This window comes from Paenibacillus spongiae, assembly GCF_024734895.1.
Taxonomy (GTDB): domain Bacteria; phylum Bacillota; class Bacilli; order Paenibacillales; family Paenibacillaceae; genus Paenibacillus_Z; species Paenibacillus_Z spongiae.
The window spans coordinates 7,468,871-7,584,213 of sequence record NZ_CP091430.1 but is presented as its reverse complement, the minus strand read 5'-3'; the positions used below and the strand labels follow the sequence as shown (position 1 = coordinate 7,584,213).

Annotated in this window: 102 protein-coding genes (2 of these 102 running past the window's edge); 72 read left to right on the top strand and 30 right to left on the bottom strand. The window is 49.3% G+C overall.

Annotated elements, in window-relative coordinates; translation table 11 throughout:
• From L1F29_RS34000 to L1F29_RS33975, 6 genes are all read left to right on the top strand, one after another.
• Window positions 1-1,136, top strand: partial view of a peptidoglycan DD-metalloendopeptidase family protein gene (locus L1F29_RS34000; RefSeq protein WP_258386371.1) — the 3' portion only. Its footprint begins 415 nt before the window's first position; the window shows 1,136 of its 1,551 coding nt (coding positions 416-1,551); its start codon lies off the left edge, out of view; it ends in the stop codon at window positions 1,134-1,136.
• A 315-nt stretch (window positions 1,137-1,451) separates the two neighbouring features.
• Entirely contained in the window at window positions 1,452-2,216 is a 765-nt protein-coding gene (gene yycF, locus L1F29_RS33995) for a response regulator YycF (protein ID WP_258389902.1), read from the top strand.
• A complete protein-coding gene (walK, locus tag L1F29_RS33990; RefSeq protein ID WP_258386370.1) occupies window positions 2,213-4,051 on the top strand; it encodes a cell wall metabolism sensor histidine kinase WalK in 1,839 nt (612 codons plus the stop codon). The genes yycF and walK overlap by 4 nt, the downstream gene beginning before the upstream one ends.
• Window positions 4,048-5,565 (top strand): YycH family regulatory protein, encoded by a 1,518-nt coding sequence (locus L1F29_RS33985; protein ID WP_258386369.1) that lies wholly within the window; start codon window positions 4,048-4,050, stop codon window positions 5,563-5,565. The genes walK and L1F29_RS33985 overlap by 4 nt, the downstream gene beginning before the upstream one ends.
• A 7-nt stretch (window positions 5,566-5,572) precedes the next feature.
• Entirely contained in the window at window positions 5,573-6,334 is a 762-nt protein-coding gene (gene yycI / locus L1F29_RS33980) for a two-component system regulatory protein YycI (protein WP_258386368.1), read from the top strand.
• Between the two features lie 154 nt (window positions 6,335-6,488).
• A complete protein-coding gene (locus L1F29_RS33975; protein WP_258389901.1) occupies window positions 6,489-7,295 on the top strand; it encodes an MBL fold metallo-hydrolase in 807 nt (268 codons plus the stop codon).
• On the opposite strand, the gene L1F29_RS33970 is transcribed toward L1F29_RS33975, so the two are convergent.
• On the bottom strand, window positions 7,264-7,485 hold the full coding sequence (locus tag L1F29_RS33970; protein WP_258386367.1) for a hypothetical protein: 222 nt from the start codon (window positions 7,483-7,485) through the stop codon (window positions 7,264-7,266). The two genes, L1F29_RS33975 and L1F29_RS33970, sit on opposite strands and share 32 nt — an antisense overlap.
• 182 nt (window positions 7,486-7,667) lie before the next feature.
• Here L1F29_RS33970 and L1F29_RS33965 point away from each other — a divergent pair, with 182 nt between their 5' ends.
• Together L1F29_RS33965 and L1F29_RS33960 are read left to right on the top strand one after the other, a co-directional pair.
• Window positions 7,668-9,044, top strand: a complete 1,377-nt coding sequence (locus L1F29_RS33965; RefSeq protein ID WP_258386366.1) for a S1C family serine protease — start codon at window positions 7,668-7,670, stop codon at window positions 9,042-9,044.
• A gap of 93 nt (window positions 9,045-9,137) precedes the next feature.
• Complete coding sequence (locus tag L1F29_RS33960; RefSeq protein ID WP_258386365.1) at window positions 9,138-9,305, top strand: CxxH/CxxC protein; 168 nt, start codon at window positions 9,138-9,140, stop codon at window positions 9,303-9,305.
• 278 nt (window positions 9,306-9,583) lie between these two features.
• Here L1F29_RS33960 and L1F29_RS33955 read toward each other — a convergent pair whose 3' ends face one another.
• On the bottom strand, window positions 9,584-9,739 hold the full coding sequence (locus L1F29_RS33955; RefSeq protein WP_258386364.1) for a DUF1540 domain-containing protein: 156 nt from the start codon (window positions 9,737-9,739) through the stop codon (window positions 9,584-9,586).
• A 211-nt stretch (window positions 9,740-9,950) separates the two neighbouring features.
• Here L1F29_RS33955 and L1F29_RS33950 point away from each other — a divergent pair, with 211 nt between their 5' ends.
• Window positions 9,951-11,618, top strand: coding sequence for a M20/M25/M40 family metallo-hydrolase (locus tag L1F29_RS33950; protein WP_258386363.1), 1,668 nt, complete (start codon window positions 9,951-9,953; stop codon window positions 11,616-11,618).
• Between the two features lie 152 nt (window positions 11,619-11,770).
• A complete protein-coding gene (gene rlmH, locus L1F29_RS33945; RefSeq protein WP_258386362.1) occupies window positions 11,771-12,250 on the top strand; it encodes a 23S rRNA (pseudouridine(1915)-N(3))-methyltransferase RlmH in 480 nt (159 codons plus the stop codon).
• Window positions 12,251-12,414: 164 nt separating this feature from the next.
• On the opposite strand, the gene L1F29_RS33940 is transcribed toward rlmH, so the two are convergent.
• On the bottom strand, window positions 12,415-12,876 hold the full coding sequence (locus L1F29_RS33940) for an Lrp/AsnC family transcriptional regulator (protein WP_258386361.1): 462 nt from the start codon (window positions 12,874-12,876) through the stop codon (window positions 12,415-12,417).
• Window positions 12,877-13,048: 172 nt separating this feature from the next.
• Here L1F29_RS33940 and L1F29_RS33935 point away from each other — a divergent pair, with 172 nt between their 5' ends.
• Together L1F29_RS33935 and L1F29_RS33930 are read left to right on the top strand one after the other, a co-directional pair.
• A complete protein-coding gene (locus L1F29_RS33935; protein WP_258386360.1) occupies window positions 13,049-14,197 on the top strand; it encodes a serine hydrolase domain-containing protein in 1,149 nt (382 codons plus the stop codon).
• Between the two features lie 67 nt (window positions 14,198-14,264).
• Entirely contained in the window at window positions 14,265-15,491 is a 1,227-nt protein-coding gene (locus L1F29_RS33930) for an MFS transporter (RefSeq protein ID WP_258386359.1), read from the top strand.
• 182 nt (window positions 15,492-15,673) lie between these two features.
• Here L1F29_RS33930 and L1F29_RS33925 read toward each other — a convergent pair whose 3' ends face one another.
• Both L1F29_RS33925 and L1F29_RS33920 read right to left on the bottom strand, forming a co-directional pair.
• Complete coding sequence (locus L1F29_RS33925; protein WP_258386358.1) at window positions 15,674-17,863, bottom strand: M56 family metallopeptidase; 2,190 nt, start codon at window positions 17,861-17,863, stop codon at window positions 15,674-15,676.
• The gene (locus tag L1F29_RS33920; RefSeq protein WP_258386357.1) at window positions 17,860-18,237 is read right to left on the bottom strand and encodes a BlaI/MecI/CopY family transcriptional regulator; all 378 of its coding nucleotides are present in this window, start codon (window positions 18,235-18,237) and stop codon (window positions 17,860-17,862) included. Before L1F29_RS33920 ends, L1F29_RS33925 begins: the two co-directional genes overlap by 4 nt.
• A 518-nt stretch (window positions 18,238-18,755) precedes the next feature.
• On the opposite strand from L1F29_RS33920, the gene L1F29_RS33915 reads away from it, so the two are divergent.
• Complete coding sequence (locus L1F29_RS33915; protein WP_258386356.1) at window positions 18,756-19,970, top strand: pectin acetylesterase-family hydrolase; 1,215 nt, start codon at window positions 18,756-18,758, stop codon at window positions 19,968-19,970.
• Here L1F29_RS33915 and L1F29_RS33910 read toward each other — a convergent pair.
• Window positions 19,956-20,921 carry a helix-turn-helix transcriptional regulator gene (locus tag L1F29_RS33910; RefSeq protein ID WP_258386355.1) on the bottom strand — a complete coding sequence of 322 codons (966 nt, stop codon included), beginning with the start codon at window positions 20,919-20,921 and terminating at the stop codon, window positions 19,956-19,958. The genes L1F29_RS33915 and L1F29_RS33910 overlap by 15 nt on opposite strands.
• 106 nt (window positions 20,922-21,027) lie before the next feature.
• Between L1F29_RS33910 and L1F29_RS33905 the strand changes: the two genes are divergently transcribed.
• The 11 genes from L1F29_RS33905 (at window position 21,028) to L1F29_RS33855 (ending at window position 30,854) form a co-directional block, all read left to right on the top strand.
• Window positions 21,028-21,507, top strand: a complete 480-nt coding sequence (locus L1F29_RS33905) for a GyrI-like domain-containing protein (protein ID WP_258386354.1) — start codon at window positions 21,028-21,030, stop codon at window positions 21,505-21,507.
• 23 nt (window positions 21,508-21,530) lie between these two features.
• Window positions 21,531-21,953 (top strand): DoxX family protein, encoded by a 423-nt coding sequence (locus L1F29_RS33900; RefSeq protein WP_258386353.1) that lies wholly within the window; start codon window positions 21,531-21,533, stop codon window positions 21,951-21,953.
• 206 nt (window positions 21,954-22,159) lie between these two features.
• On the top strand, window positions 22,160-22,639 hold the full coding sequence (locus L1F29_RS33895; protein ID WP_258386352.1) for a GyrI-like domain-containing protein: 480 nt from the start codon (window positions 22,160-22,162) through the stop codon (window positions 22,637-22,639).
• Window positions 22,640-22,660: 21 nt separating this feature from the next.
• Window positions 22,661-23,128, top strand: a complete 468-nt coding sequence (locus tag L1F29_RS33890; protein ID WP_258386351.1) for a DUF8821 family protein — start codon at window positions 22,661-22,663, stop codon at window positions 23,126-23,128.
• 287 nt (window positions 23,129-23,415) lie between these two features.
• Window positions 23,416-24,099, top strand: a complete 684-nt coding sequence (locus L1F29_RS33885; RefSeq protein ID WP_258386350.1) for a response regulator transcription factor — start codon at window positions 23,416-23,418, stop codon at window positions 24,097-24,099.
• A complete protein-coding gene (locus L1F29_RS33880) occupies window positions 24,100-25,104 on the top strand; it encodes a sensor histidine kinase (RefSeq protein WP_258386349.1) in 1,005 nt (334 codons plus the stop codon). It begins immediately after the preceding gene.
• Between the two features lie 101 nt (window positions 25,105-25,205).
• Window positions 25,206-25,889 (top strand): ABC transporter ATP-binding protein, encoded by a 684-nt coding sequence (locus L1F29_RS33875; RefSeq protein ID WP_258386348.1) that lies wholly within the window; start codon window positions 25,206-25,208, stop codon window positions 25,887-25,889.
• Complete coding sequence (locus tag L1F29_RS33870; protein WP_258386347.1) at window positions 25,886-28,477, top strand: ABC transporter permease; 2,592 nt, start codon at window positions 25,886-25,888, stop codon at window positions 28,475-28,477. Before L1F29_RS33875 ends, L1F29_RS33870 begins: the two co-directional genes overlap by 4 nt.
• A gap of 192 nt (window positions 28,478-28,669) precedes the next feature.
• The gene (locus L1F29_RS33865) at window positions 28,670-29,233 is read left to right on the top strand and encodes a PadR family transcriptional regulator (RefSeq protein ID WP_258386346.1); all 564 of its coding nucleotides are present in this window, start codon (window positions 28,670-28,672) and stop codon (window positions 29,231-29,233) included.
• Window positions 29,226-30,215, top strand: a complete 990-nt coding sequence (locus L1F29_RS33860) for a BtrH N-terminal domain-containing protein (RefSeq protein ID WP_258386345.1) — start codon at window positions 29,226-29,228, stop codon at window positions 30,213-30,215. Before L1F29_RS33865 ends, L1F29_RS33860 begins: the two co-directional genes overlap by 8 nt.
• Window positions 30,216-30,251: 36 nt before the next feature.
• Entirely contained in the window at window positions 30,252-30,854 is a 603-nt protein-coding gene (locus tag L1F29_RS33855; protein WP_258386344.1) for a class I SAM-dependent methyltransferase, read from the top strand.
• A 177-nt stretch (window positions 30,855-31,031) separates the two neighbouring features.
• On the opposite strand, the gene L1F29_RS33850 is transcribed toward L1F29_RS33855, so the two are convergent.
• A complete protein-coding gene (locus L1F29_RS33850; RefSeq protein WP_258386343.1) occupies window positions 31,032-31,730 on the bottom strand; it encodes a DUF4386 domain-containing protein in 699 nt (232 codons plus the stop codon).
• A 278-nt stretch (window positions 31,731-32,008) separates the two neighbouring features.
• Between L1F29_RS33850 and L1F29_RS33845 the strand changes: the two genes are divergently transcribed.
• Window positions 32,009-32,473 carry a DUF8821 family protein gene (locus L1F29_RS33845; RefSeq protein ID WP_258389900.1) on the top strand — a complete coding sequence of 155 codons (465 nt, stop codon included), beginning with the start codon at window positions 32,009-32,011 and terminating at the stop codon, window positions 32,471-32,473.
• Between the two features lie 290 nt (window positions 32,474-32,763).
• Here the strand turns inward: L1F29_RS33845 and L1F29_RS33840 are convergent, their stop codons facing one another.
• Window positions 32,764-33,003, bottom strand: a complete 240-nt coding sequence (locus tag L1F29_RS33840) for a hypothetical protein (protein WP_258386342.1) — start codon at window positions 33,001-33,003, stop codon at window positions 32,764-32,766.
• Between the two features lie 191 nt (window positions 33,004-33,194).
• Between L1F29_RS33840 and L1F29_RS33835 the strand changes: the two genes are divergently transcribed.
• Window positions 33,195-33,440, top strand: a complete 246-nt coding sequence (locus L1F29_RS33835) for a hypothetical protein (protein ID WP_258386341.1) — start codon at window positions 33,195-33,197, stop codon at window positions 33,438-33,440.
• Here L1F29_RS33835 and L1F29_RS33830 read toward each other — a convergent pair.
• Window positions 33,432-34,478, bottom strand: coding sequence for an agmatine deiminase family protein (locus L1F29_RS33830; RefSeq protein ID WP_373876582.1), 1,047 nt, complete (start codon window positions 34,476-34,478; stop codon window positions 33,432-33,434). The two genes, L1F29_RS33835 and L1F29_RS33830, sit on opposite strands and share 9 nt — an antisense overlap.
• Window positions 34,479-34,646: 168 nt before the next feature.
• Window positions 34,647-35,474: a MerR family transcriptional regulator gene (locus L1F29_RS33825; protein WP_258386339.1), complete on the bottom strand. Its 828-nt coding sequence runs from the start codon at window positions 35,472-35,474 to the stop codon at window positions 34,647-34,649.
• Between the two features lie 333 nt (window positions 35,475-35,807).
• Here L1F29_RS33825 and L1F29_RS33820 point away from each other — a divergent pair, with 333 nt between their 5' ends.
• The 5 genes from L1F29_RS33820 to L1F29_RS33800 all read left to right on the top strand — a co-directional run bounded on the left by L1F29_RS33820 (window position 35,808) and on the right by L1F29_RS33800 (window position 39,264).
• Window positions 35,808-36,275 carry an SMI1/KNR4 family protein gene (locus tag L1F29_RS33820; protein WP_258386338.1) on the top strand — a complete coding sequence of 156 codons (468 nt, stop codon included), beginning with the start codon at window positions 35,808-35,810 and terminating at the stop codon, window positions 36,273-36,275.
• A 200-nt stretch (window positions 36,276-36,475) separates the two neighbouring features.
• Window positions 36,476-37,447, top strand: coding sequence for a hypothetical protein (locus L1F29_RS33815; protein WP_258386337.1), 972 nt, complete (start codon window positions 36,476-36,478; stop codon window positions 37,445-37,447).
• A 463-nt stretch (window positions 37,448-37,910) separates the two neighbouring features.
• The gene (locus tag L1F29_RS33810; RefSeq protein WP_258386336.1) at window positions 37,911-38,264 is read left to right on the top strand and encodes a DsrE family protein; all 354 of its coding nucleotides are present in this window, start codon (window positions 37,911-37,913) and stop codon (window positions 38,262-38,264) included.
• 72 nt (window positions 38,265-38,336) lie between these two features.
• Window positions 38,337-38,573, top strand: a complete 237-nt coding sequence (locus L1F29_RS33805) for a glutaredoxin family protein (RefSeq protein WP_258386335.1) — start codon at window positions 38,337-38,339, stop codon at window positions 38,571-38,573.
• Window positions 38,566-39,264 carry a Crp/Fnr family transcriptional regulator gene (locus L1F29_RS33800; protein ID WP_258386334.1) on the top strand — a complete coding sequence of 233 codons (699 nt, stop codon included), beginning with the start codon at window positions 38,566-38,568 and terminating at the stop codon, window positions 39,262-39,264. The genes L1F29_RS33805 and L1F29_RS33800 overlap by 8 nt, the downstream gene beginning before the upstream one ends.
• Window positions 39,265-39,280: 16 nt before the next feature.
• Here the strand turns inward: L1F29_RS33800 and L1F29_RS33795 are convergent, their stop codons facing one another.
• Window positions 39,281-40,177, bottom strand: coding sequence for a VOC family protein (locus tag L1F29_RS33795; protein ID WP_258386333.1), 897 nt, complete (start codon window positions 40,175-40,177; stop codon window positions 39,281-39,283).
• Window positions 40,178-40,537: 360 nt separating this feature from the next.
• Between L1F29_RS33795 and L1F29_RS33790 the strand changes: the two genes are divergently transcribed.
• The 3 genes from L1F29_RS33790 (at window position 40,538) to L1F29_RS33780 (ending at window position 43,974) form a co-directional block, all read left to right on the top strand.
• Complete coding sequence (locus tag L1F29_RS33790) at window positions 40,538-42,076, top strand: extracellular solute-binding protein (protein ID WP_258386332.1); 1,539 nt, start codon at window positions 40,538-40,540, stop codon at window positions 42,074-42,076.
• Between the two features lie 90 nt (window positions 42,077-42,166).
• A complete protein-coding gene (locus tag L1F29_RS33785; RefSeq protein WP_258386331.1) occupies window positions 42,167-43,093 on the top strand; it encodes an ABC transporter permease in 927 nt (308 codons plus the stop codon).
• A gap of 17 nt (window positions 43,094-43,110) precedes the next feature.
• A complete protein-coding gene (locus tag L1F29_RS33780) occupies window positions 43,111-43,974 on the top strand; it encodes a carbohydrate ABC transporter permease (RefSeq protein ID WP_258386330.1) in 864 nt (287 codons plus the stop codon).
• A gap of 10 nt (window positions 43,975-43,984) precedes the next feature.
• Here the strand turns inward: L1F29_RS33780 and L1F29_RS33775 are convergent, their stop codons facing one another.
• Window positions 43,985-46,264 carry a helix-turn-helix domain-containing protein gene (locus L1F29_RS33775; RefSeq protein WP_258386329.1) on the bottom strand — a complete coding sequence of 760 codons (2,280 nt, stop codon included), beginning with the start codon at window positions 46,262-46,264 and terminating at the stop codon, window positions 43,985-43,987.
• Between the two features lie 157 nt (window positions 46,265-46,421).
• Between L1F29_RS33775 and L1F29_RS33770 the strand changes: the two genes are divergently transcribed.
• Both L1F29_RS33770 and L1F29_RS33765 read left to right on the top strand, forming a co-directional pair.
• Complete coding sequence (locus L1F29_RS33770) at window positions 46,422-47,219, top strand: sugar phosphate isomerase/epimerase family protein (protein ID WP_258386328.1); 798 nt, start codon at window positions 46,422-46,424, stop codon at window positions 47,217-47,219.
• Window positions 47,220-47,260: 41 nt separating this feature from the next.
• Window positions 47,261-48,361, top strand: a complete 1,101-nt coding sequence (locus tag L1F29_RS33765) for a zinc-binding dehydrogenase (RefSeq protein WP_258386327.1) — start codon at window positions 47,261-47,263, stop codon at window positions 48,359-48,361.
• A gap of 452 nt (window positions 48,362-48,813) precedes the next feature.
• On the opposite strand, the gene uvrA is transcribed toward L1F29_RS33765, so the two are convergent.
• From uvrA to L1F29_RS33740, 5 genes are all read right to left on the bottom strand, one after another.
• Window positions 48,814-51,735 (bottom strand): excinuclease ABC subunit UvrA, encoded by a 2,922-nt coding sequence (uvrA, locus tag L1F29_RS33760; protein WP_258386326.1) that lies wholly within the window; start codon window positions 51,733-51,735, stop codon window positions 48,814-48,816.
• A gap of 18 nt (window positions 51,736-51,753) precedes the next feature.
• Window positions 51,754-52,695 carry a hypothetical protein gene (locus tag L1F29_RS33755; RefSeq protein WP_258386325.1) on the bottom strand — a complete coding sequence of 314 codons (942 nt, stop codon included), beginning with the start codon at window positions 52,693-52,695 and terminating at the stop codon, window positions 51,754-51,756.
• Window positions 52,696-53,112: 417 nt separating this feature from the next.
• Window positions 53,113-53,739, bottom strand: a complete 627-nt coding sequence (locus L1F29_RS33750) for a GNAT family N-acetyltransferase (protein ID WP_258386324.1) — start codon at window positions 53,737-53,739, stop codon at window positions 53,113-53,115.
• Window positions 53,736-54,527 (bottom strand): MerR family transcriptional regulator, encoded by a 792-nt coding sequence (locus L1F29_RS33745; RefSeq protein WP_258386323.1) that lies wholly within the window; start codon window positions 54,525-54,527, stop codon window positions 53,736-53,738. The genes L1F29_RS33750 and L1F29_RS33745 overlap by 4 nt, the downstream gene beginning before the upstream one ends.
• Window positions 54,528-54,703: 176 nt before the next feature.
• Window positions 54,704-55,240, bottom strand: coding sequence for a hypothetical protein (locus L1F29_RS33740; RefSeq protein WP_258386322.1), 537 nt, complete (start codon window positions 55,238-55,240; stop codon window positions 54,704-54,706).
• A 118-nt stretch (window positions 55,241-55,358) separates the two neighbouring features.
• On the opposite strand from L1F29_RS33740, the gene L1F29_RS33735 reads away from it, so the two are divergent.
• Window positions 55,359-55,823: a MarR family winged helix-turn-helix transcriptional regulator gene (locus tag L1F29_RS33735; protein ID WP_258386321.1), complete on the top strand. Its 465-nt coding sequence runs from the start codon at window positions 55,359-55,361 to the stop codon at window positions 55,821-55,823.
• A gap of 142 nt (window positions 55,824-55,965) precedes the next feature.
• Here the strand turns inward: L1F29_RS33735 and L1F29_RS33730 are convergent, their stop codons facing one another.
• Entirely contained in the window at window positions 55,966-57,531 is a 1,566-nt protein-coding gene (locus tag L1F29_RS33730) for an FMN-binding glutamate synthase family protein (RefSeq protein WP_258389899.1), read from the bottom strand.
• Between the two features lie 616 nt (window positions 57,532-58,147).
• Between L1F29_RS33730 and L1F29_RS33725 the strand changes: the two genes are divergently transcribed.
• Both L1F29_RS33725 and L1F29_RS33720 read left to right on the top strand, forming a co-directional pair.
• Complete coding sequence (locus L1F29_RS33725) at window positions 58,148-59,647, top strand: malate:quinone oxidoreductase (RefSeq protein ID WP_258386320.1); 1,500 nt, start codon at window positions 58,148-58,150, stop codon at window positions 59,645-59,647.
• Between the two features lie 354 nt (window positions 59,648-60,001).
• Window positions 60,002-60,913, top strand: coding sequence for a DMT family transporter (locus L1F29_RS33720; RefSeq protein WP_258386319.1), 912 nt, complete (start codon window positions 60,002-60,004; stop codon window positions 60,911-60,913).
• A 202-nt stretch (window positions 60,914-61,115) separates the two neighbouring features.
• On the opposite strand, the gene L1F29_RS33715 is transcribed toward L1F29_RS33720, so the two are convergent.
• Window positions 61,116-62,099, bottom strand: a complete 984-nt coding sequence (locus L1F29_RS33715) for a GNAT family N-acetyltransferase (RefSeq protein WP_258386318.1) — start codon at window positions 62,097-62,099, stop codon at window positions 61,116-61,118.
• A 167-nt stretch (window positions 62,100-62,266) separates the two neighbouring features.
• Entirely contained in the window at window positions 62,267-65,356 is a 3,090-nt protein-coding gene (locus tag L1F29_RS33710) for a hybrid sensor histidine kinase/response regulator (protein WP_258386317.1), read from the bottom strand.
• Between the two features lie 352 nt (window positions 65,357-65,708).
• Between L1F29_RS33710 and rfbH the strand changes: the two genes are divergently transcribed.
• Genes rfbH through L1F29_RS33680 form a run of 6 tightly spaced genes read left to right on the top strand, consistent with a single transcriptional unit; the run spans window position 65,709 to window position 71,704 of the window.
• Window positions 65,709-67,268, top strand: a complete 1,560-nt coding sequence (gene rfbH, locus L1F29_RS33705; protein ID WP_258386316.1) for a lipopolysaccharide biosynthesis protein RfbH — start codon at window positions 65,709-65,711, stop codon at window positions 67,266-67,268.
• 16 nt (window positions 67,269-67,284) lie between these two features.
• Window positions 67,285-68,082 (top strand): glucose-1-phosphate cytidylyltransferase, encoded by a 798-nt coding sequence (gene rfbF / locus L1F29_RS33700; RefSeq protein ID WP_258386315.1) that lies wholly within the window; start codon window positions 67,285-67,287, stop codon window positions 68,080-68,082.
• Window positions 68,079-69,161 (top strand): CDP-glucose 4,6-dehydratase, encoded by a 1,083-nt coding sequence (gene rfbG, locus L1F29_RS33695; protein WP_258386314.1) that lies wholly within the window; start codon window positions 68,079-68,081, stop codon window positions 69,159-69,161. Before rfbF ends, rfbG begins: the two co-directional genes overlap by 4 nt.
• Window positions 69,158-70,042 (top strand): NAD-dependent epimerase/dehydratase family protein, encoded by an 885-nt coding sequence (locus tag L1F29_RS33690; RefSeq protein WP_258386313.1) that lies wholly within the window; start codon window positions 69,158-69,160, stop codon window positions 70,040-70,042. Before rfbG ends, L1F29_RS33690 begins: the two co-directional genes overlap by 4 nt.
• Window positions 70,035-70,823: a transketolase gene (locus L1F29_RS33685; protein WP_258386312.1), complete on the top strand. Its 789-nt coding sequence runs from the start codon at window positions 70,035-70,037 to the stop codon at window positions 70,821-70,823. The genes L1F29_RS33690 and L1F29_RS33685 overlap by 8 nt, the downstream gene beginning before the upstream one ends.
• Entirely contained in the window at window positions 70,820-71,704 is an 885-nt protein-coding gene (locus L1F29_RS33680; RefSeq protein ID WP_258386311.1) for a transketolase family protein, read from the top strand. Before L1F29_RS33685 ends, L1F29_RS33680 begins: the two co-directional genes overlap by 4 nt.
• Here the strand turns inward: L1F29_RS33680 and L1F29_RS33675 are convergent.
• From L1F29_RS33675 to L1F29_RS33650, 6 genes are all read right to left on the bottom strand, one after another.
• Window positions 71,699-73,552 (bottom strand): glycosyltransferase, encoded by a 1,854-nt coding sequence (locus L1F29_RS33675; RefSeq protein WP_258386310.1) that lies wholly within the window; start codon window positions 73,550-73,552, stop codon window positions 71,699-71,701. The genes L1F29_RS33680 and L1F29_RS33675 overlap by 6 nt on opposite strands.
• Before the next feature lie 23 nt (window positions 73,553-73,575).
• Window positions 73,576-74,496 (bottom strand): sensor histidine kinase, encoded by a 921-nt coding sequence (locus L1F29_RS33670; RefSeq protein WP_258386309.1) that lies wholly within the window; start codon window positions 74,494-74,496, stop codon window positions 73,576-73,578.
• Window positions 74,497-74,507: 11 nt separating this feature from the next.
• Window positions 74,508-75,305, bottom strand: a complete 798-nt coding sequence (locus L1F29_RS33665) for an ABC transporter permease (protein WP_258386308.1) — start codon at window positions 75,303-75,305, stop codon at window positions 74,508-74,510.
• Entirely contained in the window at window positions 75,298-76,221 is a 924-nt protein-coding gene (locus L1F29_RS33660) for an ABC transporter ATP-binding protein (RefSeq protein WP_258386307.1), read from the bottom strand. Before L1F29_RS33660 ends, L1F29_RS33665 begins: the two co-directional genes overlap by 8 nt.
• A gap of 91 nt (window positions 76,222-76,312) precedes the next feature.
• Window positions 76,313-76,993 carry a response regulator transcription factor gene (locus tag L1F29_RS33655; RefSeq protein WP_258386306.1) on the bottom strand — a complete coding sequence of 227 codons (681 nt, stop codon included), beginning with the start codon at window positions 76,991-76,993 and terminating at the stop codon, window positions 76,313-76,315.
• A 69-nt stretch (window positions 76,994-77,062) separates the two neighbouring features.
• Window positions 77,063-77,758 carry a Dph6-related ATP pyrophosphatase gene (locus L1F29_RS33650; protein ID WP_258386305.1) on the bottom strand — a complete coding sequence of 232 codons (696 nt, stop codon included), beginning with the start codon at window positions 77,756-77,758 and terminating at the stop codon, window positions 77,063-77,065.
• A gap of 752 nt (window positions 77,759-78,510) precedes the next feature.
• On the opposite strand from L1F29_RS33650, the gene L1F29_RS33645 reads away from it, so the two are divergent.
• The 23 genes from L1F29_RS33645 (at window position 78,511) to L1F29_RS33535 (ending at window position 108,381) form a co-directional block, all read left to right on the top strand.
• Complete coding sequence (locus L1F29_RS33645; RefSeq protein WP_258386304.1) at window positions 78,511-79,521, top strand: LacI family DNA-binding transcriptional regulator; 1,011 nt, start codon at window positions 78,511-78,513, stop codon at window positions 79,519-79,521.
• Between the two features lie 476 nt (window positions 79,522-79,997).
• Window positions 79,998-81,365 (top strand): ABC transporter substrate-binding protein, encoded by a 1,368-nt coding sequence (locus L1F29_RS33640; protein ID WP_258389898.1) that lies wholly within the window; start codon window positions 79,998-80,000, stop codon window positions 81,363-81,365.
• Window positions 81,366-81,481: 116 nt separating this feature from the next.
• On the top strand, window positions 81,482-84,430 hold the full coding sequence (locus tag L1F29_RS33635; RefSeq protein ID WP_258389897.1) for an extracellular solute-binding protein: 2,949 nt from the start codon (window positions 81,482-81,484) through the stop codon (window positions 84,428-84,430).
• 89 nt (window positions 84,431-84,519) lie between these two features.
• The gene (locus L1F29_RS33630) at window positions 84,520-85,401 is read left to right on the top strand and encodes a carbohydrate ABC transporter permease (RefSeq protein ID WP_373876580.1); all 882 of its coding nucleotides are present in this window, start codon (window positions 84,520-84,522) and stop codon (window positions 85,399-85,401) included.
• A 5-nt stretch (window positions 85,402-85,406) separates the two neighbouring features.
• Window positions 85,407-86,273, top strand: coding sequence for a carbohydrate ABC transporter permease (locus tag L1F29_RS33625; protein ID WP_258386302.1), 867 nt, complete (start codon window positions 85,407-85,409; stop codon window positions 86,271-86,273).
• A gap of 21 nt (window positions 86,274-86,294) precedes the next feature.
• Window positions 86,295-87,749, top strand: coding sequence for an NHL repeat-containing protein (locus L1F29_RS33620; protein WP_258386301.1), 1,455 nt, complete (start codon window positions 86,295-86,297; stop codon window positions 87,747-87,749).
• Window positions 87,736-88,350, top strand: coding sequence for a Yip1 family protein (locus tag L1F29_RS33615; RefSeq protein WP_258386300.1), 615 nt, complete (start codon window positions 87,736-87,738; stop codon window positions 88,348-88,350). The genes L1F29_RS33620 and L1F29_RS33615 overlap by 14 nt, the downstream gene beginning before the upstream one ends.
• Before the next feature lie 12 nt (window positions 88,351-88,362).
• The gene (locus L1F29_RS33610; RefSeq protein ID WP_258386299.1) at window positions 88,363-90,942 is read left to right on the top strand and encodes a DUF5696 domain-containing protein; all 2,580 of its coding nucleotides are present in this window, start codon (window positions 88,363-88,365) and stop codon (window positions 90,940-90,942) included.
• Window positions 90,939-91,841, top strand: a complete 903-nt coding sequence (locus L1F29_RS33605; RefSeq protein WP_258386298.1) for a carbohydrate ABC transporter permease — start codon at window positions 90,939-90,941, stop codon at window positions 91,839-91,841. Before L1F29_RS33610 ends, L1F29_RS33605 begins: the two co-directional genes overlap by 4 nt.
• Before the next feature lie 26 nt (window positions 91,842-91,867).
• A complete protein-coding gene (locus L1F29_RS33600) occupies window positions 91,868-92,866 on the top strand; it encodes a carbohydrate ABC transporter permease (protein ID WP_258386297.1) in 999 nt (332 codons plus the stop codon).
• 44 nt (window positions 92,867-92,910) lie between these two features.
• A complete protein-coding gene (locus L1F29_RS33595) occupies window positions 92,911-94,197 on the top strand; it encodes a family 4 glycosyl hydrolase (protein ID WP_258386296.1) in 1,287 nt (428 codons plus the stop codon).
• A 168-nt stretch (window positions 94,198-94,365) separates the two neighbouring features.
• A complete protein-coding gene (locus tag L1F29_RS33590) occupies window positions 94,366-96,828 on the top strand; it encodes a beta-mannosidase (RefSeq protein WP_258386295.1) in 2,463 nt (820 codons plus the stop codon).
• 148 nt (window positions 96,829-96,976) lie between these two features.
• Window positions 96,977-98,029 carry a glycosyl hydrolase gene (locus L1F29_RS33585; RefSeq protein WP_258386294.1) on the top strand — a complete coding sequence of 351 codons (1,053 nt, stop codon included), beginning with the start codon at window positions 96,977-96,979 and terminating at the stop codon, window positions 98,027-98,029.
• Window positions 98,030-98,340: 311 nt separating this feature from the next.
• Window positions 98,341-99,333, top strand: a complete 993-nt coding sequence (locus L1F29_RS33580) for a phytanoyl-CoA dioxygenase family protein (RefSeq protein WP_258386293.1) — start codon at window positions 98,341-98,343, stop codon at window positions 99,331-99,333.
• Between the two features lie 229 nt (window positions 99,334-99,562).
• Complete coding sequence (locus L1F29_RS33575; RefSeq protein WP_258386292.1) at window positions 99,563-103,231, top strand: AAA family ATPase; 3,669 nt, start codon at window positions 99,563-99,565, stop codon at window positions 103,229-103,231.
• Between the two features lie 13 nt (window positions 103,232-103,244).
• The gene (locus L1F29_RS33570; RefSeq protein ID WP_258386291.1) at window positions 103,245-103,679 is read left to right on the top strand and encodes a hypothetical protein; all 435 of its coding nucleotides are present in this window, start codon (window positions 103,245-103,247) and stop codon (window positions 103,677-103,679) included.
• Between the two features lie 27 nt (window positions 103,680-103,706).
• Complete coding sequence (locus L1F29_RS33565; RefSeq protein ID WP_258386290.1) at window positions 103,707-104,333, top strand: hypothetical protein; 627 nt, start codon at window positions 103,707-103,709, stop codon at window positions 104,331-104,333.
• 11 nt (window positions 104,334-104,344) lie between these two features.
• Window positions 104,345-104,494, top strand: coding sequence for a hypothetical protein (locus tag L1F29_RS33560; RefSeq protein WP_258386289.1), 150 nt, complete (start codon window positions 104,345-104,347; stop codon window positions 104,492-104,494).
• A gap of 415 nt (window positions 104,495-104,909) precedes the next feature.
• On the top strand, window positions 104,910-105,821 hold the full coding sequence (locus L1F29_RS33555) for a phosphotransferase family protein (RefSeq protein WP_258386288.1): 912 nt from the start codon (window positions 104,910-104,912) through the stop codon (window positions 105,819-105,821).
• Between the two features lie 327 nt (window positions 105,822-106,148).
• Window positions 106,149-106,727 (top strand): LOG family protein, encoded by a 579-nt coding sequence (locus L1F29_RS33550; protein ID WP_258386287.1) that lies wholly within the window; start codon window positions 106,149-106,151, stop codon window positions 106,725-106,727.
• A gap of 36 nt (window positions 106,728-106,763) precedes the next feature.
• Window positions 106,764-107,054, top strand: a complete 291-nt coding sequence (locus L1F29_RS33545; RefSeq protein WP_258386286.1) for a CehA/McbA family metallohydrolase domain-containing protein — start codon at window positions 106,764-106,766, stop codon at window positions 107,052-107,054.
• Window positions 107,051-107,764, top strand: a complete 714-nt coding sequence (locus L1F29_RS33540; protein ID WP_258386285.1) for a glycerophosphodiester phosphodiesterase — start codon at window positions 107,051-107,053, stop codon at window positions 107,762-107,764. Before L1F29_RS33545 ends, L1F29_RS33540 begins: the two co-directional genes overlap by 4 nt.
• Before the next feature lie 215 nt (window positions 107,765-107,979).
• Window positions 107,980-108,381 (top strand): VOC family protein, encoded by a 402-nt coding sequence (locus L1F29_RS33535; RefSeq protein WP_258386284.1) that lies wholly within the window; start codon window positions 107,980-107,982, stop codon window positions 108,379-108,381.
• A gap of 305 nt (window positions 108,382-108,686) precedes the next feature.
• Here L1F29_RS33535 and L1F29_RS33530 read toward each other — a convergent pair whose 3' ends face one another.
• Window positions 108,687-109,592, bottom strand: a complete 906-nt coding sequence (locus L1F29_RS33530) for an endonuclease/exonuclease/phosphatase family protein (RefSeq protein WP_258389896.1) — start codon at window positions 109,590-109,592, stop codon at window positions 108,687-108,689.
• A gap of 128 nt (window positions 109,593-109,720) precedes the next feature.
• Between L1F29_RS33530 and L1F29_RS33525 the strand changes: the two genes are divergently transcribed.
• Window positions 109,721-110,128 carry a GNAT family N-acetyltransferase gene (locus tag L1F29_RS33525; RefSeq protein WP_258386283.1) on the top strand — a complete coding sequence of 136 codons (408 nt, stop codon included), beginning with the start codon at window positions 109,721-109,723 and terminating at the stop codon, window positions 110,126-110,128.
• Between the two features lie 61 nt (window positions 110,129-110,189).
• On the opposite strand, the gene L1F29_RS33520 is transcribed toward L1F29_RS33525, so the two are convergent.
• From L1F29_RS33520 to L1F29_RS33510, 3 genes are all read right to left on the bottom strand, one after another.
• Window positions 110,190-111,500, bottom strand: a complete 1,311-nt coding sequence (locus L1F29_RS33520) for an MFS transporter (protein ID WP_258386282.1) — start codon at window positions 111,498-111,500, stop codon at window positions 110,190-110,192.
• A 112-nt stretch (window positions 111,501-111,612) separates the two neighbouring features.
• Window positions 111,613-112,050, bottom strand: coding sequence for a UCP033725 family protein (locus tag L1F29_RS33515; protein WP_258386281.1), 438 nt, complete (start codon window positions 112,048-112,050; stop codon window positions 111,613-111,615).
• A 209-nt stretch (window positions 112,051-112,259) separates the two neighbouring features.
• Window positions 112,260-112,811, bottom strand: a complete 552-nt coding sequence (locus L1F29_RS33510; protein WP_258386280.1) for a helix-turn-helix domain-containing protein — start codon at window positions 112,809-112,811, stop codon at window positions 112,260-112,262.
• A 146-nt stretch (window positions 112,812-112,957) separates the two neighbouring features.
• Here L1F29_RS33510 and L1F29_RS33505 point away from each other — a divergent pair, with 146 nt between their 5' ends.
• The 3 genes in view from L1F29_RS33505 to L1F29_RS33495 are tightly spaced (at most 17 nt apart) and all read left to right on the top strand, a layout consistent with a single transcriptional unit that may run on beyond the window.
• Entirely contained in the window at window positions 112,958-113,617 is a 660-nt protein-coding gene (locus L1F29_RS33505; RefSeq protein WP_258386279.1) for an alpha/beta hydrolase, read from the top strand.
• A gap of 8 nt (window positions 113,618-113,625) precedes the next feature.
• Window positions 113,626-114,396, top strand: a complete 771-nt coding sequence (locus tag L1F29_RS33500) for a dioxygenase family protein (RefSeq protein WP_258386278.1) — start codon at window positions 113,626-113,628, stop codon at window positions 114,394-114,396.
• A gap of 17 nt (window positions 114,397-114,413) precedes the next feature.
• On the top strand, window positions 114,414-115,343 hold the 5' portion of the coding sequence (locus L1F29_RS33495) for a hypothetical protein (protein ID WP_258386277.1). It continues 453 nt past the right edge of the window; only the first 930 of its 1,383 coding nucleotides appear in the window; it begins with the start codon at window positions 114,414-114,416; the stop codon falls past the right edge of the window.

Below are 115,343 nucleotides of genomic sequence, written 5' to 3'. Positions count from 1 at the left end.
AGAAGCTGGAAACCATGTTTACGGCGCAGGCCCAAGGCGTCGAGCTTCAGGTCGACGGTGAAGTAGTCGGTATCGTTAAGGATCAGGCCACGGCGGATAAGATTCTGAGCCGTGTCAAAACCCGCTACGCGCCAGAGCAGCCTGCAGCGAAGAATAAAGCCTTGGAAGTATCGGCGCTCGCGTACTCGGCGAACAAGGCGCAGGAGCCTGCGAAGACACAGGCGGCTGCGAAGCCTTCGTCATCGATGAAATCCGTTGAGATCGTCGAGGAGGTCACAACCAGCCCGGCAGAAGTTAAGCCGGAGCAGATTGCCGATCCGCAGGAGATGTATCTCAAGCTCGTCAAGGGGAGCGTTAAGCCGACCAAATATACGGTGCAGGCAGGCGATTGCATCGGGTGCATCGCACAGAAATTCGATATCTCTCCCCAAGTCATCTATGAGAACAACAATTGGATCAAGGATGATGAGATCAAGGTCGGCGATGTGCTCGACTTAACCGTTCTGCAGCCTGAGGTTACCGTAGAAACGGTCGAGCATGTTACCGAAATGGAGCAAATCGAGCCGATCACCGTCATACAGAAGAACAGCAACATGCGTGCCGGCGAATCGAAGACGATTCGGAACGGCAAGAGCGGCAAGAAGAAAGTCGTCTATAAGCTCGTGAAGCAGAATGGGTATCTGATGAGCGAAGAGCTCTTAGGCGAACAAGTGTTGGAGCCCTCCGTCCCCGCAATCGTGATGAAAGGGACGAAGGTCATTCTCGGCGAAGGATCTGGCCGGTTCGCTTGGCCGGTATCGGGCGCCAAGCTCACGAGCAGCTTCGGCAAACGTTGGGGGCGTCAGCACAAAGGCATCGATATGGTCGGCAGCTCAAGCATCCTGGCAGCCGATAACGGCGTTGTCGAGTTCGCCGGCGATAAGAACGGCTTGGGCCGCGCAGTAATTATTAACCATAAAAACGGATATAAAACCGTTTATGGCCATATGAGCAAGCTTTCCGTCAAGAGTGGGCAAACGGTGGAGAAGGGCGATAAGATCGGTGTAATGGGGAACACGGGTCATTCGTTCGGAACGCACCTGCACTTTGAAATTCATAAGAACGGGAAGGTTCAAAACCCGATTAAGTATTTATAAAATCAACCGGTAAGCACCGTCAGTCGACTAAGTCGCTGGCGGTGCTTTTGCTTTTTTCACAAGGGTACATTCCATATAATGTGTAAGATATTTGTAATACATTGACATCTGCGTGAGAGGCGATGAAACCGCATATGGCCAGCGGCTTCCGCTATCCGAAACATCGTTCTTGATGAGGGAACTTTCATTGGGACATCGGCCCTAATTATGATAGAATAAAGTAAGGTATGGCATTGTGATTTTTGAGCCGATTCAAGGGCTTTGCATAGATGATGTGCCTGGCCATATGGAGCAAGACGATGGGCGGTGACGAAGGTGTACGGGAAAATATTAGTCGTTGACGATGAACAGCCGATTGCGGACATTCTAAAGTTTAATTTGGAGAAGGAAGGCTATCAGGTGATCTGCGCTTTCGACGGCGGAGAAGCGGTCCGTCTTGCATTCGAAGAGCAGCCTGACCTCATCCTTCTTGATTTGATGCTGCCCGTGAAGGACGGCATGGACGTATGCCGCGAGGTTCGCTCACGTCTGCAGACGCCGATTATTATGCTGACGGCCAAAGACACCGAGCTCGATAAGGTGCTTGGGCTGGAGCTTGGCGCCGATGATTATGTGACGAAACCGTTCAGCACGCGCGAGCTGCTGGCCCGCGTGAAGGCTCACTTGCGCCGGCAGAAGACGGAAGCGGCGGCGACCGCAGGCGCGGTTAACGGGTCAGCCGGCTCCGGATCGGGCGCTGCGCAGCAGGATATGCAGGGGCTGCGCCTGTTCAATCTCTTCATCGATACGGATATGTACGTGGTGTACAAGGACAATGAACCGCTGGATTTAACGCATCGCGAGTATGAGCTTGTATACTACCTGGCCCGCAATTCCGGCAAGGTGATGACGCGGGAGCATTTGCTTCAAGCGGTATGGGGGTTTGAATATTTCGGCGATGTGCGGACGGTGGACGTGACGATCCGCAGGCTTCGGGAGAAGATTGAGGATGACCCAAGCCGGCCGGAATATATTCTGACGCGCAGAGGCCTCGGGTATATGATGCGCAATCCGAAATCGGGCGGCTTCGGCTCCGGATGAACGGCGGGATTCGGTTCTTCCGTACCATTCAGGTCAAGCTGATCGTTATTTATGTGCTGCTCATCCTGTTTGCGATGCAGCTCATTGGCGTTTATTTTATCAGCACGATGAAGACGTCGCTCACGTCGACGTTCTCAACGAACATGAACAATCAAGCGGATGTACTCGCCCGATTGGCCGCCGAGACGCTGAACAGCAAGCCGGACAAGCCGGCTGCGGACGGACGGACGACGGAAGAATACTTAGGCTCCCTGGTGCGAGACTTGTTCAGCATCAATGAAGCGGAGATCCAGCTGCTTGACGCAAGCGGGCGGATCCTCGCCACCTCACTCTCCAGTCCTCAGGATTATATCGGCAAGAAGAACACTTCATTAGCCGTCAGCCGCGCGCTTCAAGGCATCCGCGACAACGAGGAAGACATCATTGACGAAGACAATGTCCGCAAGAAAATTATCGCCAAGCCCGTCATGTACGGCACGAAGACCGTAGGGGCGGTCTATTTGGTCGCTTCGATGAAGGAGCTCTATCAGACGGTGAACGGGATCAATCAGATCTTTGTTTCGGGCATGCTGATCGCTCTCGGCTTGACTGGGTTGCTTGGCATTCTGCTGGCACACACCATTACGAATCCGATCAAGGGGCTAACTCGCCAGGCGGCGGCGGTTGCAGAAGGACGGTTCGACCAGAAGGTGCCGGTGCTCGGGAATGATGAGATCGGCCGGCTCAGCGAAGTGTTCAACGATATGACCTCGCGTCTGCGCGATGCATTGTCGATGAACGAGGAGGAGAAGGAGAAGCTGGCCTCGATTCTGGCGAATATGAGCGATGGCGTCGTCGCCGCTGATGAGCGCGGAGTCGTCATGATTACGAACCGGCGAGCCAAAGAGATGCTGCGCGAGGAAACGTGCGAAGGCTGCCAGCTGGCGGACTTGTTCGGGATGGATGAGACGCAGATGGCCAATCTCATGAGCGGGCGCGAGTCCGCTGCGGTCATCCCGCATGTCAGCGGGGGCGGCGATGAGGACGAGATGATGATGCGGGTCACCCTAACGCCGATTCACCGGAGAGATAAAGGAATCTCCGGGACGATTGCGGTGCTGCAGGATGTGACGGAGCAGGAGCGGCTCGAACAATCCCGCCGAGAGTTCGTCGCGAACGTATCGCATGAGCTGCGTACGCCTCTGACGACGATCAAGAGCTACGCCGAGGCGCTCGATGACGGCGCTCTGAACGAGCCGGAGCTGGGCCAGCGTTTCGTTGGCGTCATCCGTAACGAGACGGAACGGATGATCCGCCTCGTTACCGATCTGCTGCATCTGTCGAGGCTCGATTCCAATCAGGCGCCGCTTAGACGGCAGGCCACCAGTGTGCCGGATATGCTGGAGGAGGTCGCGGACCGCTTCTCCTTCCAGATGCGCAAGAAACAAATCCGGGCGGCGGTTCGTGTCGAGAATGGGATTAAGTCCGTATGGCTGGATCGCGATCAGATTGATCAGGTTCTGGATAATTTGGTGTCGAATGCGATCAAATACACCTTGGATGGCGGCCGCATCGAAATTACGGCGCACAAGCCGGATTCGACATCGATCGCGATCAGCGTGAAGGATACGGGAATCGGCATCCCCAGGAAGGATCTGAGCCGTATATTCGATCGCTTCTACCGGGTCGATAAAGCGCGGTCCCGCAACATGGGCGGCACAGGGCTCGGACTGTCCATTGCCCGGGAAATTGTGAAGGCGCATGGCGGAACGGTTACGCTGGATTCCGAGCTCAATGAGGGTACGACCGTAACGGTCATACTGCCTCTGGTGCAGGATGGAGGCGGTCTGTCATGAAGGAGAAGTCGAAGACATGGTTGCTCGCCGGGCTTGTACTGCTCAGCCTGATGCAGAGCTATCTGCTTGCATACAGCATGCCGGGTATTGGCGCAACCTTTACCCCCCGCCAGGACTACATTAAGACGGAGCCGATGGGCACCGAGGAACAGGTTCAGAACGTTATTTTTCCCGAGGATATGGTGCTGCACTTCGGCAACGACAAGCACACGGTGCTGTATCCCGGCATGAATTTCTACAACCTGATCTATGACAGGATGCAGGGACGGGAGTTCAAAGGCTTCCAGAGCAACAAAATCTATGTGGTGGATTGGGATACGGTACGCGAGCGGGACATCGGTGTCGAGCTCCGGTTCGGAGGAGGCGTGCCCGTCGAGCTGCTGGGCGAATCGTTCAAGCTGGATGGCGACCTGACATTCCTGAATGATGTCATCAACCGGATCTGGATCTACAAGAATAATGACCGCGAAGAAGTCCGCACGTACTTCTTCAGCGCGGACGGCACGACCGTGTACGAATCGGTACGCGCCGATCTGACAGTGAATGATGTGCAGAATTATGTCGGTTTCGGCGAGTATTCGACTCCGTATCGATTTGTCGAAGACGAACTGTATATTCCGACAGAGCCGCTCCAAGCGGTCGAATCCGTAGTAGGGTACGAGACCTATACGCCGGAGCAGATGCAGCGGAATTTGTTCTTGGACCCGAGCGAAACGAGAACGATTAACGACCGGAACGGTTCGCAAATTTATACGGACGGTAAGCGCGGCCTTCAGGTTGAGCTGGACGGCAAGTGGATCAGCTATACGGATCCGGTGGCCGGACAGGGCAATGGCAATAATTTGAGCGCCAACGTGTACGCCTCCATACAGTTCATCAATCAGCATGGCGGATGGGACGGCATGCATCGTTACCTGCAGCCGATCCATCGGGAGGAAGGACAGGCCGGCCATTCGATCCGATATCAGCAGTATTACGGTTCCTATCCGGTCATTCCGGCCAAACCGTTCCTGTTCGGGCATATGCAGCTGCGGCTGCAGCAGGGCGTAGTATCCGAATACGAGCGTTCCCTTATTACGCTGAAAGAGAAGGCCGATTCCAAGGAGGTACGCTGGCTGCCGGGCGGAGATTCGCTCGGCAAGACGCTGAGCGGCTATGCGCGCAGAAGCGAGGTTGTGGCCGTCTACCCGGCGGCGCTCGTCTCGCAGCTGAAGGATTCGAAGCTGCGGTTCAAGCCGGTCTGGGCCGTCCGTTTGACGGATGGCTCGCAGGATGTGCTGATGCCGGCACTGCCGGATACCTACGATCCGCTTCCGAAGGACTCGGGCGTCACACCGGGTAACACTGGAGGCGGGGCTGCAGGTAAGGGCGGTACAAATACGGACAGCAAGGCATCAAACGGTAAAACAGGCGATACAGGCAGCGCGGCGGACAAAGCCGGTCACTCTGTGAAAGCGGGCGGATTCATCGCTGCCGGGTCGCAAGCCGGATCGAACACGGACGTGCGGAGGTGACGGGCTGATGGAATGGGGACGGGCGAAAAACGTACTTATTTTCGCGTTTCTGGTCCTGAATATCGTGCTTGGCTATCAGCTGTGGTCGAATATTCAGGAAGGGCCCAGCACCAGCGGAGACGTGAACGATCTGTCGCCGGGCACGCTTGCGGTTATGCGGGAGAAGGGCATCAAGCTAACCGCCAGAAGCATACCGACCGAAACGCCGAAACTGAGCGAGCTAACGTATCGCGTGACGGAGAAGCTCGGCGAAGGGAAGCGGCAGATGCTGGAGACGCCGGTCGACGGCAAAATCGTCTTCAACGAGAAAGAGCTGCTAAACGAGCTTGGCCCGGTGATTCCCGAGCTGAAGGAATACCGGTACGATCCGGAGCTGAATGAAGACGAAGCCTTCGTCCTGCACCGGATCATCGAAGACCGGCCGATGTTCGATGTCAGGCTGAAGCTGTACTACAGCAATCAGAAGATCGTAGCCTACAGCCAGGACCGGGTCGAGCTGATCACGGGCGACGAGGCTGCGGAGCAAACGGTGCTGCCCGCGACGAAGGCATTGGAGAGCTTGATCTACAACCATTTCAAGCCGGGCGCCGTCATAAAGGATATAAAGCTGGGCTACCACGGACTGGATTTCAACTCCGATACGCAGTTCTCCGCTCCATCGTGGCGGGTGCTGCTGGAGGACGGGCAAGTCTATTACGTTCATGCGATCAGTGCAGAGGTGTTCACCGAGAAGGAAGAAGCGCCGCTAAACGGCGCAAAGACCGAGTAGAATGGTAGCGGAATGTTGAGCAGGATGCGGAAAGACTTTCTATCGGGGAATGGAGGGGGCGGCTTGTAATCAAAGGCTGTAAAGCTCCGTACCCCGGAGGCTTCCGCGTATGGGCGAACAATGGGAGCTGGGGAAAAGGCAGGTTGGACACATCATGGGAATACGATTTACGGTACTTGCCAGCGGATCGACGGGGAACGCGACGATCGTGCAGGGCGACGAAGCAACGGTGCTTGTAGATGCCGGTTTAAGTGTAAAGAAAATAGAGGAGCTTATGCGCGAGCGCGGCGTAGCCGGCCATCACGTGGATGCGATTCTCGTTACGCATGAGCATTCCGATCATATAAAGGGGCTGGGCGCGTTCGCTCGCAAGTTCGATCTGCCGATCTATGCGAATGAAGCGACCTGGGGCGCAATGGAACGACACGTCGGCCAGATCAATCCGGAGCAGCGGGTCATTCTGGAAACGGGCGAGACGGTGAACTTTGGCGGCATACGTACGACATCGTACGCGATCTCGCATGATGCGGCCGAGCCGGTCGGGTACGTGTTCGACGACGATGATGTGAAGCTCAGTCTGGCGACAGACCTCGGTTATGTAAGCGACAAGGTGCGGATGATGATTGAGGATTCGGATGTGCTGGTGCTGGAATCGAATCACGATGTCGACATGCTTCGCATGGGCCGTTATCCATGGAACATCAAGCGCCGCATCCTGAGCGATATCGGGCACTTGTCGAACGAAGCGGCCGGAGAAGCGCTATGCCAGCTAATGACGGACCGGACGAAACGGGTCTATTTGGCCCACCTCAGCCTGGATCATAATTTGATGGACTTGGCGAAGCTGACGGTGAATAGTGTATTAGAGAGTAACGGTTTCTTCTTCAAGAAGGACGAGTTCCCGCTGCGGGATACATATCATGACCGGCCTACGCCATGGGATGAAGTGAAGAAACGATAAGGGAATCGAGCTCCTGATCGAGGGCTAGCGCCTTGAGCTCCAGCTCTTCCCGGGTGAGGAGGCCTTTCTCGATCAGCAGCTCGGTCATGGCGCTGACGGTAAGCAGAATACGGTAGTGGTCATCCTTCAAATCTGCGATTTTGCCGGCTAGAACGACTTGTTCCATCGCGGTAGAGTGGTTTCTTGTCATATTGGGAATCTCCTTCGAATTGGATTGTGACAGAAGTGGCCTTGTCGGTATAAAATTAATTTACGGATGCGTTGGTTTTGCGCATGGACTCTATTATTATTGTAGACGATTCTTCCGATATCATTCCTAGATTTGAGAAAAAAGGATCTTGATGTCCGGGACATCGAGAGGAGCGATTATAGATGAGCTTATTCGATGACGAGTTTTACTCCACACGGGTAAAGCGCCGCCCCCGCTTGGCGAAGAGCGACGGCAAGACGTTCTCGGCGGTACCTCTGCGCAGCAAGAGCTGGTCCAAGGTACGAATCGCCGTACTATCCTCCGTAGCCAGCTCCGTGGCTGTGGTGCTTGTGTTCGGCTTGTTCGTCGGGTTCGATCGCGGCGGCGGCCTGCCGGGAGGATCGGTTGCGGCTGTATCCCCCGTACAGACCAACACGGATCCATACGAGCGGACGATTCAGGCGGCCGATAAGGTGCGTCCTGCAGTCGTAAGTATTATTAACGAGCAGCAGCTTCCGACTATCAATGGCGGGAGCGGTCTGGATGAAGGAGAAGAGACGGAGCTTGCCCAAGCTGCCGTAGGCTCCGGGGTCATCTTCGAGAAAGTGAAGGGCAAAGCCCATATTATTACGAATGCCCATGTCGTGGCGGGGGCCGAAGCGGTTAAGGCGGTTCTCAGCAATGGCGATGTGCTTGAAGCCGAGCTTGTCGGGGTGGACGAGATTACGGATCTCGCCGTTCTCGAGATCGATGGAAGCGGCATTAAGACGGTTGCGGAAATCGGCGATTCCAATGAGCTGCGCGCCGGGCAGTGGGTCATGGCTATCGGCAATCCGCTAGGTCTTAGCGATTCGCTGTCCATGGGGATCGTAAGCAAGACGCACCGGATCATTCCGGTATCGCTCAGCCAGGACGGCGTGTACGATTGGGAGCAGGAGGTCATTCAAGTGGATGCCTCCATTAACCAAGGCAACAGCGGCGGGCCTTTGATCGATCTGAACGGCAAGGTCGTCGGCATTAACAGCATGAAGGTTGCCGATTTCGGGGTAGAAGGAGTCGGGTTCGCGATTCCGTCCCATTCTGCCATGCCGATCGTGCAAAGCTTGCTTGAGTATGGTAAAGTGAAACGTCCGTATCTCGGCGTGTACACGATGGATCTCCAGGCTTATATGGCCCAGCAGTCGATTGGGGCTGGCAGCGACCTGCCGGAAGATCCGGAGATGCTCCCTGAGGATGGAGAGAAGGCGCCGGATCAGGAAGCGGGCTCCAGTGAAGAAGATAGCCAGGAAGAATTGCCGCAGTCCGATCTGAAGCTCCCCAAGGGCGTTGAAGACGGGGTGATCGTCCTCGAGGCGGTGGGACCGTCCGCTGAAGCGGGTCTGGAATTCAATGACATCATAGTGAAGCTGGATAAACAGTCGATTTCGAGCACGATGGAGCTTCGCAAATATTTGTACGGCAAGAAGTCCATCGGAGACGATATTCAGGTCACCTACTACCGCGGGGGCGAGAAGCATACGGTAACGTTCACCCTTGAGGAAAAGATGGGCGAAGAATAAAGCTGGAAGAATACAGCGGGTTCGGACGGCTAAGAGCTGCCGGTTTGGACCATGCTAGATCGTAACCGACAGAAGAAGAGGGATACTTGAAGCATGTATTGTGTGTGCAAAGAACATATTGAGCTTGCCATCGATAAGTTTGTCGATGATTACGAGGACGCGCCGGACATTGTCGATCTGGCGACGGCAACCTTCACGGACTGGGAAGCGCCTGCGACTTGCGATATGTGCGACAGCATCGCGGCGTATTTGATCGTGTAGAGCGTTGGTTGTAGCGAGGATGGCGAAGTTCTCACAACGGGAAAAAGTATTACCTTCGGTGGCGGGGGTAATACTTTTTTTTCTTTTCCAGGCGGATAGCGCTCGTTGGGTATTGGCTGGCGTTTGTGCAGAAGGAATAAAAAATCCGATTATTCGATGATAATAATTATCATTCTTGGTTAATATAAGTGTAGAAACGGAGGAACGGCATGTGGCGTCAGCAGTGGGCGCAGCACGTGCCGATAGAAAAAGGACAGCCGGCTGGCTGCCCCTAAGCGTTAAACCTTCGGTTCGAATGTCTTGCAGTCGGTTTCCTCCGAGTTGCTCGCCTTCTTCCCGCGATGGCTGACAACATAGATGGAGGAAGCATTGCAGTTATTGCCTGCAGCCCAATACTTGCAGGAGTTCACTTCACAGAGTACATCTTTGGCCATGGATATCACCTCCTTGGCAATAGGATGGGCGAAGTGTGTACCTTTTTATACCTCGGCAAGCCTGCTTTGAATCCCGATTCGGGAGGAGAAGCGGGTTTGTTGGCGTGCGCGTAAAGGGGGAAATGGTGGGTGAGAGTGGTGGTAAAAGCGGGCGGTATCGCTTATGATGATAGGACAGCATTTTCCAAAACTAGCGAACAGGAGGGGTACTATGAACTCCCATTATCCGATATCCTCTTATACATCCAGGCCTGCTGCCGGCTCCGCTGCCGCCAGATGGCTGAAGCGAATAAGCATCCTTGTTCTTCTATTCGGCGCCATGCTCATCGGCCTGCTGCAAATCCGGGCTCCGCAGCCCGCCGGTCCCGATGCTCCGCCCGACGCGTTCTCTGCCGACCGCGCCATGGAGAAGCTCAGCGTCATTGCGAAGGAACCGCATCCCGTTGACTCGCCTGCGCATGACCAGGTGCGGGATTATTTACTCGCGGAGCTCGAGGCTCTGGGCTTGAAGCCGGAGGTGCAGCAGGCGCAAGGCGAATCGGTTTGGGAACCAGGGAAAACCTTAACGCTCGAGAACATTGTGGCGCGCATTCCGGGCACGGATAACAGCAAGGCGCTGATGATCGCGGCCCATTACGATTCCGTTCCGGAGGGCCCGGGCGCGGCCGATGACGGCGCGGCAATCGCGGCGATGCTGGAGACGGCACGCGCGCTTCAAGTGTCCGGTCCGCTTAAGAACGATGTCCTCCTGGTCATGACGGACGGTGAAGAGATGGGCCTGTTGGGCGCTAAAGCGTTCATGAAGGAGCATCCTTGGGCCAAAGATGTCGGGCTGGTGTTAAATTTTGAAGCACGGGGGAATAAAGGGCCGTCCTTCATGTTCGAGACGAGCGAGCAGAACGGATGGCTGATCGAGGAGTTTATGAAGGCGGCGCCGCAGCCGGTGGCTTATTCGCTAGTCTATAACGTCTATAAACTGATGCCGAACGACACCGACTTGACGGAGTTCCGGGCGGGCGGGTTGCCTGGCCTCAATTTTGCCTTCGGGATGGGCTTGAATGCCTACCACAAGGAGATTGATACGCCGAACAATCTCGATCGTTCCAGCCTGCAGCATCATGGTGAATACATGCTGAGCTTGACGAGGCATTTCGGTCAACTGGATTTGACCGATGTGAAGCAGGGGGACCGGGTCTATTTCAACGTATTCGGCTGGAAGATGGTGAGCTATCCGGAATCGTGGGCACTCGGGTTCATGCTGCTGGGCTTGCTGCTGTTCGCCGTTACGGTATGGCACGGCTGGTATCAGCGGCGGCTCAGCCTGAAGGGGCTGATTGGCGGATTCTTCGTCGCGTTGCTAAGCCTAGCGGTGGTGTTCGGGGTTGTCACCCTGATCTGGAGCATCCTGCAGGCGAACGTGTCGCATCCTTACTATGTATCGATTATGAAGGATCTCAGCGTCGGGACGTACTATTTAATCGGTTTGCTGCTGGTTATGGTGCTCGTCGCGTTCCTGCTGATCCGGACGTTCTCGCGTTATGTGCGGACGGAAAACCTGTGGATCGGGACGCTGCTGCTGTGGGTGTTCCTCAGCGCGGCGACGACGTTCTATCTTCCGGGCGGAAGCTATCTGTTCACGTGGCCGCTTCTGTTCAGCCTAATCGGGCTCAATCTCTCCTATATGATGCGGGAAGGGGCATGGGCTTGGCCGTCCGCGCTGTTCGCGATGCCGGGCATCCTGCTGTTCACGCCGATTCTATATCTTGTGTTCGTGATGATGACGCTGGATATGGCAGGGCCGCTGATCACGGTCGCCGCGCTGGCGTGCACGCTGATTTACCCGCTGTTCTGCCGGATGCCGAGGCGGGGCATGATGTGAGGATGAATGAGCGGTTAGATGAAGGGAACCGAATGCAGTGATGTCTAGCCGCTCGCAGGGAACGATTGTAGCAGGAAGGCCATGTATAGGAATAGTGACCGTGGTTCGGTCGTGATAATAGAAGAAATGAGTGCACCAGGAGGAACTTACAGATGCAAATTCAGGTCGTGTGCGTAGGGAAGTTGAAGGAGAAATATTGGTCGGACGGTGTGGCGGAATACGCCAAACGGCTGGGCGCGTATGCGCGGCTGGAGATCCGCGAACTGCCGGACGAGAAGACGCCGGACTCGATGAGCCCGGCGGAGGAGGAACAGGTTCGCACGCGCGAAGGAGAGCGGATCTTGTCGGTGCTGAAGCCGGACGCCCATGTCGTGGCGCTGACGATTGAGGGCGAGATGTGGACGAGCGAGCAGCTCGCCGCTCACCTGGACAAGCAAGCCGTCTACGGCGGCGGGTCCGTCGCCTTCGTCATCGGCGGCTCGCTCGGCCTGTCCCCCGCCGTGCTCGCCCGCGCTGACAAGAAGCTCAGCTTTGGCCGCATGACCTATCCGCATCAGCTCATGCGCGTGCTGCTGCTGGAGCAGATTTATCGGGCGTATCGGATTAATCGGAGGGAGCCGTACCATAAGTAACGGCGAAAAATTACGCTTCAGCTGCCTACTGGGCGCGGAATGCTGCCCGAGAGGACTATCTTGTTTCCCCTGTTTGCAACCGATAAGCTTATAAGGCCCACGCTAAATCATATTGCCAGGAATTCGGATTGACACCGGATTCCTTTTTGTTGTGCGGAGCCGCATTAATCTAACTCGGCAAGTACGCTTACCTCTTCCAGCGAAGGGATAAGAAACTTAGTCCCGATTGGCGATGACATTACGATGAGGATCGTGTAGGTCCCGTATTTATCGCATTGATTTCCGAACTCTTCGAGAGATCGTGTGGACTCAGTCATTACTTTCAATAAATAGTTGTGTTCTCCGCTTATACGATGGCATTCGATGACATCGGGAGATGAGCGGCAAAAATCAAGGAATGCATGACACTCCCTTGTACGAAACAGAATGTAGGCCGCTGCGCGTTTTCCGATTTTTTCAGGGGAAATCATGGTGCGGTACTCCTCAATGGTTCCTTTTTCCTCCATGCGCCTTACTCTCTCCGTTACTGCGGGTTGCGATAACCCGACACACTTGCCTAATTCCGTCATTGAAATTCTTGCCTGGCTTTGAAGATAGTATAGAATTTGCTTATCAATATGGTCCATCGAAATCGGCTCCTTTAATTTTAAGGATTTCCACATCAACTAACTGTTTTTTCTTTGTTTTAGGGTAGATATAACTTGAATGCTTTATGTAAATCACTGAACTTAATAATTATAATAAACTCACAATAGTAAAGTAATCAAGACTTTAACTATTGAGAAAGGATGATGATAGTTGAGTAAGAATTTGGATACAAGCATAGATGAAGTCATCGAGCGTACTCTTGCCGATAATCGGCTGGTTGGCGCTGTTGTTAAGGTGGCGGTAGACGGAGCACTGGTTTATAACGGTGCTGCCGGTTTTGCCGACCGTGAGAGGAACAATCCGATGCAAGAAAATGCTTTGTTCAGGCTTGCTTCCGTATCGAAACCGATCGTTTCAACGGCTGCCTTGGTACTCGTATCGCAAGGACGGCTCCAACTAGACGACCGCGTTGATCGATGGCTTCCATACTTTCAGCCGCGTTTGCAAAATGGCGAAATCGCGGAGCTCACGATTCGGCATTTAATGACGCACACGGCGGGGCTGACTTACCGTTTCTTTCAGGAAGAGAATGGTCCCTATCACCGTGCAGGGGTGTCGGATGGGATGGACCAGGCCGGTATCACATTGGAAGAGAACCTGCGCCGTATTGCCTCCGTTCCGCTCCTTTACACGCCAGGCACTCAGTGGAAGTATTCGATCGCGACAGATGTGCTGGGCGCCGTTATCGCCATGGTTACTGAAATGCCGCTTCAAGAAGCCGTTCATTCCTTGGTGCTGAAACCGCTTGGCATGAATGACACAGGGTTTACTGCCGTTGACCCGGAGCGGCTGACCACATCATATGCCGATGATGTTCCTGTGCCGCGGCCTATGTATGATACCGATAGCCTGGCATTCTTGGAAGGCACGGCGGGCTTCCGGCTTGCCCCTAGCCGGGCGCTTGACGAATCGGCTTATCCTTCCGGCGGAGCCGGCATGGTTGGAAGCGCCCGTGACTTTGTACGGCTGCTGGAAACATTGCGCAAGGGAGGAACGCCGCTGCTGCCTGAGCGGCTGGTTCGCGAAATGACGGCAAACCAGATCGGCGATCTGCCGATGGCTTATTGGCCGGGCAGAGGCTTCGGTCTTGGATTTACGCTGCTTAAGGATCCTGTCGCAGCAGGCACGCCGGAATCGCCGGGCACCTGGCGGATGGGCGGGACCTACGGCCATTCGTGGTTCGTTGATCCTGAGCGGAAGCTCAGCGTTGTGGCATTTACCAATACCGCGCTGGAAGGCATGTCGGGCCAGTTTACCGTCGATCTCTGCAAAGCCGTTTACGACGGAATCAAGCAATAAAGAATCGTTTAAGAGCCTAGTACGGTATGATCCGGACCAGGCTCTTTTATACAAGGGAGTGAAGAGGTTGGTTCAATTCAGTTCTGTTAAACGGACCATTAACCCTATATTTTTCATTGCACTGGGTTTATTCGGCGTATACACAATTGAATTCGGCGTTGTCGGGATACTGCCGGCAATAATTGAACGCTACAGCATCAGTACATCTCAGGCCGGGATGCTCGTTGGCGCGTTTGCGATTGTCATCGCATTGTTTGGTCCCTTTATGGTATTACTGCTTTCCAAACTTAACCGCAAAAATGTGCTGATGACATGTCTGTTCATTTTTGCCGGGAGCAGTTTCTTGTCAGCTTTCGCTCCGAATTTTTATGTTTTGCTGGCGCTTCGTATGATTCCGGCTTTGTTCCATCCCGTCTATTTTTCTTTGGCTTTTGTCACGGCTATTTCACTGTATGCCAAGGAAAAAGCGACGCAAGCTTCCGCCAAAGCATTTGTCGGGACCAGTATGGGCATGGTACTTGGAATTCCGATAACAACCTATATCCAGCATCAATTCTCATTCGAGGCCGCTTTTCTATTCTGTACCCTTGTCAACATCGCTGCTGGTATCGGGATCGCAATTATGCTTCCGAAAACGCCGAAAGCGGAGAAAGTAACTTATGGGAAGCAGCTCGGTATATTGCGTAAAATCCCCCTTTGGATCAATATTGGCGCTGCAACTTTTATATTTGCGGCAATGTTTTCGGTCTATAGTTATTCTGCCGAATATTTGGAACAAGTGATGGGTATGAACGGAGAGACCGTCAGTGTCATGCTTGTCATATTTGGTGTCGGGGGGGTGGCCGGCAACTTGCTCGCGGGGAGGCTGATTGGAATCAATATGGCAAGAACGGCTGTGTTCCAACCGATCGCATTAGCGCTCTCTTACTTTTTGCTTTACTTAAGAGAATCGTCGTCAATAGTACCAATTATTTTGATCATGGTCTTGTGGGGAGCGGTTCATACCAGCGGACTCATTATAACGCAGATATGGTTAACATCCGAGGCTCCCGAAGCGCCTGAATTTGCTACTGGACTGTATATTTCTTTCATCAATCTTGGCGTGTTCATCGGTTCGGCAGCAGGCGGGATGTTTATTAATTTTTTAGGCGTGAAAGGGACCATATGGAGCGGCTTGCTGTTCATTGTGTTAGCCCTTGCTTGTATTATAATAAAAATTTTTCTCTTTAACTCAAAAGGTATAAAGGAAAAAAGGGTATCCAAACGAGAACGGCGGGAGGAGGCTTTATTGTAAAGCTCAAGGTTGCACCATTGCAGGTGCCCTGAAATTTCGCCTTGGATATGATAAGCTGAGCCGTACCACAAGTAATGGCGAACTATACTGCGAAAGATTACAAGGAAGCCCCTCCCGAAAAATGATCGAGAGGGACTTGCTTATTCAGGCTATTTCCGAAAGCAACCCCTTTTCCCCTCGGATCATTGCACGGGAACCGAAATTATAGCTTTCAGGTTGTCTTCCTGGTACTTGTCCATGCCAGAGAAAACGGCAGTATAATAAATATCGTCCTGCTTCCACAAGTAATAAGGCAATTTTACGTCTTTGCTGGGTGCGAAGTAAACATGGTTCTTGTCTTCATAAGCCGAAATTTCGACGCCATTAATCTTCAGCAATCGAGTGAGCGAGAGCTTGGACGTGTCGAAAAGCGGCTCCTTGCTCTGATAAAGCGAGAAATTATCGCTTACATCATAGATTGAGGAATCGTGCGGTGCGCCATAGTCTGTCCATAGAGCGTCCGTCGCTTGTCTGAACGAATACCCGGTATTCTGATCGCCAGCCCTGAGCAATCTCGAACCGCTCAGCTTAAGCCCGGGCAATTCCAACGGGATTTTCACCTTAAAGCCGAGAATGTTCTTCGCTGCAAGCAAATCCTTTTCATCATAAAGAGGAAATGAATTTCCATCACCGTCGTAGCGGACATGCTGAACTTGCTGCGGGAAAACAAAGGATTGCACCATTTTTGTGAGCTCTTTTTGCGACATATGCTCGCTATAATAATCGATTGCATACCAAACACTGTCATCCTGCCAGTAGAAGCTTTTGCCCGTTTCTGGCCTTTGCTTATAGCGTCTCTTATCCGTGAATAAAGTGCCTTTGACATTGCCGATCGTAACAGCTTCCTGTCGGTATTCAGGAGTCTCGTTTGCACTTTGGGGAGCCCCCCGCAATTGATTGTGCTCCAACAAATTGCCATTGCCCTTGGAAGCTTTCACTTCTATGATTTGTTCATTTTGTTTGCCAAAGTTAGATACAAAAGTAATGGATGCTACATCAATTAGATCGGCATCGTTGCTGCTGGTGAAATTTCTATAATATAATACATTCTCCAACTGATAACCTTCAGGAAGATAATCAGGTATTTTAAAGCTATATTTCGGAAAATCGAGTGCCCGATCGAGACTATGAAACCATCTGAACGAATCGTTGTAAATAGGATATAGATCCAAACCAGGGTTTGCTGCTTGGGCAGCAGTATCCAACTCGGTACCCTTCCCGGCATCCGACGCATTGGTGAGCAAGATGGCACTCAAAACAATAACCAAGAGAATAGAAGCGGCGGATAGCTTGTACGAACCTTTCTTAAACGAGGTGATCATCATTATTCTCCGTTTCGCTTCATATTTGCTGTCCCCAAAATGCGATAGGTTGATCCGAGGAGAGGATTGTTGGGAAAATGAACGCGACAGCATAAGTAAGGTCATGCCATAGGACACAGCTTCACGCTCGCCCAGCGCTTCAAGAACACTCGCGTCGCAGGCCACCTCCTGGTCGGCTTTCATCTTTCTTACGGAAAGCCACACCAAAGGGTTGTACCAATGCATCCCTACGGAAAGAGCCCACAGGGAGTTAAACCATAAGTCCTTACGCTTGTAGTGAATCAGCTCATGCATCAGGATATGCGTCAGCTGATTTGAATCGGCGATCGTGCCGATATCTTCGGGCAAATAAATCCTCGGCTTCCATAAGCCATAAAGACAAGGGCTGCGAAGATGGCTTGTTTCATAGGCGTATATCCGTTTTTTAATGTTCAGCTTCTCTTTGCACGCCTCAAGAACGGTGAGTACTTCAGCGTCCTCGATCTTTAGGGAGTTTCCGACTCTTTTTCTGAAAATCAGCGCGCTAAACAGGTAATATCCACCCAAGCATAGAAGCCCTACAAGCCATACCAGCGAGCCAATCGATTGCCAAGTCAGTCCATCCGTGGCCCCTGGGAAATTGTCTTGAGAAGAACGTGTTATGACTGAAGATCCTGGTTCGTTCACCCGGTTCGGGGTGAACTCGGGAAGCTGTTTTTTTACATCAATATAATTGGATTGAATTTCCGTGCTGGAACCGGTCTCAGTAAAGGGATTGTGTTGCTTACTCTTCTGATCAGAATTCCATTCCATCGGGAACGTTTGCGGCAGCGCATTAAACAGGCTTATGGGACTCTCCGGAGCAATGGGAACCAGAAGCTTAATCAACACAAGAAACCACAATATATGAACAACTTTAGGTTTAAGGTGCTTTTGGATCAGCTTCCGAATCAAGAGTAGCAACAATAGGATTACCGTCGATGCCAGTGACGCAGTGAACAGAAGAGAAAAGACCGTTTCCAGATACTTCATAACTTCTTCTTGTTCTTCAAGATTTGTTGAAGCTCCTCAATATCTTTTTCCGAGAGTGTCTCTTCTTCGAGAAATTTCGCGCACAGCATCCCTACGGCTCCTTTATAAACTCTATTCAGGAATGAACGATTCTCGGCTTTTAAGTATTCATCATGCGAAACCAGCGAATAGTAGAGGTAGTTCCGGCCGGACTTTTCGAATCGAATCGCTTTCTTCTTGTGAAGCCTATTCAGGAAGGTTTTAATCGTCTGATCCGACCATTTCATTTTCTGGGTTAATTCGGTAATTACCTCGCTGGCGGACAAAGGCTCCTTTTGCCAGAGGAGCTTCATCACTTCGCTTTCGGCCTCGGTAATGTGTGGGGACTCGTGCATCGTTTCACCCTCCTTGATCTCGTTGTTTACACTTGTAAACGATATTTAAAGTTTACAAGTGTAAACGTAGCGTGTCAAGCGTAAATCGAGCTCCCCGAACGCAAGAAAGCGTCGCGCATAGTCACTGTTGCAGAAACGAAAGTGATATGGCTGTATTTCTTTTAAGTAAAACCTTGCAATTACAAACTTATTTTTCGCCGATAAACCCGTTAAGCTGAGCCGTATCATAAGTGACGGTGAAAAATAATGTTTACTGGTATAGAGTTTGTGAAATTTCCCTAAAAAAAGCAAATATCCAAAACAGTTAGTACTTTACGCTCTGATCTGGGGGATATATTATGGATGGAAGGAGGGCGGAGAGGAAGATAGCTGCTTTAGTTCCACGTTTTGGCTTATCGTCAGCCTGATATTATTGATTGAGATGACCGAGGACAGTGCGTTACAGACGGTAGTGAATACCGTCTGTTTTTATTTGAAAAACTTGTGGACTACTTTATGGTTGAAAGGACGGTCTTTGTGTGGCAAAAAAGAAAATAGTGAAAAGAATCAACAAGATTCTCCTGACTGCGATAGGCGGAATTACACTTGTTTTGGGTGGTTTGGCGGGTTATGTTTATTTCTTCATACTTGAAAAGCCTGCTGAACCGGATAAATGGGCTGCTGCGGAGCGCTATGTCTGGAATAAAATCAAGTTTGACCAGGATGCACAAGTCATTTCTGCCGACGGTTCGGAATACTACTTACTTGCCAATAAGGGAGCAGCTGCTGAAGATAAATTGATCATTTATTTTTCTGGGGGCGGTGTGGCCTGGGATGCGGCGACTGCCGCACAGCCGATCAGTCTGAGTAATGTAATGAAGAACGGTGAGATCAAATATTACTTTCCGAACATTCCATTCTTTAAAGTAAGCACGCTTGGCGGCCTGTTGAAAAATAATAACCCTGACAATCCGTTCAAGGATTGGAATATTGTATATATCCCTTATTCGACTGGTGATCTGCATATCGGGAATGCATCCAAGGAATACACGGACGCCAAAGGCAAACCGTTTACAATGCGTTACAACGGTCAAGCCAATACGCGCGCCGCATTGGAATGGATTGCAAACCATTTCGCTGCGCCGGAAAAGATCCTCATTGCGGGAGAAAGCGCCGGAGGATTCGGAGCTGCTTTCTGGGCGCCTGAGATTGCGAAACGCTACCCGGATGCCCGCATTTATCAATATTCGGACGGCTCCTACTTAAATGCCGACCGCTGGCCGGATATTATCGATAACGAATGGAAGGCCAACTTTGCAGCAACCTTTGGTTATGAAGTCCACGGCGATTTGATTTCGTCCGTATTCGCGGCGAACCGCAAGCTGCTCCCGGACAACGCGGTACTTTTGCAGTCCAATACGCTTTATGATGAGCTGCTGTTTGACTTTGAAAAGGATCTGAATGGTGACGATTCGGACGATGGCGAATATGTGCATCGCTGGTCGGCCCGCATGCTGCAATCTGCCGGAGAGCTAACTGAAGGTTTGCCAGGCTACTATTATTACATCACTGATTACGGTCTTAACGAGAAGACGGGCAGGACACCGCATACACTCTCCCCATTAAATCATTTTTACAAAGCCGAACAGGACGGGGTGAAGCTGATGAAGTGGCTGGACGATGCCGTGAATAAGGATGAATATTACTCCGTGGGGCGGCATTTTGTAGAGAAAGAGGGCTTACTTGTTCCCTAAAACATCCACTCTCTCCTGTAATCCTTCTGCAACTTCTTTCGGCACCTCCCTGACCTTGATGTCTCGACCCAAGAAAAGCAGCCAATTTGTTATTTCGGCCAACTCATCCGGATGATGAACATTGATGAAAGTCTTTAAAATAGCTGTCGTTTGAAAAGGATTCGTATATGAAATTGAAATTTTCAATGGATGGTATTTTTTGAACTGGGCAATCGCCTTCGGACCAAGTTCTAGGACAAGGTTGATGGCTTCTTCCTGCTTGCTTAGTTGTTCTCTAATCTTCTTCTTGCTTGTTCTTTTTTTCTCAGAGTATGGTTTAACATCGGTGAGATTGTCGACCGGAATAATCCGCCTCTTTTCCTCCTCTAGGTCAAAGCCTTCAATTTGCCATGAGCTTTTTTCACGATATAGGTGCATGAGGTAGATGGGATAAGACTTGATTTCCCTCCCTTCTTCGACGGAAACCACTAAGTAGCTGTCCGTAAGAAGGATTTGAATAAGCTGTTCTAACATAGGATGGGGCAGATCGGACAGATCAAGCAGGTCTGGATTGTGGGGGTTGGTTCCTTCGAACAGCAGGATTTGATTTAACAGAACAAGGTCATCTTGCTGGTTTTCCGAGAGGAGGCCGAGCAATTTTTCCGCTAAAGATTGGCGACTCTTGAGATAAGGGAGTTGTAGATTTCGTGTGGCCATGAAGGCGATGAAAAGGGCTTTAATCTCATTATCGGTAAAACGGACATTGGGCAGGATGGAGTTGTGCATCACAAAATAGCCCCCATCCCTCCCGACTTCGGCGACTAGTGGCATTCCCATCGCTTCAATTTCCCTGATATCTCTAATCGCCGTCGAACGGGAGATGTTAAACTCACGCATGATTTCCGAAACGGTAAAATGGGCGCGGTTGTTGATGTACCGCATGATGATGTTAATCCGTTCTACTTTTTTCATAGGGCCCTCTAAACAGTATCATATTTTGACATGATTTAGGGTTATTATAAACCCATCAAGTGAAAAAACAAATCACTCAATCAATTTTAAAAAAGGAGCTTGGATGATGGCAACGTATACCTTTGAGGAAAAAGACAGCTTTATCGTTCTTGGTATTGGAACGGAGCTGAAGAGCGATTACACGGATTATGCCGGCATGAACAAGGAGAAGGAAAACTTTTGGCGGGCAGTGGAGCAGGATGGAAGGCTTGACACGTTAAAGGCTATCGCTGCGAACGACTATATTTTTGCCGTGAACGAAGCGGTAAATCACAAGATGATGTATTATGCTGGCGTCATGACAGATTCATCGATACCGGAAGAACACAGAGTGATCCAATTCCCTAAGGGACAATACCTCGTCGTTAAAGGCGAAGGGAAGACGGCTGATGATCTGAGTAGTATGCTTACTGGCATTGCCTTTGGTCAAGTCTTGCCAGCAGCCGATAATTACGCCTATGTCGGCGGGCCCAATACAACGGTTGAGATGGGGCAGCGAGACGGCTTCGTATATGGGGAAATGTGGATTCCGGTTGTGAAGAAGTAAACGAAATCAAAGGAGGAATGGGGATGAGTACGATTGTCGGTAATGAAACAATCGCGAAGGTAGAATCCCGCCCTATTGGAAGGATGGCCGCTTATTGGACCGTCACCATAATTCTCGCATTCTCTATTACATTAAGCGGTATCGGGCAACTGATGCGATATGGGGGCAATGTCGATTTGGTGACCGATATTGGTTTCCCGTTATATGTCACGAACATTCTCGGAGCTTGGAAATTGCTTGGAATCATTGCAATCGTAATGCCAGGTTTCCCCCGGCTTAAGGAATGGGCTTATAGCGGTATCTTATTTCTAATGACGGGTGCGGCCTTATCTCATGCATTCGCTAATGATTACGGCGAATATGGATTCCATATTATTCTTCCGCTTTTCTATGCCGCGCTTGGCATCGCCTCCTGGGCGCTGCGTCCGAAAAGCCGCAGACTCTAATGGGGAGTGAAATTAACGCCAGCCCATTCATGACTCCAATAGACTTCTACTACCCAAAGCACCAATATTAGGTAGGGAACGCTGTGGGAGAGAACAATCGGTTGCCCTCTAAACAGTATCATATTTTGACATGATTTAAGGTTATTATAAACCCATCAAGTGAAAAAACAAATCACATGATCAATTTAAAAAAAGGAGCTTGGATGATGGCAACGTATACCTTTGAGGAAAAAGACAGCTTTATCGTTCTTGGTATTGGAACGGAGCTGAAGAGCGATTACACGGATTATGCCGGCATGAACAAGGAGAAGGAAAACTTTTGGCGGGCAGTGGAGCAGGATGGAAGGCTTGACACGTTAAAGGCGATCGCTGCGAACGACTATATTTTTGCCGTGAATGAAGCGGTAAATCACAAGATGATGTATTATGCTGGCGTCATGACAGATTCATCGGTACCGGAAGAACACAGAGTGATCCAATTCCCTAAGGGACAATATCTCGTCGTTAAAGGCGAAGGGAAGACGGCTGATGAGTTGAGTAATATGCTTACTGGCATTGCCTTTGGTCAAGTCTTGCCAGCTGCCGATAATTACGCCTATGTCGGCGGGCCCAATACCACGGTTGAGATGGGGCAGCGAGACGGCTTCGTATATGGGGAAATGTGGATTCCGGTTGTGAAGAAGTAAACGAGATCAGGAGGAATGAGGATGTCCCTTATCGTTGATTTTAAAAATGTGTCTACGGTTGGTCTGGAATCTTCACCAGTAACAGAAGCGCTTGCTGGTATGCGTGCGAATGAAGCCCGTTACTTCATGAACAAATACAAGCACGAATTTACGGTCGTACCGGCCAGCGAAAGCCAGGAGACGCTTGATTATGTGAAACGAGTTCTGAAAGAAGAACGTGGTATTGAGTTTGCGGCCCAACCTCTAGAAACATCGCGCTTTCAAGTCGAAAATATCAAATGGGCCTTCGTCTTTTATGAGGATGGCCTAGCGATCAACGTCATGTATACGGTCGATGATCCTAAGAAGCGGGCCGTTGGATTTAAGCTATCTGAGGGGATGGAAGTACCTAAGGAGTTGGAAGAGAAGAAGTTCAAATTTGCAAGACAGAAGTCCAAGCTCGCTGGGACAATTCGAGGTTCGTTCTTCGTCATTAAAGGAGAATATTGAAGCAATCAACATGCCTCCTAGAGATTACACCAAAATGTGTCCCAAACATATGTTATGTAGTGAGAAATAGGTACTCTGTATTAGATTAGAGTGCCTATTTTTTTGCTTTCTAATTAAGAAATACGATCACGGTTCTTTCGGTGTAAGGATAAACCGAACAAAGCTCGCCGCTCCGTCGCTCATCTGCGACGGAGCGGCATTTTTTTCGCCTATCGCTGAAAAAACTGTTATAATGTCGAAACTAAGAGGGAAAATGACATTATTTGAATCGTAAGGATGATCTGCGGATGAAAATTTTATTAGTCGAAGATGATAAAACGATCGCGTCCGGTTTGGAATATTCGCTGCAGCAGGATCGGTATGCAACCGTTCTTTGCCATGATGTCGCCTCGGCCAAAAGAGTGCTCGCCGAAGACATCGATCAATTCGATTTATGCTTGTTTGACTTATCGCTTCCGGACGGAAGCGGCTATGAATTGTGCAAAATGGTGAAAGAGCGGCGGGACATTCCGGTCATCTTCTTAACGGTCATCGACGATGAGGTCAATGTCGTGATGGGGCTCGATATGGGAGCCGACGATTATATTACAAAGCCTTTTCGCATTCGCGAGCTTCTCTCCCGGATCAAATCCGTCTTGCGGAGATACCAGAAGCCGTCCCAAACGAAAACAATCATAGACATCGACAATGTCCGAATCCATACGCTGGAAGGCAAAGTGCATAAGAACGGCGCCGAAATTCCGTTGACCGCATTGGAGTATCGCTTATTGCTGATCTTTGGCAACCACATTGGACAAGTTCTCACAAGAAATCAGCTCTTAGAGCAAATCTGGGACGTGGCCGGCGACTTCGTGAACGATAATACGTTAACGGTTTATATCAAAAGGCTGAGGGAAAAGCTGGAGGATGATCCGCAGCATCCGACATTGATCAAAACGGTACGCGGTTTAGGCTATAAGGTCGGTGATTAGATGCTGCGTAATCGGGAAATTCAACTGTTATTACTCATCATGGTTGCGATCAGCTTAACGTCGGTGATCGTGGCCGCTGCTCTTATTTCGCCTGCCGCCGCGGCGCTCGTCTTCATTCTATCCCTGCTGCTCATTGGCAGCAGTTTGTTATTCACCCGATGGAGATACCGCGAGCTCGACAAGCTGTCCGTCTATTTGCGGGAAATTAGCAACGGCAATGATTCCCTTGACGTTCGCGACAATCAAGAAGGCGAGCTTAGCATTTTGAAAAATAATATTTACAAAGTGACGCTCATGTTATCGGAGCATCGATCGCTTCTGCAGCGGGACAAAATGCAGCTGACGGATGCCATTTCCGATATTTCGCATCAGCTCAAAACGCCGCTCACCTCCATGACGGTGATGGCGGATTTATTAAGCGGCCCCGACCTCCCTCCGGCCAAACGAACGGAGTTCACCCATAATATTCGCATCCAGCTTGAACGCATCGATTGGCTGGTTTCTTCCTTATTAAAATTATCGAAAATCGACGCGAAGACCATCCCATTCAAACAAGATCGAATACCGGTGAAAAATCTTATCCAAAAGGCGTTAGAACCGGTTATGATTCCGATGGATATTAAGGGACAGTCGGTTTCCATCGAAGGCGACGACAACGTCTCGTTTGTCGGGGATTTCAATTGGACCGCCGAAGCGGTCATCAATATGTTGAAAAACGCCGTGGAGCACACGCCTGAAGGCGGAGCGATCGCCATAACCTTTTCCGAAAACGCGTTATTTACGGAAATTGTCATTGCCGACAACGGAAAAGGCATTCCGAGAGAAGATTTGCCTTATATTTTTAAACGTTTCTACAAAGGAAAGAGCGCCGGCGAAGGGAGCATCGGCATTGGTCTCGCGATGGTTCACAGCATTGTTGCCAGTCAGAACGGAGTGATCGATGTGGTGAGCGACAGCGAGAAGGGTACGCAGTTTCGGATTAAATTTTATAAGCAAGTGATTTAGCGGCACGCCGTAAGTGACTAAATTGTCACCGTCATCGTCACTTGAAAGTCATTTTAGACAGATAAAATGATATCCATCAGCTAAGCTATGGAGGTTTGACCATGGAAATTTTAAAAATCGAGCATCTGTCTAAACTATACGGCAAATGCGAATCGGCGGTGAAGGCGCTTGACGACGTTTCTTTTTCGGTCCGAAAAGGCGAATTTGTCGCGATTATCGGCCCGTCCGGATCGGGAAAATCAACGCTTCTGCATATGCTGGGCGGCGTAGACCGGCCGACTGGCGGTAAAGTTATTGTTGAGGATACGGACATGTATGCCTTGAACGAAACGCAGCTGGCCATCTTTCGACGCAGACAAATCGGCCTGATCTACCAGTTTTTCAATCTGATCCCCGTCCTGACGGTGGAAGAAAATATGACGCTGCCGCTCTTGCTGGATAAACAAGAGGTCGATAAAAAGCAGTTGGACGGTCTTGTGAATACGTTGAATTTGCAGCATCGTTTAGACCACCTGCCGAATCAGCTATCCGGCGGACAGCAGCAACGGGTCTCGATCGGCAGAGCGCTCATTGGGAATCCCGCGATCATGCTGGCAGACGAACCGACCGGAAATTTGGACAGCAAAAATAGCAGCGAGATTGTCGACTTATTGAAAATGTTGAATAAAACCTATCATCAGACGCTAATCGTCATTACGCATGACGAACGCATCGCCTTGCAGGCCGACAGGATCATTTCGATTGAAGACGGAAGGATTGCCAAGGACGAGGTGATCCGCCGATGAATATTGTCCATAAACTGACGATCCGGCATTTGAAGGAAAACAAGAGACGAACGCTCGTTACCATCATAGGCGTCATCATTTCGGTCGCCATGGTGACCGCGGTTGCTACGCTTGGTTTCTCCTTTTCTGATTTAATGATCAGGCAAACCATTGCAGATACCGGTGAGTGGCATGTCCAGTATCAAGATGTAAACAAAGAACAGCTTGCGGCGATACGCGACGATGATGCAACCAAGACCGTTGCGATCACAAGAGATCTTGGCTATGCCCCGTTAGAAGGGGGACAAAACCCAAATAAGCCGTACTTGTTCATCAAGGAATATGATGCCCAAGGTATTGCGCAGTTTCCGGTTGAACTCAGCGAGGGACGTTTTCCTAAAACGGACAAGGAGGTCGTGATTTCCGAAGCCATTGCAAAGAACGCCAAAGTAAAATACGAAATCGGCGATCATCTAACCCTTCGCGTCGGCGAAAGATTCGAGAATGGGGGCGATCGCCTCCTGGATCAAACCGAACCGCTGCGCAGAGAAGAGGGCAAAGTAACCGAGACGCTGCAGCATATCAAGACAAAGGATTATACGGTGGTAGGCTTCATCAAGCGTCCCGCATGGGAATCGGCTTGGGCCCCGGGGTATACGGTCATCAGCTATGTCGATGAAAACTTTATCGGGGAAAACGATCGAGTCGACGCGGCGGTGGTTTTGCAAAAAGTCAATCGTTCCTTGTTCGCTCATGCCGAAGATTTGGCTGAAAGAAACGATATCGAAACGGTCCTATATAATCACGATTTGCTTCATTATTACGGCGTGTCCAAAAGCATAGCCTCATCCAGCACGATGCTTTCATTATCGGTGATCCTTATGGCGGTCATTATGATCGGCTCGGTTTCTCTCATTTATAATGCTTTTGCGATATCCGTTTCGGAACGTTCCCGCCATCTAGGAATGCTTGCGAGCGTGGGGGCTACGAAAAGGCAGAAAAGAAATTCAGTGCTTTTTGAAGGTGCCGTCATTGGCTTGATCAGCATACCCGTTGGAATCCTGTGCGGTCTTGCCGGAATAGGGACAACCATTTGGTTCATGAACTCCATGATTCAAGGGGCATTATGGACGACTGAAAAGCTGACGCTCACCGTCACCCCGTTATCGCTCATAATTGCCTCTGTTGTTTCGATGTTGACGATTTTCATATCGACATATCTCCCGGCTATCAAAGCATCCAAAATATCCGCCATGGACGCGATTCGCCAAACGACCGATGTAAAGCTCACGGATAAAGCCGTGAAGACGTCGAAGCTCATTCGCAAGTTCTTCGGAATCGAAGCGGAAATCGGTTTGAAAAACTTAAAAAGGAACAAACGGAGATATCATGCCATCGTATTTTCACTCGTCGTCAGCATCGTTTTGTTTTTAACGGTATCTTTTTTTACCGCCGGTCTGAAACAATCCCTGGAGCTATCGCAGGAAGGCGTCAATTACGACATTGAAGTATCGTATGGCCATGGACAAAGAATAGACGACCGGTTGATTCAATCGATTGCATCCCTGGATGGCGTAACGGAATACAACGTGATTCACGCGTTGGATACAAGCGCTTGGGTCGATGAAGCGATCATTGCCGATGAGCTGCAACAGAAAGTTAAGGACGATAAGAGTTTACTTCAAGACGGAAAGTATCCTTACGATATTAAGGTTCATGCATTGAACGATTCGAGCCTGCAAGTCTATGCCAAAGCGGTCGGCGCAGATTATGAGCGGCTGACGGATCCGGATCATCCCGCTGCGATCGTGATGGATACGATCCGTTACAAAGATATGAGTACGGGGAAATATATTCAAACGAAGGCCATGTATACGAAAGTCGGTCAAACCATCGAGTTAGCGAATCGCCATGAAGAAACCGTGGAGGAAACGAAGGCAAGCCGAGTGACCGTTGCCGCGCTCACGGATCAAGCACCTATGGGGATGAGCCCAATTGGAGTAGGCGGGTTAAACATCATCGTTTCGGAACGCGTTATGAATCGATTGGCAGGCGGCGAGGACACCCTGCTCGCCCAAACCTTCCTCTATTTGAAGAGTACGGAGCCGATGAAAACGGAGCAGGAAATCGATGAGATGCAAGTGACCAATCTGCAAGCCTACAACTTGTATCAATCCAGAAAAAGCGAAGAACAGCTGATATTATTGATGTCCGTCTTTTCTTATGGTTTTATCGTATTAATTTCGGCGATTTCCATTGCGAACATTTTTAATACGGTCTCGACGGGCGTATCCCTTCGAAAGCGGGAATTTGCGATGCTGAAATCCGTTGGAATGACGCCAAAAGGCTTTGCGAAAATGATGAACTACGAAAGTATTTTTTATGGGGTCAAGTCGCTGCTGTTCGGGCTTCCCGTCAGCTTCGTCGTGATGGTTCTGATCTATAGAGCATTTGCGAACAAATTTAGCTATGGATTCGCCCTGCCCTGGATGAGTATTCTTTCTGTCATTGCTGCCGTATTTGTCATCGTCGGTTCCGCCATGCTATATTCCGGTGCGAAAGTAAAAGGGGAAAATATTATTGATGCGTTGAAGCAAGAGAGTATATGAACGCCACCTCCTCAAGAGGAGCGGAGAGGCCGCGTCGTAATGGAGGCTGTGACAGATTGCCGGATGGTTGCTGTCACAGTCTCCTTCTGCGTCTTCGGCGCAGAGGCTAAAGGCTTGCCATCATGAACTTGACCTTATATTTCACTACTGTTATATTACGTATATGAAATATATTGTACGAGGGGTCTCTCTATGAATCAACTTTCGAATGTGGAATTTATGCTGCTGCACATGATTGCGGAATGTAATCAAGCGTCGGGTTACGACATCAATAAATTAATCGATCAGCGCGGCTATCGGGAATGGGCGAATATTGGCACGACTTCGATTTACGCAGGACTGAAGAAATTGAACGATAAGGGATTGATCAAGTCCGAGGATTCCGGCGGGAAATCCGGCAAGGGACCTATGCCGATCCGATTTGCCATGCAGGAGGCAGGCATGATAATGCTGAGAAATGAAATCATCGCCAGCCTATCTTTTTCCCGAGAGCGCGATAACCGATTCGATCTCGGGCTTGCCGCACTGCCTTTTGTCGAGAAGGCCGAAGCCATTGAAGCTTTGCGAAGGCGGTTGGATTTTCTTGAGGAGGCGTTGACAACTATAAGACGGAAGTACGAATCGCAGGGCGGCGTTCGATTGCCGCTGTACGTAAGAGCGCTTTTCCTCCATCCGATGAATCTTATCGAGAGTGAGCAAGCGTACGTCGCCAAATTAATCAACGAATTGTTGGAGGAGATGACGGAGCATGTCTAAAATCATTGAAGGCTTCGTTCCCTTTCAAGGAGATCATTGCGAGACGACAACGATGGGCAACTTGCTTCAATTTGCGGGAGTCCGGCTATCGGAGCCGATGTTATTCGGACTCGGGCAAGGGCTGGGATTCATTTATTGGGATTCTAAGGCGATGGACTTTCCCTATATTGGGGGAAGGGTGAAACCGGATGAATTGGCTGCTTGCATAGCATCCCGGCTCAACTTAACCATTAAGGCGCAAGAAACCTCGTCCGTTGAAAAAGCGTGGCAGAACGTACGGAGCCTCATAGAACGCGGAACCCCGGTGGGGCTTAAATTGGACTCGTATTATTTGGATTATTTCACGAACAAAGTACACTTTGCCGCCCACTATGCGGCGATATATGGCATGGATGACGAGTATGCATACATGGCGGATACAAGACAACAGGGTGGACTTGTCACGACGCGTTTAACTGCTTTGGCCATGGCTAGAAGCGCGAAGGGGCCCATGAGCTCCAGGAACCGTTCCTTTACGATCGAACCGACCGGCACCCTTCCGCCGCTTGTACCCGCCATTCGATCGTCCTTAACCAAGAATGCACACGACTACTTGAATCCGCCCATTCGAAATATAGGGAATAAAGGCATTATAAAGATGAGCGGCGAAATTCTGAAGTGGCCTTCTCGCAGCAAAAATGTTGAACAAGATCTATGCTTGACTGCGCTGCTAATGGAAAGAGCGGGAACCGGCGGCGCTTTGTTTCGAAATCTATATCGAGATTTCCTAAAGGAGTGCAGGGATCTGATTGGAGATCCAAAAGTCGAACAGGCCTACTTGCGGTTTGCGGAAATTGCTCCCATGTGGGTCAGCGTTTCTTCTTTGATCGACCAAGCGGGAAGAACGGGAAACCATCGGGAGCTTAACCAGGTTTCCAAGCTATTGCTCGAGATCGCGGATAAAGAACGCGCAGCCATGGAATTATTATTGTCATTTCGCTGAACCGTATCGTAAATAACGCAAATAGGAGAGATCCGAATGGGAAATACAGATAAATTTGAAATGATAGCCAATATATATGACACGCCTGAAAGAATTCAAATTGCAAAGGTATCCTCAGATGTCATTCGGGAGTATTTAGTTGACGCTAATAGCAAGAATGCAATTGATTTTGGGTGCGGAACCGGCCTTGTCGGAATCAATTTGTTAAATGAATTCAACTCGATGCTTTTTCTGGACACATCACAAAACATGATTGACCAAATCAAGCAAAAAATTTCTGATTTCAATATTCAGAATGCAGATACCTTATGCTTTGATTTTGAAAAGGAAGGGCTGTCGGATTTACATGCCGACTATATTTTTATGGCTCAGGTGCTGCTTCATATTCATGACGCCGAATTTGTTTTATCCAGATTATTCGATGTTCTGAATGAAGGAGGACATTTGCTGATCGTTGATTTTGATAAGAATGAAAAAGTAGTCTCGGATATCGTTCATAACGGATTTAATCAAGCCGAACTATCCGGCATGATGACAAAAATAGGGTATAGGGATATTCAATCCAAAACTTTTTACACGGGAAGTAAAATATTCATGGGACATGATGCATCTTTGTTTGTTCTTGATTCTCGAAAGTAAGCTTCTAATGCTGCGTGCTTGGGGTAACCGAACGATGCGATACCTAGAGGGGGACTTTTACTTGCGGAGAGAAAAAGTCCCTTCGCCGTTCATGAGGAAGTTCCGCTGATTGACTATCCATCGTTCAAAATTGCCGAATCGAGCTGGCGCATACGAGCATGATCGGCAATCATGTTCTTAATTGGCTACAGAATCCGGTTCCTCCCGGTTGAAACCTTTCAGGATTAGCCATATAGCCAAAACCAATTGTTGAGAGGCAATTGGAATGTTCAACATCATGTAGGCTGCATCCAGACCGATGAAGCGAATCATAAATAATAAGCTTGCCAATATGGACAATGCAGACCCAATAAGACCCGAAATGGACAACCAGCGTGGAACACATTTTGTTCGGTAAAATATGCAGTTAAACAAGAACATAGCCAAAACAAATGCCAGTGTCGTGGCCACATGGTTCACCAAATCACGTCCTTCCCGTAACAATCCACCCAAGGTCTGAAAATACGAACCATTCAGAGCTCCAACTTTTGCAAATTCGTGGCTTAATGTCAATAGCAGCAGAAGAATGATTACACCAATAATAATGAAAACACCCGCAATGATGCCGAAAGCAACAGATCCAAGAGCTAAACCTTTATTATGCTCACTTAAAATCGGATACATCAAAATAGGAATACCAACATATGCAGCAACCATTAGCAGCTGAAAAAACGCTCCTATTAGTACCTGATTTTCATTTGTAGAAGCCTTAACAAGGTAGTCTGCTCCATCTATAACAGGAACAACACTCAATATACCTGTAACCAGCCCGGCTAATAGTAACACCCCGGTAATTACTGCAGACCTTCTGCCTGAATTTGTACTCTTCCTCAACATCCATGAACCTCCTTATCCTACCTGCCCTTGGCTGATGTTTTCAATTCGTTGAAATGAAGGGTTTTGACGCAACAACGTCGTATACTTTTTATATATTTTAAAAGGCGTTTGTTGATACCAGTCTATGTGAACACTATTTATCAAACCAACAAATCCGCTAATCAAAGCATTTGGCCCAATTTTGTATCGTCAAAAGAAACAAACCTGAAGAATGGCTTGGTTTCTGGTAAAAGTGGATTCCTGTTGTTAGGGGATAAAGAGAGGAACGAGGGATGGAAATGTCGTATATCGTTGATTTTAAACATGTGTCCACGGTTGGTTTAGAGTCTTCGCCTGTAGCAGAAGCGCTGGCTGGTCTGCGTGCTAATGAAGCCCGTTACTTTATGAACAAATACAAACATGAATTTACGGTAGTACCCGCTAGTGAAAGTCAGGAGAGCCTTGATTACGTGAACCGAATTTTGAAAGAAGAACGTGATATTGAGTTTGCGGCCAAACCTTTAGAAACATCGCGTTTTCAAGTGGAAAATATCCAATTTACCTACGTCTTTTATGAAGACGGTCTTGGGCTTAATGTCATGTATACGGTTGATGGCCCTAAGAAGCGGGCCGTTGGTTTTAAGCTTTCTGAGGGGATGGAGGTACCCAAGGAGTTAGAAGGGAAGTTTAAGTTTGCTAGGCAGAAGTCTAAACTGGCGGGAACAATTCGGGGTTCGTTTTTTGTAATTAAAGGACAATATTAAAGTTCTGTTTTCTTGCACCGCAAGCCAAGCGATTAACCAGCCGACAAGTCTGTATCGTTATGCAGGCCATTGAGGTGTTTTACGACAAATGGAACATGGATCGTGGAATTGATCTTCGATCGGTGTATCCTAGACTGAAAGAGGAGCTGGTTATGCCAGCTCCTCTTTCATTTTCCGCCGATAGCCCCGTTATGCTGAACCGCACCATAAGTTGGGCGAAATCGATAATTGCGGGCGTGGTGGAGACTTTCGTAGCGCCTTGATACCGAATCGCCAGCCTGTCGTGCAGATTATCCTACGCCATCACTTTCTAACAAGGAATAAAAATGATCGCGATCTTCGTCATCGAATTTGCCAAGCGTCCGTACCCTGACAAATTCATGACCACCGTACATGTCTATTTGCTCGCCATACCTATTGTAGAGCGCGATCATATGGCCATCCCGATCCAACTCCATGTACCCGTAACATTGTGCCTCAGGCGCTTCACCGTAAAGGAGCATAAATCTGATTTTGTCCACTCTGTTCATACAGCTTCTCCTTCTGTCTTTAGTAATGGCCTTGAATTCATTGCGTCCTGTCCTTTGCGTGTACATCCCTTATCTCCCCATCGACCTGAAGAATATTTTACGTGAAACCGGATGAATTGGAAAAAGCGATATCGCTCTTCATACTTGCAAATTCATTCCTATTCCGAAAGCATAAGGGGGGATCCCCCGCTATGTCGCTCATTCGCACATTATCTCTTGACGAGATGAGATTTGGGGATTATGATAACGTGCCGGTCAACTCTACAAGGCCAATCAATAAAAAAGCCGACTTTTCGAAGTGCCTTGGCACCGAATCGTCAGCCTGTCGTGCAGATGATGAAAATAAAAATCCAATAAGAACATCAACGAAGGAGCATGCCGCGGCAGCTTCGTTTTCAAATATTAGAAATCAGCTGAAACAATCGCGATCACTTTAAGTCGACGGGTTGTTGTTGTGTAACACAATGAATCATACCGCCATCTTTATAAAGTTCTCTCACGTCAATTCCAATAACCTTACGGTCAGGGTATAGTTTCTGGATGGTATCGTTTGCTAATTTGTCATTAGGATCATTATAATTTGGAACTAATACAGCGGTATTTCCAACGTAATAATTGATATATGAACCTTTGTACCCCAAGTTCTTTCCGTTATCTAGCACTACATAGTTTTTGGTAATTGGTAAATACACATACTGATAAGGCTTGTCAAAGGCATTCTTAGCGTTCATTAATGTGTTAATATCCTTATTTGAGGCACCCCATTCTTCCAAATCCTCTTCTTTCATTGTAATCATTGTAGACTTGTCATGAAATTTAGCAAAACCATCAATATGGAAATCTGTAATATCCAGACCGGGCACACCATCTAACCAAATAAAATTCGTAGCACCAAGATTTTCTTCTATAACTTCCTCAATTTCTGCTTCTGATAATTTAGGATTTCTATTCTTATTCGTAACCGCACTGCGTGTCGATAAAAATGTACCATTACCATCTAATTCAAATGCGCCGCCTTCAAGTACTACATTATTTAGATTAATTCTTTCCATACCCAACTGGTTGCTTAGTTTGTTCGCAATCAAGGCATCTTTTTTATACGGGGTTTTCTTGCCCCACCCATTAAAGCCCCAGTCCATGATTTTAATATTGTTGTTTTTGTCGTATACAAAAATCGGTGCTGTATCTCTTGCCCATACATCGTCAGTAGGAATAATATAGAAGTCGATTCTATCCATATTTAATCCCTCGTCATAAAGAAGATCATAAATATCGTTCTTATCGTGTTCATCGTATGCGATAATATGAACATTTTCCCCTTCGCTTAATGCGCTTGCCATTTCTATCCAAATAGATTCAAGCTTTTCTTTATAGCCGCTACCATAGGTAAAGTTATGGGGCCATTGCAACCAAGTACCTTCATGTTTGCTACTTTCATCAGGCATTGTGTATTTGCCTACGTTTTGTTTTTCCATGCTTTGTCCTTCATCAGCTTTACTTTGCGTACACCCTAATAAGATCCCCGCTGTTAGTAAAACCCCCGTACATACTACAATCATCTTATTCATGTCCCAATCTCCTTATGCTCTAATCGCTTTCTCTTGAAGTAGAATAAGCTTTGACATCGTGTCAAGGTCAAGCAATTATTGTCTAGCTTCGTTGATGATGGGAAAACAGACTTGTGTCACATACTCCTCCACAGGGCAGTCACATTCTGAACCTTTCAAGTAGGTTTCATAAGGCGACCCATTCAAGAAATAGCCGTTGCGTTCTATCCATTCTTCAAGAGCCATATGCGCGTATCCGATATAGTCATAACTCCCGATATGCAAGGTAGTAGCAATAAACTCTTGGGGGAGTGTTTTTATTTGCCAATCACATGATGCATCTTCGTCATTTCGATCCACGATTGGAATCATCAATTCAATATCGCTGTGATCTGGGGTATATTCTTCATCGAAAAAAATGGCAGACGGAACGCCAAGTAAGTGAATATTACTTTCTTCTGCTTCTTCGTATAAGGAATCCATATACTTGTCCATGTTAGCTATATTCATCTGCACTCTTTGACTTAGGACACTGATCTCGTTTCTCATTCCGAGCAGTATATCATAAGATCTTCTTTCTCCTGGTATCAAATCCACCTTGTCTTCGATCATCTCTTGCATTTCTGCAATAATCTGTTTATATCGATTCATCTCATTTGATAATTCATGGATTTTCGAGTGCATTAATCCGGTAAACCATTCCCTGTCTGATGTCTGAAGGATCGTTCTAATTTCCGGCAGGGTGAATCTATATTCTTTCAGTTTCTTGATTCGTAATGCCGTCTCTAATTGACTCTTCTCATAATATCTATACCCGTTCGTTGTATCTACATGTACTGGTTTTAAGAGTTCTTCCTTGTCATAGTGTCGTAACATGCGTGCACTCATTTTGCAAAGCTGAGAAAATCTGCTGATCGTATACATATTTCTCTCTTCCTTCGTATGGTATTTCACCATTATATTATTCTAATGCATACGATTTATACAATTTCTCGCCATTGAATTATTATGGCGATGATGGTTTGAAATCCCACTATTTTCATCGGCCCATATGCAGAAGCGGCGATCCTTTTCCCCTAGGGGGCTTCCGCTGAGGCTTTAAGTCAGCATAGAGAACGTAAGTGAGAATTAATGTGGTGTCAAAAACAAAGCATCAACAGCGTATGTACACTACTGCACGTGACTTCGATGTGATACGATAAGCGGAAAGGATAGAAGTTGGAAATTAATCCAAGTGTAGGGGGAGAGGACGAACTCATGCATGAGCGTTTGGCAGACAAATTGAAGACGACTACAGCTATAAAATGGTTTCCTGGTCGTGGGGCGGAAGAGAGCTGGATAACGGAAGTGGAACAGGAATTAGGATTCCGTCTGCCGCCATCTTACCGCTGGTGGCTGGTTCATTACGGCAATGCCCGGTTGGGCGACGGGAATATTCTAACCATCTCTCCTCCGGAACACAGAGAGTATGACGACAGCGATCTTCTTTATATACATAGGTTAAATTTAGCCGAGGAGTGGTGGGTAAGCCGGTTCCCTCATAGACTGGACTTGTTCGTTCCGGACAGCGACGAGCTTTATTATTTTGATACGTCTTCCAGCGATGACCAAGGCGAATTTCCAATCATGTGTTATGATCTCATGAATGATTTGATCGATACGTATGCTTCGACGTTTGCGGAGTTTCTAGAACGGCTGATCGACGAGCGAAGCGGGGGACATTGAAGTGTTTCCGGCTCAGAGAATCCCAAAACGGCCATCGATTTTGATTCCTTTATTCATCAGAAACTTCCGGGTTCGCTATCTCACGGGGAGATCCAAGTATTGGCGGATTCATTCGGGGTGCTGATCGAGGAATATTTATGAACGGCGATGGCGTTCAATTCGGTTGTTCTGGTTGTCCGAAGAACCGCAGGAGGGATAAGATGAGGAAGAGAGGGATATGGATCGGGGGAGTGGTACTCCTGCTAGTGCTGGCAGGATGCGGTAACCCGGCCGTTGAACATTCGGCTAAGCCGCCATCGGCGGTTGGGGATCATGCTGATGAAGCGGTACGGGGAACGGAAACGTCGGGGGAACAGCCGGATCAAACGATGGAGAAAACGGCAGAGGGAGAGACTAAACCGGCGTTGGTGGAATACAAACGTCTGGAAAATGTGTTTGGGTTCGCGGATGAGTCGGGGGAACAGCTGATCACCATCCCGGATGAGAGCGGAGCCGACTTGGAGAATCCCAAACAATTCAGCGCTGCCGTAGGAAATAACGGAGATTGGGTTGAGATCGAGTTTGTCCGCAGGCAGGATGCCAATGAACAGGATAACAACAGGCAAACGATGTATAATTTCAATAATATGAGCGGTTACGTTTATAAGGCGAAGAAGGGCAAGCTCATACCGAACAAGTCCTATCTGTTAACGAGGGACGGCGTCATTGGCGAGAATGCATTCATTGATTTACAAAGCACGGTAGACGGCGAATCGCAATCCGGGGAATATTTGCCGGCGGATGCCGAAACGATTGCGCAGATGGAAGCAATGAAAAAACGGAAAATCACAGCGAGCCGCTTGCTGTCCGAATCGGCAGAAGAGAGAATAGCTCTGTTTGTGTTTGAGCGGGAAGCGGACGACATGCTGGCAAGCATCGCCTATATCAAAGGGGATAGAGTCTTGTTCAAGGATTTCCCCGCCAAATACGACGAGTTCAGTACATGGAGAGTAGACGGTGGGGATGAGCCCGGCCGCTTCGAGGTGCTGTTTCTTGCCCATTCGGATGAGGGCCTGCTGCTGGGGATGTCGTGGGGTGCTCCCGAAGGGGAAAACTTATTTGTTTTAAAAGAAGCGGACGGCGCTTTCCAAGAAACCGGTTTGAGAAGCGGGAGATACTGGGCTCCCCAATAAATTCATAACAGCCAACAAGATTTGACAGGATGGGTGTGTATTGATGAGGAGTAAAGAGCTGGCCGCGGCCGGCTCTATTTGTTTTTCGCCGATATGATGAAGTGCGGAGAGAATCGCTACCGTTTCTTGAGTGAGATTATCAAGGTAATAAAAACAGAATGGAATATGTTCCCTTTCCCGCAGGACAAGGAAGGCTCCGGAAGGCTGTTGATAGACATCATTCTGGGAAGGGGCAAACCTGAATCATAGCTTTTGTTTTGTAATCTATTTTACGGAAGGGATGTCATTCAAAGCTTATGATTGACTCAGACCTAGAAAAGGAGGGAAACAAAATTATTGATTCAGAACAATATGAAAGACATCACGGAAAAAGATGAAGTACCGGGGAATACCCGAAAACTCTGGAACAGATCAGGGAATACCTCGAGACTATAAAGTAAAACCTAATAAGGAGTGTTGAAAAATGAAGAAGGTAGCCATAATTATTCATGCATCTGAAAATGAAATGGGGAGAGCGTTGCACGGTCTTCTGTATGCTCAGGAACTGCATGATGCCAAGCATGATGTTAAGCTTTACTTTGATGGTATGGGAACGGTTTGGGTCAAACTATTTGAGGATCCGTCTCACATGCTCAACCCGCTGTACAAAGCGGTTAAAGCTACCGGCGTGATTGCGGGTATATGTCAGTCCTGTGCGAGTTCTTTCGGCGTTACGGAAGAAGTTGTGTCGTCTGGAATTACGCCTCTTGCTGAATCGGAAGGTCACCTCAGTCTTGAGAAACTGATCGCAGCGGATTATCAAATTATGATTCTGTAACTTTAAAGGGTAGTTGGTATAAAAGCCATCGGTTCTTCCGGTGGCTTCAATACCTACGGAGGGAAAAATCTGATGAATATCGTGTTGTATGTAAGCGATCATTGTGCTTCATGCAGAGAGGCTGTACATTTTTTTCAGGAGGAAGGAGTTTCTTACCAGCTATTGAACGTTGACTTCGATAAAGACAACTTTAACGATATGCTATCTTATGGCGGGATAGCAACGCCACTCATTCGAATTGGCAACCATATCTTTCATTCCTTTGATCGTGAGAAAATCAAGGAGGCTTTGCAGGAATATCGTGGATAAACTTTGGTATCTGTCCAAAATCAGAATTTTCGAGGCGTTGTCGTCTGAAGACTTGCAAGAACTTGATCAAATGGCTCCGATGACGCATTTTAATGCTCTTCCCAAAAACATAATCGTACAATCGCCTGACTTGAAGCGGGATGGATTATTTTTCGTCAAGAAGGGCAAACTTCGCGTATTCAAAATCAATGGTGAAGGAAGGCAGTTTACCGCGGCGATTCTAGGTCCCGGCAATATGTTTGGTGAAGTTGACTCATTCTCGTTCGAGACGCATGACGTATACATTGAAACCATAGAGGAATCGCTCATTTGTTCTGTGATGAAAGAGCATTTTGAGAAGTTCCTGATAAAAAGACCTGAATTAGCTTTGCGTTTTCTAAAGGAATTAAGTGAAAGACTGAAGGAAAGAGATGAACTTATTGAGAAACTTGCCCTTGGACATGTAAAAGAACGCATATTGCATTTATTGCTGAAGTTATCCGAACAATTTGGTGTAGAAGAGGACGGCTACGTGAAAATCGATTTTGCACTCACCCATCAGGAAATCGCAAATATGATTGGCGCTACCAGGGAATCGGTAACCGGTTTCCTGAAAGAGCTGTCTATTAAGGGTTTGATCCGTACGAGCAGAAAGCAGATATCAATTAATCAAACTAAAGTCATGGAATGTCTGGATAGCGGTGATTTTTAAATGGGGACCATTTTACTTAGGAGTCACTGCTTCTTCTCATTCCTCCAAGAATGATGCTATATCCATCTGGATCCAAAATTTGTGCATTCAAAAAGTCCCAGCCATCTTCGGAACTTTCAATGGGTTCCATTCCAATCGTACCGCCTTTTCCTCGCACCTCATCAACGATAAGAGCCACATCTTCCCATGGCGTATGAACGAAAGTATCCCAGGGTTCATCCGGACCTTCCCACGTATAGGGAATCCCAAAAATTTTTCCGGACTGAGCATTGGGTCGTACATCTTGCGGTGATGTCGCCTGCTGTAAAATCACTTCCATCTCGCCGCGCCTTGCATATCCCCAGTTGTTCACCTCATCGCATCCTAATACATGGCTGTACCATTCCATCGATTTCTTCAAGTCGGAGACAAGGCGTACTTGAAACGTCTTTTTAAATTTATTTTCTTGGTCTTGATGATTTGGTTCGTCTGTCTGTAAGCGCCGCGCGCTTAAAACCATGTTGTATCCGTCCAGGTCAGAAATATGAGCTTTCTTGTACGTATGGTCTCCGTGTGAATATTCAAAAGGTTCGACCGCAATTTTACCGCCGTTACTCCGTACTTCCTCCACGACGTAATTTAGGTTATCCCATTCGACGTAAATCAAAGAATCCCAACCATCATCCGGGCCTTCCCATTCCGTCGGATAATCGGAGCGCTTCTTCGGTACAGCGTTCTTACGAATATCTTCCGGTGAAGCGGCCTGCAATAATATAAGTCCCATGCCTTCCCTAGTTGCATGTCCCCACCCGCTAATATCGTTACATTTCAACACATTGCGAAACCATTCCTGAGACTTTTTAACATCAGATACCAGACGTACGGGGAACGTTAATTCAAATTTCCCTCTTCTGTTCGTTTCTTCAAAAGTCAAACTATACAGCTCCTTTATCTAGAAATATATGCCATAATATCCATTCGGTATAATTGTCCAAATTCCTCTTCATCCCAGTCCATTGAATGACGTATAACCAGGTTGCCGATTACTTCGATGGCCTTCAGTGCATGTCCTCCTACCCGATTGCGCAAGAAATGGAATGAATCTGAATCGTGGATGGTGAATATTGCTGGAGTTCTTCAAGATGCAACCATATACCATATCACATAAAATTGCCGTTTTTTTTGCCGTTAAAATTCGCTTTTAATCTTGAAAGATGTAAATGGAAATGAATCTCCGGGTTATGTAAAGTCATTGTTGCGGTCAACCCAAATCGATAGAGGAGATGATGAATGCATGAGTAACAAATCGGTAATGAGCAAGGTTTTACTTATACTTGCAATGGTTCTGGCAACTACAGCATGCTCAACGCAAAATAGCAATACTTCTTCGTCTGGAACGAGCAGCAGCACTAGCAATGCAAAGAGCGGAAACAATCGTACGGTTACATTGGATATGATGGTTTTCCAGCATCCATCCTGGCCGTACAAAGAAGATTGGGCAATATATAAATACTATGAAGAAAAGCTCGGCATTAAGTTTAAGGTAACTGCACCTCCAAGTGATTACGATACGGCCCTAAATCTGGCTTTTGCAGGGGACACGCCGGATATTATGATTGTTTCAAATCTGACTCAAGCCAATACCTACGGCGGCAGCGGAGCGCTGCTCAACTTCTTCGATCATCTAGATAAGCTGCCGAACTATTCCAAGTTCCTTGAGGATCATCCAGAAGTCAAATCGGCCATACTGTCCGCGGATGGTAAAAACTATTATTTGCCGCATTACGGGCTAGAACAAACAAACCGTCGTTCTTGGACATACCGCGACGATATTTTTAAAAAACATAATTTGAAGGCTCCAACCACTTGGGACGAAATGTATCAGGTGGCAAAGGAACTGAAGAAACTGTATCCCGATAGTTATCCAATCGCCATCTATGATAATTTGACAGGACTCACGAATACTGCAGCAGGTTTTGGCACTTGGTTTGGGGCGTATGTTGATTATGAGAAAGACGAATGGCGATATGGACCCATTGAAGACAGCTTTAAGGAAATGCTTCGATATCTGAACCTCTTTTATAAAGAAGGTTTGATTCCACCGGATTTTATGGCGATGAAACGTGATCAGTTCAATGATTTGCTTGCGCAAGATAAAGCATTTATCGCAAATGATTACATGATCATGGATGAAGTTCCCGTCATTATCCAAAGAACAAATGATTTCAGTTTGGACTACATGACGCCTCCAATTGGCGGAGACCATGGCAAGCCGCATAACGCATATGATGGTTTGCTCAACCGTGGAATGGCTGTAGCAGCTAATACGGATAATCTGGACGAAGTGCTTAAATATGTTGATTTTCTGTACTCGCCGGAAGGCAGCGAACTGGCCACTTACGGCAAGGAAGGCGAAACGTACTACGTGAAGGACGGGAATCGTCGCTTCAATGATGAATTTGTAAGTTTTGGAATGATTCGGACATCAACCGGCATCGCAACGTATGGTTCACATTTAGTCGTTGATATGAATGCTTATGCTTATATGAGCTCGGACAAATTCAATGAGGCGATGGTGGAAATTAAGAATGGCCATGAAGCGCCTTTGCAGCCTCGACTCGCCTATACGAAGGAAGAGAACGATACATTGACCTTTAAAAATGCAGAGATTAACAAATATCGTGACGAGCAAATCGCAAAATTTATTCTGGGTCAAAGCGATTTCAGCACATGGGATCAATACGTCTCGGAAATTAAGAAACTCGGTCTGGCTGAGGTCATGAAAGTACATGAAGATGCGTATCGACGTGCTCAATCTTTCCTGAATAACTAATGGGATCTAAGTCTTCCTTCGACTTCAACAAAATTGAGGAAGGAGGAAGACTTTTTTCTTAAGTCTGCATGGGAGAAGGGATAAAGTCAGATGAGGCACGGAATATTGAACAAAAAATCTTGGATTGCAAAAGTGCGACAAGATCGTTATCTGCTTTTGCTCGTTTTGCCCTGTGTGTTGTATTACCTTATTTTTAAGTACGGACCGTTGTTCGGCATTGTCATCGCATTTAAGGATTTCAACTTGCATCGCGGAATATGGGAAAGCCCCTGGGTGGGCTTGAAGTGGTTTAGTCAATTCATGAACAGTCGTGATTTTTGGCCGGTTCTCAAGAATACGTTTGCACTCGGGTTTATGAAGTTGTTGTTCGGTTTTCCTGCACCTATTATACTTGCTTTGCTTATCAACGAGGTTCGCCATGTGTTTTTCAAACGCTTTGTACAAACCGTCAGCTATTTGCCGCATTTTATTTCAAACGTCATTGCTGCCGGTATTATGACTATGTTTTTGTCTCCACGTAACGGAATTATCAATGACTTGATCTCTCTCCTTGGTTTTGATCGTGTCAATTTCCTCGTAGAGGAGTCTTGGTTCCGAACGATTTATACTTCAAGCGAAATTTGGCAGCATCTAGGTTGGAGCACGATCATTTACCTGGCAGCCCTGAGTACGATTGATGTTCAGCAGTACGAAGCTGCGCGGCTGGACGGAGCGAATCGCTGGCAAACGACATGGAACATTACGCTGCCGGGAATCGCACCGACGGTGCTTATTATCCTCATTTTGGATATCGGGAAGGTTTTGGAAATCGGGTTTGAAAAAGTCTATTTGTTAGCAACGCCTGCCGTATACTCAAAAGCAGATATTATTAGTACCTATGTTTATCGGGTAGGGCTTTCAGAGGGCAATTTCAGCTATGCTTCCGCGATTGACTTATTTACCGGGTTGATCAGCATTATTTTTATTATCAGCGCGAACTGGGCAAGCCGTAAAATTAACGGCAACAGTTTGTGGTAAACAGGGGGCATGAAGTTATGAATAAAAAAGCGTCCTGGTTTGATTATATGAATGTATTGATCCTGACGCTCGTCGTTGTGGCATGCCTTTATCCGTTTATTTATATGACGGCTGTTTCCATGAGCGGAAGCGGACCCATTACACAAGGAAAAGTGTGGTTGTACCCTGTTGATTTCAATCTCGATATGTACCGATATGTATTCGAAGATGGAAGAATTTTAACCGGGTATAAAAATACGCTAATATATGTCACCTTAGGCACGGCATGCAGCTTGCTGGTGACTGTGCTAGGCGCCTATCCGCTGTCCAAGAAGCAGATGATTTTCCAAAAGCCGATCATGCTTATGATTGTACTGACGATGTTTATTAATGGGGGGATGATCCCGACATTTCTGGTCGTCAGAGGGCTGGGCTTGCTGGATTCCATCTGGGCTATGGTGCTTCCGGGTTTGATTTCCACTTGGAATTTGATTATCATGCGAACGTTTTTTCTTAGCATTCCTAAGGAACTGGAAGAGTCAGGGAAAGTGGATGGTCTATCGGAGGTTGGCATTTTGTTCAGGATTGTATTACCCGTTTCGAAGGCAGTTATCGCGACAGTCGGCTTGTTCTATGCTGTAGGGATCTGGAATGGATTTATGGCGCCAATGTTGTACTTACGCAGTGATGATCTGTACCCGCTGCAATTGTTCCTGCGCAATATTGTGCTGTCCAGTGAAATGACGGGCAGCGGAGCACCGATCCAAGGCAACATTGTTGTCGTAGAAATTGCGATGAAGTACGCAGCCATTATTGTTTCTACGCTTCCCATTTTGTGTGTATACCCGTTCCTTCAAAAATACTTTGTAAATGGGGTTATGATTGGTTCGGTAAAAGGTTAACAGCATGCCCTCAAACAAGAGGGTATGCTGTTTTTTTTCTGAAATCACCTGGTGTTGTACCGGTTTCTTTTTTAAACATACGTATAAACGACGTAACATTACGATATCCGACTTTCATGCCAACTTCCTGAATAGACAGGTTGTTGCTTTGAAGCATGTGCTTGGCATGCTTCAGCCTGATGCCATTCAAATGATCGATAAAATTAGTGCCGGTGTTTTCTTTGATATATAAGGATAAATACCCAGCCGACATATTGAGTTTGGAAGCAATGTAATCTAGGGAGATGTCATCCTGATAGTGATTTTCGATGTAAGACAAAACCGTGTTGATGATATCCTGTGCTCCGGCTCTTTTTTCGTTAATCAGCTGCAAAACATCGTCCAGTATGGATAAAATAAGCATCTTGTAGTGTTCAATGGTTACACATTCTTGAAGGTACAGCTTAAAACGGATGAGTGAGTTTGGAAACTCCACCTTTAACTGCTTTAGTGCCTTCTTGTATTTGCGAATGACATAATCCGAAAGTTCGACTAGTTGTGCTGTTGTGGATACCGATTCGTTAATCTCATCAAAAAGCTTCGAAATTGTTTGCTGGGACAGAGATATATTACCCATGAGTATATATTCCGAAATCAGTCGATCGTCTTCAAGACTCAAAATCATCGGTTCATCTGTCATCATCATGTCATGAGTGTCGGACGTATAAAAAATCTGGTGTTCCATGATTGGTTTTGCAAGCTTGGTTTGCTGCAGAAGCCGGTGATAAACCGACTGCAATTGGGTAGATTCAGTAATAATTGGACTGACTGCAATGGTTAGCAATATCGATGATTTTTCGGAATCCATTACCTGTACAAAATCGTCTAGGAACGAATGAAGCTTTCCATGGAGTTGATCTGGCACAAAAGAGAGCAGCTGCGTATCTTCCATTTGTATGGTTGTGATCGGTTGACTAAATAGATCTGCTGATATGCGGTGTATGTGATCATAAATTCTCTTCATGCTTTCATTAACGACGTTCTCTTCCAAAATATGTCGAATTCTCGCTTGAACCATAATGATGTAGAAGGTTCCGGTTGGTTTGGGCCAGTTCCAATTGGTATTGAAAGAAATATTTTTCAAACGTGTCATGTAGTGATAGTGGGTTAACAAATTTTCATGATTGGCCAGCTTACTTTCAATATCAGAACGATTCAGATGCAATTCTTGAATATGTTCATTGATCATTTGAAACTCAAAGATGGAAGAACGTAATGAGGGTTTGGTTTGTTGCGGTTCACCCTCGAGTGACATTTGCTTTAACAAATCTCGAACGGGAGCATTTAGCTGTTTGCTAAACAAAATCGACATAATAATAGCCAGAACTAAAGCCAGGATGAATAATACAAGAGTAATATGGTTTAACTTTACCAGTGTTTTGTTCATATCCGACATGGCGATAGCGGTGACATAGATCTGGCGATTTCCATTATTTTTTTTGAAAAAGTAATAATGCTGCTCGTGTAAAGTCCAATCTGTACTCGAATGCTCCAAGGAGTCACTCACTAGAGAGATATCCAGGGGGTGTTTATCATTCGATTGAAATATGATATCGAACGATGAGTTGAGAACAAACTGGTCAGCGGTTATATAGCCAAATTGATCTTTATATAACCGTTCAATATCGATAAATGCTACGATGTTAAATTCACTTTTGGGCAAATTGATTTGGACAGGGAGTAAGGACTTGGTCTTATTGCCGTTATAGCCTGTCTGAAATGCCACATTTGGAAAAACGGAAAGCTCTGATGAGGGGGAAGGATCAAAAATCCATGCTTCCAGATCTGAATTTGCCGAATGATAATATTTTTTCAGAAAACGATCTTTATCAATAAGTGCCTGTTTATTGATAAGAAAATGTTGCTCTTTGAATACAATGAAAAGATCCTCTAAGTAATATGACGATTGCGATATCGAGGTTTGGATCGATTTAATGATGTTATCCATCATAATATAGTCTAATGAATATTTACCTGAAGTGTAGCTTTGTTCTGCGATCTGTTGAATTCGGCTGTCAAACTGATATCCAAGCAAAAGACCGCGCCATACCCGAAACTGCTTTTCAAAAGAATCGACTGTCTGTTGATTTAATGCTTCGTGATAGGTAACAATCTCTTTTTCTATAGCGCGGCTATAATAGGAAAAGGTAAATACAAAGATGATAGCTAGAATACTTAGAACAGTAAGAAAACAAAATAAAATTCTTACAGGCAGTGAATTCAGTTTAATTTTTCGTATCCATTCAAACAAGTCCGTTCCTCCTGATGTTCATTTACACTTTCTCTGCTCATTATCAATTTTTTTGAAAATAAACAACAGATAAGTATTTGTAAAAATGTAAATAGAATAACTCTTTAATCGAAGCGTACACTTGCCTTGTGAATTCATTCTAAAGCAAAGGCAGGAGATGGCGGTGGCAGTATTTATAAATTTACTTCCCTATATGAAAAGGATTGGAGATTCGGCTGAACTCTTTGAAAAATGGGATGGTGGAATCGAAATCCCAATGGACGGACCAAACTGGACAGCTCCGGTGGATTGGATTCAAGAACTGGAACGTTTTGTGCATTACAAGGGCCCCAAAAGTGTTCATTCTCCGATCTGGGAATTAAACATCGCTTCGTCTCGCTTTCCCATGATCGCGGAGTATTCGTTTGAAGTATATAAAAGCTGCTTGGAATGGACGAAACAGATCGGGGCCGAACAAATGGTGCTGCATCCAAGCTTGTACTCCACGATTATTTTTAATCGAAAAGAAACCCAACAACGTTCAAAAGAAAATTTGAAGCGATTAGGGGATGTCGCAGCCCGTTTAGGGGTGGATCTAGCGGTTGAAAACGTGGGATTCCATGAATTCGCTCTGTTCGATCAGGAGGAATTTGTGGCGTTGTTTGAAGAGATACCTACGATATCTGCTTTGGTGGATGTGGGGCATGCTCAAATCAATCAATGGGATATCCCGGCTTTGATTCGAGCACTTGGATCCCGACTGACAGCTGTACATTTGCATGACAATGATGGCGTTGATGATTTACACGATCCGATTGGGATCGGCACAATTGAGTGGGAACCGATTTGGTCGGCATTGCGTGAACAAAATCATACCTACCGCGCGATCCTGGAATATCAGTTTGAAACGCCCTTGGAAACTTTGCTGCGTGATGCAGAAATGGTTCAAGAAAAGCTGTTTCTTCATCGAATCTAAGCGCAGAACAACTATCCAATGGATTGCAGGGGGACTTAGCAATGATAACTGAAGATAGGGAACCGGAGAGCTTTCGTTCTCGTCAATTACGGCTCATTTCGCCATTTCAAGTGGAGGAAAGCGAGTCTGTAATTAATCTGGAAGAAGGTTTTGTAGTAATAGAACCAACATTAGCTAGTATATGTCATGCAGATTTGCGGTATTTTGGAGGACTGCGCAACCAGGAGATATTGGCTAAAAAACTACCGATGGCACTGATTCATGAGGGAATCGGTAAAGTCATAATCAGCAAGAGTCCTACACTGCCAGTGGGCACTAGAGTGGTGATTGTGCCAAATGTACCGGGCTATGTGCTGAGACGTACTTCGGCTGAACAATGCTGTCCTGCTTGTCGCGGAGAAATACAGGATAACTATTGCGATCGCGGTTATTTTCTTGGCAGTGGGAAAGACGGGATCGCCCAAAACAGGCTTATGATTCCAGAGGAATGTATCGTCCCGATTCCAGCTGATGTACCAGATGAGATTGCCGTATTGTCTGAGCTCTGCAGTGTATCTATTCGGGCAGCACGCTGTGTATCCCAATTCTTGTCTAACCATGTTGTGGCCGTATTCGGTGACGGACCGGTTGGTTACATTACAGCAGCTGTCCTTCATCACGCTTTTCAAATTCCAAAGGAAAGACTGGTTGTTTTCGGGGCAATCCCTGAAAAGCTGAGCGCCTTTACCTTTGCACAAACTGAATTGGTACGGGACTATGATTTTCTAGCTGCATCCGCTCATGTTGTATTTGAATGCACGGGCGGCAATTTCAGTGAAAGCGCGATTAACCAAGGTATTGATTTGATGGCTCGCGGCGGACATCTGGTGCTGATGGGTGTAAGCGAGGAGAGGGTACCGATCAATACGAGAGATGTACTTGAGAAAGGCATTACACTGCATGGCAGCAGCAGAAGCTCACGTATCGATTTTGAAGATATCCTGCAAATGATGAAGTCTTCGGAAGCGATATCGACATTATCTAAGCTATTACCAGAACATTATACTGAAATATCGAATGCCGCGGACTTCACCGCGGCAATGCAGGAAACCTTGCAGCATAAGGGCTGGCAAAAAACGTTGCTTCAATTTAAGTGGTCATAAAAAAAGCATCAGCGGGTTTGGATAATAACCCCATGATAATTGAAGGCCAAGTGACATCAAAGAGACGATAGTCCTCCATTCTGTCATGTGACAAAATGGAGTTTTGGCAAGCAGGGATAGAGGGAAACAGACTCCAAGATTCTAACCAGGAAGTTGAACTTTGCCTTAGCTTCAATGACAGCATGAATGAGGATTCCGATATTTATGTGACCGTCGACAATGTTCAAGACTTGGACGGTAGTACGGTAGTTGACGCCAACGAGATATTAGTGTCTCATTAAGAAATCGTTGGAGTTATCTTTGTAAAGCGGTTATGTCACGCGCCGAAGCGACGGCATGGACGGCAAGATTGCTTAAGACAACTAATCTAATCGACAAGTAAACCCAAACAACCATTGGCGACTATTCATGTCGTCAATGGTTGTTTGTTTAAATATAGGGCTTGCCAAAGCTTAAGCGTTCGTTTGCATTACCGGTTCATGCCAATACCGATTATCCGTAGCTAAAACGGATTTCAAAAACCTCCCGGTATGCGACGCATCTACTACGGCTACCTGCTCCGGCGTTCCTTGTGCGACGACGGTTCCTCCGTCTTTACCGCCGTCCGGTCCCATATCGATCAAATAATCGGAAACTTTAATCACATCCAGATGATGCTCGATGACAAGCACGGAGTGACCGTTGTCAACCAGTTGATTCATACAGTCGATCAGCTTCTGAATATCGTGAAGATGCAGTCCGGTCGTGGGTTCATCGAGAATATAAAGATTATGCGAGCCGCGCTTCAGCTTACTGATCTCGGTCGCCAGTTTAATTCGCTGCGCTTCGCCTCCGGAGAGGGTCGTGGAGGATTGGCCGAGCTTGAGGTACCCTAACCCCAGTTGATTCAACACGTTCAATTTATGCACAACGTACGGCTGATCGCTGAAGAACGAAACCGCCTCCTCGATGCTCATATCGAGCACCTGTGCGATGTTCTTCCCATTCAGCAGCACTTCAAGCACATCGTTGTTGAACCGGGCTCCTTTACAGGACGGACATACCGATTCGACGTCTGGCATAAACTGAAGCGTCGTCGTGACGATGCCTTCGCCTTGGCAATGCTCGCAGCGGCCGTTTTTCTGATTGAAGCTGAATTCGTTCTTGCCGAGTCCGCGTAAGCGGGCCTCCTCCGTTTCCGCGAACAGCTCGCGGATCCGGTCGAAAAATCCGACGTACGTAGCCGGATTGGAGCGGGTGCTTCGGCCGATCGGCGATTGGTCGATATTGATGATGCCCGACAAGTGTTCGATGCCTTCGATCGAATCATGCTCGCCCGGCATAATCCGCTGGTCATGAAAGTGGGCGTACAGCTGTTTAAACATTACTTCATTAATTAGCGTACTCTTGCCGGAGCCGGAGACGCCGGTGACGCAGGTCATGACGCCAAGGGGAATGTCGACGTTTACGTTGCGCAGATTGTTCGCTCGCGCACCCTTGATGCGCAGACATAAGCCGGAGAGGGCCCGCCGCTTGGAAGGAACGTCGATCCTTCTTGCGCCAGACAGGAAGGCGCCGGTCAGCGAGTCCTTCGCTTTCCGCAGCTGCGCGGCCGAGCCCTGCGCGATGACTTGGCCTCCCCGCTCTCCGGGCCCCGGTCCGATTTCGATGATATAATCCGCGCTGCGGATCGTATCGATATCATGCTCGACGACGATAATCGTGTTGCCGATATCGCGCAGCTTCTTCAATGTCTGCACGATTCGCATGCTGTCCCTGGCATGCAGCCCGATGCTCGGCTCGTCCAGCACATACAGCATGCCCATCAGTCCAGAGCTGATCTGCGTGGACAAACGGATGCGCTGCGCCTCTCCGCCCGATATGGTGTCCGATCTTCGGCCCAGATTCAAATACTCGAGCCCGATATCGAGGAGCAGGGTAAGCCTCGATTGAATTTCGCCCGCGATCTGCCCGGCCACCTTCATCTTCTCTTCCGGGAACGTAACGCCATCCAAGAACGCTTTCAATTCTTTCAGCGGCACGCTGCAAAGATCGTGAATGTCCCTGCCGCCGATGCGCACGCAAAACCGTTGGGGCTTGAGCTTCTTGCCGTCGCAGTCCGGGCACGTGTGCTCCACCATCACCCTTTTGAAGAAATCGTTGTCCCCGCCGCCGTTTCCGCCGCTCCTTTTCACATGCCACTTGTACCACCGGTTCACCTCGTTCACGAGTCCGCCGTATTTCCTCAGCTTGCCTTCCTGGCTCTTGGCATGGCGGGGATGATCGTCCGTAACGACGTTCGGAAACTGCTCACCCCGGGTGCCATGAAATAACCGGTCGACAAAGTCATCCGGCAATTCGTTGAACGGCGTGTCCAAACTGTACCCGTAATGCGTGAACATGCTGTGAAAGAGCATTCCCCGATACGATTTCTTCGTGCTGGGGCCGTATATATTATGGTCGAGCGCGCCTTTGCTGACGCTTTTCTCCGGGCTCTTGATCAAGAACCGCTTCTCCGTCCGCATGTAGGTCCCGATTCCGCCGCATGTCCGGCACGCACTGCCCGGATCGTTGAAGGAGAAATAGGACGGATGCAGCTCCCCGATAACGAGATGATGCACCGGACAGCCGAAATTTCGATAGAAGGCGTCCATATCGACCGGTTTGCCGCCGGACTGCGTAACTTCAAATCGGATAAAGCCTTCTCCGACCAGCTCAAGGCTGTTCTCGATCGTTTTGGCCAGCGCTTTGAAAAGTGACGGCGCAACGACCACCTTATCAACGATGACCTCCATCTGATAGTCCGTTTCATCGTCCAGCTCCAGCGGATCGCTCAGGTTATGGATCGCCCCGTCGATCTTAACGGAGCGGAAGCCCTTGCTCCGGATCTCGTCGAACAGCGTCTGGTAATCTTCGTCGTACAGCTTGAAAATGGGAGCGAGCACCTCGAGCTCGGTTCCCGCAGGCAGCGTCTGCACATGGTCGATCATTTGATTGACCGATTTCGCCGCGATTGGATGCTGGCAAAACGGACAGCACGCTTCACCGGAAGAGGCAAACAACAGGCGGAGAAAGTCATACATGTCCGTCATCGTTCCGACCGTGGAGCGCGGGTTCGAGCTGCCCTTCTTCTGCTCGATCGCAATGACCGGGGACAGGCCGAAGACGAAATCGACGTCCGGTTTCTTCAGCTGGTTCATCCGGCTTTTGGCGAAGGTCGACAGCGATTCGAGAAAGCGGCGCTGCCCTTCGCCGTAAATCACCTCAAACGCAAGGGAGGATTTGCCGGAGCCGCTCACGCCCGTGATGACCGTCAATTTGTCCCGGGGGATGTTGACGTCGATATTCTTCAGATTGTTCTGCCTGGCGCCTCTTACCTCGATCCTCGTTTTCATGGGTTGACGACACTCCTTTTATGTAAAATCGTCTTCTTCCTCGAGCAAATAAGCCGGTTCTTCCAAATAAACTCTGCTTTTCGGCGTAGCCTTCGCATCGGTTGGAAGCAGCGCCATATGACCGCGGTTAACGAGCCAACTGCAGGCCATCTCCAGAGTGCCCGTATCAAGCCGGACGACCGACCCCAGCTTATCGGCCATTTCGGAGATCGAGCGGACATCCTTCTCCTGCTTCAGGTAATCGAGGATCGGACGGAACAGGTCCAGCTCCCGTTCTTGCATAAACCGAACGATTCGGTCGAGTGCCGATTGGACCTTCGCCTTATCCAGAGAACCGCCAACCAGCCCGACGTAGACGTCCCGAAAGAAATCCGGATTGAACGTCATCGCCTGCTGCACGGATTCGCGCATTGGAACCTCGCCGTTGCGAATCACTTCGATTTGCGCCAGCGTATCGATCATTTTGATCATCCAAAATGCGCTGTACAGCTCGTCTTCCTTGATGTACAGCCATTTCTCCGCTTTGGCGAGTCCGCCGAGCGCAAAACAGCCAAGCTGCAAAAGCTGGAGCTGCCGGTCGCGCTCGCCGATATAGCGGATATTCGCAAAGTATTGTTCCAGCGACTTATCCTTCGTGAACAGCAGCGTTCCCCGCAGCAGATAGGAATGATCGAAAGAGGTGGACACCGATTTCTCCACCCACCGTTTGAATTCATCGCGTGTCTGGATGCTTGCATTAATCGTGATACCGTTTTCAACAAAGCACATAAAGTGCTTGATCAGCTTCTGATCGTGCACGATCAGCTTCATATCGATATCGGATTTCTCCCACACCTGGTCGTAAGATAGACTGCCAAGCAATATGGCTGCAATGATCTGATCATCGTTCCGAGTCTTCTCCACAAATGACTGCAAAGCCTCTGTGTACATGGCATTGATTGTGGAGTTATCCATTCTCATTAAAAATCACTCCTATCCATAATGTAGTTGGTTTCCGCCAATACCTAATTTCTGTTCCGTTTGTTATCTTCTTCGAACTATTAAGGATCGTTGCTTCCTAATTTGTTTCTGCGAAAAGATAATTCCACAATTTTTCCATGATCTGTATCTTTGTGTATTCGCTAAATCCATTGAAGTATCCTGCTATTTAACTGAGAATAAGCTTCCTCGGTTAAGGAGGTATGTTTTTGTCTCATGTCGGATAAAGAACGTGGGTTCTTGTCATGGACTGTTATCGGGGAAGAGGCAGCCGGTTAATGCCGGCTGCCTCTATGTGGTCTGTATAAAGCTATAAGTGTCCCGTTAGCATTAAATTAATCGTACGTGTCAATGAGTTAATGAATCGTTGTCTTTTTCGCAGAGAGACCCGCTAAGCTGCTATTTCAATCTCAGGACCATATAATTCCACTTCCGTTCTCTGAAAAAGATATGCCGCGCTAAACTGCTTCTTTGGAACTTAGTATGAAACGATAACTGCTCATAGAGATGCCGAGCACGTTCGTTATGGCCTGAGACGAACAAGCTTAGTACATCCAGGTGAGGCTCGGCTTGCACGTATTGCTTCGCCCATTGGAGCAGATTCGTTCCAACTCCGATACCTCGATGGTCCGAATGGACGACAAGGTCCGCAATATAGCATTCTCCTGCCTGAGGCTTGTGCTCTAAGAAATGCAAACCGAGCATCATTTTCATAAGGTTCCACTTACCGAACCTGTTGAAGCTCTTCCATGAAAGAGGTTTCCGCTTTAGCTCGGGATCGGAATCGCCTTTCCATTGAATGGACATCGTTCCTACAACAATTCCCTCCAGTAAGACGACCATCCTGCGGCCAAAGGGTTCGTGGGGATAGTGATCCAACAGTTTTTCGAAAAAAAGAGCGAGATCGTCATCCTTCATATTCGTCAGCGATTGAAATTTCCCGCGAAACCCTTGGACAAGCAGCCGGCTGACCTGCGCATTATATTTCATCTGCATCTGCTCGATCGTTAAGGGCGCCGCGCTCATGGTCGAGCCCCCTTTCCGGAATGTTCGTCCGGTTCGATCAAGGCTTGCAGCTCGTAATGCAGCTTGTCTGGGGTAAATAAGGATAGATAAGATCTTTCAATGAGAATGAGGGGGCCGATTAGGGCAAACGATTGCGCAGCAGCATAGTCGTAGAACTGTTCGATCGCTTGTTCAAGCTCATCTTCTTCATGAATCAGTCTTAGGACAGCTAGATATTCACCTTCAGGCAGAGAATAGTCGCCTGGCGCTTGCGTTTCCAAGTATAAAGTAAGTGTACCCGAACCATCCTCTATGCAGTGAATATCGGATTCGAACAAGTCCGGGACGAGTCCCGCCCGTTCAACCAGCCCCCTGGCATTAAGCTTCGAACCGGACTCCATTTCCATCCAACGCGTCAAATAAGCGGTGTCCCGCCGCTTCACCCGGTAGTGCTCGGACTGCGGGCTAACGTTCGGTTGTTTTTGTAAAATTTTGTTCATGAACTGCCTCAGCTCTTGAAGGCGAAGCAGCTCCGTATCGATCTCTAACAACGAACGATGAAGAAGCTGTCCCAATTGATCCGCTGAATAGGAGGTGATGCACTCCTTGATGGACTGGACGGGCACCCCCAGCTTGCGAAGCAGCAGAATATGCGCTAAACGGTAAACTTGATCCATACCGTACATTCGATACTGGTTGCGATCCACGTAAGCCGGTTGAAGAATTCCCTTCTCTTCAAAATAACGAATTTGGTGTACGGACACGTTCATTAGCTTGGCTAATTCGCTAATCGTGATTTCGCTCTTCATAGGCGTTACTCCTTAGGCTGTTGTCGGTATAACACCACTATAAACCTTGGGTCAGACCTAAGGTCAAGCGGTAATGCGAATCAACAGGGCACGCGGCTGGCGGTTGGCTGATGTTTCACCGAATGGAAAATCATATCGGCGCGGTTGACGGACAACGATATTGGATTCGGCTCACATTATGAGGAGGTTTGGTTTGAAGGCTGGGGGAGTCGTTTGCTCAAGCGCTTTCCCCAAGGTTTTTTTACGGAGATGAAAATCACGGCTAATAACAAGGTCAATTGACACGCGCCGAAAACAAGAAGCATCAGTCGGTCATGAATATAATTGGCGTTATTTAGGGAATCCAGACGCTCCAGCGCCGTAATTTGAATGGCATCCTGGACCCATATATTTAAAACCCCACCAGAAAGGATCAGAACAAAAGCGATGATTTCCTTGGATATAATCCAATAATACTTTGTTAGTCCCCAATTCGTACGGACGGATAAAACGATGCCTGTAACGACAACTCCCAATGCTCCGGGAATAATGAGAGCAAGATCAAAAATGTGCATAAACGAATGGGCGGAATAAAGAAACTCTGGATTGGTAGTAAAAAAGACAATTAAGATCAAAACCAACTGGGTAAAAGCACTTCCGATCCACATCGCTGTAAAAAGGAGATGGAAAATTAACCACCCATTTTTTTGATTCAGGGACATCTTTTTCAACAACCTGCACGCTCCTTTCATCTTTACACTGAAATAGTTATAATGATAAGTGAATAATTTATCTCCCGTGATAATTGATTTATCTCGTGAGATAAGATAATTATATATGGAGGGGTTCCGTGTGTCAATTGAGCATAGGGGGAGCTTGCTGCAAATTTTTAATGAACAACTACGGCTTTTCAGCACCGATACCATCCTGTTTCACCAAACCGTAGCCGAACAATTGGGATTGAATTCGACCGATCACAAATGTCTGGATATTATGATGGAGAATCATTCCATGACAGCCGGAAAGCTTTCAGAGCTAACCGGGCTTACCACGGGGACGATAACGGGGGTAATCGACAGGCTTGAAAAAGTAGGGTACGTTATTCGTGAAAAGGATCCCGGAGATCGCAGAAAAGTGATTATCCAAGTAAATAAAGAAAAAGCTGAGAAGGATATCATGAAGCATCTACAGTCTTTTGGACAGTCCATACACGCAATGTTCGAACAATATAATGATGAACAAATTCAGTTTCTCATTGATTTTGTGGAAAGAAACCGAGATATTCTAAGAAATGAAAGGAAGAAGCTTAAAGAGTGAGAGAAAAGAAATAGTATTACGTCATTACCAGGAGTTGTCGCGCGGCGACAAGCTCCTTCTTACGTTTCGCCGATATCCCCCTTTAAGCTGAACCGTCACACAAGGGCAGTCGGCCGGAAACATCTTCCTAAGTCATAAGAAGTCAGCGGTCAGGGTAAGGAAATATATCAATGATCCGTATGGAGCGGCCACTTTCGCTCGTTAACACCACATGCTCGCGACTCAACCCCCGTGGGCTCTCTAGGCCACATGCCGCCGCCAGCGAAAACACGCCTTCCCTCAATTGCAAAATGTAATTCATCACACGCCACTGCTTTTCCTCTGGTGCCAGTGCGGCTTGGAATTTGTCATCCGTCGTCGTAATTCCAGTCGGACATCTGCCAGTATGACACTGCATCGCCATAATACACCCATTTGCCAACATAAATCCGCGCGCCGAATTGACGCAGTCGGCGCCTAGCGCAAGGGCAATGGTCACTTTGTCAGGAGTGATGAGTTTGCCCGAAGCGAAAATTTTGAAGCGGTTCCGCACGCCGAACTTTCGCGCCGTATCATCGAGGATCAGCAGTGCAGGATAAAGCGGCAGCCCCATACCGTCCGCCATCGCCTTAAATGCAGCACCGGATCCTCCTTCCGAACCGTCCACAGTTATAAAATCAGGGTAGATCTCCATATCGACCATGGCCTGGAAAAACGGGTCGAGCCGCTGGGGATCACCCACGACAATCTTGATTCCGACCGGCTTGCCACCTGCTTCCTGCAAGGTTTGCACAAAGCGAAGTGTTTCTTCTGGACTCGTCAAAAATTCGAAGCGATTCGGTGAATTGACCGTCTTGCCTACCTGCACCTTGCGAGCGGCAGCTATTTTTTCGGTTACTTTCTTGCCCTCCAGATGTCCACCGCGTATTTTGGCTCCCTGTGCGAACTTTAGCTCAAACGCCTTAATATTGGGGTTGCTTGCTTTTTGTTTATACTCCTCAATGGAAAAATGGCCTGTATCATCGCGAAAGCCAAACATCCCCGGACCGATTTGCGAGACGATATCAACTCCCGTGGCCAGATGCACATCGGCAACGCCTCCTTCACCCGTGTTGATCCAGGAACCACCGGCCATATATGCACCACTGCCCGTCGACTGGATATAGTGCTCGCCGACAGACCCGTAAGAGGTTGCGGAAGCGCCGAACATGCCTTTGAGCCGCCATGGGTGCCTGCGGTTTTCCCCGACCACAATGATATCGTCATCGTGCAGCAGCCATCGCTTGATGTTTTGGTCAATCATTTTTTCCTGTCGCGAAAAGAGACCTTCCCTTGTTATCTCATACTTTTTGCCAGGGACGAGTTCATCGTTATCGACTTTGAGCTCGCTCAACAATTTGGGGAACATTGAATTGGACAAAAAATAGCCAGGCTTCTCAAAGTCACGTTTGCCCCCAAACGCAATGATATCCGTCCGGTATTTTGCGGCATATACGACGCCAATAAAATCGTCCCGCGAAAACGGCTTCCCTTCCGTATCGCTATCGAACCAATATTGGCGAAATTCCGGACCGATTTTTTCAAGAAAATAACGTACCCAGCCGAGAAACGGATACGAACGGATAATCGAGTGCTTGGGGCTCTTCGATAAGATGTACATGTAGCTCAAGAAAATAACAGGCGGCAGAACAACGATCACCAGCAAAATGACAAGCAGGACAGTATTCATACAAAGATCGTCCTTCCGAATGGAATTGTTAGCATTAACAGGTGTATAGCCCTTTTTTGAAGTATTCCAAGTTTGCATTATGCCCATTTTCAGGCATCCATTATAAGTATTCCCTTCAATCACAAAGTTGTATTACGATGAGTATAAAAAAAGTAAACTGCCCGAATTTCAAGGTCGCCATTGTAGAAAGTTCTGACATCGTACTACACGATGTCCAAGGGGCACTAGATTCGATGACTTCTGTTAAGTATAACGACCAGCAGGCGCAGCCAAGGAACACGAAGGGCGGTTATTCACTGGAAATGGCAAACCAAAGCCACAGCCCTTGCAAGCAGCCGGGTTAAGGCTTTGGTTTTTTGTATTCCTTGGTTTTAGTAGACAGTTTCTCGCTTCCTAGCTGCAAGAATATGTCATCACTGAAATTTACCAGCTTTTAAATAACAACTAACTATCTTATAATAGTAAGTATCTTAATCTATCATCATAGTGATACACTATGATCAGATATATACTGACCAGAAAAGGTGCGTAATTAGAACGCGCCCTGCTTGTTGTGGAGCCTTAGCAGGAGCGGCTGCATCTTTTCTTCAAATAATAGCGTGTAAGGACGGTAAAAATGAGTAACAGACAAACCAAAGCAGACGTTATCTTAATTGGTGCCGGAATCATGAGTGCGACTTTAGGTTCAATGCTGAAAGAATTAGTACCAGAATGGGAAATTACAGTGTTTGAGAAGCTTGCAAACGCGGGAGAGGAAAGCTCTAACGAATGGAATAATGCGGGAACGGGGCATGCCGCACTGTGCGAGCTTAACTACACAAGCGAAAAGCCGGACGGATCGATAGATATTAGTAAAGCTGTGAAAATTAATGAACAGTTTCAGGATTCCATGCAGTTTTGGTCTTATCTTGTAAACAGCAAGCTGATCCGTAATCCGCAGGACTTTATTATGCCACTGCCTCATATGAGTTTAGTACAAGGGGAACAAAATGTATCGTTTTTGAAAAAACGTTTTGAAGCCTTGTCAAACAATCCCTTGTTCCAAGGAATGGAATTTTCCGATAACCCGAGAAAACTGATGGAATGGATTCCGCTTATTATGCAAGACCGTACGGCAAATGAAGCTATTGCGGCAACAAAAATCGACTCTGGGACGGATGTCAACTTTGGCGCTTTAACGCGCATGTTGTTTGACCACTTAAAGAGCAAAAACGTCGATATAAAATACAAACATAGTGTGGATAATATTAATCGTACTAGCGACGGCTCGTGGGAATTGAAAGTGCGCAATGCGGATAACGGCAGCGTCGAGCGCCATACGGCAAAATTCGTCTTTATCGGAGGCGGAGGCGGAAGCCTGCATTTACTGCAAAAATCGGGTATTCCTGAAGGGAAGCATATCGGCGGATTCCCAGTAAGCGGAATATTCATGGTTTGTAATAATCCGGATATTGTAGCGCAGCATCATGCCAAAGTATACGGCAAAGCTAAGGTCGGCGCTCCTCCAATGTCTGTTCCGCATCTTGACACAAGATTTATCGATAATAAAAAATCATTACTCTTTGGTCCGTTTGCCGGTTTCTCACCCAAGTTTTTAAAAACCGGTTCAATGTTTGATTTGGTAACTTCCGTAAAACCGCATAATGTCTTAACGATGTTGGCGGCAGGCGCAAAAGAGATGTCATTGACAAAATACCTGATCCAGCAAGTAATGTTATCGAAAGAACAGCGCATGGAAGAGTTACGCGAGTTTATCCCGAGCGCGAAGAGCGAGGATTGGGGTTTAGTCGTAGCGGGCCAGCGTGTACAAGTTATCAAAGATACTGCTGCCGGCAAAGGAACGCTTCAATTTGGTACGGAAGTGATTACTGCCGCTGATGGATCGATTGCCGCATTGCTCGGCGCATCTCCGGGTGCTTCTACCGCCGTTTCCGTCATGCTTGAGGTTATAAATAAATGCTTCCCGCAGCATATTAAAGCGTGGGAACCGAAAATAAAAGAAATGATTCCTTCTTATGGCGTGTCACTATTGAAAAACCCGGAGCTTATCCGTGAAATTCATAATTCAACAGGGCGGACGCTTGGCCTGAGACGAGAACCTCAACCCGTCTTGTAAACCATACAAAAAAATGAAATTGAGTGAAGCGGCCTTCGTCCTGAATCCCATGGGACTGAGGCCGTTTAGTTTTGCCTGCAATCTTTCGTAATGTGGTCAAAGGGGCATTGTCGTAATGGCAAGCGAATTCCCATGCCATTCTATCACAAAGAATGTTTGAATTTACCGAATAAACAAAGTCTGTTAATCTAGTATCATTACGAGCATGGTTGTCCCAAGCCGCGAAATGATGGATGCTGGCGCGAGCAGCAGCTTGGCAAGTCATCGATTCGAAAGAGATTTCCCAGATCTAGTGGCTGTTAGAGAGGGAATCTCTTTTTTGTTTGAATCTATCTTAGAAGAAGGTGCACGTTCGTGAGTTATCTGCTAATCCTGCTGGCGACATTAGCGTGGAGCTTTGTCGGGGTTCTTGTCAAAACAGCGTCGACGATGGTGGACAGCGCTATCATTTCGTTCGCTCGGTTTTTTTTCGGCGTGATCTGTTTGGCCATCTATCTGTTTATTCGCGACGGTAACATTCGAATCCGCTTGGGGATGAAATGGATCTGGATAGGCGCAATTGCGAAAGCAGTTAATTATGTATTTGAAAATATAGCTTTAAAGATAGGATACTCCTACGGTAATATTCTCGTTCAGCCTGTTCAGACCGTCGTCCTTTTATTTGCTGCAGGACTGCTGTTCAAGGAGAAAATATCGATGCGCGGCTGGATTTCCGCAGCGTTATGCGTCGCGGGCGTCATCGTTATCGGTTGGAACGGTACGCCGCTAGAGGAGCTTGTTCATGGAAGCGGGTTAACGACCCTATTGTTCACGCTTTCCGGTATCGGTGCTGCGGTGCACGTATTAAGCCAGCGGATGCTTCTGGAAACAATAGACAACGGGAACATGAATCTGTCTATATTCTTACTGAGTGCATTAATGGTCGCCGTTCCGATTCCGATCCAATCTCACGGTTTCATCGGTCCGATAACGTTGTGGGCGTGGGGGGCTTTGATATTGCTTGGCGTGATTACGGGACTCAGCTTTTTCTGGTTTGCGGAAGGAATCAAACGGGTACCCTTTGCCGTCGTCGCGATTGCGGGCAACTGTACCGTCCTTTTTACGATATTGTGGTCCTATTTATTTTTCCGCGACCCCATCACCATTTACCTTATTAGCGGTACACTTATATTCGTAACGGGGATCTTACTGTTGAATTTTACGATACCACGCCAAGCCGCCATGAAGACGCCGGTCTACGAGCGTAGTAATCCCATAGATCAATAAGGTTACTTCAATCACAGCAGTATCGAAGAAAGCCCGGAGAGTGTTGTGGGGGATGCGAGATTGAGGTCCGTGCATGGAAGGTCGTTCAGGAACAGGAGGATTATTCATGTACAGGAGCGTATTTATGCAGCGTGAAATGTATGAAATGAAATAGGCACCCGCAGAGGGTGCCTTTGTTGAGCGCGCAGCGAGAACGAGCGGCTTAAAGCTCGCGAACCATCTTGTAATTCCCCGGTTCCGCCCGAAATCCGAGCAGATCGCGGTTGATATGCAGCATGGGCCCGTTCTTCGAATCGTTGTGCGTTCTCAAATAGGGGGCTCCGCTGGCAAGCGCGGATCGAACGCCGAGCAGCTTCAAGGCGAGCGCGATCCGGCGTCCGCGGTACTCCGGCAATACGCCGGTATACTCATGATACATGGCATTCGTTTGATCATTATGCTGCAGCGTGACGACGCCGACATATCGGTCTCCATCTTTGGCGATATGTATCCATTCCGGACGGACGCCCGGCAGGTCGATGCTCCATTTTTTCCATTCCTCGAACCAGGGGTAATCGCCGGAGTAGCCCGGAATATCGGCATTCGTGACTTTATACAGCTCATGCAGCTTTCTTTCGTTCGCTTCGCCGGGTTCATCCGCCAGCGTAACGAAACGGATGCCGCTCCGCTCCGCTTCTCCGATGGATGCGCCCAGTTCCTCGTCGAGTTCGAGCGATCCCAAATCCAGAACGGATTCGAAGGCGTGGCGTTCCTTCACGTAGCCGCGGCGTTCCGCAAAAGCGAGCGACCCGTCATCCGATTCCCGCATATAATCGATCAGACGCGAGGCTTTGACTTCCATCGCCCACTCCAGAAGCGCAGCATACAAAGCTCCGCCTATTCCGCTGCCTCGGACTTCCGGGTGAACGACAAGCGTATGGCTCAATGAACCGGCCTCCGTCCAGGGGGCTCTCCATGCGATCGCGTAAGCGACGACTTGACCGTTCCCGTCTTCCGCGACCCATTTGGGACGATCCCACCCCATGAGCTTGCCGTCTTCATTATAATGAAGCTGTCCCGGAGGAATCTTGTCCTCATCCTCCTGAAGCCGCTCGGCTGTCGTCGGCTCCGACCAGATCAGATTGAGCAGCGGCGCTACGGCCGCATAATCGTCCGGGTGACGCAGCTTGCGAATCGTGTATTTCATAGCTCTCCGACACCTCCGTCCTATGTTCCCTCCATCATTATCGCATGCGCCTTCGCCCGGTTCACGGTACAGTTTGGTTATAATCGACAAATCTGCGGAACGAGCAAAAAGGCACCCCTAGGGGTACCCAGAATTTTGTGGTATAAAGGATCGTTGAACTTTACAATCTACGATAATACTTCTGCCTTCGCAATCGTAAACGAGACGGACGTCCCCGAGCCCAATCTGCTGTCGATTGTCAGGCCGCTGCCGCTGAACTGCTTTATCCGCCGATGCGTATTCAGCAGCCCAATTCCCGTGCGTCCGTCCGGCTGTCTGTCCAGGATGTGCTTGAGGGCTTCTTCATCGATGCCCACGCCGTTATCGGACACGCAGATCTCGACAGACCGGCCGAGGTCGGCAATTCGAATACGGACTTCCCCGCCCGCGTTCCGCTTCAATACGCCATGCGTAACCGCATTCTCGACAAGCGGCTGGATGGTCAATGGAGGAATGGAGATGCTCACGCCATCGTCGACCTCCCATACGACCTGAAGCCTGTCCTCGAACCGCTTTTTTTGGATATACAAGTAGGAGCGAATGAGCTTAATCTCGCGGTCAAGCGGCACGGCCTGATCGGAATTCTGAAAATCGATGCCGAGCCTGAAATAATTGCTCAGCTCTTCGATGAGATCATCCATTTTGTCTGTATCGATCCTGCTGAGAGCGGATACCGCATTAAAGGTGTTGATCAGGAAATGGGGCTTGATTTGAGCCTGCAGCAATGCTGCTTCCATCCGCAATCGTTCATTCACCGAATGCTTCAGATTCGTGAGCGATCTGACCCTGGACCTCAGCTCGGTTGCATTCACCGGCTTGGTGACGTAGTCATTGGCGCCGGAGCGAAATCCCGCCTCAATGTCCTTATCCTGGCTGCTCGCCGTCAAGAGAAGCACGGGAAGCTCCGCGATAGAATAACGCTCGCGAATGCGCGCAGTCAGCTCATATCCGGACATGACGGGCATGGTCACATCGGCAATGATCAAATCCCAACTCCCGGATTCCAGCAGCCGGAGTGCTTCCTTGCCGTTAATTGCCGTGAATACTTCATACGATACATCCGTGAAAATTGTTCGCAGCACATTCAGATTGACCGGATCGTCATCGACCGCTAACAATCGAACCCGGTCCGGCGATGAGTGATATATGGGTGCAGCGTTTGGCATTATCGGGGTACCGGGAGCTTCCTCGAACCCGGTATCGGCCGCCGCTATTAGCGGTGACGCCAACTCGCCGACAGCCCCGGCCGCGATAAGCTTCAATGTGAAGGTGAATACCGAACCTTCATTCGGCTTTGAATAAACCTCCAGCGCTCCTCCATGCATCTCGACAAGCTTCTTGCAGATGCTGAGCCCCAGACCGAATCCGCCTTTGAGCGAAGCCAAGTCCGACGAGACCTGCTCGTACGGCTCGAAAATGCGGTTTAGCGTCTCCGGGGCCATCCCGATGCCCGTATCGGCAACGGATATGCTTGCCCATCCGTCCTGAATGCCGGCCTGTACGGATACCTCGCCGGCATGGGAGTATTTCACCGCGTTGTGCAGGAGATTGAACAGGACTTGATTCAGTCTGTTCTCGTCGGCATGCACAAGCGGGAACCCGACCGGCACCCGGTTGATCAGCCGGATCGGCTTGCCTTCCGTCATGAAGCGAAGGGTATCGATGACGCTTGAGGCTGCGCCATGCACGGATACGCCCGCAAGGTTCAGGCTGATCCGGTTTTCTTTCAACCGCGCCATATCCAGCAGATCGTTCAGCATATAGGACATCCGGCGGCCGACCTTGACAAGCAGCTGCAGGTCCTGGGCGCTAGATATTCCGAGCTGGTTCCGCTCTCTCTCGGACACCGCCTGCGAGATGTTAATCATGCCGTGCAGCGGATTGCGCAGTTCATGGGCGACGGTAGACAAGAAATCATCTTTCTGCTTATCCGCTTGTTGAAGCGTCTCCGCCAGCGAATGGGCCTCCTCCGACATTCGGAAGTAGCGCTTGAACCAAAACGCCGAGAAGCAAATCATCCCGATCGTGAGATCGAACGGATAGGAGATCATATCGATCTGGACGATATTGATTACGATGAGCCAGATCATACTGTTGAATGCCGCTATAGCAGCCAGCAGTAAGTAGATGTTATCCGCGTCGATTCGAGATGCTGACCTATACATGACAACCGACGTCAATAGGCAAGGGATGAACGTCAGAACGAATAACAATCCTAGCAGCGTCAGCACGGCGGGTAGAGGCAGCAGCACTACCGTTAGAAAGGCAATGCCGCATAACACCTCATAAGCTTTTGAAGCCCGGCCCTGCAGCATTGGCGGAAGCTTGTCCTTTATTAACCGATGCAGAAAGTATCCGCCGGTAAGCATAACGAGATAGATGGATTTTGAGCCCCATTCGAACGTGAATGGAACCCATGTAAACAATAACCGTTCTCCGTCCCACAGCGTCGCGAAAATAACGCATAGAATCATCAGGGAGTAGTAGATCAGTCTCCTGTCCCGGCCTCCCACCAGATATAATACAAAGCCGTACAGAACGTGAATCGCATAAGCGACGCAAGCGACCCAGGCCATATCCTCGGCAAAGCTGAGGTCCTTCCTCAGCGTGCTCTCCAGTCCGAATTTTAACGGACGGACCATCCCGCCATTAAGAATATCCTCGAAATTCGAAGCTTGGATGACGAGTTCAATCTCGCTCTTGTCCTCCAAGGTAAAATAAACCGTATACGGAATATCCAGCGGCGTGTAACGGTCCTTGTTCCCAGCCGGTTGGCCGGAACGGCCGAGCAGCTGTCCGTTAACATAAACCTCCGAAGAGCTCCTTATCGTCGGGATGTGAATGCCGTAAGACCGTCCTTTGCCCGGATCGACCAGAATTCGCAAGCGGTATGTGCCGAATCCATACTTGCTGCCGCCATGCGGCTGATCACCATCAAATTTCCAGCTGCCGGGAACTTGAATCCATCTGCCCGAAGAGTGGATATCGGCGGGGGGTGCCCCGCTCTGAAATTGGAACGTACCGGGGGAGAACTCCCATTCGCCGCGCAGCGGGAGGGAATGATCGGTTAGCGGATCCCAATGCCGCAAGTCTAATACGCCATCACTCGCAACCGGATAGTCGGTAACCGAGTTATATTGCAGCCACAGCAGACGGAACCCCGTCAACACGGCCAGAAACAATGCTGTAATTATCCATATTTTCCTTTTCGTCATCATACCCTACATTTCGACATCATTTGCGGAATACCTTTTAAGGCCGGGAGGGCGGTTTGATGTTCCTTCGACATTCAGCTGACGGGCAACATAGAAAAAAAAGCACTTATAGTTATTGAAGTTTGGTTCGATATAATCTGTGAGGGCTTACTTGCGAAGGAGATAAGGAAGCATGAAAAACGATGATGATTTGTGGTTTGTAATGCAATGCTACCATGGTTCGTTGTCATTGACTTGTTACAATGAGGAGCATATTACGGTCCCTATGGTATAATTAGAGCCGTCTACATCATTTTACCTGCTTGGCATGTAATCCCTGTAAGGTTGACTAAGCGATCCGCGGGAGGAAATAAACGTGTATAAATTGGGCGATGTTGTTCGAATTCTGAATCATCATCATAACGAAGAATTGGGAATTGTTATGGAAGTACATAAAGATGGCTTGCTTCTGCTAGGCGCAGTAATTGTAAATCAGGATGTGGAAGAGAACTGTACGATTGAGATAGAACCTGGTCAGTCGATTACAGTGAAATATACGAATAAATTATATATAGATAATCATAACGCTGAGCGAATGGGAGCGTTGCAAGAATCGTTATATGAAACGATCATGAGGAAGGAAATATTGTCGAAGGTTGACGACTTCTATCACTTATTCCATGAACGGAAGACGCCTTTCGATGCTGAACGATCTTCGATCGTTTACGGTGGGCGGGTTTATGACGAGCGTGAAATGAAAAATTTAGTAGACTCGTCCTTGGATTTTTGGTTAACGGCTGGGAGATTTAGCAAGCAATTCGAGAAGGAATTCGCACAATTTATCGGTGTCCGCTATGCATTGCTGGTCAATTCAGGATCATCGGCAAATCTGCTGGCATTCACGGCGTTAACATCCCCCAAATTGGGTGACCGCAGAATAAGACCCGGCGATGAAGTGATCACTGTAGCAGCTGGTTTTCCGACGACTGTAGCACCTATTGTTCAGAACGGGGCGATACCGGTATTTATTGATGTCGAACTTGGAACCTACAATATTGCTGCAGAGCTTATAGAAGATGCCATTACCGACAAGACGAAAGCGATCATGATTGCACATACGATGGGCAATCCATTCCATTTAACGAAAGTCATGGAGCTGGCGGAAAAGTACAACTTGTGGGTGATTGAAGACAACTGCGATGCCCTTGGATCCTACTATAACGACCGGCTGACAGGAACGTTCGGACATATTGCTACTTCCAGCTTCTATCCTCCGCACCATATGACGATGGGTGAAGGCGGAGCTGTATACACGAACGATCCGCGATTAAAGATGATCATTGAATCATTTAGGGACTGGGGAAGAGATTGCTGGTGTCCATCCGGATGCGACAACACCTGCAAGAAACGTTATGGCTGGGAGCTCGGGACGCTGCCGTATGGTTACGATCATAAATATACGTATTCGCATGTAGGGTATAATTTGAGGGTTACCGATATGCAAGCGGCAATCGGAGTAGAGCAGTTGAAGAAGGTTCCTGAATTTGCAAGGGCGCGTATTCATAACTTCAATCGTCTGCTGAATGGATTACGTGATTTAGGAGACTACTTCATTCTGCCTAGAGCCACAGAGAATTCAAATCCGAGCTGGTTTGGGTTTATTCTGACTGTTCGAGAGCAGGCTGGCTTCACGAGGAATGATATCGTGAATTATCTGGAGAACAATCGAATTCAGACCCGGATGCTGTTCGCGGGGAACCTTACGAGGCAGCCTGCCTTCCAGGAAGTTGAATATAGGGTTCATGGAAACCTTACGAATACCGATAAAATACTTAACGACACATTCCTCGTTGGTGTATATCCTGGACTGACGAATGAAATGATTGATTATGTTATTCGTATGATTAGAGAATTTGTATTAAGTAAGACAGATTAGAAGGGGGCGCGCACCCATGAAGGTAGTTATCCTGGCCGGCGGATATGGCACCAGAATCAGTGAAGAATCTCATCTAAAACCGAAGCCCATGATTGAGATTGGCCAAAAGCCCATCCTATGGCACATTATGAAAACCTACTCGAGCTATGGTTTTAATGACTTCATCATCTGTTTAGGTTACAAGGGCTACCAAATCAAAGAGTATTTCGCCCACTACTTCTTGCATGAATCCGACGTTACGTTTGATTTCAGGAACGGCAATCAAACGGTTACCCATAATCACTCTGCTGAGCCTTGGAAGGTCACCTTGGTAAATACAGGTATTGATACGATGACTGGCGGAAGAATCAAACGTATTCAACCCTTTGTCGGCAATGAACCGTTCATGCTTACCTATGGCGATGGGGTTTCCAATGTAAATATTAGAGAGTTGGCTGAATTTCATCGTTCAAGCAGGAAACTCGCTACCGTTACTTCCGTTCAGCCTGACGGACGGTTTGGCGTACTGGATATTACGGGGCAATGCGATGTAAGAGGCTTCCAAGAAAAGCCCAAAGGAGATCATTCATGGATCAGTGGAGGGTTCTTTGTTCTACAGCCGGAAGTGTTCCATTATATCGAAGGCGATAATACGATCTTTGAGAAGGAACCGCTTGAGAGGCTTGCAAGGAACGGTGAACTCGTCGCTTTTAAACACAGAGGCTTCTGGCATCCGATGGACACCTTGCGCGATAAGAACTATCTTGAGGATTTATGGTCCACGGACAAAGCTCCATGGAAGGTTTGGGATGATGCTCGGGTGGAGGCGTTATGATCGGCTTCTGGCAGAATAAGAAGGTCTTTGTAACAGGTCATACGGGATTTAAAGGATCATGGTTGTGTATGCTGCTGCATCAGCTTGGTGCGAAGGTTGTTGGCTATGCATTGAATCCTCCTACGACTCCGAGTTTGTTCGAGCTGTGTCAGGTGGAGCAATTACTTGTGAAGTCTGTAATCGCCGATATCAGAGATTTGGAATTGCTGAAGAAGGAAATGACCGCCTTTCAACCCGATATTGTAATTCATATGGCTGCACAGCCTCTCGTAAGAGAATCCTACCAAATCCCGGTCGATACATATGCGATCAACGTTATGGGAACGGTACACTTATTCGAGGCTGTCAGGCATACGGAAAGTGTTCGCGCAGTCGTGAACGTAACGACAGACAAATGTTATGACAACAAGGAGTGGGCATGGGGTTATCGGGAGAATGAGCCGCTGGGGGGGCACGATCCCTATTCGAGCAGCAAAGCTTGCTCCGAGCTCGTTACATCAGCCTATCGAAATTCATATTTTCATAGCGATGATTACGACCGGCATGGCGTCGCGATCGCAACGGCAAGAGCCGGCAATGTCATCGGCGGCGGAGATTGGGCCCGCGATCGATTAATTCCGGATTGTACCCAGTCGCTATTAGCGGGCGAACCCATTACGATAAGAAATCCGCATTCCATCAGGCCGTGGCAGCATGTTCTTGAGCCATTGAGCGGCTATTTGTGTATTGCCCGGAAGCTCTATGAATCAGGGGTAACGTACGCGGAAGCGTGGAACTTCGGGCCTGAAGATTCCGATGCAAAGCCTGTGGAATGGATCGTCCGGAAGATGTGCGAGAAGTGGCAAGGCAGTGCGGGTTATTTGATTGCGGATGGCGGCCATCTTCATGAAGCAACTTATTTGAAGCTGGATTGCTCGAAGGCCATGCAACAATTGAATTGGACGCCGCGTTGGGATTTAAACCAAGCTCTGGACAGCATAATCGAATGGACGCAAGCCTACAAGAACGGGTCGGATTTGCGAAGCGTGTGCTTCAACCAAATTAACCACTATTTTCAACAGACTGCGGAGCGCTTATGAAGAAGATATTAGTTACAGGAGCAACGGGGTTTGTCGGAGCAAACCTCTTGAAAGCATTGATCAAAAGCGGAGAGTATGAGGTATATATCACAACGAGAAGAAGCTCCGATCTATGGCGAATTGCGGATGTGGTTCCCCAAATTCATAAGATATATGAATGCCATATCGACATCAGATCTGAAGTTTTTCAGCTCATGGAAGAATTGAAGCCGGATATCATCTACCATACGGCGGCATATGGCGGATTTGCCAGCCAGACGGATGCAGAGAGAATTATTCAATCGAATCTTCATGCGACGATTAACCTGCTGGATGCTGCAATGCTGTACGGAATACAGCAATTTATTAACACGGGCAGCTCATCCGAATACGGGATTAAGAATGATGCGATGAAAGAAACGGATCTCTGTGAGCCGATCAATCTATACGGGATCACCAAGCTTGCAGCAACCCAATATTGCTCCATGATGGGTAAGAGCAGTAAGTACAACGTATGCACGTTGAGGTTGTTCTCGCCCTATGGGGAGCTTGAAGATCCATCACGCTTGTATCCTAGCATCGTTAGCGCATTGGAGCGCAATGAGCGGCCGAGGCTGTCGAGACCTCATTCGGTAAGAGACTTTATTGGAATCGATAAAGTGTTGGACGTATACATGAAAATTATCCATATCAGCTACGAACCGGGTGATGTAATCAATGTGGGTTCTGGCAGGCAGCAAACGATAGAACAATTCTATCGGTCCATTGCAAGCAGGCTGAGGAAAGATATTGAACCGATTTGGGGAGAGGCGCCGCCGCGTCCACACGAGCCGATAAGATGGGAAGCGGATATTCATAAATTGAACACACTCATGAACGATGAGGAGGCAACCTATGAATAACAATGAGATTAGAAAATCCATTATTCACATGGTCCATTACTCGAAATCGTCTCATGTGGGTACCTGTTTATCCATTGTAGATATTTTAACCGTCCTATACTTCAAGACTATGAATATTGATCCTCTCCATCCTACGCTGCCGGATCGCGACAAATTGATACTAAGCAAGGCTCATGGAAGTGCGGCGTTATATGCGACTTTAGCAGAGAGAGGCTTCTTTCCAAAGGGTTACCTGGACCGTTATTATATCGACGGAGGAATTTTGCCAGGTCATCTTGATAAGGAAGCCGTACCGGGCGTAGAGGCTTCGGTAGGTTCGTTGGGTCACGGTTTGGCGATTGGGCTTGGCATGGCGATTGCGAATCGCCAGTCGAAAAATCCCGGCCGTATCTATGTGATCCTCGGTGATGGCGAATGCAATGAAGGCTCTGTATGGGAAGCTGTCATGTTGGCAGCGACGTTACGATTAAACAATTTGATTGCCATTGTAGATTACAACAAGCTGCAAAGTTTTGGACGAACGAATGAAGTTATTAATCAAGAAAATATGGCTGAACGCTGGAGAGCGTTCGGATGGGAAGCCCAAGAGGTTGACGGCCATGATATGGAACAATTGGAGACGGCCTTCAGCCTGCCGCAGGCAGGACCTAAGGTGATCATTGCACATACGATAAAAGGAAAGGGCATCTCTTACATGGAAGACAAGCTGGAGTGGCATTATAAATCGCCAAACGATGAGCAGTATCAAGCGGCTCTCCTTGAAATAGGTGAGCGATCATGAGAAATACATTTATCGCGACGTTGATTGAAGAGGCGAAGAAGGACGAGAGAATTTTCTTACTTACGCCGGATATGGGTTTCTCTGTGCTCGAAGCATTTCGCGATTTATTTCCAGACCGCTTTCTTAATGTGGGGATCGCCGAACAGAATGCGGTGGGTGTCGCCGCGGGATTAGCCTTATCGGGGAAGATTGTCTACGTATACAGCATCATCCCGTTCGTCACGATGCGTTGTTATGAACAGGTCCGAGTCGATGTAGCTTATATGAATACGAATGTTAGACTTGTGGGGGTTGGAGCGGGTCTGTCCTATGGTCCTGCGGGCGCGACCCATCACTCAATTGAAGATATCGCGATTATGAGGGCTCTTCCTAATATGACGGTATGCTGTCCTGGAGACCCAATTGAAGTGAGGGAAATCATTAAGCAAAGCGTTCACTATGATGGGCCGATGTACATCCGATTAGGGAAGAATGGAGAACCGAGAATCCATTCTGACAATACTCCAATTGAAATTGGCAAAGCGATCGAGGTCATAAGAGGGGATGATCTTGCATTAATCACAACAAGCAATATGCTTGAACAAGGAAAGATCTGGGTGGATGAACTGGCCAAGGAAGGAAGGCATGCCAGCCTGATCAGCATGCCGTCTATCAAACCTTTGGATAAGGAATTCATCCTCCAATTAATCGCGCGGAAGAAACCCATTTATACATTGGAGGAACACAATGTCATTGGTGGCCTGGGAAGCGCCGTAGCAGAAGTAATTGCGGAAAGCGGAATCGGGATTACTTTCAAGAGAATCGGAATTCCCGACACGTACACTCATCATGTAGGCAGCCATATGCATCTTCGAAATAAATTAATCACGCCGGAGCTATGACATCCTGTTCACCATGATTCGATGAATGAGTGCTATATCATCACGACCGCCAGTAGCGGCAATGTCCGCAGTCAGGAACCGTTCGCTTGTACAGAAGTCATAAGCCTTCTTGAAGAATTCCGTTTGATCAGCACCTGTTTGTTTATAATTCATATCGAACGTCAGATTAACTAGAGCGAACGTTTTGCTGCACAGCTGAAGGTACATGACTCGAAGCAGCTCCTTGTCGTTCTTGCATATTTCGAGATCCTCGAATATGCGGTAAAAGCCTTCATGCTGCCCTAATCGACCTTCAATGGATCGATAGTAAGGGATTTCGATTTCGCTGTTATCCACCGTGACGACAACTTCATCCGATTGTTCTGCTGCTCCTTCATTGATTAAGACAAGCTCTGTACTATGGACATCTCCATACTGGCACAATAGGAGTTCCCAGAACATGTGAGGATACCAGTAGCACACGTTATTGTCGTGCAGATGTTCATGTACGTATTCAATGCCTTTATGCTGCCTTAGAAGCGTATTGTTTAGAATCATTCCGGATACGTAATTAGAGGTTAGCATAAAGGAGATCATGGCGTCCTGTCCGGCTTTGCTGGTTGCGGTCGACCATTTATTAAACATGGTCGTTGAAGTTTTCATTAAAGATAAGGTTTCTTTGGATGCGTTCAATTGGTTCAAGATCTTACCCAGCACATCAAAGTTTACGAGGTCCTCATCACTGATGAGCAAAATAAAATCTCCTTTGGCTAGTTCACATACTTTGCAGCAGTTAAGGGCATACCCTTGGTTCTCTTCAAAGGCAAAATAAGTAAGCCTGGCGTCATCGATCTCATTGATTTTGTCATAGAACGGCGCAGTCTCATTCTGGGTCCCATTGTTAGAAAGGATAATTTCGATCTCTTCGTCATAATGGCTCTGCAAGAGATGAAGCACGTTATTATAGGCTCTTTTTCCTCGATTGAAGCTCGGAATGCAAATGCTAAGAAGAATTCGATCCCCGTTTCGATTTCCTTTCTTCAGACGATGAGTGTGAATAGCGTGTAAGATTTTCTTCGGTTGTTCATTCTCTTGATTGATTAAGTTAAGGATATTTCTTGGGAGAAAGGCATTGGTTCGTGCGATATATTCATTCATGCCCTCGAGCTTATCAAATATGAGCACATTAGAGAGGATGGAATCATCCAATAAAGCGCCTTGCAAGCAGGACAGGAATTTGCCAATCTCGCTAAATACAATGTAGCTCTTCTTATTCATTCTTCTTATTACGTTCGTACAGGTAAGAATAATATTCAAATTCCAATTCTCAAGCAGCAAATAGTCTGAAAAGGCATCTGCAGCGGGTAATGAGGGGATATTCTGATAATCATATAACGTTATTTTCTCTCCGATAACCTTGTTTTCTCTATCGTATATGTAATAAATATTGTCTGCCCCGGTAGGGAGGAGCCAATAAGGCAGTTCGTGATAACCCATCGGATGCGGCATATGCAGATATCCATTGGTTATTAGAAATTGCAGGTTCGCTTCATAGATCGCTTTGAATTCATGTTCGTTCGGCTCAATGAAGGCTTCCCAAAGCAGCTTCTCGATTTCGTCATTCGAGTATCCGTAATGTAGAGCCTTCATGAGCATCTTGAAGCATTGATCATATTCCGACACTCTGAATAGGAAATATGCGAAGGAAGCATAAACTTCGGCTTTTAAGCTCAGGTCTTCTGCATACACCGTACTCTCTATTTGTTCGATAAGTACCTTATAATTCATATAGGCGGCATCAGCCGAATTGGTTGCTATCAATTCATTGATGTCATGTAATGCTTGATCGATGTGAGCTCTATTGTTCATTTTATCGCCTCTTCATCCGTAATTTATTCCCTACTCGACATTCCATTCATCTTAGGCAGCTCAACCCTTATCTCAAGAACTCCATCTTGCATGGACGCAATTACGCTTCCGCCCAACTGTTCCGCTAATAGCTTGACGATCGACAAGCCCAGCCCCGTGCAAGTGCTCCTTGCTTGATCACCTGTGTAGAAGCGGTCGAAAAGCCGCTTAACATCAAGGTCGGCGGCATGCTTTACAGGGTTTCGCAACGATAGGCCTGCTCTGTCCACAGCCTGCAGCAGACTTACTTCGATATCTCCATTGGAGTGCTGAATACAATTACGAATCAGATTTTGGATCATTCGCGTCACCATGTCTTTGTCGGTATGGACAAAGATGGGGGGAGACTCCTCCATGCGCACGGTCAGCTTATTCGCTTCCAATGCGGTGACGGAAGCTGCAAGGCAGTCGGTTACAAGGTTCGTCAAGTTTATTCGTTCGATATGCTGTTCCGGCTCTGCGCTCAGAAGATAGGAATACTCGAAAAAGTGTTCAATCAGCCTACCTAATTCATCGGCGTGCTTCCGGGCAATGTGAAGCTTTTTTTGCTGATCGCCGCTAAGCTCGCCATTATCAAGCAGCTGCTGGTAGCCCTTGATAGCCGTAAGCGGTGTCCGCAAATCATGCGAAATGTTGGCAATGAGGTCTTTGAAGCGCTTTTCCTCGCGAATGCCATGAAGGCGGAGGTTTTCCTCCGCCTTCAAGCATTTGTTAATATTAACCGCAAGCGTATTCAGCTCCCTGCTCAGAAGCTCCAAGCTTATTGGTTGACGCGTATGCTCCGTCAGCCGCTTATTCAGCTGCCGGTTGATGCTGCGCAGCTGCCGCTGAAGAAAGACGATATATAAGGCATGCATAAGAGCGAGCAGGACCGAAACGGCCGTCGCTATAGTCAACGCGTTCACCAGCCTTTCAGTTACTTTATTTCCGATCTTCTGAATATGCCGTATGTGACGGCAAGCATGACGATCATAAAGATCAAGCTAACCGTGATGGCCTGGATCATGTCTCCCGGTCCCGTATCCAATGTCACGAAGGCATAGTTCCCTCCATATGGCGTAGAGGAGAAAATACGGTCAAATACCGGCGAGCTATCGCTTATTTTCATTAACTGGGCCGTAAGAATGGAGAAGCCATAATAAATCGCAACCACGAAGATGGGCTTTCTAAGCACGAAGGCAAGCGGTATACAGATACTCAATTGTGCCACGTATACGATTAGCAAGGTCAGCATGACAGCGAGCATTTTCCCCGTCTCTGCTGCGGAAAAGGCTGTACTAGCCTCTGACGTAAGCAGATGCAGGAAACCTACGGCTACGGACCCCATACTGAACTCGAAGCCTGAGCTTAGTGCAATTCCGGTTACGATGACATAGGGAAGCAGGATGAACGCCAGGGCAGCACCCAATAAGGCTGCCTTGCTAACGATGACAGCACCCCTGCTGCCGCCGCTTGTAATCGCATTATGGACGGTTTTGTTATCGAAATCCCCGCAGATGAAGATGGCCGCGATCACACCGCCAAGAATGCTGATCATGTTGATATCCGAGAACATGAATCCGATTCCGGTCATGCTGGCTTCAATCTTGCCCTGCGGGATCAGATAGGCCATCATAACCATAGCTGCCGCACATATCGTTGTGATTCCGAGCAGGATCAGAATGGCCTTCGATTCGCGTAGCTTAAATAAATCCGCCTGGATCAAATTAAGCATCCTGATCACCGCCTATAACCGAAATAAAGTAATTTTCAAGCGTATCTCCCTCGATCGAAAGCCTCGTTACGACAATACCATTGTCATAGATAACCTTGGCCACTGAATCCATATCATCCAAATAATCATATAGCTTCACGGTATTATCCGGCATGACTTTATAATGCGAGGTGTTCAGCTGCATCTCCAATACGCTCGTCAGCTTATCCGGCTGATCGCAGCTAATATGGAGATGACGCTTGCAGTTTTCGTCCAGCTGCGCAAGGGTGAGGGTTTGCTTGATCTCGCCTTTATGGATGATGATATAATCCGTTACGGTCTGGTAGAGCTCGGGCAAATTATGGCTGGATATTAGAATGGCCATCTGCCGTTCTTCGCACAGCTTCTTCAGCAGCTGACGAATTTCCACGACGCCGAGCGGGTCAAGACCGTTGATCGGTTCGTCCAGGATCAGCAATTCAGGGTTGCCGAGCAGAGCGATCGCAATGCCTAGCCGCTGCTTCATGCCGAGCGAGAAGTTCTTGGCTTTCTTATTGCCCGTGTCCGCAAGTCCGACCAGCTCCAGCAATTCACCTTCCATTTCCTTGTTGGGAACACCGCGCATGATTCTGTGAAGCTTCAGATTTTCCCGCGCAGTCATATGGGGAACAAATCCGGGATTCTCGATGATGCAGCCCAGCCGCTTCCTCTCCTCCTGCAAAGCGCGCTCGCCGCGATGGCCAAACAGCTCGATGCTGCCCTCCGTGGGGAAAGAAAGCCCGGCCAGAATGCGCATTAGCGTCGTCTTGCCTGCGCCGTTCTGCCCGATTAAACCGTATATTTTGCCGGATTCCAGCTTAATCGACACATTGCGCAGCGCATAAGAACCGCGGTAGGTTTTTGTCAGGTTGCTTGTTTTCACCACATATTGTTTCATGCTGCTCACCTGCCCTTTCTGACTTCAGTGTAATTCCCAATGGTTTAGAAAAGGTTAAGGGGAGCGGCAAAATGGTCAGGAAACCGATAATTCACGGTTTGTACAGCCGATATCCCAGGCCCCACACCGTTTCGACATATTCCTCATCCGGATTCGCTCGCTTGAGCTTATTGCGCAAATTGCTGATATGGGTCTTAACGGCATTATCATCGCCGATGTATTCTTCCTTCCAGACCGATTCATACAGATTGGACTTGGTAAATACCTTGCCGCTGTGCTTCAGCAGCAGTTCCAGGATCAGATATTCCGTTGCCGTCAGCTCCAGCTCGACAGCGTTTGCCGTAACGCGCTTCGTATTGCTGTCCAGCGCCAAATCCTTATAGCGAAAAACCTTGTCGTTTTGGAGTTGTTTATGGGCACGCCGCAAATTGGATTCCACCCGCGCCACAACCTCGCCCAGATCAAAGGGTTTTGTAATATAGTCATCCGCTCCGAGCTGCAACAGGTCGATCTTCGTGCCGACCACATCCTTGGCGGAGATCATAATAACGGGGACATCCGAGAACCGCCGCGTTTCTTTCAGGATTTCATCCCCGCTTTTGTAAGGGAGCATAATATCGAGCAGAATCAAATCATACGAATGATTCCGGATTTCCATGAGTCCATCGGTGCCGGAATAGGCGGATTTCACGGTATAGCCGGCATCGGTCAAGGCTTGTGCGAGCATGAGATTGACATCTTCGTGATCTTCAATGATTAGGATTGTATTCACTGGAACCACCTAGTCTCTTTTAGTTAAGTTAGAAGGTGCAATCAACAAGCGACTAAAGATAAGTATCCGTTACACCTTCTGATCGAGCTCCAAAGGCAAGAACGCATATTCCCCATTCTTGATGATCTCGCCTTTGCGAACGGGAATCGGATGATTGAAGAGAGGCCCGTCGATTACGGTCGTATGAAACTCGCCGCCTTCCCCGCAGGGATCGATACCACGTTCGACCAGTTCCTTCACATATTCGTAGGTTAATGTGCGTCCCAGATCGTCTTCCCGCATACCTAACGATAAATTTACGGTTACAAGGATCGTGACGAATCCCAGGTTGATGAATTCTTCGACCGCTTCGCGATGGTCCATCTCCCAAAGAGGCATCCCCAGCTTTAATCCGGCATTCTTCGTAACCTTATCATGCCAGCAGCCATGAGCAGGCATATCCAAGTCTCCCGTGACTAACAATTCCGCTCCTTGATCTTTAGCATGTGCCAGTAGGCGCATAAACGCTTCTTCATAATCCGCCCAACTCGCTGCAGCTGTATATACGGGCAGGCCAATCGCTTCGGCTTGGGCACGTATGAGCTCCGGGGGCATTCCATGGGATCTGGAGCGCTTCCCTTCTTCCTCCAGCATGACGATCAGTCCAACCGCATCTCCAACCTTCATCGCTTTATACAGGGCGAGTACGCTATCCTTCCCTCCGCTGAAAGACGCGATAAACTTATGCCCGATAGCGCCATTCTTCCAATCTGTACGTTCAGTCATTGCTATCGTTCTCCTTTGTTTTATTTTCATGATGCTGTTTCGTCATCAGTCCCTAATGTTGTGCAGAGCCTGTTCTTTATATGCTTACGACCATACTATTCGCTGCCTGCTACCATAATCGCCCCTCCCCCAACTTAGGCTTATGTAGGTAACCCGCCGATTTCGGACTTACGATCCGTTATTGGTGACAAAACAATCGTTTCCAGCCTTCTTGCGGACAATGAATCCGCTATTCCCAACAAAACGGCCCTAATTCATCCCAATTTGAGGGAATAACGGATCTGGTGTCCGTTTCCGCCTCAATGACTCAGTATTTCTAGAAATAGCGCATCTGAGGTCCGTTCATTCGTAATGGCTACTATCCTCATCGCCTTATCTCGCCCTATAATGCTAGTTTCTTTCCATCAACCAGCCCACAGGCATGTCGCAAGCGTAAGCGTCTCATTTTATGCAGAAGGCGGCGGCTGTTTACGATGCGGCTTCGCAGTTCTACTGGTTTCATTTTATCACGGAATTCTACGAAATGACGGCAGGTACTGTCCGCCCAACAGAAGTTTTCCTTGTGAATTGGTGCGCAATGGTGTTCAATCCTAATGATCCAAGAAGTGGAATTTTATATGTTTCTTTTTGAATAAAAAAACCATGAAATAACATAACAATGCAAACAAAATCAAAAATTTGTTTTGAAAACAGGTACATGTTATGTTATGGTTTATGCAGTATACTTATCAATCGTAAATAGGATGGTAGCCATGGGACGTAAAGTAACCATGCAAGAAATTGCCGATTTGGCGGGGGTTTCGAAATTTGCCGTATCCCGCGCATTATCCGGCAAGCCTGGCGTTAGCGAGAAGACGAGAGAGATGATTCAGAAGGCTGCCGGGCAGCTGGGGTATTTCAAGAGCACACCCAAATCACGCAACGAAGAACTACGAGATACCGATTCCGGGCAATGGTCGGGGACAATTGTCGTTCTTTTTCCGAATATTCGGTTTCAAAATCGGGATTCCCTCTATTGGGGCCCTATCTTTGACGGTGTATCGGTCCGCTTGAATCAGAAGGGACTGGATATATTGACGTTGACGGAACCGACGAGCGACCATGTCTTCTCGTTGTTGAATCCCGATGCCATTCATGGGATCATCACGGTCGGGACGATCTCCAGACAGATTCTGCTGGATATCAAGGAATTGCATATTCCTATTGTTATGGTGGATCACTTCGATCCGACCCTGCACTGCGATACGATCCTGACGGATAACTTTTCCTGCATGCAAGAAATGATCACCAAGCTGATAAGCAAAGGGTATAAGAGTTTTCAGTTTGTCGGGAATGTCGGCTATGCGCAGAGCTTCTACGAACGATGGATCGCTTTCCGGGCCACGTTGGAAGAATTCCAGCTGGAATGCAAGCAAAGACCGGAGTTGATCGATGCCGAGGAAGACCAGGTTGAGCAGGCGATTGCCGCGATTCCCGCCGATGAGCTTCCGGAGGTGTTCGTCTGTGCGAATGATTCGAATGCCAAGAAAGTGCTTGGTGTCCTTCATAATCGCGGGATAGCGCTTACACAATGCGCGGTAACCGGATTTGACAATACGCACGAGCTGATCCCTACGCTGGCTACGGTCGACGTCAATAAGGAGCTTCTCGGCATGCGGGCGGTCGATATCATGCTATGGAGAATTGCAAATCCCCAATCCAGTTTCGAAAAAACACTCGTATATGCGGACGTTATCCTGCGCGACTATAATGGGAATAAATAGAAACAAATAGCAATCGACTTTAACCGACATGACGGATGAGCAGCACTTCACGTGCTGCTCATCCGTTTTTTAGTATGAATTAATAACCGGTTCAGATATGAATAGCACAATATCACATAACAAAAAATAAAATTATAAAAACAAAAAACAAATTTTAGACTAACAGTATTGACCTAATTATTATCAGATGTTAGTATTTAGCTGAAAACGTTCTCAATCAATTTGTTCAAAATGGTGGTGGCGCCTTCAGACTACGTCCAAAAAGTTGCGAAGCTTTCGTATTTCAATTTGGGGGTTCATTTGTTCAAGTTTTTGTATAAGAGAATGAGTGAAGAGGCGAACCAAACAAACCAATAACTGGTTAATAAAGCGTTATCATGTTATTGCTTGGTTCGTTGCGTGATTCATTAGGGGAAGGTTTTGCTATATGGTGTCGAACAAAATAGAACTTTGGAGGAATCAAGACAGTGAAAAAGATGAGAGCAATCACTCTAGTAATCATTTGCACGATGTTGATTTCGTTATTGGCGGCTTGCGGCAGCAATAACAGCAAGAACGGCGGCGAAACGGGCAACACGCCATCCGATTCGGGCAACAAGGCGAATACCCCGGCAAATACTTCGGCGAATACGCCGGAAGAGCCGGCGAAGATCGATCTGGGCGGCCGCACGATTCAGATTGCACAGAACTGGGACGGTACGCCGAAGGGCGATACGGCAGCCAGTAAAGCGCAGCTGGACAAAATCGCCGAGCTGGAAAAGACGTATAACGTGAAGATCAAGTATATTTCGCTCCCGTATGAGGAGCTGCAAGAGAAGTTCGTAACGACGACGCTGGCGGGCGAACCGTTCGCGGATATTATCCGGATCGAGTATACGCATGCGCTTGCAGCCGCATTAAACGGTCAACTGTCGAAGCTAAGCGAGTTTACTTCTTCGGATTCGGACATCAACAATGAAAATAAACTGCTGCGAAAAGCCCCTAAGATCGCCGGAGAAGAGTACGGCTTCGACGGACTTGGGACCAACGGCGTGATGATGCACTACAACAGGGACATCTTCAAGCAGCTGGGCCTTCCCGATCCGCATGAATTGTACAACAACGGTGAATGGACATGGGACAAGTTTCTTGAACTCGCCAAAATGGCAACGAAAGATACGAACAATGACGGAAAAATCGATGTATGGGGCTTCTCGGGCTGGGCAGCGAAAGCCGGCAGAGATTTCGCGGCATCGAATGGCGCTGCAGTTACCGACGATGTCAACGGCAAGGAAGGTTTGACCAATCCCGCAATGATCGAAGCGCTGGAGTTTGTTAACAAGCTCTATAACGAAGAGAATGTCGTGAAAATTAAAACGGGCAAAAAGTCCAATTGGGAAGAAATGGATACCTTCAAGGGCGGCGATGTCGCCATGTTCATCACGGCCGACTGGCAGATGTGGGAGCTTCCGTTCGAGTTCGGGCTTGTGCCGATTCCAATGGGGCCGAAAGGCAGCAAGGAATATACCTACTCGCTTGAGGGACATGGCTTATTCATCCCTAAGGGCGTAAAAAATGCCGACGTCGTATTCAGCATTTATGAGCAAATGCAAGATATTCCTCAGACCGAAGAATATCCTTCTCAGAACTATTTGGAAGAACGCTACAAGTACGAGGAAGACATTCAGATGCTGCGCGAGCATATTGCCGGAACCGGTTTGCTTTCATTGGACGGGGCTTATCAGGGGTACCCATACAACGACGTAGTAAATGAAATCATCGATAACAATGCTTCCGTTACGGCAACGGTAGAGAAGTACAAGCAGCAAGCACAGGCAGCGATAGACTCGCTCGGCAAGAAATAACCGGATATAGGTATCGTTTGAACAGGAAATTGCCGCGTTCTCGCGGTAATTTCCTGTTCGGATTCTAATTTCGATCGCAGGCGTCATGCGAGCGATACGGAAATTGTAACGGAGGACTGACATTGAGAAGGAAACATGGGCTCAGAAAGCTTGCAGTAACGGCTATGGTTGCGATTTTGCTTTTCTCGATGCCGGGCCTGGCTCCTGGCGGGAAACTTCAGGTCGCCCATGCCACAGAAGAGAATAATGCTCCGGCTGCGGATATGGACAGTCCGGATTCCGGTCTGCTTGATGACACTGACGATCGTCTGACCTACACGGATTACTTGGAACGGTATCAAGACCAATCCCGCCCCAAGCGGGAAATGATTGTGAATGCCGCAGACTACTCCAGTATCGATGGCATGGAAGTGCAGAAGGTTGAGCAATACGAAGGCATGGCAGGCATGTCGATTGTTACCGGCGAGCAAGGGGCAATCAGTTGGGAAGTCAATATAGAAGAAGCGGGCATGTACAATTTGTCGGCCTTATATTTTCCAGTGGAAGGCAAGAGCTCGAATATCGAACGATCCTTGCTGATCGACGGCGAAATTCCATTCACCGAAGCGACTTATATGCAGTTCCAGCGGGTGTGGAGCAATGAATCGGATGAGATCAAAGCGGATAATCAGGGAAATGCGCTTCGCCCCAAACAGATCGAAAGCCCGAAGTGGCAGGAAGAGATCTTCAAGGACCTGGAAGGTTATCATACGAAACCTTATTTGTTCTACTTATCCAAAGGCAAACACACATTGACGATGGTATCGCAAAGAGAGCCGATGGTCATTCGTCATCTTAAAATATATCAGCAGGATGAACCGATTCCCTACGCAGAGATGCTTAAACAATATGAGGCGCAAGGATTGAAGGAAACGGAAGGGCAAATGATCGTGATTCAAGGCGAGCATGCTTCGGGCAAATCATCGCCTACGCTCTATCCGCTTGCCGATCGTTCGAGTCCGGCCGTCTATCCGTACAGCGCATCCAAAGTGAAAATCAACACGATAGGCGGTTTCAATTGGCGTATACCCGGGCAGTGGGTGGAATGGGAAGTTAACGTTCCGGAAACCGGATTGTACAAAATCGGAATCAAGAGCAAGCAGAACTTTGTCAGAGGTACATATTCGACGCGCAGATTAACCATCGACGGCCAAGTGCCTTTTCAAGAGATGGATGAAGTCGCTTTCCGTTATCAGAGCGGATACCGGATGGATGTGATGGGCGATGACAATCCGTATCTTTTTCATTTGACGGAAGGCAAGCATGTGCTGCGGCTGGAGACGAGCCTGGGACAATATGCTTCGCTTATTCGCGAAGTCGAGGAAAGCCTCTTAAATTTGAACGGGATGTACCGCAAAATATTGATGGTTACCGGATCCTCGCCCGACGAGATCCGGGATTACCGGGTAGAGAAGCAAATTCCCGGCCTTCTGGACGGCTTCCAAGCGGAGAGCGAGCGGCTCAAGTCGGTCACGGAGCGGCTAAAGCAGCTGTCCGGACAAAGCAGCGACCAGGAAGCGCTGCTGATGACGATGACGCTCCAATTGGACGAGATGATCGCAAATCCCGATACGATCCCGAGCCGGCTGAAAGCGTTCAAGGTCAATACGGGAGGGATCGGAACCTGGATCTTGAAAGCGAAGGAGCATCCGCTTGAAATCGACGCGATCTATATCGCTTCGCCTTCCGAGAAGCTGCCGAGCGGCAAAGCGTCGTTCTTCGCCAAGCTGTGGCATCAAATTCTGACCTTCTTCTATTCCTTCTTCATTGACTACAATCAAGTCGGCAATACGGACGAAGGCGGCAGTAAGAAGGCCATTACGGTATGGATCGGCAGCGGACGCGATCAGGCGACAACCATTAAATCGATGATCGATGAGACCTTCACGCCCGAGACGGGAATAAGCGTCGACTTGAAGCTGGTGCAGATGCAAACGCTGCTTCCCGCCACATTAGCCGGGCAGGGCCCGGATGTTGCCATGCAGATCGGCAACGATGTGCCCGTCAACTACGCGATGCGGAATGCCGTTGCGGATCTATCGCAATTCTCGGATTTCGAAGAGGTTTCGGATCGGTTCCGTCCGAGCGCCATGGTACCGTACACCTACAACAAGGGGGTCTACGGGCTACCGGAAACGCAAACGTTCAATATGCTGTTCTATCGCAAGGACATTCTGAAGGAGCTCGGGCTGGAAATCCCGCAAACATGGGAAGACGTCAACAAGCTTCTTGCCGTACTGGATAAGAACCATATGGAATTCGGGCTTCCGATCGTTACGCAGCCGAGCTATCCGGGCGAGAACCTCCCGCCGAACTCGGTATTCGCCATGAAGCTGCTGCAGCAGGGCGGCGAATTCTACCGGAATGACGGCAAGGAATCCGATCTGGATTCCGAGAGCGGCATCGACGCTTTCAAATTATGGACGGAATACTATACGGATTATAAATTGCCTGTCGAATTCGACTTTTCCAACCGGTTCCGGACAGGGGAAATGCCGATCGGCATTGCGGACTATACGACCTACAACCAGTTGTCCGTCTCCGCTCCCGAAATTCGGGGGATGTGGGGATTTGCGCCCGTACCGGGCACCCCTCAGCCGGACGGCTCGATCGACCGGGCAGTACCGGGCGGCGGCAATGCCGTTGTCATGCTGAAGCAGGCCAGCGACCAGGATGCGGCATGGGAATTCATGAAATGGTGGACAAGCACGGAAATTCAAACGATGTTCGGCCGGGAAATGGAAGGCTTAATGGGTGCGGCTGCCCGCTATCCAACCGCCAATATCGATGCGCTCGACCAATTGCCGTGGCCGGTGAACGATTATGGAAACCTGAAGGCCCAATTCGAATGGGTACGCGGCATTCCCGAAGTGCCCGGCGGTTACTTCACGGGACGCCATCTGATCAACGCTTTTTATAAGGTCGTCAACAAGCAAGTGGATCCGCGTGAAGCGATGATGACTTACGGTCAGTACATTCAAGATGAAATTCGGTTGAAACGAATTGAATTTGGTCTGCCGAACTAAGGAAGGGGTTAAGGATGCAAAACTCGACGAATATCAAGGCCGGAGCCCCCAATCCGTCCTTAAAGCCCCCTTCCTGGTGGGCGATCAAGATGAAGGAAATGAAAGCGGCAAAGCATTCCTACATCTTGATGATGCCATATCTGCTATTATTTTCACTGTTTACGGTATTGCCGGTGATCATGTCTCTCTTGATCAGCTTTACTTACTTCAACATGCTGGAGGCGCCAAGGTTCATCGGCTGGCAGAACTATATCCGGCTGTTTCTAGAAGACGACATCTTTCTGATCGCCATCAAGAATACGCTGCTCTTCGCCGCCATTACGGGACCGGTGAGCTATATCGCCTGCTTTATTTTCGCATGGATTATTAACGAGCTGTCTCCCAAGCTGCGTGCGATTCTGACACTCGTGTTCTATGCGCCGTCCATATCCGGGAATATCTATTTCATCTGGCAGATGATCTTCTCCGGCGACAGATATGGCATCGCGAACGGTCTGCTGATTAAAATCGGCGTTCTGCTCGAGCCGATCCAGTGGCTGAGGAATGAAGATTACATTCTGATTATCATCATTATCGTTCAATTGTGGCTTAGCCTGGGGACGGGATTCCTGGCGTTTATTGCCGGTCTGCAGACCGTCGACAAGACCCTTCACGAAGCGGGGGCGGTGGACGGAATCAAGAACCGTTGGCAGGAGCTGTGGTATATTACGCTGCCGTCGATGAGGCCGCAGCTCATGTTCGGCGCCGTGATCCAGCTGACGACCTCGTTCGCCGTGGCCGACGTTTCCATCAGCCTGGCCGGATCGCCCAGCGTCAATTACGCTGCGGAAACGATCGTGACGCATCTGATGGACTTCGGCACCATCCGGTTCGAGATGGGGTTTGCTTCGGCTATTGCGACCGTTCTGTTCATCATCATGGTGGCAACGAATCTGATCGTCCAAAAATTATTGAGAAAAGTAGGTGAGTGACGATCATGAATATGGCCTTTAGGCTGCGCAAAAAACGCGTAAACCGTTCCTTTGCGGGCACGGCGGCATTATTTGTCTTCCTCGCGGGCGTAGGCGCATTCATGGTGCTGCCGCTCGTCTACGCGATTAATGCCGCATTTAAACCGCTCGATGAAATCTTCGTGTTCCCGCCGACGCTGTTCGTACGGAATCCGACGATGAGCAACTTTTCCGACTTGTTCAACCTGCTCACCGCCTCGTGGGTTCCGTTCACCCGTTATATATTCAATACGGTATTCATAACGGGGATGGGGATTCTCGGCCATGTGCTGTTTGCGTCGGCAGCCGCTTACCCGCTCGCCAAGCATCGGTTTCCAATGAAGAAGACGTTCTTTACGATCGTCGTTCTATCGTTGATGTTCACGCCTCAGGTGACGGCGATTCCGAACTACATGATCATGTCATGGATCGGATTGATCGATACGTATTGGGCGGTCATCGTTCCGGCGTTCGCTTATCCGCTCGGTCTGTATCTAATGAAGCAGTTCATGGAGCAGATTCCAGATGCATTATTGGAAGCAGCGAAGATCGACGGCGCGAACGAATACCGGATCTTCTGGACGATCGTCATGCCGAATGTCAGACCGGCATGGCTGACGCTGATCATCCTGCTGTTCCAAATTCTGTGGGGGACCGACGGCAACGGCTTCATCTACAGCGAGCAGCTCAAGACGCTTCACTATGCCACGAACCAGATCATTCAAGGCGGGATTGCCCGCGCAGGCGTCGGAGCCGCAGTGGCCTTGCTGCTGATGAGCGTGCCGATTACGCTGTTCGTGTTCTCGCAAAGCCGGATTATCGAAACGATGGCCACGTCCGGGATGAAGGATTAAGGGGGAGAAGTTCTGATGGCCATGAAAAAAATAATTCTCTCTATCGTGTCGTTCGTCATCCTGGCGTCAATCGCTCCCGTGGCCAATGCTTCCGCACCGTATGAGAGCTATAACTACAATTATTATGAAGAAGCCGTGCCGATGCCTGCCGCCTATATGCCGTCGAAGTCGATATCGGGACAGGATCTGGGCGTCGGACACTTCCGCGATCCGAATGACATGTATATCGCGGAAGATGGGTTCATCTATATTCTGGACAGCGGCAATAACCGGATCGTCGTTGCCGACCGGAATTGGAAGCTGATCCGCATTATCGCTGAATTTCAGAACGAGGGCAAGAAAGACGGATTTAAGAATCCGGAGGGCATCTTCGTCAAGGGGGACCGGATTTACGTAGCGGATACGGAGAATCAACGGATCGTCATTCTGTCCGCCGAAGGCGAGCTCGTCCGGATGCTCGAAAACCCGAAATCGGAAGTGCTCCCGCCGAACTTCAAATTTTACCCGCGGAAAATCACCGTCGACAACGCGGATCGCGTATTCGTCATCGCAAGGGGCGTGTTCGAAGGGATCATGCAGTTCGATGAGAAGGGCAAGTTTATCGGTTATGCGGGAACGATCAAGATTCAGAGCAATCCCGCCGATTTGCTCTGGCGGAGATTGGCGACGAAGGCGCAGCGGGAGAAGATGGCGCTCTTTGTCCCGACGGAATTCTCCAATGTCGATATCGACCGCAAAGGGTTCGTCTATGCCACGAATATCGACCCGGGGTCGGAGATGCCGGTCAAACGTCTGAACCCCGCCGGCGAGGACGTGCTGAAGCGGTATGGCTATCATCCCGTGAGAGGGGATATCCAGTTTCTCCTCCGGGGAGCGATGGGCGGACCTTCCAAGCTGACGGATATTAAAGTGCTGGATAACGGCATGTTCATCGTGCTGGATTCGCTCCGCAACCGCGTGTTCTGTTATGACGCCGACGGCAACCTGCTGTATATGTTCGGCAGCAAGGGCAACCAGCTCGGCACGTTCAAATCGCCGGCCGCCGTTGAAGGGATCGGGGAAACGATCGCCGTTCTGGACCGGGGCGGAGCGCGGGTCGTGCTGTTCGAGACGACCGAATTCGGCCATCAGGTGAACCAGGCCGTCGCGCTGCATCATAACGGGGAAGACGAGAAGGCGGCTGACGCCTGGAGAGAAGTGTTGCGCTTGAACGCCAACTACGACATCGCCTATATCGGAATCGGCAAATCGCTGCTGATGGAGAAGCGAAGCGGGGAAGCGATTGCGTATTTCGAGAAGGGCATGAACCGGAAATACTACTCGGTCGCTTACAAGCAATACCGCAAAGAAAAGATGAAGGAGCATATCGGGACGTTCTTAACCGGGTGCGTCGTGCTTTTCTTGGCCTGGATCGCGTACAAAATCGTGAAAACTTGGAGACGAAGGAAGGGACGCCGACGTAATGCAACATTTTAAATTTCCGCTGAGGTTGATTACCCATCCTTTCGAAGGGTTTTGGGATATGAAATACGAGGGAAAGGGGCGCTTAAGCGTCTCATTCGCCATTGTGTTCCTCCTCACTGTCGTCATGATTTTGCAGAAGCAATTTGCCGGCTTTCTGGTCAATATGAATGACCCGCGTTATTTGAACAGTATCGACGAGCTCAAGTTTATCGTGATTCCGTTCGTTCTATGGTGCGTATCGAACTGGTCGGTGACGACCTTGATGGAAGGCGAGGGCCGGTTCAAGGATATTGTCATGGCCACGGCCTACTCGCTGGTGCCGATGGTCCTGATCTACTTGCCGACGACGATCGTGAGCAATTTCATGGCACAGGAAGAAACGGCCTTCTATTACTTGCTCAATTCATTCGCGCTTCTGTGGTTCGTCTATCTACTGTTCATCGGGATGATGACCGTGCATCAATATACCGCATCCCGGACGGTCGTGACGATGCTGCTCACGCTGATTGTCATGGCCATCGTTGTCTTTCTCGGTATGTTGATGTTCAGTATGATTCAGCAGATTATCGATTTCATCGTTAATTTATACACCGAACTTGTTTTTAGAGCGTAAGGAGGCCGCATAATGACAAACAACAAACGGATGTATGCGGCAGCAGGATTCGTTACCTTGGGCGTTATCGTGATTGTGATCGTCATAGCGCTTATTCTGACTCAGCGCGGCATGCCTGCGGCGGAATTGTCGAAATTCGGACCGGTCAAGGCGGAGCAGGAGAAGGCTGCCGAGCTTACTTTCCTGAGCGACAGCTCGGCCGGCATTCCCGGTATGAAGCTGGCGGCCGAATCCGGCAGCCTGGCATTATACTACAACCCCGAAACGACCGAGGTGGCCGTCCGGGACAAGCGGAGCGATCGCGCATGGTTCTCGAACCCGGCAAGCCGGCAGCAGGATCGGAAGGCGACGCCCTTCGAGAAGGAGAACTTGTCGTCGCAAGTCACGATCCAGTTCCGGGATCAGCTGACGAAGCTGACGTCGTACACGAATTTTGCGCAAAGCGTGGATAAGAAGCAGTTTGTTGCCGAGCGTATTCAGGATGGCATCCGCGTAACGTATACGCTGGGCGACACCTCCAAGGGCATTGACGTGCTGCCCAAATATATCAGCAAGCAGAGATTTGAAGAGCGGGTCTTGAATAACCTGGACGAGGCAACCGCTAAATATGTAACTGCGCGTTATTATCCGTTAGAATCCGATCCCAACGTATACGAACGGCTGGATGCAACCGTATCCCGGGATCTTGTGCTGAAGAAGATGGTTGCGGCGTTCGATAAGGCCGGATATACGGATGAGGATCTGGCCATCGATAACCAAGAGAACGAGGTAAGCGGCGAGACGCTGTCGAAAAAACCGAAATTCGTCATTCCATTGGAATATCGGCTGGCGGACGATCAGCTGCTGGTAACCGTTCCGGTCGACGAGATTGTGGAGCAGCCCGGGTTTTCGATCCTAACCGTTGAATTGATGAAGTTCTTTGGAGCGGCCGGTGAGGACGAGCAGGGGTACATGCTCGTACCGGACGGAACGGGCAGCCTGATCTATCTGAATAACGGCAAAATCAATGACGATTCCTACAGTCAAGTCGTATACGGGCCGGATCTGACGGACAGCTCCCGCACCCGCGCTCAAGTGAGCGAAGCGGCGCGGATGCCGGTGTATGGCATGAAAGCGGATGAGGGAGCCTGGTTCGCCGTCATTGACGAAGGGGATGCCATTGCCAGCATCAATGCCGATGTGAGCGGCAAATTGAATGCTTACAATTATGTCTACAGCACGTTCGCTATCCGCGGAGAAGATACGCTCGAGATGACTTCAGGAGGCAAGAGCAAGGAAGTTGCGATCACGAGCGGCGAACGCTATCAGGGCAATATCCAAATCCGGTATAGCTTCCTGTCGGGCGATGAAGCGGATTATGCGGGAATGGCAGCGCAGTACCGGAAGATGTTCCTGAGCAGCAAGGCGTTCCAACCGCTGCCGGAAGCGAAGCTTCCTTTCTACGTGGACATGATCGGCGCCATATCGAAGAATAAATCGTTTCTGGGCGTGCCCTATAACGCGCTCGTCTCGATGACGACATTCGAACAGGCCGGGGAAATATTGAAGCAGCTGCAGGAGGACGGGATATCGAATGTTCGCATGCGTTATCTCGGCTGGTTTAATCAAGGGATCGACCATTCGATTCCAACCCGGATCAAGCTGGACAGTAAGCTTGGAGGAAAAAAGGGCTTCCAGCAGCTGGATCGGCAATTAGCGGAAACAGGCGGTGGGCTGTATCCGGATGTAGCGTTCCAGCACGTATTCGGCACATCGGGGTTCAGCAAGTCTTCGGATGCGGCGCGCTTCATTACCAGGGAGGCGGCGGAACGTTCCCCTTATAACCGTTCCTTGAACAGAATGGACGCCGATCTGGGCACGTACTACCTATTGTCGCCGGTCAAGCTCCCGTATGCGGTTGAACGCTTCCTGGAAGGATACGATTCCTACGATATGAAGAGCTTGTCTTTAAGGGATCTCGGCGGCGATCTTCATTCCGATTATCGCAATAACCGGGTCGTTCATCGCGAGAAGGCGAAGGATATCGTCGATGCGCAGCTCGGGGCGATTGCAGTCCAAGTTCCGGACCTGATGATTGCGGGAGGGAACGCCTATGCTTGGCCTTATGCCAGCCATCTGATCGACGTGCCGACATCGACGAGCCGGTTCAACATCGCGGACGAAGAAGTGCCGTTCTATCAAATGGTCATTCACGGGTATATCGATTATGCCGGTGCGGCGGTTAATCTGGCCGACGAGCAGAATATGCGGAAACAATTGCTTCAATCGATCGAGCTAGGGGCGGCACCGCACTTCATGTGGTCGTATGAGCCTTCATCGACGGTCAAATTTACCCGGTTCGATACGATGTATTCGTCCAACTACAAGGATTGGTACAAGCAGGCCGCGGCTATGTATGAAGAAGCGGACGGCGTTCTGTCCGGATTGCGGCATGTTCCGATGTCGAACCGCATTATACGTGCGGAAGGCGTCGTACAGGTGAAGTACGAGAACGGAGCCTCTGTATACGTGAATTACAACAAGGAGCCTGCCGTGGTCGACGGGCTGACGGTAGGCGGACAAAATTATGCGGTGGGCGGTGAGAAGGGATGAGGAAAATAAAGCTGACCTTAAGCCAGAGACGAATGATTCTCGGGCTGGTCTTCATTGCTCCCTGGCTGTTCGGATTCGTGTTTTTGTTCGCCTCCCCGTTATTACAATCGATCCAGTTCAGTCTGAACAAGCTGACGATCACGGCCGGCGGGTATCAGCTGGAGTATGTCGGGTGGAGCAACTTTAAGTACGCCCTGTTCGAGGACGCGACCTTCAACCGGCTTCTGGTCGAATCCGTAGGCGCGATGGCGGTCAATGTTCCATTGATTCTGTTCTTCAGCTTGTTCTCGGCGACGCTTCTCAATCAGAAATTCCCTGGCCGCTCCTTGGCGCGGTCGATGTTCTTCCTGCCGGTCATTCTGACTTCCGCAGCCGTGAGCGCTGCCGAGTCGGCAGGACTGCTCAATCTGCTGGGCGACGCGAATGCTGCCGAGGAGATGAGCGGCGCATCCGGGCAGTTCAACACGTTATCGCTGATGTATATACTGATAGACGCCGGCGTCCCGGAAGTGTTCGTGGACTATCTCGTCGATGCGGTCCTGCGGATCTATGACATCATCAGCAGCTCCGGGGTGCAGATTCTGATCTTCCTCGCTGCGCTGCAATCCATTCCGGGCGCGATGTACGAGGTGGCGAAGATTGAAGGCGCGACGGCATACGAATCCTTCTGGAAGATCACGTTCCCGATGGTCAGCCCGCTTATCCTAACGAATATTATCTACACGATCATCGACTCGTTCATGCAGAGCCAAGTGACGAAGACAGTCTATTCGACGGCCTTCGAATCGCTGAACTTCGGCTTAAGCGCCGCCATGTCATGGCTGTACACGCTCGTGGTCGGGCTCGTGCTGGTCGTCGTCGGCGCGCTGGTATCCCGAAAAGTATTTTATCAAAACTAATCCGCAGGAAAGGAGCGCTTCCATCGATGACACCTGCGAAGATGCAGCAGCAAACAGAATTGATGTACCGGACAAACCGCGTAAGAACGAAGTCGGCCGCATGGCTGTGGTCGCTGTTCCGCTATGTCATTATCATCGGGATTTCATTCATTATCATCTATCCGATCCTGCTGAAGATATCGGTTGCGATCATGGATAAACAAGACATTTATAATCCGACGATATTCTTGGTTCCGCAGCATTTCACGTGGGATAACATCAAGATGGCCGCCGAAGTATTGAATTTCTTTCCGGCGCTCGGCACCACCTTGCTATACGTCGTGCTCACGATGCTGCTGCAGGCGGCTTCATGCGCAATGGCCGGTTACGGCTTCGCCCGTTTCTCGTTCCCTGGCAGCAATGTGTTGTTCATGCTGGTCATCTTGACCATTCTGATTCCGACGAGCACGTTGATGGTGCCGATGTACCTTCACTTCCGGAACTTCGATATTATGGGGATCATCCATTTGTTTACCGGGAAAGACGGCGTGAATACCATCAATACCTTGACGCCATCGATCATTACGTCGATGACGGCCAACGGCTTGAAGTCGGGCTTGTATATTTATATTTTCAGACAATTCTTCAAGGGACTTCCGAAAGAAATCGAGGAAGCGGCCCTTATCGATGGCGCGGGAGGTTTCAAAACCTTCTTCCGGATCATGCTGCCCAACGCAACCGCGCCTCTGATTACGGTCATGCTGTTTGCGTTCGTATGGCAGTACAACGACACCTTCTATACGTCGCTCTTCATGGGCGAAGCCGAGCTGCTGTCGAATAAAATCGCATCGCTGCCGGCGCATGCTTCGGCATATATCAATAATGCCTTGATGATCGCCAGTCCGGGCGCAGAGCCCGATCCGAATCATGTGGCCATGGTCGTGGATACAGGCATTTTGCTTGCCATCCTGCCGCTTATCGTATTGTATTTGTTCGTCCAGCGCTATTTCGTCGAGAGTGTCGAGCGTTCGGGCGTAGTTGGGTAAAGCCCCTGCCATATATAGATGCTTACTACAGGAGGAAACCGATAATGAGACATCCGAAAATCGCTATGATTGGCGCAGGGAGTTACGTATTCAGCATGGGGCTGCTATACGATTTGATCGTGGAGCGGAAGTTCCCCGGCAGCCATTTGGTGCTGATGGACGTGAACGGGAAGATGGCGGAAACGATGGCGGGGATCGCCCGCCGCATGGCGGAAGAGCAAGGCGTGGACATGCTGATCGAAGCGACGACGAGCCGGGAAGAGGCACTGCGCGGTGCCGATTACGTCAGCACGTCGGTAGCGGTCGGCATTGTCAAACGGTATGCCATGGACCGGGCCGTCATTGAGAAATACGGACTGAATGAGATTACGAGCGAGTGCGGCGGCGTGGGGGGCATCTCCTATGCGCTGCGTGCCATTCCGTTAATGCTCGATATCGCCAAGGATATGGAACGACTATGTCCGCAAGCGTGGCTGTTTAACGTATCGAATCCATTGCCGCGCGTCATGACGGCCATTACCCGGCATACGTCCATTCGGGCGGCGGGCTTCTGCAACGTGGCGAACGGGGGAATCGACGGCTACGAGCAAATCGGGGAATGGCTCGGACGCAATCAGCACGAGCTGGATATCGTCAGCGGGGGGCTAAACCATTTCAGCTGGCTGTTGTCGGTCCGCGACAAGCAAAGCGGTGAAGATTTGCTGCCGCAAGTCCGCCAAGCGATCGAGAAAGGTGCATGGCCCTGGAATAAGCGGTCGAGAAAATGGTTCGATCAATACGGCTGGCTGCCGCTTGCCGGCGATTCCCATACCGGCGAATTTCTGCCGTACGACCTCTCCTTTCCGGCGAGCGCCCATGGCTATCACGGCAATCCGGAAGAACGCGAAGAGCGGATCCGCATGATGGAAGCCGCCGCCGCCGGCACAGGACCGTGGCTGCCTCTCATGCAGGGAAGATCGTGGGAACGTCCGGGGCTCGTTATCGATGCGCTCGTTCACGGAACGCCGCTCAAGCTGGATATGGTCAACATCGCCAACAAAGGCTTCATCTCCAATCTTCCTGAAGGGGCGATCGTGGAAGTTCCGGCATATGTGAAGGACGGTCAGCTTCAAGGAGCCCGAATCGACGCGCTGCCTGATCCGGTAGGCGAGCTGTGCGCCAACGTATCGGCCGTTCATAGCTTGGTTGCCGATGCCGCGGTGAACGGAGACCGGGCGATGGTGGAAGAAGCCGTTATGCTCGATCCGGCTATCGAAGACAAGAAGCAGGCTCTCCTGGCGATCCGGGAATTGATGAGCATTCACGAGGATGTCCTGCCGCAGTTCAAATAGAGATAGATAAAATGCGTCAGCGGTCGCCTTTGTTCCCGGATTTTAACCTATTCACGTTGATTCAAAGAAATCCGGGAACAACAGCGATCGGAAGAGCATTCTGCCTGCGTAGCGGATTGTGTCAAATCAATCGTTCAATTTAGATAGTTTGAGAGGAGAAGCATACTTTTGAATAAACTAAGCTTAAACGGACAGTGGGCATTCAAGAAGACCACCGACGCGGATTGGTTAACCGGGCAGGTCCCGGGATCCGTCGTGGCCGATATGCTGAATCTGGGGATGCTGGACGATCCTTTCTACCGCGATAACGACAAGCATACGACCGAGGCTGCCAAGCATGATTATGAATACCGGCGGCAATTCACGGTGGATGCCGACCTGCTCGCTCAAGACAAGGTGCTGCTTGTTTGCGAAGGGTTGGATACGCTCAGCGAAGTAAGAATCAATGACACCCTGATCGCGACGACGGATAATATGCACCGCACCTATGAATTCGACATCAAACCGTACATCCGGACAGGCGCAAACGACATTCATATTCTCTTCCGCTCCCCGGTCAAATATATTCACGAGAAGAACGCGGTTAACGATCTGTGGACGGTTAATTTGAACGATATGCCGTTTGCCCATTTGCGCAAGGCGCACTATATGTTCGGCTGGGATTGGGGTCCCGTCGTCCCGGATGCGGGGATCTGGCGAAATATTTATATCCAGACGTTCTCCGAAGCGCGTCTTCAGGATGTATATATGACGCAGCATCATGGCGAAGGCAAGGTTGTGCTGGACGTGGCCGTTCAGCCGGATAACTGGTCCGGCGGGCAGCTGGAGATCGAAGTTCTCGTCACGGAGCCGAATGGCCGCACGCTGAGTGGCACGGCAACCGTAGAACAGCAGAAATCGACGATTTCAATCGCGATCAAGGACCCGCAAATCTGGTGGCCGAACGGTTATGGCAAGCAGCCGCTGTACGATGTGGAGATTGCATTGAAGAAGGAAGGCACCCTACTTGACCGTCAAGTCAAACGGATCGGTCTGCGCACGATAACGGTGCGCCAGGAGCCTGACGAATGGGGTGAATCGTTCGAAGTCGTCATCAACGGGGAAGCGATTTTCAGCATGGGCGGCAATTACATTCCCGAGGATAACGTGCTGAGCCGCTGCAGCCGGGAGAAGACGCAGCGGCTTATCCAGGATTGCGTAGCCGCCAATCACAACATGATCCGCGTCTGGGGCGGCGGCATTTATCCGGAAGATTACTTCTTCGACTTGTGCGATGAGTACGGCTTGATCGTCTGGCAGGACTTCATGTTCTCCTGCGCCGTGTACGATATGAATGACGCGTTCGCCGAGACGATCCGTCAGGAAGCGATCGATAATATCCGCCGAATCCGTCATCACGCTTCGCTCGGACTGTGGTGCGGCAACAACGAGCTGGAGCTTGGTTGGGCGGACTGGGGCTTCCCGAAGACGCCTAAGCTGCGTTTCGACTATTTGAAGCAGTTCGAGATTCTGCTTCCGGAAGTCGTCAAGGAGCATGATCCGAACCAGTTCTATTGGCCAGCCTCGCCTTCGTCGGGAGGCAGCTTCGATAAGCCGAACGATCCGGACCGCGGCGATGTTCATTACTGGGAAGTATGGCATGGAACGACGCCGTTTACCGCATACCGCGACTATTACTTCCGCTTTTGTTCCGAGTTCGGCTTCCAGTCCTTCCCGGAGCTGAAGACGATCGAATCGTTCACGGAGCCGGGAGACCGCAACGTATTCTCGTATATTATGGAGCAGCATCAGAGATGTCCGGGGGGCAACGGGAAAATCTTGTCGCAAATCTCGGAGAACTACTTGTATCCGAAGGATCTGGACTCGCTTGTCTATGTATCCCAGCTTCTGCAGGCGGATGCCATCAAATACGGCGTCGAGCACTGGCGCCGGCATCGCGGCAGATGCATGGGGGCGATCTACTGGCAGCTCAACGACTGCTGGCCGGTCGCTTCCTGGTCGAGCATCGATTCGTTCGGAAGGTGGAAGGCGCTGCATTATGCGTCCAAGCGGTTCTTTAATCCGCTCCTGGTTTCGGCTATGGAGACGGGCACGAAGGTTGAGCTGCATGTCTCGAACGAATCGCCGGATGCTGTCCCGGCTCTACTGGAGTGGAAGCTTCGGGATGCGGGATCGGCTGTCCTGGAGCAAGGCTCCATGGAAATGAACGTGGACCGTCTAAGCAGCGTGAAGGCGATTGAGTTCGACTTTGCACAGCAGCTCGCGGACCATGACCGTCTAAGATCCTCGTATTTCGAGTTCTCGTTGAAGCGGGAAGGGGATATCGTAAGCGAGGGGACCGTTCTGTTCGTGAAGCCGAAGCACTTCGAGTTTGCCGATCCGAATCTGACGGCGACCGTCTATGAAGAAGCGGATGCCTTCCATATTCGCGTAGAGGGTCAGGCGTTCGCCAAATTCGTGGAATTGAAATTGCGCGATGCGGATTGCCGCTTCAGCGACAATTACTTCGATGTTTCGGCGAATGCCCCGAAAGAGGTAACCGTCTTGAAATCAAGCCTATCCTCGCAGCTGACCAAAGAACAGCTCCAAGATCAATTGCTGCTGCGGAGCTTGTATAATACGGCCAACTAGCGGGTGATGCTTGCGGCCAGCAGCATGATGAGGGGGCAGGCGGAATGCAAGCATTCGTCTGCCCCTTCTTTCGTTATAACGGGAAGAATCACTTGGGTGCTTCATCATGGGGCGTGCATAAATCTAACGAGGACGAGGAGTGCAGGAGATGCAAAAAAATTATGAGGACGCAATACATAACGGCAGTCGATTTCAAGCAGAACCTAAGCTGATTAATGCGAACGCCACGGACAATGCGAAGCGGTTAATGGCCTATCTATGCGACATCTACGGCCGACGGATTCTTGCAGGACAGCAGATCGGCGTGAATACGATGCCGGAAATCGACATGATCTATGAACAGACGGGCAAGCGTCCCGCCGTCTGCGGATTTGACTTCATGAATGACTCCCCGTCCCGCGTCGAACGAGGAACGGTCGGTCAGGACACGGATTTGGCCATCCAATGGGGAAAGGACGGGGGTATCGTCACGTTCTGCTGGCATTGGAACGCTCCCAAGGAATTGATCGATCAGGCGCCCGACCGTTTCTGGCACAGCGGGTTCTATACCAATGCGACGACCTTCGATTTGGAGCAAGCGATGAACGATCCTTCTTCCGAAGCGTATCGGCTGCTCATCCGCGATATCGATGCCATATCCGGACTATTGAAACGGCTGCAGGACGAGGATATTCCGGTTCTATGGCGGCCGCTGCACGAGGCGTCGGGAGCCTGGTTCTGGTGGGGCGCGAAGGGGCCGGAGCCATGTATCAAGCTGTGGAAGCTGATGTACGAACGGATGACTCATTATCATCGTCTCAATCATCTGATCTGGGTATGGAACGGGCAGCATCGCGATTGGTATCCGGGGGACGAGTATGTCGATATTATCGGGGAAGACGTGTATGGCCCGGCCAGAGACTATTCCTCGCAAGCCGAACGATTCAATACGGCGATCTCCTATAGTACCGAGGCGGACAAAATCGTTGCCCTGTCGGAGAACGGACCGATTCCCGACCCCGATCAACTGGTTCAGGATGGCATACCGTGGGCATGGTTCTGTACGTGGTACGGCGATTTTATATGGAAGAAGGATCAGGACCGGATCGTATACTCCGAGGAATATACGGAAGCTTTCATGCTGAACAAAATGTACAATCATCCTTATGTCATCACGAAGGAGCTTCTGCCGGACTTGCGATCCTACCGTTTGGAGGAGTAGGATTGGAGCAAGATGCCATTACGGACATGGGATTCGTTATTCGCCGAAATTCGGTCGATCTTCTTTGATTGCGGACATTAGATCCGTTATATGGATCGGGATCATCCATTTGGGGGCGTTTTGGCTGCGATAAGGGCTCTCAGGTCCGCAACATACGCCAAAACTCCCTTGCAGGGTATAACGGATCCTATGTCCGGCTGCATGGCAGCACGGCATGGTTATCGAATCGAATAACCGTTGGATTCATGTTGTGAGAGCCTTATACAGCGTTAGCGAATAGACTGCCGATTATATCGAAGGAGGAATCGAAGATGGGGAAGAGCTATACGCCAAAATCGCGGGAGCACCAAGACCGTCACTTGGTTGGCGTTAAGGAATATGCGCAGTATCACCGGGATGGATTTCTGAAGGTAGAGGGATTGCTGTCCAAGGATGATGTCGGCATGCTGTTTAATCTTGCCGAAGAGCAGAGACTGGGGATCAAATCGGATAAGAAGGACGCACCGGGGGACAATCCCTTGGATGGGGAATTCGCCAGCGCGACGCGCGTTCATATGCTGTCCAGGGTGAATGCGGATGCGGAGCGGGGCATGCTCAATCCGCGCGTTCTCGATGTGATCGAGGCTCTGATCGGCCCGGATGTATATGCGCTGCAATCGATGATGTTCCTTAATCCTCCGGGCAGGGGAGGGCAAGGGTGGCATCAGGATTCTTATTATATCAAGACGCATCCGGACACCCTGATCGGAGCTTGGATCGCGCTTGAGGAAGTCGATGAGGAGAACGGCTGCCTATGGGTGGCGCCGGGTTCGAACCATGAACCGATCTACCCTCCGGCCGGTCATGGCGGGGGCAATGTCCATGCCGTCGATGCCTTCGTTGATTTGACTGCGGTCGAGAACGTCAGTCATATCGACGATGAGGTCAACACCCTGTCCAAGGTTGTTGCCCAATATCCGCCTCCGATTTCGGTGCCGATGAAAGCGGGGGATGTGCTGTTCTTTCATTCGCATCTGTTTCACCGTTCCTTCCCGAATCGGACGACGGACCGGTACCGCCGTTCTTATGTTTGTCATTACTGCAATGCGCGTTCATGGGTTCCGTGGGATCATGACGGTTATGAAGGAGACTCGGGCAACTACCGTCAAATATTAGCAAGGGGAACAACCCATCATCCTTATGCCGAGCCTGCTTACGGTACCGAAGTGTTCCTGTTCGACGGGGATGACAGCTCCGATAGCGTAAGAATGATGGGGATGGACGATGGGATGATGATGCCGATCGTTCAGAAGAAGGATGAATAGGCATCGGAATGGATGACATATAAACCTGCAACAGGCAGGCGTAATTAAAAAAGGCAGAGCGTACCTTCGGGCGCATCTGCCTTTTTTCGATGAAGAAGAGGTGAATCCTATCATAAATAGGCGAAATTTTACGATTAATGTATAGATCTGAGCAAAAAGTCGTGGGAGAATAGTATAATATAGGAAAAATAGAATTGCCTTGGCAGCTGCAGGAGGGGGAGCAGGAAATATGAGAATCATCCGGAGACGTATCGTGAATACGTTGAAGTTTCTTTTTCCAGAATATCAAATCGTTCAATCAGTCCGGGATAATGGATTCATCGCAAAGAAAGAAGTTCCTACAGCCCCGGTGCCGCCGGAACAGCCGGTGCAGCAATATCGATATGAAGCCGGCTCCAGAAGCACGGGCGCAGGCCCGTCTACAGAGAGTGCTTCCAGGCAGAGCCCACCGCCCTCTCCGCCACTCTCCGGGCATCCTCAATCCCGGCCGGAATCCCGTGCAGACGGGTTTTCCGTTCAAGACCGGAAAGAGACGCGGAGCGCATTATCTCCCAAGGAGCTGGATCAGCTGTTCCGGAAAGCGGAGATAAACATAAACAAAGAGGTTATCGGCCAGCAGCTCTTCATCGGGGACCTGGTTGCCGGATATAAGCAGGGCTACATGAACGGACGCCAGGATAAAGCGAGGAATGTGATCTTATTGGCCGGAGCTGCCGGTACGGGTAAGAAGACGGCCGTGGAGCGGTTAGTCAAGGAGATGCATACATACGAGCTAGCCGCATCCCCACAAATCGCGGATATCGATTTACGACGTTACGAGGCAGACGAAATAGCCGGAAATTTCATTAAAGATATGGCTGCGGCGTTTCAAGAGCCGGAGGGCACGGTGTTATTTCGCGGGATCAAGGAAGCGGACCCGGCGATCGTCGGCTTGATCGCCCGGCTTGCGGCAGAAGGCAGCTTTCGGACCAAAGAAGGGGTGCGCATAAGCGCTGCGGATTACTTCCTTATCTTCTATATCGATGAACCGGCGGACAGAAGCAGCGAATATGGGCAAATTCCTGTGGAGCTGGCGAGCCATCTCCCCGTTTCTATTCTGCAAAGCATACATGCCGCGGCGATATCGTCGCCGCTTGATCGGGCAACGATGCGGCGGATTGCCGAGATCCTGCTGGGACAAGCGGTGAACGACCTATTGCGGGATACGCAGACGAAGATTACCGTCGAGCCTGCCGTGTATGAGGCATTGGCCGATATAGCCGCTGCCAATAAAACGTTCGGGGAGGCTGTCCATCACTGGATCGATAAGGAGCTTATTGCCATCGTATCGAGTCTGCGGGCCCGTGATGAGATTCGCAGGAACGAGAACGTGAATATTAAGCTCGAGAAGGATTCCTTTGTTGTCCAGACGCAATCGAACGTTATTCCGATTCGAGCATTGTCTTTCGTTCGCCAGGAGTCAATTGACGATGTCTTGGCAGAACTGAACGCGTTAACCGGATTAGAGTCGGTGAAGAAGTTCGTTCATGAGCTGATGGAGACGGTCCAGGTCAACAAGCTGAGAGCCAGGGATGGCGAAGGCTCTGTGGCGATGGCGCTTCATATGGTGTTCACGGGCAATCCCGGAACCGGAAAAACGACGGTCGCCCGCTTAATCGGCCGAATTCTGAAGTCGCTCGGACTGCTTCCGCAAGGTCAGCTGATCGAAGTTTCGAGACAGGATCTAGTCGGCCAGTATGTGGGCTCCACCGCGATGAAGACCATGGCGAAGGTCAATGAGGCTCTGGGCGGCGTGCTGTTTATCGATGAGGCTTATACGCTCGCCCGTCATGACCACGATACGTTCGGCGTCGAAGCGATCGACACGATTGTCAAGGCCATGGAGGATCATCGAGGCAATCTGGTCGTTGTGTTAGCCGGATATACCCAGGAGATGGAAGTGTTTCTACGGTCTAATCCCGGCCTGCGGTCAAGATTTCCATTCATCGTGGAATTCCCGGATTACAAGGCGGCAGATATGTTGGAGATTATGATTCGGATGGCGACCGCCAATGGGTTCCGTATCGAAGCGGATGCTTATGAGGGTTTGACGGAGCTGTTCGATCAGAGGCAGATACCCGGCCGCAATGACAGCGGCAACGGCAGGCTTGTACGCAATTTGTTCGAGGAGGCTGTCCGCAAGCAGGCGACCCGTATTGGTGGGCAGATGACGGAAGCCGATCCGGACCTGCAGCTGCTCGTGCAAGCCGACTTCGGAATCGGGGAGAAGGAAGCGTTCAACATCGAGAACGAGCTTGCCGGAATTGTAGGATTGGATAAAGTGAAGACATTCGTCCGGACATTGGAGAAGCAGCTTATTGTCGACCGGAGGAGGAAAGAGGCCGGTATTCACGTCGATACGGGTCAGACGCTCAATATGATTTTCTCCGGAAACCCCGGTACGGGAAAGACGACGATGGCCCGTTTGCTGGCGGGAATGCTTCGATCCATGGGATATTTGAAGAAAGGTCACTTGGTTGAGGTGGATCGGTCCGACCTTGTCGGGGAATATGTCGGCCAGACGGCGAACAAGACCAAGCTCGTCGTAGAATCGGCTCTGGGCGGTGTGCTCTTCATAGACGAGGCATATGCGCTTGCTCAGGACGGCGTTCAGGGCGGGGGCTTCGGCAAGGAAGCGATCGATACGCTTGTTCGTCTCATTGAGCTTCATAAAGATAATCTGGTCGTCATTCTGGCCGGATATACAGAAGATATGCAGCGGTTCGTTCAAGTCAATCCGGGGCTGTCCTCGCGCTTTCCGCTGCAGATCGAATTTCCGGATTACGCGGCTGAGGAGATGCAGCGAATCGCCTCAATTATGGTGAAGGCGCGCGGATTCATCCTGACTCCGGAAGTACCGGGCTTACTCGCAACCTACTTCAATGAGAAGCAAATACCGGGCAAGAAGGACGGGGGCAACGGCCGGCTCGTTCGTAATACGTTAGAGGAAGCCATACGTAAGCAGGCTGAACGGCTGGCCGATCATCCTGACATCGTAACGGATAAGTTAAATGAGCTCACGGCGGAGGACTTCGGGTTGGCGGCCGATTCGGGTGCGGCCGGTAATCGGGCCGACGCGCTTAGAGCGCTGGATTCCGTTGTCGGTCTCACCTCGGTGAAGGAATTCGTAAGAAGCCTTTCGGCCCAAATTGAAGTGGCCAAGCGCCGGCAGGAGATGGGGCTGCCCATGGCTTCCGCTCAAACCCTTCATATGGTGTTTAAGGGTAACCCGGGAACCGGCAAAACGACGATTGCCCGTATTTTGGCGAAGCGGTTCAAAGAACTGGGCGTGATCAAGGCGGATACGCTTATCGAAACCGACCGTTCCGGCCTGGTCGCCGGTTATGTCGGCCAAACCGCGCTCAAGACGCGGGAAGTCATCGAACGCGCGCTCGGCGGAATCTTGTTCGTGGACGAGGCTTACGCCTTGGCGGAAGGGGATCAATTCGGCCAGGAAGCGATTGATACGCTCGTCAAAGCGATGGATGATTATAGGGACCGGCTTATCGTTATATTGGCCGGTTACGACGAAGACATGGAACGCTTCCTGGATCGCAATGCGGGACTCCGCTCCAGGTTTCCCAACATCATCACCTTCCCTGATTACTCCGAGGAAGAGATGCTGCAGATCGCCAACCTTTTGGTGAAGGCGCAAGGCTATGTAATCGCCAGAGAGGCCGAAGCCAAGCTTCTCTCTCTATTGGCGACATATCGGGGAGATATTACGGCAGGCAATGGCCGGCTCGTACGAAATCTAGTCGAGAAAGCGATCAGAAGTCATGCATTGCGTATCAGCATGAAAGCCAACGCTACGGCTGAGGAGCTGTCTGCACTGCTGCCCGAAGACATTGAAGGATAGAGGAGGCGAAGCGATGATCGTCTTGAAATGGTTGTTTGCAATTATTTTTCATCCGATTATGATTGTGGTTATTCTATTTACGCTCATCATGCCTTTCATGCTGTACGGCGATCTTAAGAAGGTTCTGACCTACGAGGTTCCGACCAGTAATCCGACTTTAATTATTATAAGCTTAATCAGTCTCTTCATTTATTTGGCTATGAAAATCAAGTTTCTGGGCAAGCCCTACCGTAAGGTGACGATGCTGCTTCCTGCGCTGCAAATGATTGTATATACCTGTACCGCTCTAAGCATAGGCCTCACGCTTGTTAATAAATGGGCTGACGAGGGACTCTATTCCAAAGGATGGGCCATTACGCTCGCGCTGCTCGCTATCGTGGCTATCCGATTGGGCATGTCGTTCTTGTACTGGAAGTACCCGATTGTTCAACGGAAAGGCGATCGATAGACTGATTCAATAGCGAGGGGAAGCCATTTGGACAACTACCAGCAAAAGAAAGAAAAGCCGAAGACATACCAGCATAGTGAATGGGAGCGTCCACCGGCGGATGAGAACGATGCTTATCAAGAACGACAAAGGACGGCACCGGGTGGTAATCCGCCCCCTGCCAAGGAGAAGAACAAGCATCGCTTCTGGATCGGGATGACGGCACTGCTCACGTTTATATTATTCCTGTTCTTCAATGAATCAACCGGTAAATTAGAGGATGTCCGGTCGAACGGGGTCGGTAAAGGGCTGCAGGCCGGTGCAGTTCTGGCGGTAACCGACGATTCAGCAGGATTGGAGCCCAAAGACTACGAGATCCAGATGAAGGAGAATATATCCACAAGCCGCATGCTGATCTGGGATTTCGCCGCAGAAGACGGGGATGTCGTAACCGTGAAGGTCAATGGAACTATTCTTGCAACAAACATAGGTATTTTTCACAAACCGGCGGTGTTTGATATTCCCGTTCCCAGCGTCGTCGAAATTCTAGGCATCAAGGATGGCGGGGGCGGTATTACGTATGGGGTCAAGTTCCCTGGAGGCGTTCAGAACAACGCCTATTTTAACGCAGCTCCGGTAGGCTCCGCTAACAAGTATACGATAACGGGGCAGTAGAGCCTTGTCGAATGCTAGGGCTGCTCGGCATGCTGGAGAAAACCTTCGATTTGGATGAGCGGTGCATGAAAGTGACCTTGACCGATAAGGAGACGACGGATTCAAGTCGGCTGGCCGATCATTTGGCACAGCTAATTAAGCCTCATTTGGTGGATTTGTAACATTTAGTATCACTAGGCATTACTTACTATACATGTCGAACACAATCCGCTGCGCAGGCAGAATGTTCTTCCGATCGCTGTTGTTCCCGGTGTTCTTTGAATCAGGCTATAAGGTTGAAATCCGGGAACAAAGGCGACCGCTAGCGCTTCTCCAGAAACATTCTTCCCGCTCCGCTCGGTACGAGGGGATCACAGAACATAGCCTATGCTTTCGATGTCAGTTTTGTTCGATCGCTTCTCTCGAAGCGATGGGCTCACAAAACTTAAGCCTATGCTTCCGATGCCAGTTTTGCTCGAAATCGCTTCTCTCGAAGCGATGGGCTCACAAAACTTAGCCTATGCTTCCGATGCCAGTTTTGCTCGAAATCGCTTCTCTCGAAGCGATGGGTTCACAAAACTTTTAGGAGGAAATACGATGGAAGATTTCACGCAAACGGCGAATCGCTTCTTGAAGGACCATTTCGGTGAGCGTGCTCATAGCCTTGTACTCTGCGGAGCGGGCGATTGGTCGAAAGCCTATTCCTTCATACTCGACGGGAAGGACATGGTGATCCGTTTCGGTGCTCACCGGGAGGATTTTGAAAAGGATCGTGTGATGGGATTGTATTCTTCGCATATATTACCGATTCCGAGGGTTATCGAGGTTGGCGAGACCGAGAGCGGCGGCTTCTATGCCGTGTCCGAGCGGGTTCCGGGAAAGCATCTCGACGAGCTGAACGGGCCGGAAATCCAGCAGGTCTTACCGCAATTGCTCGACGCGCTCCACGAGCTTCAGCAGCTTGACCTGACAGATACGCAGATGATCGGCCTTTGGCGTCCGGCCGGTACCGGTCCGAGCTGGGGGCAGGAGCTTCTCTCCATAGCCGAGCCCAGGGATCGATTGGCAGGCTGGCGAGAGCGGCTTGACGCCTTCCCTCAAGAGGCACGTATCTTTGATGCCGGAGTAGATAAACTGCGTCAGCTTGTACCGCAGATCCCGGAGAACCGGGGAATTACCCACAACGACCTCTTGAACCGAAATGTGCTGGTAGACGGGGGAAGGCTAACCGGGGTTATCGACTGGGGCAATGCATTCTATGGCGACCCTCTCTACGACAACGCCTGGTTCTTGTACTGGTGGCCGTGGTATCCGCAATGGCGAGAAATTGACGTGCAGGAAGTACTGGACCGTCACTGGGAGAAGCACGGAGGCTGGCCTGCTCAGTATGAGGAGCGTCTTCGCTGCTGCCTTATCCACATCGGACTTGATCATATCGCCTACAGCGCCTTCAGGCAGCGTGATGAGGATATGAAACGCAATGCCCAGCAATTACTGACTTACATCTAGCGACTTCCTTTCCTTCTCCGCATGGCGGCGAACCGAATGTACTGCACAGGCGGGCGGCTATAGATATTCTTCGTTTTCTTGTAGAGGACAAAAGCAAGAATATTCGCGATCACAATTGAAAGTATCATTAAGGGTATAAAAATAATTTCCATATTATCCTCCATTTCTTAGATATAGATATAGGGTGAATACAACAGTTTGTCAAGAAAGTAAGGCGCTTCGGCCAAGCCGACTGCTGCGATTCAAGGCTTCGCATTCCATATGCCATTACGTGATATACTAGAAAAAAACAGACATGTCTACGTCTACAGATAGGGTGGCTACGGGATGAAAAGAATTTGTGTCTATGCAGGCTCTAACGTTGGAACAAAACCTGAATATGAACAAAAAGCGATAGAGCTGGGGCGTTTAATCGCCTCTCAACAATTGGAGCTTGTGTATGGCGGTTCCAAAATCGGGCTGATGGGGCGGGTGGCCGATGCCGCATTGGCTGCAGGAGGCAAAGTCATTGGCGTCATGCCGCGGAATCTGTTCAAGGGGGAAATGGTTCATACCGGTCTGACGCAATTGCACGAGGTTGGAAATATGCATGAGAGAAAAGCGCTAATGTCCGAGCTAGCCGATGCCTATATCGCGCTGCCGGGCGGGTTAGGCACATTGGAAGAACTGTTCGAGGTCGTCAGCTGGTCGCAATTGGGCATTCATAAGAAGCCGGTTGGCCTGTTAGATGTGCTGGGTTTCTATCAACCGATCGCCGACATGTTCAGACAAGCAGCGGATGCCGGATTCATGCAGCAAACCAACCTGGGGCTGGTTATCTTTGAAGAGGAACCGGAGCGCTTAATCGATAAAGTATTAAACTATGTACCGCCGGCGCAGACGAATAAGTGGAGCGAGCTTAAATAGCGATAGGCATAGAGCTATCCTATGGGCGGTGACTGCATGCCGGCCGACATCGCGAATAATGGCGGCCTCAAGGCACGGATCAAGCTCGATCTGGCGGTTCGCACCGGGCATTGGCCGATGCCGGAGTCGATGACGCTGAGGCTCTCGGGCAGTATCGGCGTGATTCATGAGTGTCCGGTTGATTGCGATTCGTTTACTGTTCCCGTGTCCGAGGAGGAATCAATATGGATCCGCGCCGAGCTTTGGAGCGAGCTGCAAGGCATTCGGACGCTCGTCGCTTTTACCAATCCGATCTATTTCGAACGGCTGAAGGAGGCATTAATATGACGGTTGACACACAGTTTCCACTCATCACGGCCCATACCGGCTGCGAAGGCATGCCGGATAATTCGATGCAATCGGTGCTGGCCGCATTGCAATCCGGTGCAGACGTTATCGAAGAGGATATTCGTATCACCGGCGACGGCGTACTCGTCTGCGCACATGACGATCTTATCGAGACGCCGGAAGGGGAGCTGAGCATAGCCGCATCCAGCTACCTTCAGCTTGGCGGGCTTGTCCGGCTGGAAGATTTCGTTGCCCGATTGAAGGAGGCAGGCAAGAAGATTAACCTTGACCTGAAAGTAGACGAATGCATCGAAGCCGTGTCCGCGTTTGTTCGCCAGTATGACTTGGGCGATCAGGCTTTCCTGTCCGGATGCCATTCGGCCCGCGCCCTTCTTGTTGAGCAGCGGGCGCCAGAGCTGAAGAGGCTGCTGAATGCGGATGCGGAGCTGTTTCGGACTAGCGGCTACGATGAAGCCGTTCAAACGACCATCGCTCAGGCACTCGCGGCCGGCTGCTTCGGCATCAACATCAATTACCGGTTCGTAAAGCCGGAGTTGATTGCGGCAGCGGCAGCGGCCGGGCTTCCCGTTCTGGTCTGGACCGTGCAAGAGGCGGCTGACATGAGACGGATGATCGAATGGGGCGTCCGTTCCGTTACGACCTGTGATGTTTCGAAGCTTGTTGGAATAAAGGCCGAATGGACTGCGTAACCCCCTATAAATGCATTTATACCTACAGCAGCCCTCATCTTGATAGGTGAGGGCTGTTTGGCGCGCACATCAGTTTTATAAATTATCGCTTACTAGCCGGCAATTGTACGGATCTTTTTAACGGATGCGTCCGACTTTCATTTCGTTAGGTATAATAGAGTTGCAAGATAGGAGGACAGCTGGTAATTTAGCTAACTACAGGGAGGAATTCAGTGATGAGCATCCATAAGACGGAATCAGAGTTGTTCGCGGCCCGTATCGCCCCGTGGTATTCCGTATATAATGCGGCGGCGGCAGCCGATTTTTACAAGGCGGCATTCGATGCAGCCGAGCTGTACCGCCTTGAGGAAGATAACGGCAAGCTTGCTGTCGCGCATCTTTCCATCAAAGGAGCGGATTTCTGGATCCAGGATGACCCTGACTGCAGCCCTGAGCGGGTAGGGAGTGGAACGGTTCGAATGATCCTGACCGTCGATGATCCGGATGCGCTATTCGAACAGGCTCTCGCCGCTGGAGCAGCCGAAATCGCACCCATAAGCGAAGGACACGGCTGGCGCATCGGACGTATCGCGGATCCGTTCGGATATCATTGGGAGATTGGCAATCCGCTCCGTTAATGACCGCAGCAAATTGCAGGCATGAAGACCGGCTGCAGACATAGAAATAGAACAACAATTGAACCTTCAGGGGAAGCTGTTCAAGCAGGGAGGGATGCCGCTTGCAGAATGACAAGATGGATGTTTTCCGTGAGTAGCTGCTTTCCGAGGAGAGCTGTCAATTTACACTTGATAAGATGGGACTTTCCCGGTCACTATTGGCTATCGGGGCGGTCCCATTTTAGGTATCGCGCCAGCCATTTGACTGGAAATAAAAGCCGGCCCCCTAAACGGTGCTGGGAGCCGGGATTGTCATTCTATACTGTTTAATTCTTGCCGACTCCGTTATTGAACGGGGCCTCTTTCGTTAAGACAAGGTTGGCTGTAATCGGCAAGTGGTCGGATGCGATCGTGTCGATGACTTCCGCGGCGCTAATCTTGACATCGTCCGAAGTAAAGAAATAGTCGATGCGCCGATCCGGATTGATCACCGGAATCGTATAGTCTTGATCCTGACCGAGCTCGGCGAATACATCCTTGTATTGTGCGGTCAGCTTCAAAATTTCGGCACTGCCGGGCTCGGCATTGAAATCTCCCGCGAAGATGCTCGTTCCTTCCCGCTGCTTGGCGATTTCAAGAATTTCTCTGATCTGCGAATCCCGCTGCTCGGCTCTTCTGTGATCCAGGTGCGTATTGAAGAAACGAATGTGGTTTCCTTTCACGTTGATCAACGTCTCCAGGAGGCCGCGCTGTTCGGACGGCTGAACCGGGTAAGGAATGTTGGTCAGCAGATGGTTCTTGGCGGAAAGAATCGGATATTTGCTTAACACGGCCGTTCCGTATTGACGGCGGTGCTGCCCTTCCTGCAGAGGGTCATAGTCCAGATTCGCGGCATACGCGTATTCCATTCCCAGACGGTCCGCCAACCATTTGGCTTGATCGACAAACTTGCTGCGTTCCGAGAAATGATTGTCCACTTCTTGCAAGCCGGTAATATCGGCGCCCGATTGTTCAATGACCTGGGCGATCCGTTCTAAATCCAGGACCGCATCTTCGCCTTCTCCATGATGGATATTGTACGACATGACTTTAATTTCGACTTCATTGCCTCTCTCGAACACTGGCGGTTCCATCGCAGCGGCTATGCCGTTGAATGCCAGTGCAGGAATCATAATCAACGACAAGATGAACGTCATAACGGTCACCTTCTTCATGGCCATCTTCTTCTTCATTTTCAACAATTCTACCAGCCTCCAGTATTTGGTGATGTACGGGATAAGGGTAGAATACTTTTATTATCGGAGTGTATGAGTTTTTTGATTCGTTTGTAAATCGGGATATAAACATAGGAGAGGTATGCATGGACAAAACGATCCGCTATACGACAACGCCCCCTGATAATTTCAATCCATTGCTAGCCTTATACGAGTCGTTAGGATGGAACTCGCTGCGGTTAACCGTTGATGAATTGGAACGGATGTGCAATCAGAGCTGGTACGCGATTTATGCTTTCGATGATCAACAATTAGTGGGGATGGGACGCGTTATTTCGGATGGCGTGATTACCGGAATTATATGCGGCGTATGCGTGCATCCAAGCTATCAATCCATGGGAATCGGCAAAGAAATGTTGAATCGAATCATTCAACATTGCGAGCAGCATCGCGTCATTCCTCAACTGATGTGCGTCGAACAACTGGAACCCTATTATGAAACGCTTGGCTTCAAGAAATTTACCAGTGGAATGACCAAGCGTATAGATCGCTAATCAGAAGTCCTATGTGCGCGCATGATTATGAGCCTCAGACGAACATGCTGCCTGCGCAGCGCTACATCGACTTATTTTTCGACACGGGCATCGTGCGCTGGATACGCGACCAGATCACGACCGGGATCAGCAGCAGGGAGAGGAAGCCTCCGGCAAGGGAGAGGGCTGCGTAGCTGGATTGAGCCACAACCATACCTGACAGCATTCCGCCCGATGCTCCTGCCAAAGCCATCAAAACATCGATCGTTCCTTGCGTTTTTGCACGCGTGGCCAATGAAGTGGCATTCACGATGAGCGCCGTCCCGCTAATTATTCCAAGGTTCCAGCCCAGTCCCAGCAGTGCGAGGGCGATGGTCAGCACCAATAGGGAATCGGCGGGTGCAATAGCAGCGACAATGCCGGCAGCAAGCAGAATGACGCCGGAAGCAATCGACATGGCCGTACGTCCAACCTTGTCAACCAGGACGCCTGTTAGGAGAGAAGGAAGGTACATCGCGCCGACATGTATGCCGATAATGAATCCTACGTCACCTAGGCCATGACCGTGGTTCTGCATGTGTATGGGCGTCATGGTCATAATGGCGACCATGACGATCTGGGTTAAGATCATGACGGTCGTCCCGACAATGATCCCCTTGTTGTTTATCGTCCGTGCAGGTGTACTCATGTCCGATGAAGGCTTCGGGTCTTCCTGTGCTTCGGCGATCGCCTTCGCAACAACGAAGGGGTCCGGGCGGAGAAAAATCAGGAACACTAAACCGGCTAGAATGAAAGCCGCGGCAGCTAATAGGAAGGGGCCTGCTAAGGCTGGAACGCCGAGTGACACCGCGAACCGGCCCATGACATCGACCAGGTTCGGGCCTGCGACAGCGCCGAATGTAGTCGAAACCATTGCAGTACTGACCGCTGTTGCCCGCTGTGCAGGCTTCGCCAAATCTGTCCCTGCATAACGCGCCTGCAGGTTTGTAGCCGTGCCCGCGCCGTAGATAAACAGCGAAACGAACAGAAGTGCGATGTTATCACTTACAGCCGCGAATATGACGCCTACAGCGCCAATACCTCCTGTTAGGAATCCTGCGGCGAGCCCCGAGCGGCGTCCGTAACGCTGCGAGAGACGCCCGACAAGCAGCGCGGCTACAGCGGAACCGAAGGTTAACAACGCTGCGGGAAGGCCTGCCAAACTCTCTGTTCCCAGCATATCCTGGGCAAGGAGCGCTCCGACTGTCACCCCTGCAGCGAGTCCTGCACCGCCAAAGATTTGGGAAATGACGACGATAAGCAGCGTTCGTTTATACAGCTGTCTCTGCTTATCCGGTGAATTCACGTATTCTCGCAAATAACTTTCTTTCATACTATGAAGGCCCTGCGACATCGCTCAGAATCTCCTTTCAAAAATCTCTCCTTGTATATTAGACGACTGTGACTTCAAAATGCGATTTCTGCTTATATGCCTATATTAACATTTTGGTGTGCCATAAGTAGAGTTACGTGCCGCGGCAGCCGCTGCAATGTAATCCACAATAGAAAGCTGCTTTAGATGACGAATGGGATTTTTCATTCTTAATATCGGATACTTCATTAATGGGAATCCACTTTTCGTAATTAAACTTCGTAAGCCGATAAAAATCAAACGACTCGGCGGTGTGCTGCTCTGAAGTTCCAATTAGCACCGTATCGTTGAACCTCTTCCGAACAACAAATTCTATCTCCTTATACACCACAATGGCTCTTACCATATAGGATTCCAGGATGTCCGATTTCTGTACCTTCTTCATGAATATACCCGATTCATACTTGTGGGGAAGAAAGCCATCGATGACACTGGTAGTATCTGTACTGATAAGATTTACCCACTCTCTGCCTTTTCTGCCTACAGCATATTCTCGACCGTTATATTTGGCAAACGTTCCTTGTTTAATCATGCAGACCAACCTTTCAATAACACGGAGTGGCGATCTCTTATATGGCGGTCATAACAGTTTGATCTGAACAAGAAATGAAAATGATCTTATAACCATGAGAAAAAGCACCCCTGTGCCAAAGGCTAATCAGAGATGCTTTCACTTCCTTAAATTAATCTGCGGAACGCTTTACACAAAGTCGATCGGTTTATTGGTCAGCCTTCATTTTATTAAAAGAAATTGTCCGTATCATTCGTCTCCGTGTAGACGGAGATTAGCACAATGGCCAGTTCCTCGCCGATATTCTTCACAAAATGGGGTGTGCACGCATTCCATGAGAAGGAATCCCCCTCGCCAAACTCAGCCGAATCTTCTCCCTGCTCGGCGAAGATCCTCCCTTTGATCACCACGTGCACTTCTTCGCCTTCATGAGCATGCGGAGCTTCGCCTGTGGAGGACCCGGGAGGGAATTCGACGAGCACCGTCTTGACATTCTTGGTCGAGCTCAGGTGCTCCACCTTCAATTTCTCGGCACCGCTTGTCGTGATCTTCCGGTCTTCCTTCCGGACAATGGCCATGCGTTCTTCTTTCTTCAGCAGCAAATAAGCCAGGGGCACTTCCAAGGCTGTCGCGATATTTTCCAGCGTGGCGATCGAGGGAGACGTTTTATTCGTTTCAACCTGACTCAAGAAGCCTTGGGACAAGCCGGTTTCTTCACAAATTTGCGCGATGGTGATATTCTTCCGTTTGCGAATTGCCCGTATGTTGGAGCCGATATCCATTTGTATTCACTCGCCCTTTAAAATATTTGTAATAGAGAATATATATTCATATTAACAATTTTATTGTTGACATGCCAGAGGTCCGTGATTTAAATTACTAGTATAAAATATATTTCATTATTACTAATATTTCGAGGAGGTTTCTTATGGAACCCGCATACCAATATGACATTCATCTGCCGGCCAATATGGATCCGGACAGAACCTATCCCACGATTTTCACCCTTCACGGGAAAGGGTCCAATGAACGAAATATGTTCGGTTTAGTCGCTCCGCTGGCTTCCGATTTTATTATCATCAACATTAGAGGCAATCTGCCGCTGGGTGCCGGATATCAATATTATGAGCTGAAGAGTCTGGGCAATCCCATCCGCGAGCTGTTCGATCAAGCCGTGCAGCAGCTGGAAGCATTCATTCATTACGCGACGGCGAAATATCCGGTCGATGAGCGCAGACGTTACATGCTTGGGTTCAGCCAAGGCGCGATCTTATCCATGACGCTAGCGCTTACGATGGGCGATCAGTTGAAAGGCATCGTGGCGCTAAACGGATATGTCCCTGAATTCGTCAAGGGAGAATACTCGCTGCAACCGGTTAGCGATGTATCGGTGTTTGTCTCTCATGGGGAATTCGATTCGGTATTCCCGATTCGGATCGGACACGAGACTGCGGCTTATTTTCAGAATCTAACCCCTCATCTGACCTTCAACACCTACCAGACCGATCATGGCGTCTCGGAGGAGAACCAACGCGATGTCGTGAGATGGCTGGAGCGGGATGCCGGAGTTCATACGAATAAGGAGTGAATTGCGATATGATGCCGTCTTTTTTCATCGCACACGGTGCGCCTTCTCTTGTTGTTGAAGATCATGCTTACACTGATTTCTTGAAAAACTTCGCGGCCCATATACCCAAGCCCAAGGCGATCGTTTTATTTTCCGCTCATTGGGAACAAAGCATTCAAACGGTGAGCGCGGTTGAATCGTACAGCACGATTTATGATTTTAGAGGGTTTCAGGAGGAGCTCTACCGGATGACCTATCCGGCGGCCGGCGATCGGCTTCTTAGCGGGCAGATTCAATCGTTGTTCACCAAGCATGGGATTCCATGTGTGATGGACGGGGAGCGGGGACTCGACCACGGCGCTTGGGCCGTTCTCAAGCTGATTTATCCCGATGCGGATATTCCGGTAGTTGCGCTATCCGTTAACCGATACCTGACCAACGAGCAGCAATATGAAATCGGCAAAGCGCTGTCGGCGCTCAGGGAGCAGGATGTGCTGATTATCGGAAGCGGGGGAACCGTTCATAATTTAAGACAAGTGAAGCGGAATTCGGCCGGGATCGAAGATTGGGCCGTTACGTTCGATAACTGGCTGCAGAACAAGCTGGAAACGTGGGATGTCGAAGCGCTGTTTCAGTATGACAAACTGGCTCCGTACGCCCAAGAGGCGATACCGACCAATGAACATTTTATCCCTTTGCTTCTTGCAATGGGGGCCGGCGATGCGAACCGGCGTGCAGAGCTGCTGCACCGCAGCTACCAGTGGGGTAATTTAAGCTTGAGCTGCTGGCAGTTCAATTAATCGAGAAGGCGGATTGCATGACAATTAACGTAAAGGCGTCGCTCGACAGAGCAATCATCTTCCTGCTTGCTGCCGTGTTTATCGCGCAGCAGCTGACGCATTGGGGACCGCTGTCCTTCTTGCTCGGCAGTCTGGTATTTGCGGCGATTATCCTCCTGATGCCTCAGCTTAAAGGGCTGACACTGTGGCTGACCGCCTTCTTCATGGCCGGCGGAGTGCTGCTCCTGCTCTTGCAGAAGGCAGATGCCCGGTACTGGTTTGAAGCAGCCGGCATTAATGTGACGCTGGTTACGCTATTCGTCTTCGCGCCAATGTTCGGGATCCCGGTCCGGCTTCCGGATTACGTCGCAGCCTTGAAGCGATTCTACGAGACGGGCGTGCGGAGCCGAACGGCTCTGTTCACCGGCACACAGGTGCTTACTCAAATCTTGGGCGCGTTCATCAACGTGGGATCCATTCCCGTCGTCTACCATCTGACGTTCGTCAAACCGCAGCCGGGCATCATGTCGCGGCTGCTTGCCAATGCGATGAACCGGGGGTTCGGAGGTGCGATATTCTGGTCGCCTTATTTTGCGGCGATGACGCTCGTCACCTCCGCGCTGTCGGTCTATTGGTCGTCCGTTCTTCCTTATTTGCTCGGTTTGTCGCTGATTAGCGTCCTGGTCAGCCTGGCCGTCGATTTCCGGGGAATTCGTATGAAGGAAGATCCGCCTGATGATGAAGCTGTGCATCCGAGCGATGAGATACCCAGCGCGAGCCGTGATCATGCCAGGTTTCCGATCGGACTTGGCATCTATCTGATTGCAGCCATTGCCATCATCTTACTGCTGGAGCGGCTGGTCAACCTGCCCATGGTTCTGATCACCTGCATGGCCGCTGTCTTCTTCCCGTTGATCTGGTGCTTGGCGAAGGGGGCCATGACGACGTACCGGCAAGGACTGGCGAAT

Coding starts and splice junctions, on each gene's coding strand:
- L1F29_RS33625 (WP_258386302.1), top strand. CDS start 85,407: ATGAATATGGCCTTTAGGCTGCGCAAAAAACGCGTAAACCGTTCCTTT.
- L1F29_RS33820 (WP_258386338.1), top strand. CDS start 35,808: ATGCATGAGCGTTTGGCAGACAAATTGAAGACGACTACAGCTATAAAA.
- L1F29_RS33585 (WP_258386294.1), top strand. CDS start 96,977: ATGCAAAAAAATTATGAGGACGCAATACATAACGGCAGTCGATTTCAA.
- L1F29_RS33875 (WP_258386348.1), top strand. CDS start 25,206: ATGGAAATTTTAAAAATCGAGCATCTGTCTAAACTATACGGCAAATGC.
- L1F29_RS33690 (WP_258386313.1), top strand. CDS start 69,158: ATGAAGAAGATATTAGTTACAGGAGCAACGGGGTTTGTCGGAGCAAAC.
- L1F29_RS33750 (WP_258386324.1), bottom strand. CDS start 53,739: ATGAGCGCGGCGCCCTTAACGATCGAGCAGATGCAGATGAAATATAAT.
- L1F29_RS33725 (WP_258386320.1), top strand. CDS start 58,148: ATGAGTAACAGACAAACCAAAGCAGACGTTATCTTAATTGGTGCCGGA.
- L1F29_RS33580 (WP_258386293.1), top strand. CDS start 98,341: ATGGGGAAGAGCTATACGCCAAAATCGCGGGAGCACCAAGACCGTCAC.
- L1F29_RS33755 (WP_258386325.1), bottom strand. CDS start 52,695: ATGAGAATGGATAACTCCACAATCAATGCCATGTACACAGAGGCTTTG.
- L1F29_RS33680 (WP_258386311.1), top strand. CDS start 70,820: ATGAGAAATACATTTATCGCGACGTTGATTGAAGAGGCGAAGAAGGAC.
- L1F29_RS33925 (WP_258386358.1), bottom strand. CDS start 17,863: ATGAAGTATCTGGAAACGGTCTTTTCTCTTCTGTTCACTGCGTCACTG.
- L1F29_RS33780 (WP_258386330.1), top strand. CDS start 43,111: ATGAATAAAAAAGCGTCCTGGTTTGATTATATGAATGTATTGATCCTG.
- L1F29_RS33630 (WP_373876580.1), top strand. CDS start 84,520: ATGAAGGAAATGAAAGCGGCAAAGCATTCCTACATCTTGATGATGCCA.
- L1F29_RS33860 (WP_258386345.1), top strand. CDS start 29,226: ATGTCTAAAATCATTGAAGGCTTCGTTCCCTTTCAAGGAGATCATTGC.
- L1F29_RS33845 (WP_258389900.1), top strand. CDS start 32,009: ATGTCGTATATCGTTGATTTTAAACATGTGTCCACGGTTGGTTTAGAG.
- uvrA (WP_258386326.1), bottom strand. CDS start 51,735: ATGAAAACGAGGATCGAGGTAAGAGGCGCCAGGCAGAACAATCTGAAG.
- L1F29_RS33870 (WP_258386347.1), top strand. CDS start 25,886: ATGAATATTGTCCATAAACTGACGATCCGGCATTTGAAGGAAAACAAG.
- L1F29_RS33985 (WP_258386369.1), top strand. CDS start 4,048: ATGAAGGAGAAGTCGAAGACATGGTTGCTCGCCGGGCTTGTACTGCTC.
- L1F29_RS33640 (WP_258389898.1), top strand. CDS start 79,998: ATGAGAGCAATCACTCTAGTAATCATTTGCACGATGTTGATTTCGTTA.
- L1F29_RS33510 (WP_258386280.1), bottom strand. CDS start 112,811: ATGGATATCGGCTCCAACATACGGGCAATTCGCAAACGGAAGAATATC.
- L1F29_RS33650 (WP_258386305.1), bottom strand. CDS start 77,758: ATGACTGAACGTACAGATTGGAAGAATGGCGCTATCGGGCATAAGTTT.
- L1F29_RS33560 (WP_258386289.1), top strand. CDS start 104,345: ATGCTAGGGCTGCTCGGCATGCTGGAGAAAACCTTCGATTTGGATGAG.
- L1F29_RS33920 (WP_258386357.1), bottom strand. CDS start 18,237: ATGCACGAGTCCCCACACATTACCGAGGCCGAAAGCGAAGTGATGAAG.
- L1F29_RS33810 (WP_258386336.1), top strand. CDS start 37,911: ATGAAGAAGGTAGCCATAATTATTCATGCATCTGAAAATGAAATGGGG.
- L1F29_RS33610 (WP_258386299.1), top strand. CDS start 88,363: ATGACAAACAACAAACGGATGTATGCGGCAGCAGGATTCGTTACCTTG.
- L1F29_RS33525 (WP_258386283.1), top strand. CDS start 109,721: ATGGACAAAACGATCCGCTATACGACAACGCCCCCTGATAATTTCAAT.
- L1F29_RS33710 (WP_258386317.1), bottom strand. CDS start 65,356: ATGATGACGAAAAGGAAAATATGGATAATTACAGCATTGTTTCTGGCC.
- L1F29_RS33550 (WP_258386287.1), top strand. CDS start 106,149: ATGAAAAGAATTTGTGTCTATGCAGGCTCTAACGTTGGAACAAAACCT.
- L1F29_RS33940 (WP_258386361.1), bottom strand. CDS start 12,876: ATGGACCATATTGATAAGCAAATTCTATACTATCTTCAAAGCCAGGCA.
- L1F29_RS33645 (WP_258386304.1), top strand. CDS start 78,511: ATGGGACGTAAAGTAACCATGCAAGAAATTGCCGATTTGGCGGGGGTT.
- L1F29_RS33675 (WP_258386310.1), bottom strand. CDS start 73,552: ATGAACAATAGAGCTCACATCGATCAAGCATTACATGACATCAATGAA.
- L1F29_RS33615 (WP_258386300.1), top strand. CDS start 87,736: ATGCAACATTTTAAATTTCCGCTGAGGTTGATTACCCATCCTTTCGAA.
- L1F29_RS33885 (WP_258386350.1), top strand. CDS start 23,416: ATGAAAATTTTATTAGTCGAAGATGATAAAACGATCGCGTCCGGTTTG.
- L1F29_RS33835 (WP_258386341.1), top strand. CDS start 33,195: ATGTCGCTCATTCGCACATTATCTCTTGACGAGATGAGATTTGGGGAT.
- L1F29_RS33770 (WP_258386328.1), top strand. CDS start 46,422: ATGGCGGTGGCAGTATTTATAAATTTACTTCCCTATATGAAAAGGATT.
- L1F29_RS33950 (WP_258386363.1), top strand. CDS start 9,951: ATGAACTCCCATTATCCGATATCCTCTTATACATCCAGGCCTGCTGCC.
- rlmH (WP_258386362.1), top strand. CDS start 11,771: ATGCAAATTCAGGTCGTGTGCGTAGGGAAGTTGAAGGAGAAATATTGG.
- L1F29_RS33960 (WP_258386365.1), top strand. CDS start 9,138: ATGTATTGTGTGTGCAAAGAACATATTGAGCTTGCCATCGATAAGTTT.
- L1F29_RS33765 (WP_258386327.1), top strand. CDS start 47,261: ATGATAACTGAAGATAGGGAACCGGAGAGCTTTCGTTCTCGTCAATTA.
- L1F29_RS33970 (WP_258386367.1), bottom strand. CDS start 7,485: ATGACAAGAAACCACTCTACCGCGATGGAACAAGTCGTTCTAGCCGGC.
- L1F29_RS33555 (WP_258386288.1), top strand. CDS start 104,910: ATGGAAGATTTCACGCAAACGGCGAATCGCTTCTTGAAGGACCATTTC.
- L1F29_RS33530 (WP_258389896.1), bottom strand. CDS start 109,592: ATGAAGAAGAAGATGGCCATGAAGAAGGTGACCGTTATGACGTTCATC.
- L1F29_RS33975 (WP_258389901.1), top strand. CDS start 6,489: ATGGGAATACGATTTACGGTACTTGCCAGCGGATCGACGGGGAACGCG.
- L1F29_RS33600 (WP_258386297.1), top strand. CDS start 91,868: ATGACACCTGCGAAGATGCAGCAGCAAACAGAATTGATGTACCGGACA.
- L1F29_RS33805 (WP_258386335.1), top strand. CDS start 38,337: ATGAATATCGTGTTGTATGTAAGCGATCATTGTGCTTCATGCAGAGAG.
- L1F29_RS33790 (WP_258386332.1), top strand. CDS start 40,538: ATGAGTAACAAATCGGTAATGAGCAAGGTTTTACTTATACTTGCAATG.
- yycI (WP_258386368.1), top strand. CDS start 5,573: ATGGAATGGGGACGGGCGAAAAACGTACTTATTTTCGCGTTTCTGGTC.
- L1F29_RS33890 (WP_258386351.1), top strand. CDS start 22,661: ATGTCCCTTATCGTTGATTTTAAAAATGTGTCTACGGTTGGTCTGGAA.
- L1F29_RS33745 (WP_258386323.1), bottom strand. CDS start 54,527: ATGAAGAGCGAAATCACGATTAGCGAATTAGCCAAGCTAATGAACGTG.
- L1F29_RS33965 (WP_258386366.1), top strand. CDS start 7,668: ATGAGCTTATTCGATGACGAGTTTTACTCCACACGGGTAAAGCGCCGC.
- L1F29_RS33825 (WP_258386339.1), bottom strand. CDS start 35,474: ATGTATACGATCAGCAGATTTTCTCAGCTTTGCAAAATGAGTGCACGC.
- L1F29_RS33515 (WP_258386281.1), bottom strand. CDS start 112,050: ATGATTAAACAAGGAACGTTTGCCAAATATAACGGTCGAGAATATGCT.
- L1F29_RS33880 (WP_258386349.1), top strand. CDS start 24,100: ATGCTGCGTAATCGGGAAATTCAACTGTTATTACTCATCATGGTTGCG.
- L1F29_RS33520 (WP_258386282.1), bottom strand. CDS start 111,500: ATGTCGCAGGGCCTTCATAGTATGAAAGAAAGTTATTTGCGAGAATAC.
- rfbG (WP_258386314.1), top strand. CDS start 68,079: ATGATCGGCTTCTGGCAGAATAAGAAGGTCTTTGTAACAGGTCATACG.
- L1F29_RS33540 (WP_258386285.1), top strand. CDS start 107,051: ATGACGGTTGACACACAGTTTCCACTCATCACGGCCCATACCGGCTGC.
- L1F29_RS33850 (WP_258386343.1), bottom strand. CDS start 31,730: ATGTTGAGGAAGAGTACAAATTCAGGCAGAAGGTCTGCAGTAATTACC.
- L1F29_RS33685 (WP_258386312.1), top strand. CDS start 70,035: ATGAATAACAATGAGATTAGAAAATCCATTATTCACATGGTCCATTAC.
- L1F29_RS33895 (WP_258386352.1), top strand. CDS start 22,160: ATGGCAACGTATACCTTTGAGGAAAAAGACAGCTTTATCGTTCTTGGT.
- L1F29_RS33905 (WP_258386354.1), top strand. CDS start 21,028: ATGGCAACGTATACCTTTGAGGAAAAAGACAGCTTTATCGTTCTTGGT.
- L1F29_RS33660 (WP_258386307.1), bottom strand. CDS start 76,221: ATGAAACAATATGTGGTGAAAACAAGCAACCTGACAAAAACCTACCGC.
- L1F29_RS33620 (WP_258386301.1), top strand. CDS start 86,295: ATGAAAAAAATAATTCTCTCTATCGTGTCGTTCGTCATCCTGGCGTCA.
- L1F29_RS33855 (WP_258386344.1), top strand. CDS start 30,252: ATGGGAAATACAGATAAATTTGAAATGATAGCCAATATATATGACACG.
- L1F29_RS33815 (WP_258386337.1), top strand. CDS start 36,476: ATGAGGAAGAGAGGGATATGGATCGGGGGAGTGGTACTCCTGCTAGTG.
- L1F29_RS33840 (WP_258386342.1), bottom strand. CDS start 33,003: ATGAACAGAGTGGACAAAATCAGATTTATGCTCCTTTACGGTGAAGCG.
- L1F29_RS33955 (WP_258386364.1), bottom strand. CDS start 9,739: ATGGCCAAAGATGTACTCTGTGAAGTGAACTCCTGCAAGTATTGGGCT.
- L1F29_RS33865 (WP_258386346.1), top strand. CDS start 28,670: ATGAATCAACTTTCGAATGTGGAATTTATGCTGCTGCACATGATTGCG.
- L1F29_RS33785 (WP_258386331.1), top strand. CDS start 42,167: ATGAGGCACGGAATATTGAACAAAAAATCTTGGATTGCAAAAGTGCGA.
- L1F29_RS33535 (WP_258386284.1), top strand. CDS start 107,980: ATGAGCATCCATAAGACGGAATCAGAGTTGTTCGCGGCCCGTATCGCC.
- L1F29_RS33715 (WP_258386318.1), bottom strand. CDS start 62,099: ATGAAATACACGATTCGCAAGCTGCGTCACCCGGACGATTATGCGGCC.
- L1F29_RS33900 (WP_258386353.1), top strand. CDS start 21,531: ATGAGTACGATTGTCGGTAATGAAACAATCGCGAAGGTAGAATCCCGC.
- rfbF (WP_258386315.1), top strand. CDS start 67,285: ATGAAGGTAGTTATCCTGGCCGGCGGATATGGCACCAGAATCAGTGAA.
- L1F29_RS33830 (WP_373876582.1), bottom strand. CDS start 34,478: ATGGAAAAACAAAACGTAGGCAAATACACAATGCCTGATGAAAGTAGC.
- L1F29_RS33570 (WP_258386291.1), top strand. CDS start 103,245: ATGATCGTCTTGAAATGGTTGTTTGCAATTATTTTTCATCCGATTATG.
- L1F29_RS33595 (WP_258386296.1), top strand. CDS start 92,911: ATGAGACATCCGAAAATCGCTATGATTGGCGCAGGGAGTTACGTATTC.
- L1F29_RS33505 (WP_258386279.1), top strand. CDS start 112,958: ATGGAACCCGCATACCAATATGACATTCATCTGCCGGCCAATATGGAT.
- L1F29_RS33730 (WP_258389899.1), bottom strand. CDS start 57,531: ATGAATACTGTCCTGCTTGTCATTTTGCTGGTGATCGTTGTTCTGCCG.
- walK (WP_258386370.1), top strand. CDS start 2,213: ATGAACGGCGGGATTCGGTTCTTCCGTACCATTCAGGTCAAGCTGATC.
- L1F29_RS33545 (WP_258386286.1), top strand. CDS start 106,764: ATGCCGGCCGACATCGCGAATAATGGCGGCCTCAAGGCACGGATCAAG.
- L1F29_RS33605 (WP_258386298.1), top strand. CDS start 90,939: ATGAGGAAAATAAAGCTGACCTTAAGCCAGAGACGAATGATTCTCGGG.
- L1F29_RS33910 (WP_258386355.1), bottom strand. CDS start 20,921: ATGAAAAAAGTAGAACGGATTAACATCATCATGCGGTACATCAACAAC.
- L1F29_RS33665 (WP_258386308.1), bottom strand. CDS start 75,305: ATGCTTAATTTGATCCAGGCGGATTTATTTAAGCTACGCGAATCGAAG.
- L1F29_RS33500 (WP_258386278.1), top strand. CDS start 113,626: ATGATGCCGTCTTTTTTCATCGCACACGGTGCGCCTTCTCTTGTTGTT.
- L1F29_RS33575 (WP_258386292.1), top strand. CDS start 99,563: ATGAGAATCATCCGGAGACGTATCGTGAATACGTTGAAGTTTCTTTTT.